Origin of the sequence: Methylobacterium sp. W2 (genome assembly GCF_020662345.1) — a bacterium.
Classification (GTDB): domain Bacteria; phylum Pseudomonadota; class Alphaproteobacteria; order Rhizobiales; family Beijerinckiaceae; genus Methylobacterium.
This window is the reverse complement of the sequence record NZ_VMOA01000001.1, coordinates 57,553-168,842: the sequence shown is the minus strand read 5'-3', so window position 1 is coordinate 168,842 and position 111,290 is coordinate 57,553. Positions and strand designations below refer to the sequence as shown.

At 67.7% G+C, this 111,290-nt stretch carries 111 protein-coding genes, 1 tRNA gene and 1 riboswitch (2 of these 113 only partly in view); of the genes, 57 read left to right on the top strand and 55 right to left on the bottom strand.

From position 1 onward, the window contains the following. A protein-coding gene (locus FPV16_RS00815; protein WP_227435393.1) for a metallopeptidase family protein crosses the window boundary here: on the top strand, positions 1-2 show a 2-nt sliver of it. It extends 418 nt beyond the left edge of the window; a 2-nt sliver of its 420-nt coding sequence is all that appears in the window; the start codon falls outside the window, past its left edge; its stop codon straddles the left edge of the window (only 2 of its three bases are visible, at positions 1-2). A gap of 26 nt (positions 3-28) precedes the next feature. Here FPV16_RS00815 and FPV16_RS00810 read toward each other — a convergent pair whose 3' ends face one another. The 5 genes from FPV16_RS00810 to FPV16_RS00790 all read right to left on the bottom strand — a co-directional run bounded on the left by FPV16_RS00810 (position 29) and on the right by FPV16_RS00790 (position 4,155). Continuing rightward, positions 29-1,300, bottom strand: coding sequence for a peptide ABC transporter permease (locus FPV16_RS00810; protein ID WP_227435391.1), 1,272 nt, complete (start codon positions 1,298-1,300; stop codon positions 29-31). A gap of 126 nt (positions 1,301-1,426) precedes the next feature. Further along, the gene (locus FPV16_RS00805) at positions 1,427-1,945 is read right to left on the bottom strand and encodes a DUF2937 family protein (protein WP_227435389.1); all 519 of its coding nucleotides are present in this window, start codon (positions 1,943-1,945) and stop codon (positions 1,427-1,429) included. A gap of 242 nt (positions 1,946-2,187) precedes the next feature. Then, positions 2,188-2,454: a hypothetical protein gene (locus FPV16_RS00800; RefSeq protein ID WP_227435387.1), complete on the bottom strand. Its 267-nt coding sequence runs from the start codon at positions 2,452-2,454 to the stop codon at positions 2,188-2,190. Between the two features lie 7 nt (positions 2,455-2,461). Next, positions 2,462-3,469, bottom strand: coding sequence for a WD40 repeat domain-containing protein (locus FPV16_RS00795; RefSeq protein WP_227435385.1), 1,008 nt, complete (start codon positions 3,467-3,469; stop codon positions 2,462-2,464). Between the two features lie 14 nt (positions 3,470-3,483). Further along, positions 3,484-4,155, bottom strand: coding sequence for a YoaK family protein (locus FPV16_RS00790; protein WP_227435383.1), 672 nt, complete (start codon positions 4,153-4,155; stop codon positions 3,484-3,486). Positions 4,156-4,364: 209 nt separating this feature from the next. Here FPV16_RS00790 and FPV16_RS00785 point away from each other — a divergent pair, with 209 nt between their 5' ends. The 3 genes from FPV16_RS00785 to FPV16_RS00775 all read left to right on the top strand — a co-directional run bounded on the left by FPV16_RS00785 (position 4,365) and on the right by FPV16_RS00775 (position 6,443). Then, positions 4,365-4,793, top strand: a complete 429-nt coding sequence (locus tag FPV16_RS00785) for a response regulator (RefSeq protein ID WP_227435381.1) — start codon at positions 4,365-4,367, stop codon at positions 4,791-4,793. A gap of 39 nt (positions 4,794-4,832) precedes the next feature. Further along, positions 4,833-5,213, top strand: coding sequence for a photosystem reaction center subunit H (locus FPV16_RS00780; RefSeq protein ID WP_227435379.1), 381 nt, complete (start codon positions 4,833-4,835; stop codon positions 5,211-5,213). A 150-nt stretch (positions 5,214-5,363) separates the two neighbouring features. Then, positions 5,364-6,443: an ROK family protein gene (locus FPV16_RS00775; RefSeq protein WP_227435377.1), complete on the top strand. Its 1,080-nt coding sequence runs from the start codon at positions 5,364-5,366 to the stop codon at positions 6,441-6,443. Between the two features lie 126 nt (positions 6,444-6,569). On the opposite strand, the gene FPV16_RS00770 is transcribed toward FPV16_RS00775, so the two are convergent. The 4 genes from FPV16_RS00770 to FPV16_RS00755 form a co-directional block, all read right to left on the bottom strand. Continuing rightward, the gene (locus FPV16_RS00770; protein WP_227435539.1) at positions 6,570-7,241 is read right to left on the bottom strand and encodes a DUF2939 domain-containing protein; all 672 of its coding nucleotides are present in this window, start codon (positions 7,239-7,241) and stop codon (positions 6,570-6,572) included. Then, positions 7,241-7,813, bottom strand: a complete 573-nt coding sequence (locus FPV16_RS00765; RefSeq protein ID WP_227435375.1) for an RNA pyrophosphohydrolase — start codon at positions 7,811-7,813, stop codon at positions 7,241-7,243. Before FPV16_RS00765 ends, FPV16_RS00770 begins: the two co-directional genes overlap by 1 nt. A gap of 93 nt (positions 7,814-7,906) precedes the next feature. Next, positions 7,907-8,665: a phosphatase PAP2 family protein gene (locus tag FPV16_RS00760; protein ID WP_227435374.1), complete on the bottom strand. Its 759-nt coding sequence runs from the start codon at positions 8,663-8,665 to the stop codon at positions 7,907-7,909. Between the two features lie 35 nt (positions 8,666-8,700). Continuing rightward, positions 8,701-9,237 carry a 2'-5' RNA ligase family protein gene (locus FPV16_RS00755; protein WP_227435372.1) on the bottom strand — a complete coding sequence of 179 codons (537 nt, stop codon included), beginning with the start codon at positions 9,235-9,237 and terminating at the stop codon, positions 8,701-8,703. A 105-nt stretch (positions 9,238-9,342) separates the two neighbouring features. Here FPV16_RS00755 and FPV16_RS00750 point away from each other — a divergent pair, with 105 nt between their 5' ends. The 7 genes from FPV16_RS00750 (at position 9,343) to FPV16_RS00720 (ending at position 14,594) form a co-directional block, all read left to right on the top strand. Next, positions 9,343-10,320, top strand: a complete 978-nt coding sequence (locus tag FPV16_RS00750; RefSeq protein WP_227435536.1) for a glutathione S-transferase family protein — start codon at positions 9,343-9,345, stop codon at positions 10,318-10,320. A gap of 59 nt (positions 10,321-10,379) precedes the next feature. Then, complete coding sequence (locus FPV16_RS00745) at positions 10,380-10,856, top strand: hypothetical protein (RefSeq protein ID WP_227435371.1); 477 nt, start codon at positions 10,380-10,382, stop codon at positions 10,854-10,856. 176 nt (positions 10,857-11,032) lie between these two features. Next, positions 11,033-11,962: a thioredoxin family protein gene (locus tag FPV16_RS00740; RefSeq protein ID WP_227435370.1), complete on the top strand. Its 930-nt coding sequence runs from the start codon at positions 11,033-11,035 to the stop codon at positions 11,960-11,962. A gap of 28 nt (positions 11,963-11,990) precedes the next feature. Next, positions 11,991-12,659 carry an LON peptidase substrate-binding domain-containing protein gene (locus FPV16_RS00735; RefSeq protein ID WP_227435368.1) on the top strand — a complete coding sequence of 223 codons (669 nt, stop codon included), beginning with the start codon at positions 11,991-11,993 and terminating at the stop codon, positions 12,657-12,659. Between the two features lie 24 nt (positions 12,660-12,683). Continuing rightward, positions 12,684-12,890 (top strand): Trm112 family protein, encoded by a 207-nt coding sequence (locus FPV16_RS00730; RefSeq protein WP_227435367.1) that lies wholly within the window; start codon positions 12,684-12,686, stop codon positions 12,888-12,890. A gap of 8 nt (positions 12,891-12,898) precedes the next feature. After that, positions 12,899-13,888 (top strand): asparaginase, encoded by a 990-nt coding sequence (locus tag FPV16_RS00725; protein WP_227435365.1) that lies wholly within the window; start codon positions 12,899-12,901, stop codon positions 13,886-13,888. Between the two features lie 313 nt (positions 13,889-14,201). Continuing rightward, entirely contained in the window at positions 14,202-14,594 is a 393-nt protein-coding gene (locus tag FPV16_RS00720) for a hypothetical protein (RefSeq protein ID WP_227435364.1), read from the top strand. A 6-nt stretch (positions 14,595-14,600) separates the two neighbouring features. On the opposite strand, the gene FPV16_RS00715 is transcribed toward FPV16_RS00720, so the two are convergent. Both FPV16_RS00715 and FPV16_RS00710 read right to left on the bottom strand, forming a co-directional pair. Continuing rightward, positions 14,601-14,960, bottom strand: a complete 360-nt coding sequence (locus FPV16_RS00715; RefSeq protein ID WP_027171991.1) for an STAS/SEC14 domain-containing protein — start codon at positions 14,958-14,960, stop codon at positions 14,601-14,603. Positions 14,961-15,011: 51 nt separating this feature from the next. Then, positions 15,012-17,198: a primosomal protein N' gene (locus FPV16_RS00710; RefSeq protein ID WP_227435362.1), complete on the bottom strand. Its 2,187-nt coding sequence runs from the start codon at positions 17,196-17,198 to the stop codon at positions 15,012-15,014. Between the two features lie 350 nt (positions 17,199-17,548). Here FPV16_RS00710 and FPV16_RS00705 point away from each other — a divergent pair, with 350 nt between their 5' ends. After that, positions 17,549-18,313: an alpha/beta fold hydrolase gene (locus FPV16_RS00705; RefSeq protein ID WP_227435361.1), complete on the top strand. Its 765-nt coding sequence runs from the start codon at positions 17,549-17,551 to the stop codon at positions 18,311-18,313. Between the two features lie 135 nt (positions 18,314-18,448). Then, entirely contained in the window at positions 18,449-19,309 is an 861-nt protein-coding gene (locus FPV16_RS00700) for a cell envelope integrity EipB family protein (protein ID WP_227435360.1), read from the top strand. A 96-nt stretch (positions 19,310-19,405) separates the two neighbouring features. Here the strand turns inward: FPV16_RS00700 and FPV16_RS00695 are convergent, their stop codons facing one another. After that, positions 19,406-19,711, bottom strand: a complete 306-nt coding sequence (locus FPV16_RS00695) for a DUF3572 domain-containing protein (protein WP_227435359.1) — start codon at positions 19,709-19,711, stop codon at positions 19,406-19,408. Positions 19,712-19,787: 76 nt separating this feature from the next. Here FPV16_RS00695 and FPV16_RS00690 point away from each other — a divergent pair, with 76 nt between their 5' ends. Beyond that, positions 19,788-20,165, top strand: a complete 378-nt coding sequence (locus FPV16_RS00690) for a response regulator (protein WP_018045229.1) — start codon at positions 19,788-19,790, stop codon at positions 20,163-20,165. 57 nt (positions 20,166-20,222) lie between these two features. Beyond that, entirely contained in the window at positions 20,223-21,596 is a 1,374-nt protein-coding gene (locus FPV16_RS00685) for a PleD family two-component system response regulator (protein ID WP_227435358.1), read from the top strand. Here FPV16_RS00685 and FPV16_RS00680 read toward each other — a convergent pair. From FPV16_RS00680 to FPV16_RS00665, 4 genes are all read right to left on the bottom strand, one after another. Further along, positions 21,545-22,819: an O-antigen ligase family protein gene (locus FPV16_RS00680; protein ID WP_227435357.1), complete on the bottom strand. Its 1,275-nt coding sequence runs from the start codon at positions 22,817-22,819 to the stop codon at positions 21,545-21,547. The genes FPV16_RS00685 and FPV16_RS00680 overlap by 52 nt on opposite strands. Before the next feature lie 17 nt (positions 22,820-22,836). Further along, a complete protein-coding gene (locus FPV16_RS00675) occupies positions 22,837-23,427 on the bottom strand; it encodes a DUF2059 domain-containing protein (protein WP_227435356.1) in 591 nt (196 codons plus the stop codon). Between the two features lie 74 nt (positions 23,428-23,501). Then, positions 23,502-24,212 carry a ribose-5-phosphate isomerase RpiA gene (gene rpiA / locus FPV16_RS00670; protein ID WP_227435355.1) on the bottom strand — a complete coding sequence of 237 codons (711 nt, stop codon included), beginning with the start codon at positions 24,210-24,212 and terminating at the stop codon, positions 23,502-23,504. Between the two features lie 148 nt (positions 24,213-24,360). Further along, a complete protein-coding gene (locus FPV16_RS00665) occupies positions 24,361-24,828 on the bottom strand; it encodes a hypothetical protein (protein WP_227435354.1) in 468 nt (155 codons plus the stop codon). 362 nt (positions 24,829-25,190) lie between these two features. On the opposite strand from FPV16_RS00665, the gene gph reads away from it, so the two are divergent. Continuing rightward, the gene (gph, locus tag FPV16_RS00660) at positions 25,191-25,880 is read left to right on the top strand and encodes a phosphoglycolate phosphatase (RefSeq protein WP_227435353.1); all 690 of its coding nucleotides are present in this window, start codon (positions 25,191-25,193) and stop codon (positions 25,878-25,880) included. A 6-nt stretch (positions 25,881-25,886) separates the two neighbouring features. On the opposite strand, the gene FPV16_RS00655 is transcribed toward gph, so the two are convergent. The 4 genes from FPV16_RS00655 to FPV16_RS00640 all read right to left on the bottom strand — a co-directional run bounded on the left by FPV16_RS00655 (position 25,887) and on the right by FPV16_RS00640 (position 30,073). Beyond that, positions 25,887-25,961, bottom strand: a tRNA-Val gene (locus FPV16_RS00655). A gap of 145 nt (positions 25,962-26,106) precedes the next feature. Further along, positions 26,107-27,828: an ABC transporter permease gene (locus tag FPV16_RS00650; protein ID WP_227435352.1), complete on the bottom strand. Its 1,722-nt coding sequence runs from the start codon at positions 27,826-27,828 to the stop codon at positions 26,107-26,109. Positions 27,829-27,839: 11 nt separating this feature from the next. Then, positions 27,840-28,868, bottom strand: a complete 1,029-nt coding sequence (locus FPV16_RS00645) for an extracellular solute-binding protein (protein ID WP_227435350.1) — start codon at positions 28,866-28,868, stop codon at positions 27,840-27,842. Positions 28,869-28,993: 125 nt separating this feature from the next. After that, entirely contained in the window at positions 28,994-30,073 is a 1,080-nt protein-coding gene (locus FPV16_RS00640; protein ID WP_227435348.1) for an ABC transporter ATP-binding protein, read from the bottom strand. Between the two features lie 383 nt (positions 30,074-30,456). Here FPV16_RS00640 and FPV16_RS00635 point away from each other — a divergent pair, with 383 nt between their 5' ends. Next, the gene (locus tag FPV16_RS00635) at positions 30,457-30,981 is read left to right on the top strand and encodes a GcrA family cell cycle regulator (RefSeq protein WP_413629142.1); all 525 of its coding nucleotides are present in this window, start codon (positions 30,457-30,459) and stop codon (positions 30,979-30,981) included. A 275-nt stretch (positions 30,982-31,256) separates the two neighbouring features. On the opposite strand, the gene FPV16_RS00630 is transcribed toward FPV16_RS00635, so the two are convergent. The 9 genes from FPV16_RS00630 to FPV16_RS00590 form a co-directional block, all read right to left on the bottom strand. After that, a complete protein-coding gene (locus FPV16_RS00630) occupies positions 31,257-32,534 on the bottom strand; it encodes an aminotransferase class I/II-fold pyridoxal phosphate-dependent enzyme (RefSeq protein WP_227435345.1) in 1,278 nt (425 codons plus the stop codon). A gap of 69 nt (positions 32,535-32,603) precedes the next feature. Further along, the gene (locus FPV16_RS00625) at positions 32,604-33,524 is read right to left on the bottom strand and encodes an ROK family protein (RefSeq protein WP_227435343.1); all 921 of its coding nucleotides are present in this window, start codon (positions 33,522-33,524) and stop codon (positions 32,604-32,606) included. A 9-nt stretch (positions 33,525-33,533) separates the two neighbouring features. Further along, positions 33,534-34,925 carry a dicarboxylate/amino acid:cation symporter gene (locus tag FPV16_RS00620; protein WP_227435341.1) on the bottom strand — a complete coding sequence of 464 codons (1,392 nt, stop codon included), beginning with the start codon at positions 34,923-34,925 and terminating at the stop codon, positions 33,534-33,536. Between the two features lie 267 nt (positions 34,926-35,192). Further along, positions 35,193-36,086, bottom strand: a complete 894-nt coding sequence (locus FPV16_RS00615) for a hypothetical protein (protein WP_227435339.1) — start codon at positions 36,084-36,086, stop codon at positions 35,193-35,195. A 294-nt stretch (positions 36,087-36,380) separates the two neighbouring features. Next, the gene (msrB, locus tag FPV16_RS00610; RefSeq protein ID WP_227435337.1) at positions 36,381-36,788 is read right to left on the bottom strand and encodes a peptide-methionine (R)-S-oxide reductase MsrB; all 408 of its coding nucleotides are present in this window, start codon (positions 36,786-36,788) and stop codon (positions 36,381-36,383) included. 64 nt (positions 36,789-36,852) lie between these two features. Further along, positions 36,853-37,932 (bottom strand): YihY/virulence factor BrkB family protein, encoded by a 1,080-nt coding sequence (locus tag FPV16_RS00605; protein ID WP_227435532.1) that lies wholly within the window; start codon positions 37,930-37,932, stop codon positions 36,853-36,855. 162 nt (positions 37,933-38,094) lie between these two features. Next, positions 38,095-39,615 (bottom strand): malonate--CoA ligase, encoded by a 1,521-nt coding sequence (locus FPV16_RS00600; RefSeq protein ID WP_227435335.1) that lies wholly within the window; start codon positions 39,613-39,615, stop codon positions 38,095-38,097. 54 nt (positions 39,616-39,669) lie between these two features. Then, complete coding sequence (locus tag FPV16_RS00595) at positions 39,670-41,076, bottom strand: malonyl-CoA decarboxylase (RefSeq protein WP_227435333.1); 1,407 nt, start codon at positions 41,074-41,076, stop codon at positions 39,670-39,672. 224 nt (positions 41,077-41,300) lie between these two features. Beyond that, a complete protein-coding gene (locus FPV16_RS00590; RefSeq protein WP_081739535.1) occupies positions 41,301-41,495 on the bottom strand; it encodes a hypothetical protein in 195 nt (64 codons plus the stop codon). Positions 41,496-41,870: 375 nt separating this feature from the next. Here FPV16_RS00590 and FPV16_RS00585 point away from each other — a divergent pair, with 375 nt between their 5' ends. Then, on the top strand, positions 41,871-43,058 hold the full coding sequence (locus FPV16_RS00585; RefSeq protein ID WP_227435331.1) for an MFS transporter: 1,188 nt from the start codon (positions 41,871-41,873) through the stop codon (positions 43,056-43,058). On the opposite strand, the gene cobD is transcribed toward FPV16_RS00585, so the two are convergent. Then, complete coding sequence (gene cobD / locus FPV16_RS00580; RefSeq protein WP_227435329.1) at positions 43,059-44,078, bottom strand: threonine-phosphate decarboxylase CobD; 1,020 nt, start codon at positions 44,076-44,078, stop codon at positions 43,059-43,061. Between the two features lie 44 nt (positions 44,079-44,122). On the opposite strand from cobD, the gene cbiB reads away from it, so the two are divergent. Both cbiB and FPV16_RS00570 read left to right on the top strand, forming a co-directional pair. Further along, positions 44,123-45,124, top strand: coding sequence for an adenosylcobinamide-phosphate synthase CbiB (cbiB, locus tag FPV16_RS00575; protein ID WP_227435327.1), 1,002 nt, complete (start codon positions 44,123-44,125; stop codon positions 45,122-45,124). A 34-nt stretch (positions 45,125-45,158) separates the two neighbouring features. Beyond that, the gene (locus tag FPV16_RS00570; protein WP_227435325.1) at positions 45,159-46,226 is read left to right on the top strand and encodes a DUF3616 domain-containing protein; all 1,068 of its coding nucleotides are present in this window, start codon (positions 45,159-45,161) and stop codon (positions 46,224-46,226) included. A gap of 4 nt (positions 46,227-46,230) precedes the next feature. Here FPV16_RS00570 and FPV16_RS00565 read toward each other — a convergent pair whose 3' ends face one another. The 5 genes from FPV16_RS00565 to cobU form a co-directional block, all read right to left on the bottom strand. Then, positions 46,231-47,565, bottom strand: a complete 1,335-nt coding sequence (locus FPV16_RS00565) for an MFS transporter (RefSeq protein WP_227435323.1) — start codon at positions 47,563-47,565, stop codon at positions 46,231-46,233. Between the two features lie 67 nt (positions 47,566-47,632). Beyond that, entirely contained in the window at positions 47,633-49,093 is a 1,461-nt protein-coding gene (locus FPV16_RS00560) for a cobyric acid synthase (RefSeq protein WP_227435322.1), read from the bottom strand. 57 nt (positions 49,094-49,150) lie between these two features. Beyond that, a complete protein-coding gene (locus FPV16_RS00555; RefSeq protein ID WP_227435319.1) occupies positions 49,151-49,858 on the bottom strand; it encodes a hypothetical protein in 708 nt (235 codons plus the stop codon). Beyond that, the gene (cobO, locus tag FPV16_RS00550) at positions 49,858-50,478 is read right to left on the bottom strand and encodes a cob(I)yrinic acid a,c-diamide adenosyltransferase (protein WP_227435318.1); all 621 of its coding nucleotides are present in this window, start codon (positions 50,476-50,478) and stop codon (positions 49,858-49,860) included. The genes FPV16_RS00555 and cobO overlap by 1 nt, the downstream gene beginning before the upstream one ends. Then, complete coding sequence (cobU, locus tag FPV16_RS00545; protein ID WP_227435316.1) at positions 50,475-51,008, bottom strand: bifunctional adenosylcobinamide kinase/adenosylcobinamide-phosphate guanylyltransferase; 534 nt, start codon at positions 51,006-51,008, stop codon at positions 50,475-50,477. Before cobU ends, cobO begins: the two co-directional genes overlap by 4 nt. An 85-nt stretch (positions 51,009-51,093) precedes the next feature. Beyond that, a riboswitch (cobalamin riboswitch) is annotated at positions 51,094-51,288 on the top strand. 54 nt (positions 51,289-51,342) lie between these two features. Here cobU and FPV16_RS00540 point away from each other — a divergent pair. The 10 genes from FPV16_RS00540 (at position 51,343) to cobJ (ending at position 61,827) form a co-directional block, all read left to right on the top strand. Then, positions 51,343-51,519 (top strand): CbtB domain-containing protein, encoded by a 177-nt coding sequence (locus tag FPV16_RS00540; protein WP_018045261.1) that lies wholly within the window; start codon positions 51,343-51,345, stop codon positions 51,517-51,519. 31 nt (positions 51,520-51,550) lie between these two features. After that, on the top strand, positions 51,551-52,330 hold the full coding sequence (locus FPV16_RS00535; RefSeq protein WP_227435314.1) for a CbtA family protein: 780 nt from the start codon (positions 51,551-51,553) through the stop codon (positions 52,328-52,330). Then, positions 52,323-52,745 (top strand): DUF1636 family protein, encoded by a 423-nt coding sequence (locus FPV16_RS00530; protein WP_227435313.1) that lies wholly within the window; start codon positions 52,323-52,325, stop codon positions 52,743-52,745. The genes FPV16_RS00535 and FPV16_RS00530 overlap by 8 nt, the downstream gene beginning before the upstream one ends. Continuing rightward, positions 52,742-53,776: a cobalamin biosynthesis protein CobW gene (gene cobW, locus FPV16_RS00525; protein WP_227435312.1), complete on the top strand. Its 1,035-nt coding sequence runs from the start codon at positions 52,742-52,744 to the stop codon at positions 53,774-53,776. Before FPV16_RS00530 ends, cobW begins: the two co-directional genes overlap by 4 nt. A gap of 170 nt (positions 53,777-53,946) precedes the next feature. Further along, positions 53,947-54,714, top strand: a complete 768-nt coding sequence (locus FPV16_RS00520; RefSeq protein WP_227435311.1) for a DUF4349 domain-containing protein — start codon at positions 53,947-53,949, stop codon at positions 54,712-54,714. Between the two features lie 13 nt (positions 54,715-54,727). Next, complete coding sequence (gene cobN / locus FPV16_RS00515) at positions 54,728-58,222, top strand: cobaltochelatase subunit CobN (protein WP_227435310.1); 3,495 nt, start codon at positions 54,728-54,730, stop codon at positions 58,220-58,222. Next, positions 58,219-59,655: a hypothetical protein gene (locus FPV16_RS00510; protein WP_227435309.1), complete on the top strand. Its 1,437-nt coding sequence runs from the start codon at positions 58,219-58,221 to the stop codon at positions 59,653-59,655. Before cobN ends, FPV16_RS00510 begins: the two co-directional genes overlap by 4 nt. Continuing rightward, positions 59,652-60,284 carry a precorrin-8X methylmutase gene (locus FPV16_RS00505; protein ID WP_227435308.1) on the top strand — a complete coding sequence of 211 codons (633 nt, stop codon included), beginning with the start codon at positions 59,652-59,654 and terminating at the stop codon, positions 60,282-60,284. Before FPV16_RS00510 ends, FPV16_RS00505 begins: the two co-directional genes overlap by 4 nt. Further along, positions 60,284-61,075, top strand: a complete 792-nt coding sequence (locus FPV16_RS00500) for a precorrin-2 C(20)-methyltransferase (protein ID WP_227435307.1) — start codon at positions 60,284-60,286, stop codon at positions 61,073-61,075. Before FPV16_RS00505 ends, FPV16_RS00500 begins: the two co-directional genes overlap by 1 nt. Further along, a complete protein-coding gene (gene cobJ / locus FPV16_RS00495; RefSeq protein WP_227435305.1) occupies positions 61,072-61,827 on the top strand; it encodes a precorrin-3B C(17)-methyltransferase in 756 nt (251 codons plus the stop codon). Before FPV16_RS00500 ends, cobJ begins: the two co-directional genes overlap by 4 nt. A 170-nt stretch (positions 61,828-61,997) precedes the next feature. Here cobJ and FPV16_RS00490 read toward each other — a convergent pair whose 3' ends face one another. Further along, positions 61,998-62,735 carry a cobalt-precorrin-6A reductase gene (locus tag FPV16_RS00490; protein WP_227435302.1) on the bottom strand — a complete coding sequence of 246 codons (738 nt, stop codon included), beginning with the start codon at positions 62,733-62,735 and terminating at the stop codon, positions 61,998-62,000. A gap of 32 nt (positions 62,736-62,767) precedes the next feature. Between FPV16_RS00490 and cbiE the strand changes: the two genes are divergently transcribed. From cbiE to FPV16_RS00470, 4 genes are all read left to right on the top strand, one after another. Next, entirely contained in the window at positions 62,768-63,997 is a 1,230-nt protein-coding gene (cbiE, locus tag FPV16_RS00485) for a precorrin-6y C5,15-methyltransferase (decarboxylating) subunit CbiE (protein WP_227435301.1), read from the top strand. A gap of 233 nt (positions 63,998-64,230) precedes the next feature. Further along, a complete protein-coding gene (locus tag FPV16_RS00480; RefSeq protein ID WP_227435299.1) occupies positions 64,231-64,686 on the top strand; it encodes a cobalamin biosynthesis protein in 456 nt (151 codons plus the stop codon). Next, positions 64,683-65,465 carry a precorrin-4 C(11)-methyltransferase gene (cobM, locus tag FPV16_RS00475; protein WP_227435297.1) on the top strand — a complete coding sequence of 261 codons (783 nt, stop codon included), beginning with the start codon at positions 64,683-64,685 and terminating at the stop codon, positions 65,463-65,465. The genes FPV16_RS00480 and cobM overlap by 4 nt, the downstream gene beginning before the upstream one ends. Beyond that, positions 65,462-66,790, top strand: coding sequence for a cobyrinate a,c-diamide synthase (locus FPV16_RS00470; RefSeq protein WP_227435295.1), 1,329 nt, complete (start codon positions 65,462-65,464; stop codon positions 66,788-66,790). The genes cobM and FPV16_RS00470 overlap by 4 nt, the downstream gene beginning before the upstream one ends. 11 nt (positions 66,791-66,801) lie before the next feature. Here the strand turns inward: FPV16_RS00470 and FPV16_RS00465 are convergent, their stop codons facing one another. Further along, on the bottom strand, positions 66,802-67,200 hold the full coding sequence (locus FPV16_RS00465) for a helix-turn-helix domain-containing protein (RefSeq protein ID WP_227435293.1): 399 nt from the start codon (positions 67,198-67,200) through the stop codon (positions 66,802-66,804). Positions 67,201-67,664: 464 nt separating this feature from the next. On the opposite strand from FPV16_RS00465, the gene FPV16_RS00460 reads away from it, so the two are divergent. Both FPV16_RS00460 and FPV16_RS00455 read left to right on the top strand, forming a co-directional pair. Beyond that, a complete protein-coding gene (locus FPV16_RS00460) occupies positions 67,665-68,024 on the top strand; it encodes an antibiotic biosynthesis monooxygenase family protein (RefSeq protein ID WP_227435292.1) in 360 nt (119 codons plus the stop codon). 740 nt (positions 68,025-68,764) lie between these two features. Then, positions 68,765-70,270 carry an exopolysaccharide biosynthesis polyprenyl glycosylphosphotransferase gene (locus FPV16_RS00455; RefSeq protein WP_227435290.1) on the top strand — a complete coding sequence of 502 codons (1,506 nt, stop codon included), beginning with the start codon at positions 68,765-68,767 and terminating at the stop codon, positions 70,268-70,270. A 19-nt stretch (positions 70,271-70,289) separates the two neighbouring features. Here the strand turns inward: FPV16_RS00455 and FPV16_RS00450 are convergent, their stop codons facing one another. Further along, positions 70,290-70,784, bottom strand: a complete 495-nt coding sequence (locus FPV16_RS00450) for a Fur family transcriptional regulator (RefSeq protein WP_227435287.1) — start codon at positions 70,782-70,784, stop codon at positions 70,290-70,292. Between the two features lie 267 nt (positions 70,785-71,051). On the opposite strand from FPV16_RS00450, the gene FPV16_RS00445 reads away from it, so the two are divergent. Then, a complete protein-coding gene (locus FPV16_RS00445; protein ID WP_227435285.1) occupies positions 71,052-71,930 on the top strand; it encodes an ABC transporter ATP-binding protein in 879 nt (292 codons plus the stop codon). A gap of 38 nt (positions 71,931-71,968) precedes the next feature. Then, positions 71,969-72,793, top strand: coding sequence for a metal ABC transporter permease (locus FPV16_RS00440; protein WP_227435531.1), 825 nt, complete (start codon positions 71,969-71,971; stop codon positions 72,791-72,793). A gap of 3 nt (positions 72,794-72,796) precedes the next feature. On the opposite strand, the gene FPV16_RS00435 is transcribed toward FPV16_RS00440, so the two are convergent. Further along, positions 72,797-73,399 carry an exopolysaccharide biosynthesis protein gene (locus FPV16_RS00435; RefSeq protein ID WP_264483614.1) on the bottom strand — a complete coding sequence of 201 codons (603 nt, stop codon included), beginning with the start codon at positions 73,397-73,399 and terminating at the stop codon, positions 72,797-72,799. 394 nt (positions 73,400-73,793) lie between these two features. Between FPV16_RS00435 and bcsS (FPV16_RS00430) the strand changes: the two genes are divergently transcribed. The 3 genes from bcsS (FPV16_RS00430) to bcsS (FPV16_RS00420) all read left to right on the top strand — a co-directional run bounded on the left by bcsS (FPV16_RS00430) (position 73,794) and on the right by bcsS (FPV16_RS00420) (position 76,007). Next, positions 73,794-74,489 carry a cellulose biosynthesis protein BcsS gene (gene bcsS / locus FPV16_RS00430; RefSeq protein WP_227435282.1) on the top strand — a complete coding sequence of 232 codons (696 nt, stop codon included), beginning with the start codon at positions 73,794-73,796 and terminating at the stop codon, positions 74,487-74,489. 438 nt (positions 74,490-74,927) lie between these two features. Beyond that, positions 74,928-75,650: a class I SAM-dependent methyltransferase gene (locus FPV16_RS00425; protein ID WP_227435281.1), complete on the top strand. Its 723-nt coding sequence runs from the start codon at positions 74,928-74,930 to the stop codon at positions 75,648-75,650. 201 nt (positions 75,651-75,851) lie between these two features. After that, a complete protein-coding gene (bcsS, locus tag FPV16_RS00420) occupies positions 75,852-76,007 on the top strand; it encodes a cellulose biosynthesis protein BcsS (RefSeq protein WP_227435279.1) in 156 nt (51 codons plus the stop codon). Between the two features lie 3 nt (positions 76,008-76,010). Here the strand turns inward: bcsS (FPV16_RS00420) and FPV16_RS00415 are convergent, their stop codons facing one another. Beyond that, a complete protein-coding gene (locus tag FPV16_RS00415) occupies positions 76,011-77,561 on the bottom strand; it encodes a cryptochrome/photolyase family protein (protein WP_319802208.1) in 1,551 nt (516 codons plus the stop codon). Then, on the bottom strand, positions 77,558-78,292 hold the full coding sequence (locus FPV16_RS00410) for an SDR family NAD(P)-dependent oxidoreductase (RefSeq protein WP_227435277.1): 735 nt from the start codon (positions 78,290-78,292) through the stop codon (positions 77,558-77,560). The genes FPV16_RS00415 and FPV16_RS00410 overlap by 4 nt, the downstream gene beginning before the upstream one ends. Before the next feature lie 113 nt (positions 78,293-78,405). On the opposite strand from FPV16_RS00410, the gene FPV16_RS00405 reads away from it, so the two are divergent. Beyond that, positions 78,406-79,272 (top strand): formyltransferase family protein, encoded by an 867-nt coding sequence (locus FPV16_RS00405; protein WP_227435275.1) that lies wholly within the window; start codon positions 78,406-78,408, stop codon positions 79,270-79,272. 12 nt (positions 79,273-79,284) lie between these two features. Next, on the top strand, positions 79,285-79,446 hold the full coding sequence (locus FPV16_RS00400; RefSeq protein ID WP_187273466.1) for a DUF2256 domain-containing protein: 162 nt from the start codon (positions 79,285-79,287) through the stop codon (positions 79,444-79,446). Positions 79,447-79,462: 16 nt separating this feature from the next. Here FPV16_RS00400 and FPV16_RS00395 read toward each other — a convergent pair whose 3' ends face one another. From FPV16_RS00395 to FPV16_RS00380, 4 genes are read right to left on the bottom strand one after another with little or no spacing between them, the layout of a single operon-like run. Then, positions 79,463-80,056, bottom strand: coding sequence for an NTP transferase domain-containing protein (locus FPV16_RS00395; RefSeq protein WP_227435273.1), 594 nt, complete (start codon positions 80,054-80,056; stop codon positions 79,463-79,465). Next, a complete protein-coding gene (locus FPV16_RS00390; protein ID WP_227435270.1) occupies positions 80,049-81,104 on the bottom strand; it encodes a molybdopterin-binding protein in 1,056 nt (351 codons plus the stop codon). Before FPV16_RS00390 ends, FPV16_RS00395 begins: the two co-directional genes overlap by 8 nt. After that, positions 81,101-81,817 carry an XdhC family protein gene (locus FPV16_RS00385; protein WP_227435268.1) on the bottom strand — a complete coding sequence of 239 codons (717 nt, stop codon included), beginning with the start codon at positions 81,815-81,817 and terminating at the stop codon, positions 81,101-81,103. The genes FPV16_RS00390 and FPV16_RS00385 overlap by 4 nt, the downstream gene beginning before the upstream one ends. Before the next feature lie 9 nt (positions 81,818-81,826). Continuing rightward, a complete protein-coding gene (locus FPV16_RS00380) occupies positions 81,827-82,150 on the bottom strand; it encodes an XdhC family protein (RefSeq protein WP_227435266.1) in 324 nt (107 codons plus the stop codon). A 277-nt stretch (positions 82,151-82,427) separates the two neighbouring features. Between FPV16_RS00380 and FPV16_RS00375 the strand changes: the two genes are divergently transcribed. Further along, positions 82,428-83,573, top strand: a complete 1,146-nt coding sequence (locus tag FPV16_RS00375) for a branched-chain amino acid ABC transporter substrate-binding protein (RefSeq protein WP_227435265.1) — start codon at positions 82,428-82,430, stop codon at positions 83,571-83,573. Positions 83,574-83,891: 318 nt separating this feature from the next. Further along, positions 83,892-84,164: a translation initiation factor IF-1 gene (infA, locus tag FPV16_RS00370; RefSeq protein ID WP_018045296.1), complete on the top strand. Its 273-nt coding sequence runs from the start codon at positions 83,892-83,894 to the stop codon at positions 84,162-84,164. A gap of 352 nt (positions 84,165-84,516) precedes the next feature. On the opposite strand, the gene parC is transcribed toward infA, so the two are convergent. Both parC and recO read right to left on the bottom strand, forming a co-directional pair. After that, positions 84,517-86,769, bottom strand: coding sequence for a DNA topoisomerase IV subunit A (gene parC / locus FPV16_RS00360; RefSeq protein ID WP_227435263.1), 2,253 nt, complete (start codon positions 86,767-86,769; stop codon positions 84,517-84,519). A 53-nt stretch (positions 86,770-86,822) separates the two neighbouring features. Continuing rightward, the gene (gene recO, locus FPV16_RS00355; protein WP_227435261.1) at positions 86,823-87,563 is read right to left on the bottom strand and encodes a DNA repair protein RecO; all 741 of its coding nucleotides are present in this window, start codon (positions 87,561-87,563) and stop codon (positions 86,823-86,825) included. Between the two features lie 143 nt (positions 87,564-87,706). Here recO and FPV16_RS00350 point away from each other — a divergent pair, with 143 nt between their 5' ends. From FPV16_RS00350 to putA, 3 genes are all read left to right on the top strand, one after another. After that, positions 87,707-88,144 carry a hypothetical protein gene (locus FPV16_RS00350; RefSeq protein ID WP_227435259.1) on the top strand — a complete coding sequence of 146 codons (438 nt, stop codon included), beginning with the start codon at positions 87,707-87,709 and terminating at the stop codon, positions 88,142-88,144. A 58-nt stretch (positions 88,145-88,202) separates the two neighbouring features. Then, positions 88,203-88,919, top strand: a complete 717-nt coding sequence (locus tag FPV16_RS00345) for a gamma-glutamylcyclotransferase (RefSeq protein WP_227435257.1) — start codon at positions 88,203-88,205, stop codon at positions 88,917-88,919. Between the two features lie 164 nt (positions 88,920-89,083). Further along, entirely contained in the window at positions 89,084-92,830 is a 3,747-nt protein-coding gene (gene putA / locus FPV16_RS00340) for a bifunctional proline dehydrogenase/L-glutamate gamma-semialdehyde dehydrogenase PutA (RefSeq protein WP_413629133.1), read from the top strand. Between the two features lie 161 nt (positions 92,831-92,991). On the opposite strand, the gene FPV16_RS00335 is transcribed toward putA, so the two are convergent. The 3 genes from FPV16_RS00335 to FPV16_RS00325 all read right to left on the bottom strand — a co-directional run bounded on the left by FPV16_RS00335 (position 92,992) and on the right by FPV16_RS00325 (position 94,764). Next, positions 92,992-93,426, bottom strand: coding sequence for an MEKHLA domain-containing protein (locus FPV16_RS00335; RefSeq protein WP_227435255.1), 435 nt, complete (start codon positions 93,424-93,426; stop codon positions 92,992-92,994). Between the two features lie 14 nt (positions 93,427-93,440). After that, positions 93,441-93,800: a hypothetical protein gene (locus FPV16_RS00330; RefSeq protein WP_227435253.1), complete on the bottom strand. Its 360-nt coding sequence runs from the start codon at positions 93,798-93,800 to the stop codon at positions 93,441-93,443. Between the two features lie 193 nt (positions 93,801-93,993). Continuing rightward, positions 93,994-94,764, bottom strand: a complete 771-nt coding sequence (locus FPV16_RS00325) for an SDR family oxidoreductase (RefSeq protein WP_227435251.1) — start codon at positions 94,762-94,764, stop codon at positions 93,994-93,996. A gap of 109 nt (positions 94,765-94,873) precedes the next feature. On the opposite strand from FPV16_RS00325, the gene FPV16_RS00320 reads away from it, so the two are divergent. Then, a complete protein-coding gene (locus tag FPV16_RS00320; RefSeq protein WP_227435250.1) occupies positions 94,874-95,263 on the top strand; it encodes a winged helix-turn-helix transcriptional regulator in 390 nt (129 codons plus the stop codon). A gap of 23 nt (positions 95,264-95,286) precedes the next feature. Here FPV16_RS00320 and dnaE read toward each other — a convergent pair whose 3' ends face one another. Together dnaE and FPV16_RS00310 are read right to left on the bottom strand one after the other, a co-directional pair. Continuing rightward, a complete protein-coding gene (gene dnaE / locus FPV16_RS00315; RefSeq protein ID WP_227435248.1) occupies positions 95,287-98,796 on the bottom strand; it encodes a DNA polymerase III subunit alpha in 3,510 nt (1,169 codons plus the stop codon). Positions 98,797-98,938: 142 nt separating this feature from the next. Beyond that, entirely contained in the window at positions 98,939-100,786 is a 1,848-nt protein-coding gene (locus tag FPV16_RS00310) for an ABC transporter transmembrane domain-containing protein (RefSeq protein ID WP_227435247.1), read from the bottom strand. Between the two features lie 170 nt (positions 100,787-100,956). On the opposite strand from FPV16_RS00310, the gene rpmE reads away from it, so the two are divergent. Continuing rightward, positions 100,957-101,211 (top strand): 50S ribosomal protein L31, encoded by a 255-nt coding sequence (gene rpmE, locus FPV16_RS00305; RefSeq protein WP_018045309.1) that lies wholly within the window; start codon positions 100,957-100,959, stop codon positions 101,209-101,211. A 150-nt stretch (positions 101,212-101,361) separates the two neighbouring features. Here the strand turns inward: rpmE and FPV16_RS00300 are convergent, their stop codons facing one another. After that, positions 101,362-101,889 (bottom strand): DUF1465 family protein, encoded by a 528-nt coding sequence (locus FPV16_RS00300; RefSeq protein WP_227435246.1) that lies wholly within the window; start codon positions 101,887-101,889, stop codon positions 101,362-101,364. Between the two features lie 528 nt (positions 101,890-102,417). On the opposite strand from FPV16_RS00300, the gene rpmH reads away from it, so the two are divergent. The 6 genes from rpmH to FPV16_RS00270 all read left to right on the top strand — a co-directional run bounded on the left by rpmH (position 102,418) and on the right by FPV16_RS00270 (position 108,205). Continuing rightward, positions 102,418-102,552, top strand: coding sequence for a 50S ribosomal protein L34 (gene rpmH, locus FPV16_RS00295; protein WP_018045311.1), 135 nt, complete (start codon positions 102,418-102,420; stop codon positions 102,550-102,552). Positions 102,553-102,604: 52 nt separating this feature from the next. After that, complete coding sequence (gene rnpA, locus FPV16_RS00290; RefSeq protein ID WP_227435244.1) at positions 102,605-103,249, top strand: ribonuclease P protein component; 645 nt, start codon at positions 102,605-102,607, stop codon at positions 103,247-103,249. After that, complete coding sequence (gene yidC / locus FPV16_RS00285) at positions 103,242-105,086, top strand: membrane protein insertase YidC (protein WP_227435242.1); 1,845 nt, start codon at positions 103,242-103,244, stop codon at positions 105,084-105,086. Before rnpA ends, yidC begins: the two co-directional genes overlap by 8 nt. A 191-nt stretch (positions 105,087-105,277) precedes the next feature. After that, entirely contained in the window at positions 105,278-105,928 is a 651-nt protein-coding gene (gene yihA, locus FPV16_RS00280; RefSeq protein ID WP_227435240.1) for a ribosome biogenesis GTP-binding protein YihA/YsxC, read from the top strand. Continuing rightward, on the top strand, positions 105,925-106,305 hold the full coding sequence (locus FPV16_RS00275; protein ID WP_227435239.1) for a DUF423 domain-containing protein: 381 nt from the start codon (positions 105,925-105,927) through the stop codon (positions 106,303-106,305). The genes yihA and FPV16_RS00275 overlap by 4 nt, the downstream gene beginning before the upstream one ends. Positions 106,306-106,798: 493 nt before the next feature. Then, positions 106,799-108,205, top strand: a complete 1,407-nt coding sequence (locus FPV16_RS00270; protein ID WP_227435237.1) for a hypothetical protein — start codon at positions 106,799-106,801, stop codon at positions 108,203-108,205. Positions 108,206-108,357: 152 nt separating this feature from the next. Here the strand turns inward: FPV16_RS00270 and FPV16_RS00265 are convergent, their stop codons facing one another. Beyond that, positions 108,358-109,854: a short-chain fatty acid transporter gene (locus FPV16_RS00265; protein ID WP_227435236.1), complete on the bottom strand. Its 1,497-nt coding sequence runs from the start codon at positions 109,852-109,854 to the stop codon at positions 108,358-108,360. Positions 109,855-110,042: 188 nt separating this feature from the next. On the opposite strand from FPV16_RS00265, the gene FPV16_RS00260 reads away from it, so the two are divergent. Further along, the gene (locus tag FPV16_RS00260) at positions 110,043-110,399 is read left to right on the top strand and encodes a hypothetical protein (protein WP_227435235.1); all 357 of its coding nucleotides are present in this window, start codon (positions 110,043-110,045) and stop codon (positions 110,397-110,399) included. A 120-nt stretch (positions 110,400-110,519) separates the two neighbouring features. Here the strand turns inward: FPV16_RS00260 and clpB are convergent, their stop codons facing one another. Beyond that, positions 110,520-111,290, bottom strand: partial view of an ATP-dependent chaperone ClpB gene (gene clpB / locus FPV16_RS00255; RefSeq protein WP_227435234.1) — the end only. Its footprint extends 1,860 nt past the window's final position; only the last 771 of its 2,631 coding nucleotides appear in the window; its start codon lies off the right edge, out of view; its stop codon occupies positions 110,520-110,522.

The window sequence follows — 111,290 nt, the reverse complement described above, 5'->3', positions numbered from 1 at the left end:
GAGGTCCGGATGAGCCCGCCCGGTTCGGTCAATCGTCGTTGGCGGGGCGCGGGCTCGCGGCGCGCGGTCTGAGCAGGCTGGCCTTCGGGCGACGGGTGCGGAACTGCCCGCGCTCCACGGCGATGAAGACCAGCACCGTGATGGTCAGCGTCGTGACCCACCAGATCACCGTCAGGCCGACACCGATACAGGCGATGGTGAAGGCGCTGGCAAAGACCGCCATCGCTCCGGGCACGATCGCACCGGGGGTGGTGGCGGTGGCCGAGCGGCCGCTATGGCGGATCGCCGCGTGGAGGGCGAAGGCGGCGGCGAAGGCGCCGACGATCCCGAGCTCGTACCAGAGCTCGAACAGCATCGTGGTCGGGGCATTGCTCGGCAGCAGATTCACGAATCGGCCGCGCGAGGCGGTCTCGAAGCCGTGCCCGGTCACGAGCCGGACCGGCTCGGTGGTCACCACCTTCTGCCACGCCTTGATCGTAAGGACGCCGGGCGCGGTCGGACCGAAGGCGACGATGCCGATGGGCCGGGCGATGAACGGCAGGAACGGCGCGCTCACCAGCAGGCCGCCGCAGATCAGGGCCACCGCGCGAACGCCCACGAGGGGGCGATAGGTCGTGAGGGCGAAGGCCACCGCGCCCACGGCGAGCGCCAGGATCTGCGTCACGTTCGGCGAGATCGAGAGGGCCAGAGCCACCAGGATGGCCGTGCCGAGGGCCTCGAGGTCACGCCCGCGCGAGCGCAGCCACGCCACGGAGGGCCAGACCAGCAGGGCGAGGACCGTCAGCCCGCGATCCACCGAACTCTGGTCTTCGGGCATGTTGCGCAGGAGCGAGTCGCCGAACAGCCCGAACACGATGGAGACGATGGACGCGGCGATGACGCCCAGCGGCAGCAGGTAGAGGTTGGCCGAGCGCATCCGGTCCGGCAGCGCGAGATAGGCGGCCAGGGTCATCAGGATGGTGGCCGTGAGATTCAGCAGGCGCTCCGTCGCCGGTCCGAGGAACGGCGTCCAGACCAGGGACAGGGCCGACCAGAGGATGACCAGCCCCCCCGCCAGGAAGGCCGTGGACGTCAGCATACGGGTTGCCGTCACCCGGATGGGCCGCTGCTTGCCGTCGATGGCGCTGGCGATGACGATGAGCGCGATGGCGATCGGCGCCAGGATCACGGTGGCGCGACGGGCCACCTGCGCGGCCACGGGAAGCAGGACGAACAGGCCGAAGAACCCCACACGCCGGAGCAGGGCCGCCGCGTCGAGGGCCGGATCGATGGAGGGTCGTGAGGTGGGCGCGCGGGCCATGGTGCGATTGCAGCCGTTCGACGGCGCCACGAGTCCGCCCGTGCGCTACCGGTCGAGTCGTAGTGCAGGGAGACGGTGCGCGCTGTAGATGTCGTGCAACACCCGTGCTTCCTCCGCCACGTGCATTCACGCGGCCTTCGGTTGCCGCCGACCCGGAACCAGCCGCCGGCCGACATCCGTCAGCACCCGCCAACCGGCCCAGGTCGCCAGGAACCCAAGGAATCCGGCGATGATTCCGTCGGCGCTCGCCGGGACCGCGGGCACGTAATCCTGGTAGGTGGCGCGGGCCAGCGCCATGTCGGGATCGCGCAGCAGCGCCGCGAAACGGCCCATGGGGCCGCCCGCCTCGGTGAGAGCCTGTTTCTGCGCGTCGAGACGCTGCAAGCGCTCGATATCGGCGCGGGCCGCTTCGCCGCGACGGGCCACCAGGGCGTCGCCGTTGCCGCGCAGGCGGTCGACGGCCCCCTGGCGATTGGTGCCGCTCGCGGCGGCATCCGCGTCGAGGGCGGCGATGGAGCGCCGCAACTCGTCGAGGGTGCCTCCGAGCCGCTGGGCGTATTGCTGCGCGAATTCGGGCCCCTGCGCGGCGACGATGCCGCCGAGGATGCCGAGGGCGAGGCCAAGGGTCCGGATCACACGCAGCACGATTCATCCCTCATGACGTCGTCAGACAAAAGACCGAGCCGCGTGGCGGTTCCCGAACGGCCGGATGGCGCAGGAAGGGGCGGCCGCGTGGCGGTTCCCGATGGGTCGGATGGCGCATGAAAGGCCGGTTCCGTGGCGGTTCCCGAACGGGTCGGATGGCGCAGGAAGGGGCGGCCGCGTGGCGGTTCCCGAACGGGGCGGATGGCGCATGAAGGGGCGGCCTCGTGGCGGTTCCCGATGGGTCAGGGGAGGTCCGCCAAAGCGGCTTCCACCTCCGCCTGCGTCACCTCGGCCAGGGGTTTGGCCACCTTCGCGGCCTGCGTCTTCCGCCCCGGCCGCATGACCAGGATGATCGTTTCCAGGCCGGGACAGGAGGGGTCCGGGCATAGGATCTCGTTGACCTTCACCACGGTCTCGGGCTCGACGAGGGCGCGGATCCACGCCTCGACCCGGCGGCGCGCGGTATCGTCGGCCGGTTCGCGCCGGCGTCCGAAGCCGAGGAGCGCCATCGCCGCCTCAACCCGGCAGCGTCAAGATGCCGGCCATGCCGCCGGCGCAGCCGAAGGCGAGGCGGCCGCCGCGCCCGTCCCAGGCCAGGGCCGAGACCGCTCCGCCCTTGGTGGCGGGCCGGACCAGCAGTTCCGAGGCATCGGCGAAGCGCACGAGCAGGATGCAGCCGTCCTCGTAGCCGATGGCGAGGACCAGGGCCTTGGGATGGAACGCCACCCGCGTGACGCGGGCCGGGCGGATGCCGCATTCGCGCGGTGCCTTGCCGGTGGGGCCTTCCTTCGAATCGAACGGCCAGATGATGGCGGCTTCCGCGCCGCTGGTGGCGAGCCAGTTACCGTCCCCCGACCAGCTCACCGAGCGGACCTTGCCGGGATAGCCCGACATCCGCATGTGGCCGCGGTCGGGCTGCAGGCGCCAGCCGTGGAGGGAGTTCTCCTGCATCGTCGTCACGACGAAACGGCCGTCCGGCGACCAGGTCACGTCGAGATGCGAGCCCTTCCATTCCACGAAATCGGGGGCGGTCTCGAGATTCGGGTACCAGAGGGTAGCGCCATTGTAATGCGCCACGGCGAGGCGGTAGCCCTTGGGCGCAAAAGCCAGCCCCCGCGCCGTAGTGGGTGCGGCGAAGACTTTCTCCCGGCCCTTGGCGTCGCGGGCGACGACGTTGCGGCCGGCGGCATAGGCGATGGCGCCATCGGAATGGAGCGCCAAGGCGTCGATCCAGGCCCCGCCCTTGGCGACGGCCACTTCGGTCATGCCGCCATCGGCCGCGACGGCCACGATGCGACCGTCGTCGCCGCCCGTCACGATCCGCCGGCCGTCGCCCGACGCCACCAGGATGCCGGCATCCGGATGAGCCTCCACGCGCCGCGTCTCGTGGGGGCCGACCAGCATCACGGCGCCATCGCCCAGGGCCAGGGCAAGGACGTCCTTCAGCCAGACGGCCCCGGAGACATGGGCGCCAGCCTCCAGCGGAACGACGTGATCGACGAGTGAGGGAGCGCTGGCGCTCATCGGCTAAGAACCTCTCAGGACGCGGATGCGGAATCCGGCGCCGATTTCAGCACCGTCATCACCGTCGCGACCAGGGTGAGACAACCGGCAATGCCGGCGGGAATGGCGAGGGCATACAACGCGAAGCGGCCATAGGCGACCGCCCCGAGCAGGGAACCGCAAAGCAGCGAGAGCCAGACGAGGCCGTCGCCGACCCAGCCGAAGCGGGGTCCGCGGCCCGCGAGCGACGAAGCGAGCTTCTGGCCGGTGCTGAACAGCGCCCCCGTGACGAAGGTGGTGCCGGCCCGGAACCCCTGGACATGGGCGAGAGCGGCGTTCTGCGCGCCCATGGCCAGGGCGAGAAGCAGCGAGGCATGGCCGGGGCTCGGGTCCTCCACCGCCGTGAGATAGGCGCCGGATACCAGAACGGTCTCGAAGCCGAGGAGCACCGGGGTGCTCCACCGGGCCGGGGTCAGGGCCGAGAGCCCTCCCCCGCACAGGCTTCCGAGGAAAAAGGCGAAGATGAGAAGGGCCGGCAGGATCGCCAAGTGGGGCGTGTCGTGCCCCATCGCCACGGCGAACTGGGTCGTGTTGCCACTCATGAACGAGGTGTACAGGCCGCCCAGTCGGATGAACCCGAGGGCATCCACGTAGCCGGCCAGCGCCGTGAGGACGAGGCCGAAGCCGAGATGCCAGGTCCGGCTCATGACAAGGTCCGGCTCATGGCAGCGCGCGCCGTCCCGTTGCCCCGTTCCGTCCCGGGACGACCGAGGCCGATCCGGTAGGGTTAAGGCATTGCTTACCAAGTCCGCGCAATTCGAATGAACGGGACCGAACATCGCGGCCGCCACTCCCGTTGGTGTGACGATCCGGCGTCGGGCTTCTCGTCCTGCCCCGGGTGAGTTGGAGTTGCGTCATGATCCCTGTCGCTTACGCTGCCTTCGCGCTGCCGAATTTCGGCTCCGTCCGCGGATCCGAAACCGTCCTGGTGGTGGAGGATGAAGCCATGGTGTGCGAACTGGCCGTCGAAGCCCTCATGGACGAAGGCTATCGCGTTCTCAGCGCCGCCGATGCCGAGAAGGCCGAAGACATCCTGGCGCGGGAACGCGTCGACCTGCTCTTCACCGATATCGATTTGGCCCGCAACACCAATGGCCTCTCCCTCGCCCGCCGGGCGCGGCGCCTGCGCCCGAACCTCCCGGTCATCTACACGTCGGGCGGACGCGGAAGCCTCTCGCAGGCGGATGCGGTAGCGGAGTCAATCTTCGTGCCGAAGCCCTACCGCCCGAGCCAACTCATCGCCCTCGCCAACGGCCTCTTGCGCCGTTTCCCCCACTACGCCTGAGCGCAACCGCGCCCCATCCCTCCCGGAGCCCCATCCCCCATGCGTACCCTGCTCGCCACCGCTCTCGTCCTCTTCGCCACGACGCTCAGCGCCTACACGACAGGAAACGCCAAGGCTGCGTGTGATGTGAAGGGAGCGAAGCTCGAAGAGGCCATCGCCGGAAAGTCCGAGCTTCGCGAGACCGCCAACAAGCAGGCGGTACGCGACCTCCGCACCCTGCGTGACGCCGCGATCATCCTGGAGACGTACAAGTACGAGGGCGAATGCGATCGCCTTGTCGCGATCATCAAAGCGCTGGCCACCAACCCCGAGAAGGCGATCGAGCAGAGCGGCGATACCGACGAAGAAAAGGCGGAGGATCTGATGGAGGCCCGCCAGCCGAAGGCGCCCCCCGGCGAGGCCGCCCCCAAAGCGAAGTAACCCCTCTCGCGAGAGGGGAACGCGTCGCGGAGGGAACACTCGCGCGACAAGAACGCTTGCACCGCTGGCCATGCCGAATCCTCTCGGCGGGTCAGTGCGGCCAGACCTCGACGGCCGGCATTTCTCTCTTTCTGAAAGGATCGATCGGGCATGGGCACGGATACGGTAACGCGTGGATCGAGCCTCTCCCACGCGCCGAGCGACCTGCCCTCGGTCATCCTCGACGATTACAACATCGAGTTGAAGAATGGCGAGGGCTTCGTCGGCGACCGCGTATCGAAGAAAGCTTTCCGCGACCTCGTGGAGGATTGGCGCGAGAAGCTGCGCAAGCTCGGCCCCGATCCCCTGGGCGCGAAGGCAAGCCAGGATTTCAGCAAGCGGCGCCTCGACGATCTGTTGATCGAGGGTCCGCCGCTTGCCGCCGGCGTGGTGTTCGGCGCGATCGAGGAATTTGCCCAGGAACTCGCCACCGTGGTGCGGCGCTTCCTGCGTCAGAAGGGGTGGCGCGATACCCAAAGCATCGTCGTCGGCGGCGGTTTCAGCGACAGCCTCGCCGGACGACTCGCCATCGACCGGGCCAGCGTGATCCTCCGTGCCGGCGGTCTCAACCTGAACCTCGAGCCGATCCGTCATCACCCGGACGAGGCCGGGCTGATCGGGGCCGTCCACCTCGCGCCGTCCTGGATCTTTTCCGGCTACGACAGTCTGCTCGCCGTCGATATCGGGGGCAGCAACATCCGGGCGGGAGTCGTCACCACGAACCTGAAGAAAGCCTCCGACCTGTCGCGCGCCGAGATCTGGCGTTCGGAGCTCTGGCGCCACCGCGACGAGGATCCGGCCCCGAGCCGCGACGAGGCGGTCGACCGCCTGATCGCGATGCTGAACGACCTGATCTCGCGGGCGGAGCGCTCGCGCCTAAAACTCGCGCCCTTCATCGGGGTCGGGTGCCCCGGCGTCATCGCCGCCGATGGGACCATCGAGCGGGGTGGACAGAACCTGCCCGGCGATTGGGAGAGCAGCCGTTTCAACCTTACCGAACGGCTGGTGGAAGCCATTCCCACCATCGGGGATCACGATACCATGGTGCTGATGCACAACGACGCCGTGGTGCAGGGCCTCTCGGCCATGTCGGACATGACGGGCGTCGCGCGATGGGGCGTACTCACCATCGGCACCGGCCTCGGCAATGCCCGCTTCACCAACCGGCGGCTACCCGACACGGTGCATTGAGGGTCTGACCGCGCGACCTTAGGCGCGCGGTGTCTGCGGTTTGGAGGATCTCCCGAGCATCGGTGAGCCCAATGATTTTTCTCCCTAGGGCCTTGAAGTGTCGCAGTTCGTCTGGCGCCAGACCGCTTAGCGCTGGGTGGGCGGCGGTACCGCATCCTGGTCCGGATGGGTGCGGACGCGGGCGACCTTGCTGGCAATGCGGTTACGCAGGTCACTCGGTAGTTCAATCTCCACCAGGCGCCACGACCACCCCCGTAGGCGCAGACGGAGGCGGAACCGCTGTGACCGGGACGCTTCGGGAGGCACGGCGATGACGAGGGTGCGAAATCCCCGCATCTCCGAGGACAGGTAGTACGGAATCAGCCGTGAGATCGTGTCGATCCTCAATCCGGCGGGGATACCGCTCCTGTGCTCGACATCGGAACCTGCGGCGTCGCCGCCGCGGAGGCCGAGATCGAGGGATTGTGGAATGCCGTCATCGAGGAGATCGATGACCGACTGGGCCGTCACCAGGGATTCGGTCAGGGGTTCGGCCAGGGCCGCTGCGGCCTCGATCAACCTTTGCCGATCCCGCGAAAGCTCGACCTCGGCACCGGGCTCCCCCCTCGGCTGAGAGGCGGCGGCCGAGATCTGCCGGATCATGGATTGGCGCAGGATGCGGAAGTTGACGTGCCGCTCGACATAGCCGACGTCCCGCGCCTGCACCGCCGAGGCGAGGTCATAGAGCATCCAGAACGGCGTCAACGTAAAGACGAACCACGTCAGAAGCAGGGAAATCGGGATCCACCACAATCGCATCATCGCGACGGGGCAGCCCTCTGCGCCAGCTCGCTCCACCCGGCGAGGCCCGCGAACTCCGTGATCACCGCCTCGTAGACAGGCCGCTTGAACGGCACGATGAGATCGGCCAATCCGTCCATGGGCTCCCAACGCCAGGCATCGAACTCGGATTTGTGAAGGCCGCCGCCGGGTGAAAGCACATCGATCTCGGCCTCGTCGCCGATGAGACCGAAGGCGAACCACTTTTGCGTCTGCCCGCGATAACGACCCTTCCAGGCCTGTTTCAGTACGGCGGGCGGCAAATCGTAGGCGAGCCAGCCGGGCGTCTCCCCGAGGAGCACGACCGACCCGGCCGAGACGTTGGTCTCCTCGTGCAGTTCGCGCAGGGCCGCTGCGAGAGGAGCCTCGCCCTCATCGATTCCACCCTGCGGCATCTGCCAGGCCCGGTCGCCCTGCACATGCTCCGGCCCGGCCTCCTGACGGCGACGGCCGATGAACACGTGCCCCTGGGAGGCAATCAGCATGATTCCGACGCAGGGCCGGTACGGCAGGTCGGGTTCGGGGACGGTGGGCTTCATCGGCGGGACCATAGGTCAGGGCAGCGATGACCCGCAATGCGGCAAGGGGCGGTTCATACGAGCCGATCGCACGAAAGCGCCTGCCAGCGAAACCCCGGTCACGGGTCAACCCGGCGGAGGATCGGGGGACTCGACCTCGCCCCTTCGCTGAAGGATCAGGGCCACGAACCAGCACAGGGAGGCCCAGGCTGCGCCGATGCACCAGCCGGCGAGCACATCGCTCGGCCAGTGCACGCCGAGATAGATCCGGCTCACCCCCACGATGAGCGTCATCCCGACACCGAGAAGGAGGATCAGGACCTTCACCGCACGGTTCTGGTCCACGCGGGCCAGCAGCGTCGCCAGGGTGAGGTAGGCGATGGCCGACATCATCGCGTGGCCGCTGGGGAAACTCGCGGTGAACACGTCCATGCCGTGGGGGACGAGATCCGGCCGCGGCCGGTGGTAGAACATCTTCAGTACCGTCGAGACGAGCAATCCCCCGCCGATGGCACCGAGCACGAAGGCGGCGATGCGGTGGCGCCGGGTGAGCGCCAGATAGGCGACCGCGCTCAGGGTGACGAAGGTGATGGTGAAGACGCTGCCGAGTCCCGTAATGTCGCGCATCGTCTCCTCGAGCCAGCGAGGCCCGATCGGGTCCGAAAGGTCGGCCGGGTTGCGCAGGGCGAGCAGGATCTTGCGGTCGAGCGCCTCGGTGGAGCCCTCCCCGACCTCGTCGGCGAGAAAGAAGAAGGCGTAGCCAAGAAAGCTCACGCCCAGCAGCGCCACGAGGGGGCCGACCTCGTTGAGGCGCAGGCGCAGCCACAGGGCCGTGGCATGGCTGAACAGCGGATGCTGGAGATAGGTCGGGAGCGGCGCCTTCATGCTGCGGCCTTCGTCATCGGTTCGTCGTCCCTCGCTCATCGATGCCGCCCGAAGGCGAAGCGTCCCCGCTGTTGCCACGGGCCACCGAGGTAACGCCAGAGGATCAGCCCCGGCGACGTGAAGCGAAATGGTTCGAAATCGCGCTCCAGCGTGTGATGCAGGGTGCGGGCGACATCCGGCGCGACCTTGTTCTGGACGGTGACGTGGGGCCGCCATCCCTGCCGGTCCTGTGCGGTCAGAACGTCCACGTAGCGCCGAGCGATCTCGTCCCGAAGCCGGGACAGGGCGTCGGAGGCGAGGGCGAAGGCGACGCCGCGGCCCATGAAGCGAAGGTCGGTGACGGCGACCTCCGCCGATTCCCGCTCCGCCGTGAGTTCGGAAAGGGTCGCGGCGATCCCCTCCTCCTCCAGGCCCGGCAGGTGGTGGAACAGGGTGGCATGGGCCGGGATGACATTGAGCTTCTGCGGGAAATGCCGCCGTCTCAGCCCGTCGAAATGCGCGAAGGTCTCCGGGTCCATCTCCAGGGTCAGGATCAGCGGATCGGCCGTGGGCGCGTCGGGCAAGGTGCTCATCGCCGGCTAACCGTGCGGATGCAGACCTGTTCCCGCCATTTTGCTCTTTCCGAGAGGCTGCGCATGGCTCATCTCGCTAACGGCGAAGCTGGTGGGAGACGACGGATGGGATTGCTGGTCGACGGCACCTGGCAGGATACTTGGTACGACACGAAGGACACCGGCGGCCGGTTCAAGCGAACGGACGCCAAGTTCCGCAACTGGGTTACCGCCGACGGCGAACCCGGCCCGTCCGACGAGGGCGGATTCCGGGGGGAAGCCGGCCGCTATCACCTCTACGTCTCGCTCTCCTGCCCCTGGGCGCACCGCACCCTCATCGTGCGTGCCCTGAAGGGGCTGGAGGAGGCGATCACGGTCTCGGTGGTCGATCCGCATATGGGATCGGAAGGCTGGGTCTTCGGCGGTTCACCGGGCGCCACACCCGACTCGGTGAACGGCGCGAACCGCCTCTACGAGGTCTATCTCAAGGCAGTGCCGGACTTCACCGGCCGCGTCACCGTTCCCGTCCTGTGGGACAAGCAGCGGCGGACCATCGTCTCCAACGAATCGTCCGAGATCATCCGCATGCTGAACGACGCGTTCGGCGGCACCGGTCCCGACCTCTATCCGGAAGCCCTGCGCGGCGAGATCAATGCGGTGAACGCCCGCATCTACGATTCCGTCAACAACGGGGTCTACAAGGCCGGCTTCGCGACGACACGGGACGCCTACGAGGAAGCCTTCGACGCCCTGTTCGCCGAACTCGATTCCCTCGACGAGCGGCTGGGCAAGGCCCGGTACCTGTGCGGCGCGGCGCTGACCGAGGCCGACATCCGCCTGTTCACCACGCTGGTGCGGTTCGATCCGGTCTATGTCGGGCACTTCAAATGCAACCTGCGCCGAATCGCCGACTATCCGAACCTCTCGCACTACCTGCGCGACCTCTATGCCCTGCCCGGTATCGCCGGCACGGTGAACCTCGACCACATCAAGCGGCACTATTACGGGAGCCATCCGACCCTGAATCCGACGGGGATCGTGCCGAGAGGTCCCGAGCTTGATCTCGACGCTCCCAACGACAGGGCGTTACGGTTTGGACCATGACGCCGCGACCTTCGCGACATTGCCCTCGACAGATGCGACGACGGACATACATCAGCGCCATGAAGACGCGTTTTCCCCTCATCCTGCCCGTCCTTGTCGCACTTGTCGCCACGGCAAGTCCCGCGAGCGCCCAGACCGCGATCAAGCTCGAAGGCTCGTGTGAGAAGCTGATCGTGGCGGGATTGGACATCACTAAGAACTGCAAGGACACGATGATGAACACCGTGTCCCGCAACCGGACGAGTTTCGACTTCTCCGCCTGGGACGGTCGCTCCCTGAGCTTCAGTGGCAGCGGAGCCCAGCAGGAGCGGACGGAGGAAACCGACGCGCTTCAGCCGATCAATCTCGTCGTCCCCGGCGAAAAGACCGACGAGGGCGTGGTTCGCGGACCGCTCGCGGCCGTCGGATCCTGCAGCTTCAGCAATCCGCAGGAGGGCAAGACCGCGATCACCTGCGAGGCGACCTCCGCCAAGGGACGCTACGAGGCCCGTTTCGTCACGGACTCGAAGACTCCCCCCGGCGCGCCGAAGCCCTGAGGCGGTGCTTCCGCGCCACGGCCGAGCGGCCGAGGCGTGCATGCCGGGATGGTGTGAATAGCCCGAGTATCGCTCTGGTCCAGTTGAGCCGGGGCGCCCATCTAGGGCAAGGACGAATCTGATCGGCTACCGGCGGCACCCGTGCCGTCGATCCGAGTGCGAGAGTTGAGGACGGCATGCTGAACGACGTTTCCACCGCCGGGGCGAGCCCTGCCGGCGGTCCCGCGAACCTCATCAAGGACGTCACCACCGCGACGTTTCGCGACGAGGTCATCACCGCCTCCCTGGAGCAGCCGGTGCTGGTGGATTTCTGGGCGACGTGGTGCGGCCCCTGCAAGCAGCTGACGCCCCTGCTGGAGAAGGCCGTGACCGCCGCCAAGGGCGCTGTCATCCTCGCCAAAGTGAACATCGACGAGAATCCGGCGATCTGGTCGCAGATCAGCCAGCAACTCGGGCTGCAATCGATCCCCGCCGTCATCGCCATCGACAAGGGCCGTCCCGTGGACGGCTTCGTCGGCGCGCTGCCGGAAAGCGAGATCAAGGAGTTCATTGCCCGGCTCGCCGGTCCCGCCGGCCCGACGCCGGTGGAGGCGATGATGACCGAGGCGGAGGTCGCTCTCGGCGAGGGCGATCTTGCCGGAGCCTCCGAACTCTATGCCGCGGTACTCGGCGAGGAGCCCGGAAACCTGGTGGCACTCGCGGCCCTCGCGAAGATCCAGCTCGACTCCAGCGAGGTCGCCAATGCGCGCCAGATCCTCGATATGGCGCCCCCCGAAAAGGCCGGCGACCCGGCCTTGGCCAGCATCCGCGCGGCGGTGGAGCTCGCCGAGCAGGCGGCCTCCCTCGGCGATCTCGGCGTGTTTCAGAAGCGCATCGCCGCCGATCCCGCCGATTTCCAGGCCCGGTTCGACTTCGCTCTCGGTCTCAACGGCCTCGGCAAGCGGGACGAGGCGGTGGACGAGCTGATCGAGATCGAGCGGCAGGACAAGACCTGGAACGACGGGGCGGCCCGCAAGCAGCTCCTCACTTTCTTCGAGGCCTGGGGCCTCATGGACAAGGCTTCGATCCGTGGCCGGCGACGACTGTCGACGCTGGTCTTCGCATGACGCATCAACGCCGGGGCGGAGAGACGCGATGAGCACCCATGCGGGCTACAAGGGGCCGGGCGACTGCCCCGGTGTCATCCCCGTCTTCCCCCTGCCCGGCGCTTTGCTCCTGCCCCGTGGGCAGATGCCGCTCAACATCTTCGAGCCGCGCTACCTCGCTATGGTGGACGACGCCCTAAGGACCGATCGCGTCATCGGCATGATCCAGCCCGACGTGGAGAGCGGTTCGTCGCCGATGACGCCCAAGCTCTTCCGTGTCGGCTGCATCGGCCGGATCACCCAGTTCGCCGAGACCGGCGACGGGCGCTACCTCATCTCGCTCACCGGCATCGCGCGGTTCCGCGTCGAGAGCGAACTCGCGACCACAACCCGCTATCGGCGCTGCCAAGTCTCCTACGACGACTTCATCAGCGATTTCGAGCCGCGAGCCGGTGAGGATGCAGTGGACCGCGAGGGGGTCCTGAAGGCGCTTAAGGACTTCGTCGAGGTGAACGACCTCAAGGTCGATTGGGCCGGTATCGACGAGGCGCCGAACGAGGCCCTCGTCAACGCGCTCTGTATGATGAGCCCGTTTGGCTCACGCGAAAAACAGGCGATGCTGGAGGCGGCCGACCTCAAGACCCGCGCGGAGGTCTTGATTGCGGTGACCGAGATGGAGTTGGTGCGCGGATCGGGGTCTGAACCGACCCTGCAGTGAAGCCGCGACGCGAGGACAGTGACGATGACCGACGAAATCCCCACCGCCGTGGAAGCCACGCGCGTCGACCCGAAGCTCCTCGAACTTCTGGTCTGCCCTCTGACCAAGCAGACGCTGGAATACGATTCCGTCCGCCAGGAACTGGTGAGCCGTTCGGCCAAGCTCGCCTACCCGATCCGCGACGGCATTCCGATCATGCTGCCCGAAGAGGCGCGTGCCCTGAACGATTGAGCCGATCGGTGACGGACGTCGTTCTCCCCACCGTCGCAATCGTCGCCACCGGCGGCACCATCGCGATGAAAATCGACCCGGTGACCCATGCACCGGTACCGGCCTTGTCGGGAGCCGACCTCGTGGCCGCCGTGCCGGGCCTGGAAAAGCTGGCGCGGATCGCCGTGACCGAGTTCTCCAACATCCCGAGCGCGGAGATGGGGCCGGACCTGTGGCCCTCGCTGACACGGACCGTCGAGGGGTTGCTCGCCGATCCCGACATCGCCGGCGTCGTGGTCCTGCACGGGACCGATACCCTCGACACCAGCGCCTATTTCCTCGACCTGACGCTGCGCATTGACAAGCCGGTCGTGGTCATCGGCGCGCAGCGCAACGCGTCCGATCTCGACAGCGACGGCGCCCGCAACCTCCTCAATGCGGTGCGTCAGATCCTCTCGCCCGCCGCCGCGTCCCTTGGTGTGACGGTGACGCTCAACCATGCGATCAATGCGGCGCGTGACGTGAGGAAGACCCACACCCACAATGTGGAGACCTTCCATTCGGGCGAGACCGGCTACCTCGGCACCATCGATGAGGATCGCGTGGTGATTCGCCGGGCGCCCCTGCGGCGGCAGACCCTGCCGCTGCCCGAGCGGCTCGCCAGAATCGTCATCGTCGCGATGTATGCCGGTGCCGATGGCAGCCAAATCCGCCATGCCGTCGAGAGCGGCGCGGAGGGGATCGTGGTGGCCGCCCTCGGCATGGGTAACGTCAATGCCGCATTCCTCGACGCGATCAGGAGCGCCATCGCCAAGGGTGTCGGCATCATCATCGCCACGAAACTGGAGAACGGCCGCGCCCTGCCCGTCTACGGATTCCCCGGCGGCGGCAGTACCCTGAAGGCGGAGGGCGCCGTCTTCGCCGACGACCTGTCGCCGGACAAGGCCCGCGTCCTGGCTCTCGTCGCACTCGCGATCACGCGGGACCGCGACGCGTTGCAGGCCCATTTCGATCATTAAGTTGATCGTTGATCCCGAGTGCCATCGCTCGGTGACGCAGCATTGTTCACCTCGAAGCGGCACAGGCTTGGCTATAGGTTGAGCTTCCGGTTGGGCCGTGCCTAATTTACGCGCTACCACTCGGTATTCCGCTCCAGAATTCGCCACTGCCTCCTCATTGCAACGGCGAAGCTTACCTTAGCGGACGCCATAAACTTGCCCTGAGCATCCTGAATCTATACAATCCAACAATCCGTTGATCGCATGACTTCTCTCAAGGGCGCCGAAGGGCTGCCTACGGGACGCTGTGATCTATCTCAACGCAGGGGGAAACATGTCGAAACTCGTGGCTGTGCTGGCACTCGGAGCCGGACTCTCATCGGCTCATCTTCAACCGGCCGTCAGCCGCGAGGCCGGCAACTTCAATGGCGCATGGTCCGTGGAACTCGTGACCGAGAGCGGCATCTGTGACAGCCGTTACAGCTACTCGGTCTCGGTCCAGGACGGTCAGGTCCGGCTCGTCTCCTCGGCAGACCGGGCCACGATGACCGGCCGCGTCGGCACCGATGGAACGGTGGGGCTCAACGTCTCGAATGGCAGCGCCAGCGGCGCGGCTTCCGGTCGGCTCGAGGCCCGCTCGGGAAGCGGCACCTGGAAAGTTTCGCCCCTCTGCTCGGGGCGCTGGACGGCGCGGCGTCAGACCACGCGCACCGCCCAGGCCGAATAGGGTTCGTTAAGCGGCAGCGAGCCAGCTCCGTGCCTCGTCGATATGGGCGCGGTCGAAGGTCTTGATCTGGGCCGGGGACACCTTGCCGAACGTGTCGGCGACCATGCGCAGCCAGGACGCGTCCGTGACCAGGGCGACGTGACTGACGCCCTTCATCATGGCGAGACCGAAGCGCACGTCCTTGAAGAAGGCCGCCGGCTCCATGCCCTTGAACTCGCGTACGTCCTCCAGCAGCTTGAGCTTGCCGCCCTTGTCGAGATCGGCCTGCATCGCGGTGATGACGGTGTTCATGTCCTGATCGGTGATCTGGCCGTCGACGACGATCTCGGCGACGTTCGAGTCCGGTGTCTTGGTGTAGGTCAGCACGTGCAGCACTCCTGGTCGGGTCGAACGCACCATGCGAACGTTGGACCAGACTTATAGGAAACTCTGAGGGTCCACGTCGATGGCGACCTTCACGTTGCCGCGAACCTTCGGCCCGCGCCCGAGCCAATCGCGCAGGTAGCCCTGGAGATCGACGGCCCGCTCGGTCTTCACCAGCAGCCGGAACCGGTAGCGTCCTCGGATCAGCGCGAGGGGTGCCTCGGCCGGCCCCAGCACCATGATGCCCTCCGGCGGTTCGGCGGCCCGCGCCAGGGCCTGCCCATGCGCCTCCGCCACCTCGCGCTCGTTGGCCGAGACGATGAGGGCGGCGAGCCGCCCGAACGGCGGCAGGCCGGCGGCCTCGCGCGAGGCGATCTCCTCCTCGTAAAATCGGGTAGCGTCGCCCGAAAGCAGAGCCGCGATCACTGGATGATCCGGCTGGTAGGTCTGGACCAGGGCGCGGCCCGGTTTGTCGCCGCGTCCGGCACGGCCCGTCACCTGCTGGAGCAGCTGGAAGGTCCGCTCCGCTGCACGCGGATCGCCGGAGGTCAGGCCGATATCGGCGTCGAGCACGCCGACTAGGGTCAGATGCGGAAAATTGTGGCCCTTGGCGACGAGCTGGGTGCCGATGACGATGTCGCATTCCCCGTCGGCCACGCTCTGCAATTCGGCGCGTAGGCGCTCGGCCCCGCCGGGAAAGTCGGAGGAGAGCACGATGATGCGCTTGTCGGGAAACAGCTCCGTCACCTCCTCGGCAATGCGCTCCACCCCAGGCCCACAAGGGGTGAGATTGTCGAAGGTGCCGCATTCGGTGCAGGCGTCGGGCCGGCGTTCGGCATAGCCGCATTGGTGGCAGACCAGTGCCCGGCGGAAGCGATGCTCCACCAGCCAGGTCGAGCAGTTGCGGCACTGGTAGCGGTGTCCGCAGGCCCGGCACAGGGTGAGCGGCGCATAGCCCCGCCGGTTGAGAAACAGCAGCGCCTGATCGCCGGCCTCGATGGTGGCGCGCACGGCGTTGACCAGGGGAGGGGCAAGGAAGCGGCCCTTCTCCGGCTTATCGAGGCGCATGTCGATGGCATGGATGTCCGGCAGCCGCCGCCCGCCGAACCGCTCGGGCAGGACGATATGGGCGTAGCGCCCCTTCTCGGCATTGACCTTGGTCTCGATGGAGGGGGTCGCCGAGGCGAGGACCACCGGGCAGTTCTCGAGGCGGCCGCGCACCACCGCCATGTCGCGGGCGTGGTAATGGACCCCGTCCTCCTGCTTGTAGGCGGCCTCGTGCTCCTCGTCGACGACGATGAGGCCGAGATCGCTGAAAGGCAGAAACAGGGCCGAACGGGCGCCGACCACCACCGCGACCTCGCCCGCCGCCACACCGGCGCGCAGGCGCTCGCGACGCTTCGACCCGATGCCCGAATGCCAGGTCGCTGGCCGGACGCCGAAGCGCTCGGCGAACCGGTCGAGGAACTGCGCCGTGAGCGCGATCTCCGGCATCAGGATGAGAGCCTGTTGCCCGCGCCGGACGGCTTCCGCTACGGCCTCGAAATAGACCTCCGTCTTGCCCGAACCGGTGACGCCTTCGAGGAGGATCGTGGGCGCTTTCCGCGTGGTCCCATCCTCGGACGTGGGATAGGTCAGGCCGATGAGGTCGCGGGCCGCCTGGTCTTGCACCTCCGACAGGGGAACGCGCTCGTGGTCTGGGTTGGGCGGTAGCGCCACCGGCTCCGGCGCCAGGGCCACGGCCTCGAGGGCGCCATCATCAATGAGGCCATCGACCACGCTGAGCGAGACGCCGGCCTCCTTGGCGAGCGCGCTCTTGCCGCGCATCGCCCCGTCCCCGGCCACTGCGAGAACCTTCAGTCGCGCCGGCGTCGGCCGGGCGGGCGGCTTGCCCGTTTCCCGCACGCCGATGCGCGAGGTCTCGCTGCGGGCGGCCTCGTCGGGCAGGCGCAGGGCCATAGCTAGCGCCGAGCCCTTCGGAGCCAGAGTGTAGCGGGCAAGCCAATCAACGAGTTCGCGCAATGGGTCGGAAAGAGGGGGCGCTTCGATCCGGCCCGTCACGAGCCTCAGGTTCGAGCCACCGGGGCTTTCCGACACCTGCCAGACCACCCCCACCGTCTCGCGTGGCCCGAGCGGCACCTGCACCACGTCACCGGGCGCCAGGACCAGCCCGGCGGGCACGGCGTAGCTGTAGGCGTTGTCGAGCGCGAGCGGGATCAGGATGTCGGCGACGCTGGGCATGGGCTCTTCTGCATGGGGACCATGTTCTATGTACGTACTCTCTCGCCGGATCGCGAACGATCGCCGCGCGCCAGACCGATCGCCACCGGCAAGGCGGCGAGGGTAAAACAGTGCCGAGGACAGGCCGAGACCTGGAGGACCGTTGAGCATCAGCGCAGGGGCGGTGAGGTTCGGCGACATGCAGCGGCTGATCACCGTCGGGCAGGCCAGCATCCGGCGGTCGTCGGTCCGGTCGCTCACGCGAGTGTGGCCGGCATCGTGCGTTTCACCCCTTGCGTCATGGCTGTCGCCGGCACTACCTCGACCGCCGCCCCGCGGATGTCGGACGGTGCGCTGCGGGGAGCAACCCGATGACGGCTTCGTCACTCGACCTCCACGGACGGATCGGCCTCCACGCAAGGAGTGCGGACGTGAGGGAGACGGACGGTGCGGAGGGCGTCGTGCTGCTTCACGGCATCGCGCGCCGCTCAGCCTCCCTCGGGCGGATGGAGCGCGCTTTTCGCGCCGAGGGGTACCGGACACTCAACCTCGACTACCCCGGGCGAAAGGCCACGATCCAGACGATCGTCGAGGGCGCCGCGCCAGAGGTGGCGGCATTCGCGTCCGGCCTGCGCCGCCTGCATTTCGTCACCCATTCCATGGGCGGACTCGTGGCGCGGGGAATCATCACCCGGCATCGCCCGGCCAATCTCGGCCGCGTGGTGATGCTGGGACCGCCGAACGGCGGCAGCGAACTCGCGGACTTTCTCCATTGGATGAGGCCCTACCGGATGTTCTTCGGGCCGGCGGGCGCGCAACTCACCACCCACCGCTCGCCGGCCCTCAGCGCGCTCCTCGGCGAGGTCGATTTTCCCTTGGGGGTCATCGCGGCGGACCGCTCAATCTGGCTGATCGAATCCTTTCTGATCCTGCCCCGCCCCAATGACGGGCGCGTGAGCGTGGCGCGGACGCGGGTCTCCGGCATGGCCGACCATCTCACGCTCCACACCACCCACGACCTGATGCTCCTGAACCGTGCCGCGATCAGCGCCTCCCTGCGCTTCATCCGGCACGGCCGCTTCCGAGGCGCCACCGGCGTCGAGGAAGCGGCGCAGGGTGCCGCGACGGCCCGGTGAGGCGTCGCGAAGGCGTAGGCCGGGACCATGGAGAGGACCAGGGGCAGGCCGTTGCCGCTCTGGCATCGGCCCCCTATCTGTGACGGCGCATCGGCACGCCGCTCGCTTCGACCGGCGTGGCCATCGGGAGACCTCATGCGGTTGCCAAGCTCCACCCTCGCCATCGCGTTCGGCGCCCTCTCCGCTTCCACGGCCTTTGCCGAGGCCGCGCCGATGCGATTGGCCGGCCACCGCGCGGTCTACGACCTGTCGCTCGCCGAGAGCCGGGGCGCGCGAGCGGTGGAGAGCGCGCGGGGCCGCATCGTCCTCGATTTCAGCGGCGATGCCTGCAAGGGCTACACGATGCAGACCCGGCAGGTGACGGAGCTCGATAGCGGCGAGACCGGCAAGCGCCTTTCCGATCTGCGCAACACCACCTTCGAGGGCGGCGACGGGCATAGCTTCCGCTTCAAGACCAACACGGTGCTCAACGGCAGCGCATCCACGTCGGTGGACGGAACGGCAGAGAACGGCCCCGAGGCCCTGAAGGTTAAGCTGAAGGAACCCAAGCGCGACCAGTACACCGAAACCGGCCCCGTGCTGTTCCCGACCCTCCACATGCGCCGCATGATCGAGGCGGCACAGGCCGGCGAGACGACGATATCGGCCAAGGTGTTCGACGGGTCGGACGATGGCCGCAAGATCTTCGACACGCTTGCGGTCATCGGGAAACCGATCACGGCCGAAGAGCCTGCCAAGGATCGCGGCACCGACAGGGATAAGCCCCTGCGGGAAGGCGAAATGGCGGCGATGCGGCGCTGGCCGGTGACCTTGAGCTATTTCACCCCCGGACAGGGCGAGCGCACCCCGGTCTACGTCCTCACCTTCCTCCTCTACGAGAATGGCGTCAGCGGCGGGCTGAGTCTGAACTACGGCGACTTCACCATCGCCGGCGATCTCAGCCGCCTCGATCTCCACAAGACCGACGCGAAGACGGAGACCGAGTGCAAGCCCTGACACGTCACGCTGTCCGGCGCCCTTGAGGGCGGCCGGTCGAGGCCGCTCGTGGGACCTCGGGCACACCCTTACGTTGGCCTCCAGCGCACTTCGTGCTCATCCGAATTCGGCGTCGGGATCGGGCGGACCGAGCCGGCGCCATGCAGCCGCGATCCGTTCGGGCTTCACGTCGAGGGCCGTGGCGCAGGCGATCAGCACCGCCTCGTTGCTCATGACATGGTCGAGGACCGCCGAGAGGAAAGCCGGATCGGTGGCGCTTTCCCGTACCGTGTCGGGCGTCAAACCGGAGGAGGCCATGAAGGGCAGGAGCCTGTCGCCCTCCTCCGCGAGCCATCCGAGCACCAAGATGGCGAGGTGCTCGGCGGATTCCTCGGGTCGGTCGGATTTGCGTTTCGTCAACATGTATCCCTTAGGTTCTCATTGAGCGGGACGCCGGTCCTTCCAGAATGCGCCGCCAGCCTGCCGGGAACAATGAGCCATGCCGAAGACCGTGCTCATCGTCGAGGACAACGAACTCAACATGAAGCTCTTCAACGATCTGTTGGAAGGGCATGGCTATGCGACGCTCAAGACCGCCAACGGGATCGAGGCGATCGAGCTCGCCCGCGCCCACCGGCCCGACCTGATCCTGATGGACATCCAGCTTCCCGAGGTCTCCGGTCTCGAAGTCACCAAATGGCTGAAGGAAGACGACGACCTCAAGCATATCCCCGTCATCGCCATCACGGCCTTCGCCATGAAGGGTGACGAGGAGCGCATCCGCGAAGGTGGCTGCGAAGCCTATCTCTCGAAACCGATCTCCGTGGCGAAGTTTCTCGCCACCGTCCGCCTCTACCTCGGCGACGGCGCCCGTTGATGAGGGCCACCGTCCACAGGGTCGATCCGTCGAACCCGTTAGAATCCGCGAGGAACGATGTCGGCCCGCATCCTGATCGTCGATGATCTCTTTCCGAACGTGAAGCTGCTCGAGACGAAGCTGTCCCTCGAGTATTTCGACGTTCTGGCGGCCATGAACGGGCCGGATGCCATCTCGATCTGCGAGAAGGGCCTGTGCGACCTCGTCCTGCTCGACGTGATGATGCCCGGCATGGACGGATTCGAGGTATGTCGCCGCCTCAAGCGCAACCCGATCACTGCCCATCTCCCGGTAGTGATGGTGACGGCCCTCGACCAGCCGTCGGACCGGCTGCGCGGCCTCGACGCCGGGGCCGACGACTTCCTGACGAAGCCGATCGACGACACCGCCCTGTTCGCACGGGTGCGCAACCTCGTCCGGCTGAAGGCGGTCACCGATGAGCTTCGTGACAGGGCGCTGGCCTCGCGGGAGTTCGGCATCGGCGATCCCCTGGCCCTCGCCGCCGCCGGGGACGGCCAGAACGCGTCGATCCTGCTGGTGGAGGACCGGAAGAACTCGGCCGAGCGGCTTTCAGCGGCCTTGAACCAGCACCATCGGGTTACGGTCGTGGCGGACCCGCACGACGCGATGGTCCTCGCCACCGAGGGGGATTTCGAACTGACTCTCGTCAGCCTCGACCTCCAGGGTTTCGACGGCCTGCGCCTCTGCAGCCAGGTCCTGTCCCTCGACCGTACCCGCACCATGCCGGTGATGATGATCGCGGAGGAGCACGACAAGGCACGGGTGATCCGCGGCCTCGAATTCGGCGTGCACGACTATCTCATGCGCCCGGTGGACCGGAACGAACTCGTGGCCCGCGTGCGCACCCAGGTGCGGCGCAGCCGTTTCTCGGACACCCTGCGTGGTGCCGTCCAGGCCTCTATGGAGATGGCTGTCACCGACGGGCTCACCGGGCTCCACAATAGACGCTACCTCGACAGCCATCTCGCCGTGCTGTTCGACGACGCCGCCCTGCGCCACCGTGCCGTCTCGATGCTGATGCTCGATATCGACCGGTTCAAGTCGATCAACGACACCCACGGTCACGAGGCTGGCGACGAGGTGCTCCGCGCCTTCGCCGACCGTATCCGCCTTCATACGCGCGTCGTCGACATCGTCGCCCGCTATGGCGGCGAAGAGGTCGTCATCATCCTGCCCGACGCGGAGCCAGAGGCCGCCCATGTCATCGCGGAGCGTATTCGCGAGCGCATCGAAGCCGTCCCGTTCCTGATCGACCAGGAGACGCGCGAGATTCACGTCACCGTATCCATTGGGGTGGCGTGCCGCCATGGCGACGACAAGGGACCGCCCGACATGCTCAAACGGGCCGATCTCGCCCTCTACCGCGCCAAATCCTCCGGCCGCAACCGGGTCGAAGCCGAAGCCGCCTGAGGAAGGCAGGACCGGCCGGGGTCCATTCCGGCCTCGCGTGTCCAGGTAATGGCGGCGCCGACGGCCGCGATCCACCAGCCCTGCCAGGCGCCGTGCTCCACGAAGGCGACGGCCGTGCATGACCCCACGAGGCCGAGGGCGACCGCACATTCTCCACGCGGCAAGCGCCCGATGAGCGCCACCATCATCATCAGGATCGCGCCGGCCAGGGCTGCGCCGACGATACCGAGCTCGGCCCAGATCTGCAGGAAGATGTTGTGCGGGTGGCCGACCGCCAGCATCGGCCGCAGACCCGGCTCGATCCGGGCGGCGACGGGCGTCTCGATGAACCGCGCCGAGGTCCCGAACCCGGCGCCCTGCCAGGGATCGAGGGCCACGGCCGCGCCGAAGCTGCGGGCGATGGCGACCCGTGCGCGCGAACTGCTTTGGACCAGCCGCTCATGGACAGCGTCGGGCATGACCTTCTGGAGGATATCCCCTTCCACCGGTGCGAGGATGAAGGCGAGGGCCAGCACGGCCCCCACGATGGCCTGCCCGACCCGGCGCGGGGTCAGGACGGCGATGAAGGCCGTAACGGCGCCGGCTGCGAGCCCCATGGCGGCGGCGCCGCTGATCGATCGCAGGATCGCCCCGGTACTTATCACGAGCACGAGGAGCGCCGCGATTCCGTGCCCGCGCCGGTAGAGCAGATAGGCCAGGGGACCCATGACGGGCAGGATCGTCAGGGCGGGACGGTTGAAGACGAACAGCGCCACTCGCGACCCCATCGCCCGATGGAGGGGAAGGTGAGTGGCCAGGGCCACGACGATGTAGAGGCCGGCGACCGTGATGGACCATGCAGCGAGCCGGGGCGTGAAGGCCGGCATGTTCCCGGGCGCGAGGCGGGCAAGGAGATAGGCCCCCGTAACGGTCGGCAGGAACTCCTCAAGACTGCGCCAGGACAGATCCTCCACCGGACTCCAGGTGATGCTGGCCAGCGACCAGACGACGAAGCCCAGGGCGGTGAGGCCGATCGGCGTAGTGAGGGGCTTCCCGACGAATCGCATCGTACCGCGAACGTCCTCGATCAGCCCCGCCACAAGGAAGAACAGGGCAGCGAGGCCGACGACGGTCGGGCTCGACCGGTTGGCGAGCGCCATGGCCACCGGAAGGATAGCGAGCGTAACGGCACCGGCGGCACGCAGACGCGCGACCGTCTCCGATCGAGGAGGGAGACCTGACATCGGAGAGGGTCGGGCGGCTACTGGAGCTCGTGGCCGCGCTTGCCCATCTCGGCACGCACGCGGACCATCATGTATTCGGACACGCCCTGGGTCCAGTTCTGCATGGCCTGGACGATCTCGTCGAGCACCTGCGGCTGGGTCTCGACGTAGCGCTTGCCCGCTGCCGAATGGAAGAAGGCGACGATCTCGGTGAGTTCGGCCTCGGACAGGCGGCTCGCGTAGATCTTGGCCGCCGTCTCGATCATCATCTGCTTCTGCAGTTCCATCTCCGGCGCCAGGGAGGTGAGAACCTCGTCGAGATCTTTGGTCAGGTCCGGGCGGGTGATGGCCGCCTGCTTGATCTGTTGGCCGAAGGCCGGAAGGATCGAATCGAACGAGCGGGCGATGCCGGAGCTGAGGGTGACCTCCCGCGCCAGCGCCAGATGGTTCGGGGTGAAGGTCGGCTGCTGGGCGGCGGGCGTGGCGGGCGCCGGCGCGGCGGGCTTGGCTCCGGGCTTGGCCGGCGCGGCGGGTTTCTGGGCCTGGGCGTGCCCGATGGTCGGAACCGAAACGGCGAGGACGGCGGCGAGGACGGAGCCGATCAGGACAGTAGAGAGGCGGCGGGACATGGCGAACGCTCCGGAAAGGCGTGTCGGTCAAGACATCGGAATGAGGCAAGACATCGAATGAGAGTGGAGGCGCGTCAGACCGCGCCGAGACAGGTGACGTGCGCCTGCCCGTCCCGCGCCTCCGCGAGGATCGCGCCGGTGGCGAGGCCGAGGAACAGACCGTGCTCGACCACGCCGGGCACCGCCCAGAGCGCGGCGGACAGGCGTTCCGGATCGGCGATCGCCTTCAGATGAGCGTCGAGGATGAGATGGCCGCCATCGGTCAGGAAGGGCGTACCTCCGGGGCCGGAGCGTAGGACGAGGTCGCCCGCGCAGCCGGCGCTCGCGATGGCGCGCCCCACGGCGATGCGGGTGGCGCCGAGGCCGAACGGGTTGACCTCCACCGGCAGAGGAAACGCGCCGAGGGTCGTCACGGATTTCGCCGCGTCGGCGATCACCACCATGCGGCGGCTGGCGAAAGCCACGATCTTCTCGCGCAGGAGCGCACCGCCGCCGCCCTTCACCAGACGCATCCGCGCGTCGATCTCGTCGGCACCGTCGATGGTGAGGTCGAGTTCGGGCAGATCTTCGAGAGTAGCGAGGGGAATGCCGACGCGCTCGGCAGCGATGCGCGTCGCCTCTGAGGTCGGAACGCCCGTGACCTTGAGCCCGTCGCGCACCCGCGCGCCGAGAAGCTCCACGAACACGTTGGCGGTGCTGCCGGTCCCGATGCCGAGCCGCATCCCGTCTTCCACGAGATCGAGAGCGCGGGCGGCGGCGGCGCGACGCAGGTCGGGACCGCTCACGATGAAGCCCCATTCATCGAGAGGGAGGGGGCGAGGTGCATAGGCGGGCTCTCGGGCTACGGGCTGGGCCGCTGAAAGTCTGGTGGCCCTAACACGGCTGGCAACGTCGTCCAACGCGGCTGTTGCCGAACATCCGCACGGATTGCCCTCAGGGGCGGGTGTTCTGGGGCGGCGTGGCACTCGGCCCCGCCCGTCCGGGCGCCTGCCCCGTGGCCACGGCTTCCTCGGGGCCGCTGGCCGCCGGGTTCGCCTGGGCCGTACACACCACCGCTTCCTTCTGGAGCTGGACGTAGCAGATGCTCATCTCGCCGGTGCGGTAGTTCACGCGGAACACCCCGGCCTCGCGGGTGTGGCGGGAGGCGACGAGGCCGTATTCGGACGGAGCCTGTGCGCTGGCACCCTCGCCGGAGCCGTAGCAGACGGTGAGGCCGACGCTGCCCACCGCGCCTTCGCGCAGGCCGTACTGGCAGGAGGTGACCTCACCCGTCACCTTATCGACGCGGTAGACCCGGTTGAGGTCGATCTGCGGCGCAGGGACAAACTCGAAGGAGGCGGCGCCGGCGGCCCCGGCCGTGCAGGCGAGAAGAGACAGCGCGATCCCGGCCCGGCATCTCATGGCTCTCCCCGAACGGGCGGATGCGGCGGGGACGGTGGATATGAACGCACGGTCGGTCGGCGGTGTCGAACGCATGGTCGCCTTCATGTCCTGATGCAGCCAGGGAAATCTCGCAGGGAACTCTCGTGGTTGCTCCCCTATAGCGGCCTTGCGGCGCAACCGTGACCCGCTCGCGGCGGCCTTGATCGCATCGTGACCGGATTCTACAGCATCATGCCAGGGAAAAAAGCCCGATCGGTGCGTTAAGCCTTTGCAGGCGCAACGGATTTTTCCGACACGCAGCGTCCGCTCTACAGACCGCCGTGACGTCGTCATCCAGCCCGAGATCACCCGTCGCCATTTCACGAACCCAGCGAGCCATCATGCCAAGCCTGCCGCCCATCGTCGTGTTCGACCTCGACGGAACCCTCGCCGAGACCGCGGGCGACCTCGTCGGCACCCTCAACGCGATCCTCGCCCGCGAGGGCCTGCCCACTCTTACCCTCGACCGGGCCCGCGACATGATCGGTGCCGGGGCGAAGGCGTTGATCCAGCGCGGCTTCGAGGCCGCGGGCGAGCCCATCGACGACGCCCGCCTGCAGATGCTCTTCGTCGACTTCCTCGACCATTACGGCCGACACCTCAGCGAGCATTCCTACCTGTTCCCCGGCGTCGAGACGGCCCTCGACGCTCTGAGCGCGCGTGGCTTCCTCCTCGCGGTCTGCACCAACAAGGTCGAGGCCCATGCCAAGCAGCTGCTGGAGGAACTCGGCGTCGCCGGACGCTTCGCCGCCATCTGCGGTCGCGACACGTTCCCGGTCTACAAGCCGAACCCGGCCCACATCACCCTCACGGTGGAGCAGGCGCAGGGCGATGTCTCGCGTGCCGTCATGGTGGGAGATTCCCGTGCCGATATCGACGCGGCCAAGGCAGCGGGAATCCCGGTCATCGCGGTGCCGTTCGGCTATACCGACCTGCCAGTGGAGCAGCTCGGCCCGACGCGGGTGATCCAGCATTTCGATGAGTTGGTGGGAGCGGTCGATGCCCTCGTCCCGGCTTCTGCCGTGGCTTGAGGGGAATGGTGGGCGCGACAGGGATCGAACCTGTGACCCTTCGCGTGTGAAGCGAATGCTCTCCCGCTGAGCTACGCACCCGGACCGAGGGCCTTCTAGGGCGAGGCCCACGCGCCCGTCAAGGGCCTCTGTCGCCTTCTTATTAAGCCGGCATCAGAGAAGGTTCAGCGGCCAGGCCGCCGGAATCGGTCCTCACCCTTCGGCCATCCGAATGCGGATAGGGAGGTTACCCGCCCCTTGGGCCGCGCTCCGCCGCGCCAAGGCGCATGAGCAGCGCCACCGGGATCAGACCGACCGCGACAATGAGGAGGCCGGCGACCGCGCCGTCCTCGTAGGTGCCGCGCAGCGCCTCGCCATAAAGGTGCGTCGCCAGGGTCTCCACGTTGAGCGGGCGCAAGAGCAGGGTCGCCGGCAGTTCCTTGACGCAATCAACGAAGACGAGGAGCGCACCGCTGAGCAGAGCCGGCCATGTCATCGGCAGGTGCACGCGCATCAGCGTGCCGACGGGGCCACGGCCGAGCATGCGCCCGGCCTCCCCGAGGGAGCCCGGCACCTTCGCCAGGCCCGCCTCGCAGGCCCCGACACCGACCGCGAGGAAGCGCACGAGATAGGCGATGACGAGGGCACCGCCCGCGCCGACGCCGATGATCGCCGGAGCGACGCCGAAGAGCGCCGTCGTGATGCGGGACAGGGAGGCATCGGCAAGCGCCAGCGGGCCTAGCAGCCCGATCGCCAGGATCGCCCCGGGGAGCGCGTAGCCGAGGGCGGCGATGCGGACCAGCCCCTGCCCGAAACGCCGCGCCACGAGGCGGGGGCCGGCGGCGACGAGGAACCCGCAGGCGGCCGCGAGCAGGGTGGCGAGGCCGGCATAGAGCAAGGTGTTGCCCGCCTCGGCGATGACGCCCCGGGGAAATCCGAGCCGGGTGACGCGGGCGATGGCGGAATGGACGAGATAGGCCGCGGGGATCAGGAAGCCGATGGCGATGGGGACGAGGCCGAGGCACAAGGCGGCCATGGCCGAAGCACCGGACAGACGATGGCGGGCCATGCCGCGCTGGCGCTGCGCCGTTCCGGCATAGCCGCGCCCGCGTCGTCCCCAGCGCTCGGCCGCCAGCAGCAGGAGCACCATCGCCAGCATGACCAGGGCGATCTGCGCCGCGCCTGGCAGGTCGGACCGATTGATCCAGGTGGCGTAGACTTGGACCGTGAGCGTCCGCACGCCCAGGAACTCGGCGGCGCCGATATCGTTGAGCGTCTCCATCAGGGCGAGGCTGGTGCCGAGGGCGATGGCGGGGCGTGCCAGCGGCAGGGCGACGTGGAAAAAAACCGCCGTCGGCGACCGTGCGAGGATGCGCGCCGCCTCAATGAGGGTTCCCGCCTGCATCAGGAACAGCGCACGCGTCGGCAGATAGACATACGGGTAGAGCACGAAGCCGAGGAGCAGGATGCAACCCGGCAGGGACCGGATCTCCGGGAGCAGCAGATCCTTCGGCCGCGCCACGCCGAGAAGCTCGCGCAGGGTGCTCTGGATCGGGCCGATCGGGTGAAGCAGGTCGAGATAGGCGAAAGCGACGATGTAGGTCGGCACCGCCAGGGGCAGCAGCAGCCCGATTTCCAAGAGGCGGCGCCCCTTGAACGCGTAGGCCGAGACGAGCCAGGCCGAGCCGACCCCGAGCATGACGACGAGGAGGCCGACGCCGCTGACGAGCAATGCCGTGGTGACCATTGCCTGCGGCAGGACATGCGCCAGGAGATGCGGCCAGACCTCGCTCGTCCCATCCGCCGCCGTCAGCGCCAGGGACACCACCGGGCTGAGGATCAGGGCAGCGAGGGCCAGAGCTCCCGCCGTCCAGGCCACGGGGGCGGCGCGCAGGCGCGGCGCCGCCCTCGGAGCGGCCTCGGATCCGATCGCAGTCTGCGATCGGGCCAGTTCGACGGCAGCGGTCATCGGCCGGGGCTTTAGTTGTCGAAGCCCACCGTATCCACCAGCAGACTCGCCGCCTTGCGGTTCCGGGCGATCTCGGCGAGCGGCACGGTATCGATGGTCAGCGGGCCGAGCGCCGTGAGTTGGGGGTCGATCGGCGCGCCCGCCTTCACCGGATACTCGAAATTGGCCTTCGCATAGAGGCCTTGGCCTTCGTCGGAGACGAGATATTCGAGAAGCTTGACCGCCTCGTCGCGGTTCGGCGCGCTCTTGGCGACCACGGCACCGGAGACGTTCACATGGGTGCCGCCGCTCGTGAAGACGGGCAGCACGACCTTGATCCCGTCTCCCCATTTCTGCTGGTCCGGGCCACCCTTGCCCGAGCGCATCAGCCCGACATAGTAGGAGTTGCCGAGCCCGATGATGCAGGTTCCAGCCAGGATGTCGCGGGCGACGTCGCGGTCGCCGCCGGCCGGCTTGCGGGCGAGGTTGGCCTTCACCCCCGTCAGCCAGTCCTTCGCCTTATCCGGCCCGTGCTTGACGATATAATGGGCGATGAGCGCTGTGTTGTAGGGATGCTGGCCCGAGCGCAGGCAAAGCTTGCCCTTCCATTTCGGGTCCGCGAGATCCTCGTAGGTCAGGGCCTTCTCCGCGAGATCCTTGTCGGCATAGGCGACGCGGGCGCGCATGGACAGGGCGTACCAGAGGCCGCCGGCATCGCGCAGGGGCGCCGGAACGGCGGCTTCCAGGGTCTCCGTGCGGACCGGCTGGGCGAGGCCGCGATCCACGAGCTCGATGAGATTGCCGATATCGACGGTCATCAGTACGTCGGCCTTGGAACGCTCGCCCTCGGAGGCCACGCGCTCGGCGAGACCCTTCTCGACGAAGACGGTGTTGACGGTGACGCCGCTCTTGGCGGTGTAGGCATCGAGCAGGGGCTTGATCAGACCGGGCTCGCGGGTGGTGTAGATGTTGACCTCGGCAGCCGTCGCTCCGGCGATCCAGGCCAAAACCGTCGCGCTGCCGACCAGACATTTCGAGACCCAACCGACCATGACGTCCATCCCTTTTCCCGTGGCGAACGGTTCTGGGCCGCATCCTCACGAGAAAAGCAAGACTTATGTCTTCAGTTTATTATCGTTAAAAACTATGCTTCTGAATATTGCCAAACACGAACAGCCAGGCTTGGTTAATCCAATTCGACGGGAAAAACCAATACCGCCCCCTTAGCGAGGGTCAGGCCGACACGATCGCCCTCCTCTACTGCTGTTTCTTCGGAGACCGTGAGGCGGAAAGGTTCGGTAAAGCCATCTGCCACCAGGGTTAGTTCCGCAACGGGTCCGAGGAAACGCCGCCGGATCACCCGCGCCGGATGGCCGGCCTCGGCGTCGGAGAGCAAGATCGCCTCGGGCCTGACGCAGGCAGCCACCCTTACACCGCTAGCGATGCCCGGCGCCGGAAACACACCAAGTGGCGTAGCCGCAGCGCGGTTCGTGCAGCGGGAGGGAAAGGTGATGAGATCGCCGAAGAAATTCGCCGCGAAACGCGAGACGGGGCGCTGGTAGAGATCCGCGCCGGTGCCGATCTGGACGATGCGCCCGTCCCGCATCAGGACGATCCGGTCGCTCACCAGCAGGGCCTCCTCCGGGTCGTGGGTCACCAGGAGCGCGGTGGCGCCGGTGGCGCGCAAGACCGAGATCGTGTCGGCCCGGACCCGATCGCGGTTGCGCCGGTCGAGATTGGAGAACGGCTCGTCGAGGAGCAGCACGCGCGGCCCCGGCGCCAGGGCGCGGGCGAGCGCCACACGCTGGCTCTCGCCGCCCGACAGCGAGCCGGGATAGCTCGAGGCCCGGTCGGCGAGGCCGACCTGTTCCAGCCGCGCCTTTGCGACGGCATCGGCCTCGGCAGCGCGCAGCCGGTGGAGACCGAAGCGGACATTCTGCATGACAGTGAGATGGGGGAACAGGGCGTAATCCTGGAACATCAGACCGACGCCGCGCTCCTCCGGAGGCACCCGGGCGCTCATCGCCTGTCCATCGAGAAGGACGAGCCCGCCGCTCGGCTGTTCGAGCCCCGCCACCGCCCGCAGCAGGGTGCTCTTGCCGCAACCGGAATCACCGAGAAGCGCGATGATCTCTCCCGCCCGGACCGCGAGGGAGACGTCGTCGAGGGCGTGCTTGCGGCCGAAATCGACGCTGAGCCCGCGTGTCTCGAGGCGCGGCGGCACCTCGCCGGGGCGGCGTCCCTCGGTCGGATCGGTCGCGGCCATGACCTGCCTCTCACTTCTCGGCTCGTGGTGAAACACGCGCTTCTCGCCCGATCCCGCGGCAGGTCAAGGGGAAGCTGGGCCGGTAGGAGGATCGGTCCGATGCTGGCGAGGGTTGCGCCGTCGCACTCATGGCGGAGCCGCGTCTCGGCCGGCTCTTTCGGGGTACATGCGGAACGCCTCCGACGGTTTGCCGGTGGAAAGTCCCCCCCTCCTTCCAGGCGCTCTTGCATCCGTGTCGAGCCGTCCTGTACGGTTCCGATCGTCGTCGTAAGGATGCCCTGCGCGACCACCATCTGTATGGCAGCGGGCGGAGTGGCCATGCGAGGCGTCGCAAGGATCGTCCCGTGTCGGTCGGGGGAATCGAGCGGATGTCGGAGGGGGCGATGACGGAAACCGGTGCTGGCTGGACGGACGAGCGTGTCGACGTGCTGCGGCGTCTCTGGGACGAGGGACTGAGCGCGAGCCAGATCGCCGCGCAACTCGGCGGCGTCACCCGTAACGCCGTCATCGGCAAGGTCCACCGGCTGGGTCTGTCGGGCCGCGTGAAGGCGGCGGATTCGCCCGGCAATGGCCGGAAAAAGCCCGCTGTTCGTGAAGCCGAGGCCGACAACGTCGTAGAGCTCGCGACCGTGGCCGATCCCGTCTCGGCACCGAGCCCGCTGTTTCCCGAGACGAATACGGTGGTCGCCGCCCTAAGCACGCCGCTTGCCGTGTCCAAGCGTGTAACCATCATGGATCTGCGCGAATCCATGTGTCGCTGGCCCCTCGGCGATCCGACCTCGCCGGAATTCCACTATTGCGGCGATCGCTCGATCACCGGCCTGCCCTATTGCACCCATCACGCCGAGATCGCGTATCAGCCCGCCGCCGAGCGCAAGCGCGACCGCCGGGTCGGCGGCTTCCGCTGAGGCCATAGAGTCCAGCTTGATTGTCGCCGCCCCTCGGGCGGCGACGTATCCGGCCCTTGTCGCAGGCCGAGCGACCGCGCTTTACCACCTGATCCCACGAACTTGGAATCCGCGCGCCAATGCGTGGCGGAGGATCGCAACGTCATTGCCGATCAGCGAGAGTGAGGGGGGCTCCGGGAGGCTTGTCCGCCCTTCAGTCGACGCCTCGACGCGCTTTCCCGGAAGAGCCCCCGCCCAGGCAGGACGAGGGGATATGTCGGGAATCGCAGCTCGCGTCAGGCCGCCTTTTGAGTCTCGAGTCCGGCGAGGAGGATGCAGAGCGCGATCCCCTCCGCCGCCGCCTTCACGTCCGAGAGCGAGGGGAAGGTCGGCGCAAGACGCAGGGTACGATCGTGCGGGTCGCGCCCGTAGGGCGAGGTCGCACCGGCGGGCGTCAGGGCGATGCCGGCCTCCTTGGCCAGCGCCACGGTGCGCTGGGCCGCTCCGTCCACCGTATCGACGGTGATGAAGTAACCGCCTTCGGGCGTCGTCCAGGTCGCTGCGCCGGTTCCCCCGAGCCGGGCCTCCAAAGCGTCGAGGACGGCCTGGAATTTCGGTGCGATCAGAGCGCGCTGCTTGTCCATATGCGCCTCGATGCCGGCCATGTCCTTCAGGAAGCGGACGTGGCGCAGTTGGTTCAGCTTGTCCGGCCCGATGGTGCGAAAGAAGGAGCGGCCGAGGAACCAGCGCACGTTCTCCGGGGAGGAGGCGAACACGGCGATGCCCGCTCCCGCCAAGGTGACCTTGGAGGTCGAGGCGAAGATGAAGGGCCGGTCGGGATGGCCGGCCTCCTCACAGAGGGCGAGGATGTCGGCGAGGGGGTGGCGCGTGGCGGTGAGGTGGTGGACGGTGTAGGCGTTGTCCCAGAATAGACGGAAGTCGGGAGCGCCCGTTTTCATCGAGGCCAGACGCCGGACGGTCTCGTCGGAATAAGTCTCGCCGCTCGGATTGGCGTATTTCGGCACGCACCACATGCCCTTCACGGCCGGATCTGCGGCCAGCTTCTCGACGACGTCCATGTCCGGTCCCTGACCGGTCAGGGGGACGGGCAACATGCGGATGCCCAGGGCCTCGCAGATCGCGAAGTGACGGTCGTAGCCTGGGACGGGACAGAGGAAGACCGGCTCCTCTTCCTTCGACCAGGGCTGCACCGAGCCGGGGACGCCCTTCAGCAGGGCCCAGGCAATGCAATCGTGCATGAGCGCGAGGCTCGAATTGTCACCGATGACGATCTGGGCCGCCGGCGCCTGCACCATCGGCGCGAAGAGAGCGCGCGCCTCCGGCAATCCCTGGAGGCCGCCATAGTTGCGCGCATCGTCACCCGCCTCGGCGAAATGATCGCCGTTGCCGGGCAGCGCCATCATCGCGCTCGACAGGTCGAGTTGCTCCGGCGCCGGCTTGCCACGGGTCATGTCGAGCTTGAGGCTGCGGCTTTTGAAGGCCTCGTAAGCCTCGCGAGTCTTCGCGTGAAGCGCGTCGCGGGCGGCGGGATCGAGGGAAGCCAGGGTCGTCATGGGGTTACGCTCACGTCGTTGTGTGATTGTCCCCGTCCATACCGGCTACGGGGCGCGATGGGGAGAGGTTCAGGCGGGGATGCCCCATAACCAGGCTGCACCCCGCACACCGGATGCGTCGCCGTGGCGGCTCATTCGGATCGGCGTCCCGCATTCCCCGGAGAAGACGTGCGGAAGGATCGCTGCAGCCAGATCGGCGGTCAGTTCCGGCACCGTCGACAATCCGCCGCCGAGGACCACCACGTCGGGGTCGAAGATGTTGATCACGCCCGCCATCGCACGCGCGAGCCGCTCCCGATAGCGGCCGATGCTCTCACATGCGGCGGCATCACCGGCGCGCGCGGCGGCGATGACGGACTCGCCGGTCGAAGCGACTGCGCCGGTCCGCCATGCATGATCGGCGGCGAGGCCGGGGCCGGACAGCCATGTCTCGATACAGCCATGCCGGCCGCAATAGCAGGCTGGGCCGGGCCGCTCATCGTCGCGGGGGGCGGGAAGCGGATTGTGGCCCCATTCGCCGGCGATGCGGTTGGCACCCGACAGGGCGACCCCGTCGATGGCGATGCCGGAACCGACGCCGGTCCCGAGGATGATGGCCCAGACGACCCGCGCGCCCGCGCCCGCCCCGTCCACCGCCTCGGAAACGGCGAGGCAATTGGCATCGTTCTCGGCGCGGACCGGTCGGCCGAGCCGTGCCTCGAGATCGATGACGAAGGGCCTGCCGTTCAGCCAGACCGAGTTGGCGTTCTTCACGAGGCCGCTGCCGGGCGTGATCGCGCCCGGCATGCCGATGCCTATGCTGCCGACGCCGCCGGCGTCACGCTCCAGGCGCAGGACGAGAGCGACGATCGCGTCGAGGGTGGCGGCGTAATCGTTTCGCGGGGTCGGGATCCGCGCCTCGGCACGAACGGCTCCGCCGGCATCGAGGGCGATGCCGGCGATCTTGGTGCCGCCGAGGTCGATCCCGATGCGCAGGCGCGCCGGGTCCACGATGCGGCTCTACTGCGCGGCGACGGCCGGACGGGGAGCGGGCTCCTGGTCCATGTTCGGTGCGTGGTCCGAGATGTCGGTGCCGATGGAGAAGGGATGCGCCATGACCTGGTTCAGTTTTTCCTGGTCGAGTTCCCCCTCCCAGCGGCTGACGACCACCGTGGCGACGCCGTTGCCGATCAGGTTGGTGATGGCCCTGCACTCCGACATAAACTTGTCGACACCCAGGATCAGGGTCATAGCGGCCACCGGCACCGGGTTGTTGGGGATGGCACTGAGCGTGGCCGCAAGGGTGATGAAGCCGGCGCCGGTGACGCCCGAAGCCCCCTTCGAGGTCAACATCGCCACGAGGATGATGGTGGCGTACTGGGCAAAGGACAGGTCAGCGCCCACGGCCTGGGCCAGGAACAGCGTCGCCAGGGTCATGTAGATGTTGGTGCCGTCGAGATTGAACGAGTAGCCGGTGGGGATCACGAGGCCCACGACGGAATCCGAGGCACCAAGGCGACGCATCTTCGTCATCATGTGCGGCAGCACCGTCTCGGAGGACGAGGTGCCGAGCACGATGAGAAGCTCATCTTTAATATAGGCCAGGAACTTGAAGATCGAGAAGCCGGCCACGCGGGCGATGCCGCCCAGAACCAGGACCACGAATAGGAAGGCCGTGACGTAGAAGGTGCCCACGAGCCAGGCGAGATCGATCACCTTGCCGATGCCGTACTGACCAATGGTGAAAGCCATGGCGCCAAAGGCACCGATGGGCGCGAGCTTCACCACAAGGCCGATGATGCGGAAGAAGACCTGGCCCGCGGTGTCGATGGCGTGGGTGATCGCCTCGCCGCGCTTGCCCATGCCGGTGACGACGACACCGGTGAGGATCGAGATCAGTAGGACCTGCAGCAGGTCGCCCGTGGCGAAGGCATCGAAGAAGCTCTTCGGGATCAGCGCCATAATGTGGCCGGTGACGGAATCGTCGGCCGCGATCTTGGCGTATTTCTCCACCGATTTACCGTCGAGCTTGGTCACATCGGCATTGAAACCGGCTCCCGGCTTCACCACCTCGCCGACAAGGATGCCAATGAGAAGCGCAATCGTGGAGACAACCTCGAAATAGACCAGCGCCTTTAACCCTACGCGACCGACCTTCTTCAAGTCGCCGATAGAGGCGATGCCGTGCACGATGGTACAGAAAATGATCGGCGCGATCATCATCTTGATCAGTGCGATGAAGGCGTCGCCCAGCCACTTGACGGACTTGCCCCATTCGGGATGCAGATATCCGAGCAGGATGCCGAGCGCGATGGCGATCAGCACTTGAATGTAGAGGACCTTGTACCAAGGTTCGTGAGGTGTCGGTACTGCCGGCGCGCTGCCTCCGGCATGAACGGTGGTCTGGGCCATGTTCCCTCACAGTCGCCTCTTCGGGCGCACGCTCGTCTGTCTTTCCGAGACGCTAGCGAGTTTAATCCCTCGCCTCAACGAGGCTATGAGCGATAATCTTTATTTCTCGCCGAAACCGTGAGGATGAGCCGCTTCTGTAACGCGATGAGGCTATACCGCGTTATTGCATACCATTGTCGTGCGCCGACTTTGCCGAATATCCCCGGCGCCGCTGGTGCGTTCCAAGCAGCCCGGAGATGAGCCTGCCCCATCTCCGGTTTCGATCATTCAGGTCTGGGGAGTGCGGCGGGGACGCACGGTCCAGCGCTCGAATTCGGCGGCCGGATCGTCGTTGCGGCCTGCAGCGCGGGACGGCTGCGACGCTCCGAGGGCCTGGGACAGGCTCTCGATCACGTCGTCGATGCGGGCGTCTGTCCGGATCGGAGCCTCGGCGGTGGGCGTTTCCTCGGTGGCTGGCTCTTCCCGTCGTTCCTCGCTGCGCTCTTCGGCGACGGGCTGCGGTGCGGGCTCTTCCACCGGGACGGCAGCGGGTGCGGCGGCCTTGGCTGCCTGAGCTGTGGCACGGCGATTCGCCCGTAGGGCCGCCTCGTCCTCGACGGCCTTCGGCGGCGGAGCATTGAAGCGGCCGAAGCCGAAGCGAGGCTCGAGCAGATCGAGGATCGCCTCGAGGGCGGCATTGCTAAGAGCGACCTCGCCGGTCTGAGGTACGCCCTGGATCGCCACGGCATGCCGGTCATAGGCGGTATTCTCGGAGACGTCCTCGCCGAACCAGGCCGGGGGTACGAAAGCAGCGGCCTGACCGGGCTCGTCGAACACAACGCTGAGCAGGTCGAGGGCCCCCGGCGTCGCGTAGCGGTCAACAAATGCCTCGCGGCCGTTGCCGAGGGCCATGACAGCACGATCATAGATCGCCTTGCCGGAGCATACATCGAGGAGCGCGTCGCCATGGGCGCGCGGAACGTCGGTCCGCTCCTCGCTCGACGATCCGTCCGGCGCCGTGGTGACGAGGACGAGATGACAATTCTGGCCATCGACGCGGACATAGGACGTGCGACCGGCCTGGGGAGCGAAATAGCCCTCGGTGATCTTTGAGCTGCCGCGTTCCTTGCGGATCAGGCGGACGAGGGAGGGCGCAACCAGAAACCGACGAACGACACTCATGTACTCTTCTCCCCCCGGATCGGCTCGTCACGGCTGCAGTCCCTCGGGAGCATCGTGCCGTGGGCGCAGTCTCTAGCCCTACTCGTAGCCATACCCTGTTTCGGCGGCGACGGAACGCCCGACCTGTGGAAACCGGGCGGCACGGACCGTACCAATGAAGCCAACCTTACACCTGGCGAGCCCGAGGGCGCGCAAGGCAGAAGGCCACGGTCTTTCGACTAAGAAACAATGGGACTAAATCAAGGCCATACGCGTATGGCCCCTCGCGATTTTTTGCCTTTCATACCAATGGGCTCAGGTATTCGGCTCAAAACGCAGTGAAATGCCGTTCATGCAATAGCGCAGCCCCGTCGGCGCCGGACCATCGTCGAAGACATGGCCGAGATGACCTTTGCAGCGGGCACAATGCACTTCGGTCCGCACCATCCAGTGACTGCGGTCGGACTTCGTCTCCACCGCGCCGTCGAGGGGATCGAAGAAGCTCGGCCAGCCGGTGCCGGATTCAAACTTGGTGGCGTTCTCGAACAGCGGCGCATCGCAGCCCGCGCAGTGGAACGTACCGGGCCTCTTCTCGGCGTTAAGGCAGCTCGTCCCGGCCCGCTCCGTGCCGTGCTCGCGCAGGACCCGGTACTGGTCCGGCGTCAGGATCTCGCGCCACTCGGCTTCGGTGCGCTGGCCAATGTCTGCCTCGGTCTCGCTCATGATCGCCTCCGTTTCTGCGGAATATTCCGGAGAGATAGGCATTCGCAGGCAATCCGGCACCCTGTCACGCCGCCGCGCCGATCGTATCGGCCATCCGCGCCTCGCGCTCGCCCATGGGCTTTTCCGGGCCGGTGGTGGTGTCGCGGGCGGTCTGGTGCTCCATCTCGGCGTTGATCTCGGCGCCGAGGAGCACAATCGTGGTGGAGATCCAGATCCAGGTCATGAAGCCGATGGCCGCGCCGAGCGAGCCGTAGGTCTCGTTGTAATTGCCGAAGCTGGCGACGTACCAGGAGAACAGGATCGAGGCGGCGAGCCAGAGCAGGCCGGCGACGGCGCCGCCCGTGCCGACCCAGCGCCAGCGCGGCCGCTCCCGGCTCGGGCCATAGCGGTAGAGCAGCGAGAGCCCCCCGAGCAGGACGACGAGGAGGAAGGGCCAGCGCAGCAGGGCGATGAGCCTCGCCCCCTGCCCGAACCCGAAGAAATTGAAGATGACCGGCAGCACGACGATGCTGGTGAGCGCCAGAATGGTGAAGAGCAGCGCCCCGACGGTGAAAGTCAGGGAGCGCAGGTTCAGCATCACGAAGGAGCGCTTTTCCTCCTCCTCGTAGACGACGTTGAGCGCATCGAACATCGCCTTCATGGCGGCGTTGGCGCTCCACAGCGAGAGGACGAGGCTGGAGAAGAAGGTCAGGCCCAGGGTGCCGTTATCCTTGGCGGCGATCCGCTTCACCTGCTCGCCGATGATGTCGATGGCGCTGGAGGGCAGTACGCCCCGCATGCTGGAGAGGTGCTCGTTGATGGCGCCCACATCGGCGACGAGACCGTAGCAGGAGACCAGGGCGGCGATGGCCGGAAACAGAGACAGCAGGGTGAAGAACGTGACCCCGGCGGCGACAGCGAGCACGCGGTCCTTGTTGAATTCCAGGTAGACGCGGACGGCGATGTCCTTCCACCCGGCACGTGTGATCTCGGTGGGGCTGCCCGCCGCCCGGCCGCGATGGACCTGCGTGGCCGCCACCCATTCGGCGCTGCGCCCACTATGCGAGCGGGCGCCCTCGTCGCGGCGCGGCACGGGCTTGCCCTCGTCCTGCGGTCGGCGGCGCGACCGGGGCGCCAGCGACAGGGCGACGAGGGCCGCCCCCATGGCCAGGGTCCAGGCCAGGGACTGGGCAGAGCCCGACCCCGTGGGCTCGGGTTGGTGAGGTTGAGACGAAGACATGACGGCAACCGGGAGGGAGACGGCGCGAGCTTGGCCGTTCGATGACGAGAACCGTCGTCCCGCTAAAGCGTTCCGTCGCCCCGGCCCTCAGGCCCCGTAGAGGCCGGCATGCTCCTCGCGCAGGAGGTTCTTCTGCACCTTGCCCATGGCGTTGCGCGGCAACTCGTCGGCGAAGAGGACGCGCTTGGAGCACTTGAAGCGGGCGAGCCGCCCTTCGAGAATCTGCAGGATCTCCCGCTCTCCCGGCGCATCCGGGCGGGCGACCACGATGGCCGTGACGCCCTCGCCGAAATCCGCATGGGCCAGGCCGATCACGGCGGATTCGACCACACCCGGCAGCGCGTCGATCTCGTTCTCCACTTCCTTCGGGTAGACGTTGTAGCCGCCGGTGATGATGAGATCCTTGCCGCGCCCGACGATGTGGACGTAGCCGCGCTCGTCGACTTTGCCGAGATCGCCGGTGATGAAGAATCCGTCCGCCTTGAATTCGGCCGCCGTCTTCTCGGGCATGCGCCAATAGCCCTGGAACACGTTCGGCCCCTTCACCTCGATCATCCCCACCGCATCGGTGGGCAACGCCCGGCCGGTCTCGGGATCGACCACCCTGAGCGACACCCCCGGAAGCGGCATACCCACCGTGCCGGCGATGCGCTCGCCGTCATAGGGGTTGGAGGTGTTCATGTTGGTCTCGGTCATGCCGTAGCGTTCGAGGATGGCGTGACCGGTGCGGGCCTGCCACTCCCGGTGTGTCTCGGCGAGAAGCGGCGCGGAGCCGGAGACGAACAGGCGGATCGTCGCCACCGCCTCCGGGTTCAGACCGGGCTCCCTGAGAAGGCGGGTGTAGAAGGTCGGAACACCCATCATCGCGGTGGCCCGCGCCAGCAGCGGCAAGACCTGCTTCGGATCGAATTTCGGCAGGAAGATCGCGGTGGCGCCGGCGAGCAGCACGATGTTGGTGGCCACGAACAGCCCATGGGTGTGAAACACCGGCAGGGCGTGGATCAGCACGTCGTCGGCGGTGAAGCGCCAGGCCTTCACCAGCGTCACAGCGTTGGAGGCGAGGTTGTCGTGGCTGAGCATGGCGCCCTTGGAGCGCCCGGTGGTGCCCGACGTGTAGAGGATCGCCGCGAGATCGTCGGGGCCGCGCTCCACATCCGTGAAAGCGATGCCGGCCATGTCCGCCGCCTCGGCCATGCTGCCGCGCCCCGCCGCATCGAGGGTACGCAGGGCGGGCACCTTCGCTTCGACGGCGACCGCTTCAAGCGCGGCGAGCCGGGCGGGATCGCAAACGAACAGGGTCGGCTCGGCATCCGAGAGGAAATACGCGATCTCCGGGGCCGTGTAGGCGGTGTTGAGCGGCAGGAAGACCGCGCCGGCGCGAACGGCGCCAAGATAGAGGAACACCACCTCGGCGCTCTTCTCGACCTGGACGGCGACGCGATCGCCCGTCTTGACCCCGAGCGCAGTCAGGGCGGAGGCATAGGCGGCCGAGCGGTCGAGCATGTCAGCATAGCTGATCCGTGCGCCGTCGCAGGTCTCGAGGAAGGTCCGGGAGGCGGGATCGGCGGGCAGGCTCGCCCGGATGAGGTCGAAGAGATGGTTACGCATGACGTCGTCCAGCCGTGATCGAACGGACAGCCGTGGCCGGACGACGCCGCGAAATCAAGCCTCGGCCAGCGCCACGGCGCGAATCGGCGGCAGGTTGGTCCTGAGTTCTCGGCTCACGCTGCTCGATGCCGCCACGGTGCCGAGATTGGCATAGGTCTCGTGGTTCTTCTCGATGGCAGAAAGATCATAGAGGTAATTGACCATCAGCCCGCGTGACTGGCCGAGCCCCTTGGGCGAGACGTCACCGAGGAAGTTCAGCCGCTCAAGCCGCGCGCCATTGCCAAGGTGGAACCGCGCTACCGGGTCGAGGGGCTTGCCGCGCTCGTTCTTGGCCCGCAGGAAATAGGCGGCGGCGGCGGGGATCATCGCCTTCTTCACCGCATCGGCCTTGGCCTTGTCGGCGTGCCAGCCCGGCTCGTCGATGGCCCGCAGAGCCTCGATATCGTCACGGGTCAGGCCCTGCGGGGAATCCGAGCGGCGCTCGCGGTCGAGCCAGGTGGAGAAGCCGGGCACCGGCGAGAGCGTGACGAAGGTCTTGAGGCTCGGGATCTCGCGGGCGAGATCCTCCACCACCTGCTTGATCAGGAAATTACCGAAGGTGACGCCGGCAAGACCCTTCTGGCAGTTCGAGATCGAGTAGAAAATCGCGGTGGTGGCGGCTTGGGTGGGCAGGGGCTCGCGCCCATGCGCCAGGATCGGCGCGATGGCCGGCGCGATGCCGCCCGTAAGCGCCACCTCGACGAAGATCAGCGGCTCGTCCTGCAAAGCGGGATGGAAGAAGGCGAAGCAGCGCCGGTCGGTGGGTTCGATACGCCGGCGCAACTCGTCCCAGCCCGCGATCTCGTGCACCGCCTCGTAGCGAATGATCTTCTCGAGGATATGGGCCGGGGTGGTCCAGTCGATGTGGCGCAGCACCAGGAACCCCCGGTTGAACCACGACGCGAACAGGTGCTCGAAATCGCTGTCGAGGCTGTCGACGGCATCGACGAGGTCGGGGTCGGCCTCGTTCCCGCGCAGGTCCTTGCGCAGGACGAAGAGGTCCTCCCGCATCCGCACCAAAGCGAGGGTGCCGTTGCGGGCGAGGTTGAGCCGACGGATGAGCTCCTGGCTGCGCGGCTCCGCCGCCTCGTGCAGCACGCCGAGGGCGGCACGGCTCGGGTCCCGGCGGTAGGCGGCGATGGCCTCGTCCACCGACTCGTGATCGGCACCGAAGACGATGGCGACACCTTGCAGGAAGACCAGCCGTTCGGCCCGCGCGAGGCTGGCGTAGCGCTCCAGGATGAGGCGGGCGAGCGCCACGCCCGACGCCTCGCCGCGCCGGGAGATCAGATCCTCGCAGAGCTTGATGAGCTCCTGCGCATTGGCCTTCGAGGCGAGGTCACCGCGGCCGATCCCGATGAGATCGCGACCACGGTCGCTGATAGTCTGAAGCAGGTCGCCGAAAAACGAGATCGCCGCCATGGCTCGCCGCCTGCTCCTTGACCCTGTCACAGGTTCCGCAAGATGCCGATCCGGCGGAACGCAACGCGTGCGCGCTGCAGTCTATGACGGGGGGCGTCCGAGAGCCAGGGCCTTACCCGTGGAACCATGCCGCAGCCGCGACGAACGGGTCGACGGGGCGAGAACTAAAAACCCGTCTTTTCCCAAGTCCGCCCCCCCACTTACGGAGGCCATAACCCGATATCTCAGCCTTGAGCGGCCTCAATGGCAACACGATCGGCCCGCTCACGCCAATCCTCAACCCCATGCTGGCGCGCGAAACGAAGTTCCGCCGCGCGCTGAGCCCGGCGAGGATCACGCGCCCGTGAAATCTCGACGCATCCGATCGTGAACGGCACGCCGAGGATTTGCTTGGCGAAGCTGACTCGGTAATTCGGCATTCCAAACTCCGTTGTCGATACGCGATGTTGTCCCCGGGATTTGAAGATCGACTCGTCTCGACAGTCGAGAGTGTGGCAGAACGACTTGGCTCCTGCCAAGTGGGACTTCGTCACAGAGACGCGCCAAGTCTTTATCCGGTAACGATTCGTATATGGGGACCGACGCATCCGATGGAAGGCTGCCGTCCATCGCGACCCGCTCTCCGACCTGGGACCATTTCGCGCGCCTGCGGGTTGCTCCCGCGCGCTGCCGCCCCTAACCGGGGGCACGGCCATCCAGTCGCCCACGGACCCGCCCCATCGGATGAGGAATAGTCCATTGCTTCTTCATCGGCTTGGCGCGACGGGCGGCACCCTTCCGGTGCGAGCGTGACCATGCAACCCGATACCGGTTCCGGCCACGGATTCACCGCCAGGGCGCGCTTCGGCCTGACCCTGATCGCCGGGGGCGCCGTCGCCAACATCTACTACAACCAGCCCCTTCTCGCGGTTCTGGTGAGCGAGTTCGGCGAGCGCGCCGCGCTCCTCGTTCCCACCGCATGCCTCGTGGGCTACGGCCTCGGCATCCTCGGCCTTGTGCCCCTGGGCGATGCCTGGCCGCGGCGGACGCTCATCGTGGCGCAATTGCTGGGCTTGAGCGTAGCGCTCCTCGGTGCCGCCCTGGCGCCGACCCTCGCCTTCCTGACGATCGCCTGCCTCCTCATCGGGTTCCTCTCCTCGGCCGCACAGCAGGCGGTCCCCTTCGCCGCCGAACTCGCTCCGGATGAGAGCCGCGGCCGGATGGTCGGGCAGGTGATGACGGGCCTCCTCACCGGCATCCTCCTCGCCCGGACGGTGAGCGGCTTCGTGGGCGCGCATTTCGGCTGGCGCGCGGTGTTCTTCGCCGCCGCTGTCGTGGCCCTGGTCATCGCCGCCGTGGCGGCCGCGACCCTGCCGAAGACGAAGCAGACCAAGCCGTTGCGCTACCGCGCGCTGATGCTGTCGATCCTGCATCTCGTGAAGACGCAGCCCATCCTGCGCAACGCCAGCCTCTCGCAGGGCTTGCTGTTCGCGAGCTTCAACGCGTTCTGGGTGACCCTGGCCCTGCTAGTGGAAGCCCCGCCCTTCGATCTCACCGCCGCCGGCGCCGGCCTGTTCGGGGTGATCGGGGTCTGCGGCGCCTTCGTCGCCCCGCTCTCCGGGCGCTACACCGACAGGAAGGGCGCCCGGCCGGTGGTCGTCACCGGCGGTGCCCTCGTCCTCGTCTCGTTCCTCGTGCTTTGGCTCGGGGGCGAGGTCTCGCTGGTGGCGGTGGCCATCGGGGTGCTTCTCATCGATATCGGCCTCAACGGCGCGCTCATCGCCAACCAGACCCGAGCCTACGCCCTCGTTCCCGGCGCCAGGGGCCGGGTCAACACCGTGCTGTTCACGGTGATGTTCGTGTTCGGGGCGCTGGGGGCCTTCGCCGGCTCGCAGGCTTTCCTGATAGCGGGGTGGCCCGGCGTCTGCGCGGTCGGCGCCCTGCTCTCGGGCGGTGGCCTCCTCGTGGCGATCTTCGACCGGTCGCGGACGAAGCCCGCCTGATCAGGCGGGTTTGAGGACACGGGACAGGCGGCACCATTCGCCCTTGTCCGCCGGCAGGCCGAAGCGCAGCCAGTGCGGGTTGGCCTCGAATCGGCGGACATAGATGCCGGCCTCGCCGAGGCGCAGAAACAAGCCCGGCGCATCGTAGAACGCGGCCGTGCGGAACAGGCAGGTGCCGCCGACGATGCGCCCTCCCCGGCAGGCGAGCAACCGATCGAGGCGCAGCGCATCGGCGTGACGGGCGATGGCCGCCCCCCGCAGCCAGGCCCCATCGGACAACGCCGCCCGGCCGATGGCGAGCGCCGGTCCCGGCACCGCCCAGGGTCCCAGCGCTTGCGCGATCCGCCGGGCGAGCGCCGATTCCGTGAGAGCGAAGCCGAGGCGGATGCCGGCCAGCCCATAAGTCTTGCCGAAGGAGCGCAGCACCACCAGACCGGGACTCGCTCGCGGCGCGAGGGATTCGACCGACTCGAGGTCGATGAAGGCCTCGTCCACGACGAGCCAGCCTCCGCGCTGGGCGAGTCGTCCCGCGAGGTCGAGAAGCGTGGAGGCCTCCCAGGTCCGGCCATCGGGATTGTTCGGGTTGACGACGACGACGACGTCCGCCCCCTCGGCCTGCGCCGGATCGGGCACTACCGTCACGGCATGGCCGCCCCGGAGCCAGGCCGCCTCGTGCTCGCCATAGGTGGGGCCGATCACGGCCACGCGCGAATGCGACCTCTGGCGCGGCAGCGTCTCGATGAGGATCTGCGTGCCGGGCGCCGCCGCGATCCGGGCCGGATCGGCGACGCCATAGGCATGGGCAGCGGCGGCGCACAGGGCGTTCAGGTCGGCGCGGGAGGGAAGTCGCCGGAACGCGCTGGCCTCCAGCGGCGGACAGGGATACGGGACCGGATTGATCCCGGTGGAAAGGTCGATCCAGGGCAGCTCGGCGTGCGGGAACAGCGCCTGGGCGGCATCGAGATCGCCCCCATGGGCGATGGGCCGTTCCCGCTCGCTCGCCTCCTCCGTCCCGCTCATCGCGTTCCCATCACTCTCCCGCACCGAACCCCATTCCCGAACAGATGACCTGGACCGCCCTCGCCCATCCGCCGGACACGCTCGTGGTGCTGGGCCTCGCCCTCGCCATCGAGGCGGCGGCGGGCTATCCGGATCGGCTCTACAGGGCGCTGGGCCATCCTGTCACCTGGATCGGCAGCCTGATCGGCGGGCTCGACCGGACCCTCAATGCGGGCAGCGCGAGACGGCGGCGCGCGGCCGGGATCCTCGGCCTCCTCATCCTTCTGGGGACGGTCGGAGCCATGTCCGTCGCCGGGACGGCGCTCGCCGCCGCCACAGGCTATCTCCCCGCCCTGCTGCTCCTCGGCTTCGCCTGCGCAAGCCTGCCGGCGCAGCGCAGCCTCCACGACCATGTGGCTCGCGTCGCCATGGGCCTCCGCGACGAGGGGCTGGCGGGAGGACGACGCGAGGTCGCGATGATCGTCGGGCGCAACCCGGAAAGCCTCGACGAAGCCGGCATCTGCCGCGCCGCCATCGAGAGCCTGTCCGAAAACTTCTCCGACGGGATCGTGGCGCCCGCGTTCTGGATCGGGATCGGCGGCCTGCCGGGAGGTGCGCTCTACAAGGCGATCAACACCGCCGACAGCATGATTGGCCATCGCACGCCCCGACACGAGGCCTATGGCTGGGCCTCGGCCCGCCTCGACGATCTCGTCAACCTCCCGGCCTCGCGGCTCTCGGCGGGGCTGATCGTAGCGGCTTCCCTCCTCCATCCCGGTGCTTCAGCAGCGGGGGCGTTCCGCGCCGTCCGGTGCGACGCGGGCCGACATCGCTCGCCCAATGCCGGCTGGCCCGAGGCGGCGATGGCGGGCGCGCTCGGCCTGAGGCTGGCGGGGCCACGCATGTACGGCGCCGAGATCGTGGACGATGCCTGGATGGGCGATGGCCGGGCCGAAGCGGGCCCTCAGGATGTGGAGCGTGCGCTCGCCCTGTATCGTATCTCCTGCGCGCTGCTTTTCGGAGTTGTTGTCCTTGGCGCATCCACACTCAAGATTGTTTTTCTATAGTTTCGATCACCGACATTCAAAGGGGCGGGCGGCAATGATACGGACTGGTCTTCTGGCGATCCTGCTCCTTCACGGAGCCGCCGCGCCGGCCCTCGCGGCAGGGGGCGCCATGCGCGACCTCGTGCCCGTCGATCCGGCCTACAAGGTCACGTCCGGCCTGAGCGGTAAAAACGGCAAGCCCGCCAAGGACATCAGCGGTATCGCCTGCATGCCGCCGAAGGACGGCAAGCGGCGCTGCCTCGTGGTCAACGACGAGAATACCGGCGCGCAGTTCATCACCCTAGACGGGCACACGATCACGCCCGGCGCCGATATCGACCTCGTCGGCGGGGGACCGAACCCGAACACGCTGGGTACCCCGCCCTCGAAGAACGGGTGCACGGGCGGCGAGGGCAAGTTCGACGATCTCGACGGCGAGGGCGTCGCCTATGCGGCTCCCTATTTCTACGTGGTCGGTTCGCATGGCTGCTCGCGCGGCAAGGCGAAGTTCAAACTCTCCACCTTCGTGCTGGCGCGTATCCGGGTCGACGCGAACGGCGAGCCGGCGGGACCGGGTGCGGTGGAGACCACATACCGCCTCGGGGACGCCCTCGGACTGGCAGAAACCGTCAGCGCCTACTACACCCAGGATCTCCAGACCGATGACGGCAACGCGACGCCCAACGGCCTCAACATCGAGGGCGTCGCTGTTGACGGGACGCGCCTGTTCGCCGGCCTGCGCGCGCCGTCCCATGACGGCAAGACCTTCATCGTCGAGGCGGATGTCGGGGCTTTGTTCGCGCTGGGACACGAGCCGCTGAAGGCAGCCCCGCAGGTGATCCCGCTCTCGGTCGGCACCGGGGCCGGGATCCGCGATCTCGCCATCCTGCCCGACGGGCGGCTCCTCGTCCTCACCGGGCCGGCGCAGGGACAGACCGACGTGCCCTACAGCCTGTTCGCGGCCGGCGCCTCCGTCAACGCGAAGCTCGAGCCGATCGGCCGTCTCACCGGAGCGGAGAAAGGCGCCAAGGCGGAAGGCGTCGCGGTGCTGGGCGACAAGCGCATTCTCGTGATGTTCGACAGCGTCAAGGATGGCGGGCCGCTCGAATACACGCTGCCCTGACGGGTCAGGCCTGGCGCGGCGCAGTGGCGTCGCTCCGTCGCGCCGCGTCCCGGCGCAGGGCGGACAGCACCACGAACATCAGGCTCGCCCCGCAGGCGAGGCAGGCGGCCAGGAAGAACATGGGAACGAGGTCGCTGCCGGTGCGGTCGCGGATGATGGGCACGGCGTTCTGCGAGATGAAGCCGCCGAGATTGCCCACCGAGTTGATGGCGGCGATGCCGGCGGCGGCACTCGCCCCCTTCAGGAAGGTAGCGGGCAAGGACCAGAACACCGGCTGGGCCGAGAACACTCCCGCCGCCGCCACGCAGAGGCAGGCGAATTTCAGCACCGAGCCCGGCAGCACCACGCTGAGCACCAGGGCGAGCGCCGCGACGAGACCCGGCACCACCACGTGCCAGACCTGATCGCCCGAACGGGCCGCACGCCGCGGCACCCACCACAGGGCGACGGCCGTGATCAGCCAGGGGATGATGTTGATGAACCCGTTGACGGTGTTCGAGACCTCGAAGCTCCGCACCACCGTGGGAAGCCAGTAGCTCAGGCCATAGGCCGCCAGCGGGAAGGCGATGTAGACCGAGGCCAGCATCCAGACCCGCCGGTCGAGGAGCGCGGCGAAGGGATTGCCGTGCTCCACCTGTCCCCCGGTCTCGCGCTCGAAGGCGAGGGTGCGGGCGAGCCAGTCGCGCCCCTCGCGAGGCAGCCACCGCGCCTGTTCCGGCCCGTCGGGCAGGATGCGCAGGACCACGACGGCGAGGATCAGGGCTGGAATGCCCGTCGCCACGAAGACCCATTGCCAGCCCTTGAGGCCGAGGAGACCGTCGAGGTCGAGGAGGGCGCCGCCGATGGCCGCGCCGACCGCGTTGGCGAGCGCGCTCGCGATCATGAACCAGCCGATCATGCGGGCCCGGTGCGATTGCGGAAACCACAGGGTGAGTGCGAACAACACGCCGGGGAAGAACCCCGCCTCCGCCACACCGAGGAGGAAGCGCAGGATGTAGAACATCGCCGTGTTCTGGGTGAAGCCGAGCAGGATCGTGATGATCCCCCAGGTCAGCATGATCCGGGCGAACCAGCGCCTCGCGCCGACCCGCTCCAGGATGACGTTGGCGGGAACCTCGAACAGGAAATAGCCAAGGAAGAACAACGACGCCCCGAGCCCATAGGCGGTCTCGCTCAAGGATAGGTCGCCAACCATCTGGAGCTTGGCGTAGGAGATGTTCTGCCGGTCGATATAGGCGATCAGGTACATCAGCCCGAGGAGCGGCATCAGCCGCAGCGTGACGGTTCGGACCGTGTCGTGGGCGAGGCGCGCATCGACCTGCGGGGGCGGCAGCGTCATCGGCGGTTTCCTCGGGGCTCACCCCTCGAACGGGGGCCTGATGGTGGGAGCCTACGCCGCAAAACCGCTATCGCGCCAGCGCCAGCAGGCGGTCGCAATCGACATGGGCCTCGATGTGTCGCGCCAATTCGTCGAGGACGCGCTCGACCCCGCTTTCGTAGGAATGGCCGTCCGAGGCCGCCCCGAGGCGCGCGAGCCAGGCAGCCCGCTGCCGGTCGTCGGAGAAGAGGCCGTGGACATAGGTACCGCTGACCCGCCCGTCGGCAGAGACCGCCCCATCCGCCCGCCCGTCGGCGAAGCGCAGCAGCGGCGTCACCGTGTCCGGACCGGCCGTGTCGCCCACATGCATCTCGTAGCCGCTGAACGGCAGGTCGTCGGCCAGTGTCCGGCCGCTCACCGCTTCGAGCCGCTTCAGCGGCGTCATCACCGTCTCGACGTCGAGCAGGCCGAGTCCGGCGACACTGCGCGGCTCGCCCTCGATCCCGTGCGGATCGCTCAGGGTACGGCCGAGCATCTGGTAGCCGCCGCAGAGGCCGAGCACATGGCCGCCGCGCCGGATATGGGCGCGGATGTCCACGTCCCAGCCCTCACGGCGCAGGGCGTCGAGATCGTCGATGGTGGTCTTGGAGCCCGGCAGCAGGACGAGGGCCACGTCCCCGGGGATCGCCTCGCCGGGCCTGACCAGCACCACCTCGACCTCGGTCTCGGCTCTCAGGGGATCGATATCGTCGAAATTGGCGATCCGCGGCAGGACCGGCACTGCGACGCGGACCCGCGTGCGGGCGGTGGCCGCGGAACCCGCGAGACCGAGCATGTCCTCGGCCGGCAACCGGGCGGCGAGGGGAAAATGCGGCACGAGGCCGAGCGCCGGCCAGCCGGTATGCTCCGTCACGATGGCCATGCCGTCGGCGAACAGGCTCGGATCGCCCCGGAAGCGGTTGACGAGGAAACCGGCGATCATGGCCGCATCCTCGGGCGCGATCACGGCCTTCGTGCCGACGAGGCTGGCGATGACACCGCCCCGGTCGATGTCGCCGAGCAGGATCACGGGCGTGTCGGTGGCTCGGGCAAAGCCCATATTGGCGATGTCGCCCCGGCGCAGATTCACCTCCGAGGCCGAACCAGCGCCTTCCACGATCACGAGATCGGCCTGAGCTTTCAGGTGCGAAAAACTTTCCAGCACGGAGGCCAGAAGGCGCGGCTTCCAGGCCTGGTAATCCCTGGCCTTCGCCGTGCCGACCATGCGGCCCTGGACCACCACCTGCGAGCCGGTCTCGCTCTGGGGCTTCAGCAGAACCGGGTTCATGTGAATGGAGGGCGCCACCCGGCAGGCCCGCGCCTGCAGCGCTTGGGCCCGGCCGATCTCGCCGCCATCGGCGGTGACGGCGGCGTTGTTGGACATGTTCTGCGGCTTGAACGGCCTCACGGCGAGGCCGCGATGGGTGAAGGCCCGGCAGAGTCCGGCGACGATCAGCGACTTGCCGACATCCGAGCCGTTGCCCTGGATCATGATGGCACGGGCGGTCATGCGTTCGGGTCTCGTCCGGTGTGCCGAGGGGCTTGGGCGAGCCCTAGCACGGCCGCGTCAGGGCCGCGACGGCGGAGCCGCGCCGCAGGCGGGATCGGGAGGCCGCGCGGCTCGGTGGAAGTCGAGGATGGCGGAGGCGTAGGTCTCTACCACCTCGGAGAACGGCACCCGCTCGGCCGTGAACAGGACCGCGCGATGGCTGAACAGGCGGTCGGGTATCGCGAGCGCGCCGCATGCGGATGCGGGCGGAGGGGCCTGTTCCCATCCGGGCGCCAGAGGCCGCCAGAGGAGTTCGGCGCCGATGGTCTGGCGGGTGGTACCCAAGGCCTGGACCGCTCTGCCGAAGGGCGTGTCGGTCGTCTCCAGAAGGCGGTTCATCTCCGGATTCAGCCGTTCCGGCACGTACCAATTGTCCGCCTCCGACAGGACGTGACCGCCACAGGCGAGCCGGACGCGGCGATATTTCAGGATGGTCTCAGGCCCGGCGGCCAGGCGACGGCGCGTCTCCTCCGAGGCGGGCCTGTCCACATCGCGCAGGAGGGTCGCGGCGAGCCGTGGGGGCTCCGCCATGCCGTGCTCTGAGCACCAGCCCTCCAGCGTCGTCGTCGCGCTGCGGCTCGCCAGGAGCCGCGCATTCAGCCCCTCCATCACCGCCAAGGCCTCGACACGGCCGAGATAGGTATCCGGCCAGGACGCGACGGGCTGCGAGGTGGCCGCCGTCGCCATGGTGGCGAGAAGACCGAACGAGAAGAGGGAAATCCGCATCAGAACTCGATCCCCTCCTGCGCCTTCACCCCGGCGGCGAAATGGTGCTTCACGCTGCTCATCTCGGTGACGAGGTCGGCGGCCTCGATGAGGGCCGACTTGGCGTTGCGGCCGGTGACGATGATGTGGAGGTCGGGCCGGCGCGCACGGAACGCCGCCACCACGGCGTCGATGGGCAGGTAATCGTAGCGCAGGGCAATGTTGAGTTCGTCGAGGAGGACGAGGCGGATGGAGGGATCGGCCATCAACTCCTCGGCCTTGGCCCAGGCCTGCTCGGCGGCGGCGATGTCACGGACCTTGTCCTGAGTTTCCCAAGTGAAGCCTTCGCCGAGCGTGTGCCATTCGATTTGGTCACCGAAGGCTTTCAGCGCGTGCTTCTCGCCCGTGTCCCAGGCCCCCTTGATGAACTGGACCACGCCGACCCGCCAGCCATGGCCGAGCGCCCGCAGGACGAGGCCGAGCCCGGCCGTGGTCTTGCCCTTGCCGGGGCCGGTATTGACGATGAGAAGCCCCTTCTCGATCGTCTTGCCCGCCACCTCGGCGTCCTGGACGGCCTTGCGCTTCTCCATCTTCTCACGGTGACGGTGGGCCTCCGGGTCGCTCGTGTCTGAAACGCTCATGCGGCTGCTCCGGGTTGGGGTTTCACGATCATCGGCAGTCCCGCCACCATGAACACCACATGGTCGGCCCGCGCAGCGAGGCGCTGGTGCAGGCGGCCCGCCGCGTCACGGAAGCGGCGGGCGAGGGCATTGTCCGGCACGATGCCGAGCCCGACCTCGTTGCCCACCAGCACCACCGGCCCCGGCGCCGTTTCGCAGGCCTCGATAAGCGCGACGGTCGCGGCCTCGACGTCCGCCTCGGACAGGATCAGGTTGGTGAGCCAAAGCGTCAGGCAATCGACCAGCACCGGCCCGTCCGAGGCGGCGACGGCCTCGGGGAGATCGATCGGCACGTCCCGCGTGATCCAATCGGCCGAGCGGCGCGACCGGTGAAGGGTGATGCGCTCCCGCATCTCATCGTCCCAGGCCTGCGCGGTGGCGACGTAGAGCCACGGCGCGGGGCAGGATTCGATCAGGCGCTCCGCATGCAGGCTCTTGCCCGAGCGCGCGCCGCCGAGAACCAGGGTCATTCGTGGGGAAGGCTGCGGCATGGCCTCCTTTAGCGCGAAACCGCCCTGCCCCGTCAAAGGCGGTAAAACGCTTTGGCAGCGCGTTGTCAGCGCTCCCGCGAGCGCGTAGAAGCGAGGTTCGGACGGTGCCCCGGCGACGGGGTGAAAAGGGAATGCGGTGAGGGCTCACGCCTGAAACCGCAGCTGCCCCCGCAACTGTGAGCGGAGACGGGCCTGCCATCGGCCACTGGAGCGATCCGGGAAGGCGGCAGGACCGGACGACCCGCGAGCCAGGAGACCTGCCTTCCGAAGGGGACATCCGTCCTCCCGCTCGATCCTCGAACGCCGCCGGCGGGGCGGCCGGAGACCTGACACCATGACGACCAACACCCTCGTCCTCACCGGCACCCGCAGCAACGAGCGTCTCGGCGCCGTGCTCATGGCCGCCTTCCTCGGCCTCGGCCTCGTGTTCATGGCGGGCTTCGCCCCGGCAATGGCGTTGCACAACGCAGCCCACGACTTCCGGCACGCCCAGAATTTCCCCTGCCACTGACCGCCTCGCGCTCAGGCAGGATCCAAAACTCATGATTATCCGACTCGTGTCGGCGGCCCTGGTCGCCGGCTTCCTGGCGGCTGTCGTCGCCACGGGCTTGCAGCTCGCCCTCACCTCGCCGCTGATCATCGCGGCCGAGCGTTACGAGAGCGGCGAGGCCACGGCCCCGGCAGCGCAATGGATGCGGCCCGGCGTCTCTCCCGCGTCCCTCATCGTGCCCGTTCATTCGGGCCACGACCATGGCGGCAAGACGGAGGGCGTCGAGGGCGGCGAAGTCGCTCCGGCCTGGCAGCCCGGCCCCGGCCTGCCGCGCATGGTCTTCACCGCCCTTGCCACCCTCGTCGGCGGCGTCGGTTATGCCCTGCTGCTGGGCGCGGCTCTCATCGCCTGCGGTCGTGAGCCGAACCCGGAAACGGGCCTGCGCTTCGCCATCGCCGGCTTCCTCGCGGTCGCCCTCGCCCCGGCCCTCGGCCTGCCGCCGGAACTCCCCGGCATGGAGGCGGCGCCGCTCGCCGAACGCCAGTTCTGGTGGATCATGACCGCGGTCGCCACCGCGATGGGGCTCTACCTCATTGCGATCCGCCGCTCCTCCATCGCCATCGCGGGGGGGATCGTGCTCCTCGTCGCCCCGCATCTGGCCGGCGCTCCGGAGACGAGCCACACCGCCTCCGCCCTGCCCCCGGGCTATGCGGCGCAGTTCGCCGCGCGCTCGCTCGGCATCGCCTTCGTGTTCTGGGCGGTAATCGGCCTCGCCTTCGGCTGGGCCTGGAACAGCGTCGGGCGCAAGAGCCCGGCGACGTCGAATGCCTGACGAGGACATCCAGGCCGGCAGGCCGGTCGTACTCTACGTCTGCGCGACTTGCCGCGTGGCCGGCGACACGTCCGAACCCCGCGCCGGGGCCCGCCTCGTCTCGGCGCTCCGCGATGCGGTGACGGAAGCCGGCACCGCCGGCGTCGCGGTGGAGAGCGTGGACTGCCTGTCGGTCTGCAAGCGTCCCTGCACCGTCGCGGTCGCGTCGGAGGGCCGCTGGACCTACGTCTACGGCGATCTCGACCCGATCGCATCCGCCAGGACCATCCTCGCGGGCATCGGCCTATATGCGGAGACCCCGGACGGTATCGTGCCCTGGAAGGCGCGGCCGGAGGCGTTCCGCAAAGGCGTCGTCGCCCGCATCCCCCCGTTTCCTCCGCCCCGCGCGGATAGAGTTCCGGACGCCGCCGAATGAGCATCGTCGAGAAGATTCCCTGCACCATCGTCACCGGCTTCCTCGGAGCCGGCAAGACGACCCTCGTGCGTCACCTTGTAGAAAATGCCGGCGGGCGTCGCCTCGCCATCATCGTCAACGAATTCGGCGATATCGGCTTCGACGGCTCGTTCCTGGCCGCCTGTGGTATCGAGGGCTGCCAGGACGAGGACATCGTGGAGCTCGCCAACGGCTGCATCTGCTGCACCGTGGCCGACGATTTCGTCCCCGCCCTCAACAAGCTCCTCGACCGGGCCGACCCGCCGGAGCACATCCTCATCGAGACGTCCGGCCTCGCTCTGCCCAAGCCCCTGGTCCAGGCCTTCCATTGGCCGGCGATCCGCTCGCGGGTGACCGTGGACGGGGTGATCGCGGTGATCGACGGACCGGCCGTGGCAGCCGGCTTCTTCGCCGACGATCCGGCGGCCCTCGCCGCCCAGCGCGCCGACGATGCCAGTGTCGATCACGACAACCCGCTGGAAGAGGTGTTCGAGGACCAGCTCCTCTGCGCCGACCTCGTCGTGATGAACAAGGCCGACCTCCTCGACGAAGCTGGCAAGGCCAAGGTCCGCGCCGAGGTCGAGCGCCAGCTGCCGCGCGCGGTGAAGATGGTCGAATCCGAGCATGGCCGCCTGGACCCGCGCGTGATCCTCGGCCTCGGCGCCGCCGCCGAGGACGACCTCGACGCCCGCCCCTCCCATCACGGCGAGGGCGAAGACCACGATCACGACGATTTCGACTCCGTGGCCATTTCCGTGCCTGCCACAACGAGCGCCGAGGATCTCGCCGCCCGCGTGGCCCGCGCCGCCGAGACCAGCGGCGTCCTGCGGATCAAGGGTTTCGCCGAGGTCACCGGTAAGCCCATGCGCCTCGTGGTCCAGGGCGTCGGCGCCCGCATCGCCCATCATTACGACCGCCCCTGGCGGGCGAGCGAGAACCGCGACGGCCGCCTCGTCGTGATCGGCCTGAAGGGCTTCGACCAGGGGGCGGTGGCGACCGCCCTGGCGGGGTGAGTCCGTTGGCGGCCCGGACGGTCCGACGGATCCCGGTGAGCGGGTGCCGCGGCCTCGCGGTCGCGTCCGGATTGGCGGCTCTCGCGGCGATCGGTGGCTGCTCGGACTCACGCCCGCCCAAGCCGGAGTTTCAGGCCTCGGATAGGCGGGCGACGGCTCGCCTCAATCCGATGGTCCGCCCGCTGGCTCAGACGGGCGATGCGAAGCTCGCCTATACCCACGACCTGACCATCGGATTGCCGCCTCAGCGGGTCACCGCGCATTTCGAGGCCGCGCGCGACCGCTGCCTGAACGAGGCGGCCCTTAAATGCGTCCTCGTCGCCGCGTCCATCGATGATGGCCAGAGGCCGTCGGGCCGTCCGCAGGCGCAGATCCAGGTCCGGCTGCCGCACGATTCCGTTGCGCCCTTCATGGCTTTCGTCACGGCTCCCCTCCCCGGCGAGGCGGCGGGCGACGTCGTACTCCGCAGGCAGTCGACACACGCCGACGACCTCACCGACGCCATCGAGGATGGCGGCCGGCGCCTGGCCCAGCTCACCGCCTATCGCACCAGACTCGACGCGATCGCCGCGCGGCCCGACCCTCGGGTGGAGGATCTGATCCGCATCGCGCAGGAACTGGCGCAGGTTCAATCGCAGATCGAAGAAGCCGATGCCAAGCAGCGCGGCCTGAGCCAGCGCGTCGACACGGAGATCGTCTCCGTCGCCCTGCGCTCCGACGAGGCGCGCGCCGGCCCCCTAGCCCCCGTGGAAGAGGCGTGGGCCCAGGCGGGCCAGACCTTCGGCATGAGTGCCGGATCGGCCTTGCGCTTCGTCGTCGCCGGGCTGCCCTGGATCCCGCTGCTACTGATCGGCGTGTTTCTCCTCCGCGCGCTGTGGCGCCTGCGCGGTCGCCGAAGTGCTGGAACCGAACGGCCGCTCTCCAAGGCACAGCCATGACGGCGCGCCGCCCATGCATCTGATCCGCGTCGACACGGTCTCCCTCGACGAGGGCGAGGCCGCCATCGATCTGGGCCAGGCGCCCGGCGACATCGTATTCCTGTCCTTCACGGATTCCGACCTCTCCGGCATGGCCGGCGCCCACGCGGCTGAGAGGGATGCGGCCGCGCGCGACCCATCGGGGAGCGCCGTCCCGACGCTCCGCCTCGCCAAGCTGGCGCGCCTGCGCCATCCGATGTCCGTCGACCTCTACGTGGACGGCGTCGTCGCGCGCTCGAAATTCGTGGTGATCCGCTGCCTCGGCGGTCTCGATTACTGGCGCTACGGCATCGAACGCGCGGCCGCCGCCGCCCGCGCGAACGGCGTGAAGCTCGCCGTGATTCCGGGTTGCGACAAGCCCGATCCCCGCCTCACCGCCTTCTCGACGGTGGCTCCCGAATTGGTGGAGACGCTGGAGAGCTATTGCCGTGCCGGCGGGTCCGACAACCTGCGCCGGATGATCCGGCGCCTCTCCCTGGAGATCGGGTACGCGGTCGAAGCGCTGCCGCCGGTCGCCCTGCCGCGCGGCTTCGCCTGGTGCCCGGGCTGCGGTCCGCTTCCGCACGAGACCGCTCTCGCCGCCGCCGGGCGGGACCGCCCCCTCGCCCTCATCCTAGTCTATCGCTCGGCCGTGCTCGGCGGTGACACCGGACCCGTGGCCGACCTCATCGCCACCCTGGGCGAGCGCGGCATCGGTGCCGTCACCCTTGCGGTGGCGAGCCTCAAGGACCCGCTGGCCCTCGATGCCGTGCGGGCAGCGCTGGCCGCGCGCAGCCCGGACATCGTGATCGCGGCGACGGCCTTCTCCGCGCGCGAGGATGCCGGCTTCGTCCTCGATAGCGCCGATGCGCCCATTCTTCAGGCCTATACGATCGGGGCCTCGCGGGAGGCCTGGGAAGCCTCGGCACGGGGTATGAACGCCGCCGACCTCGCCATGCAGGTGGCGTTGCCCGAATTCGACGGGCGGCTCTCGGGCTTTCCGATCTCGTTCAAGGAGGACGGGCCGGAACTCGACGGGTTCAGCGAGCGCCGCGCCGTGCCCTTCCCGGCCGGTATCGCGGCCCTGGCCGACCGTGCCTCGGCCTGGGTCGCGCTAAAGCATCGACCGCGCGCCATGCGCCGACTCGCCCTGGTCCTGTCCGACTACCCCGCCCGTGGGGGACGGGCCGGCTTTGCCGTCGGGCTCGACACGCCAGCGAGCGCGGGAATCATCGCGGAAACGCTGCGGCGGGCCGGCTATGCGGTGGGCACGCTGCCGGAGCCGAACACTCTGATGCACGCGCTGACGAAGGAGACTCGGACCTTCGCGGTGCCGCTCGCGGCCTATCGCGGCTGGCTCGCCACCCTGTCGCCGGACGAGCGCGACATGCTCGACCAACGCTGGGGCGAGCCGGAGGCAGACCCGGTCTGTATCGACGGGGCGTTCCGCTTCGCGATGGTGCCCGACAGCTCTCCGTCCAACCCTCAACCTCATCCTGAGGTGCCGCGGCAGCGGCCTCGAAGGAGGCCTCCAGTCTCCGCTGAGAGTTCTGGACCCCTCCTTCGAGGCCAGCGCTGCGCGCCGGCACCTCAGGATGAGGTCGGTGGTGGGGACGACCAAGAACGAAGCGCCGGTCTCGCCGTCTTCCTTCAACCCGACCGTGGCCGGGCGGCCGACCGCAAAGCCGGCTATCACGACCCCGACGAGCCGCCGACCCACGCCTATCTCGCGTTCCATCTCGGGTTGCGGGAGGGGTTCGACGCCCTGATCCATCTCGGCACTCACGGCACCACCGAATGGTTGCCGGGCAAGGCGGTGGCCCTGTCGCCGGCCTGCTGGCCGGCGCGGGCGATCGGGCATCTGCCCGTGATCTATCCCTTCATCGTCGACGATCCCGGCGAGGCGGCCCCGGTGAAGCGCCGGCTCGGCGGCATCGCGCTGGGCCACCTTACGCCCCAGACCGAATGCGCCGGCCTGACCCCGGAAGCCGCACGGCTGCGTGAACTCGTGGAGGAATATTCCTCGGCCAGCGTGCTCGACCCACGCCGGGCCGACATCATCGCCCGCGCGATCCTCGACGATGCGGCCGATGCCGGTCTTCTGTCGGGCGCCGGGATCGACGCCGACACCCCCATGGCCGACGCGCTCACCGCCCTCGACGCGCATCTGTGCGACCTCGGCGAGGTGACGACCCGCGACGGGCTCCACGTGTTCGGATCGGCACCGGACGACGCGCCGGCCCCTGTGAAAGCCTGCGCGGCCGCCGAGCGCGAGGGACTGCTCGCGGCCCTCGACGGACGCTTCGTTCCCCCCGGCCCCGCCGGCTCGCCCTCGCGGGGCCGCACCGACGTGATGCCCACGGGGCGCAACCTCACCACGCTGGATCCGCGCAGCCTGCCGACGCGGGCCGCGACCCTGCTCGGCTCGAAAGCCGCCGATGCGGTGGTGCGGCGCTACCTGCAGGACGAGGGCGATTACCCGGCCCGCATCGTCATGGATCTCTGGGCCTCGCCGACGCTTCGCACCGGCGGCGAGGATGTGGCCCATGCCCTCGCGCTCATGGGCGTGCGCCCGACCTGGGACCACGCCTCCACCCGCGTCACCGGATTCGAGGTGCTGCCGCTCGCCCTCCTCGACCGGCCGCGCATCGACGTGACCTTGCGCGTCTCGGGCGCGTTCCGCGACACCTTTCCAGAGACCCTCTCCTTCCTTGCCCGCGCAGCGGCGGCCGTAGCCGAGCGTGACGAGGAGGACGAGGAAAACCCTCTCGCCGCCGCGCGCCGCCGGGGCGAGGCCCCCGCCCGTGTCTACGGCGCAGCGCCCGGCCGCTACGGCGCAGGTGCCGGCGAGCTCGCTTTAGACGGACAATGGCAGAGCCGCGACGACCTCGGCCAAGCCTATCTCGACGCCACCTCGCATGCCTATGGCGGCGCCGAGGATATCGCCGATGCGGGTTTCGCCGCCCGCGTCGCGCAGGCCGACGCCTATGTCCATGCCTTCGACGTCGCCGAACGCGACCTCCTCGACGGCGACGCCGCGGCCGATGCCATGGGCGGGTTCTCCGCCGCCGCCGCCCTCGGCGGACGCGCGCCCGCGCTCTACAGTCTCGACGTGGCCGATCCGGAAAAGCCCAAGGCGCGTACCGCCCGCGAGGATGCGGCCCGCCTCATCCGCGCCAAGCTGGCGAACCCGCGCTGGATCGCGGCGCAACTGCGCCATGGCTATCGTGGCGCCCAGGAGCTGGCACAGGGAATCGACGCGGTCTTCGTCCTCGCCGCCGCCACGGACGCCGTCTCCGACGCCGATCTCGACCGGCTCTACGGCGCGATGATCGCCGATCTCGACGCGTTCGATGCCTTGCGCGCGGCCAATCCCGATGCCGCCCGCGCGATCCTCGAACGGTTCGACGAAGCGCGCCGGCGCGGCCTCTGGACCACCCGCCGCAACGCGATGGCCGCCGACGAACTGATGCCGGAGGCGGCCGAATGAGCGCGCCGCGCCGCGTCTCGCCCGAGCCCGCGCGCCGGGGCTGGTGCCCGAGCCTCGCCCGGCCGATGCCGACCGGGGACGGGCTGCTCGCCCGTGTCCACCCGCCGCTGGGTATCCTCACGCCGGCCCAGGCGCGGGCCGTGGCGGAGGGCGCGCGCCGCTTCGGCAACGGCCATATCGACGTGACCGCGCGGGCGAACCTGCAGGTCCGGGGCGTCACCGAGGCGACCCGCTGCGGCCTCGCGGAGGCCCTCGACTTGGTCGCGCTCGGCGATGTGCGTGGCGACGGCGGGCCGCAGCGGCTCACCCTGACCACGCCGCTCGCCGGCCTCGAATCTACGCATATCGACATCCCGACCCTGGCCGGGGCGATCGAGACAGTCGGGCTGGCAATCCCGGGCCTGCCGCCCAAAGCGCTGGTCGCAGTCGAGGTGGCCGAGTATGGCGCGTGCCTCGGCGCGGCCCAGCCCGATTGCCACCTCGTCGTCACGGCGGAGGGCATGGCGTTGCACCTGGCGGGCGACGCGGCTTGGTGGCACGTCCCGGCCGACGACGTGCGGACTGTCCTCGGCGTCGCCTTGCGCCGGCTCGCGGAGAGCGGGCAGCGCCGCATGCGGGATCTATCCTCTGCGGACAGGGGCGGGGTGGCGCTCGGCCTGGGCCTGCACCCCGCAAAGGCCCCGGCCGGCGCATTGCTCCCACGCCCCGGCCTCCTTCCCCTAAACTCACATCTTCCCACCGCTCGCAGGCAGCACGGGTCCCCTCTCCTGGAAGGAGAGGGACAGGGTGAAGTGCGGTCCAAATCCGCAGAGGTCACACACCTCACCCCAACCCCCTCCTTCCAGGAGAGGGAGCCCTGCCGCTCATCCCCCCCTAGCGAAGCTTCGCCCATCGCCATGTTGGTCGACGCGCCCTTCGGCCGCTGCACGGCGGACGCCCTGGAAGCCCTTGCCGATGCGGCCGAATCCCTCGGTGCGGAGCCCCTGCGGCTCTCGCCCACACGGGGGTTTCTCCTCGTCGCTCCCGACGCGGCGGCGGCAGAGGCGGTGCGAACCACCCTCGCAACGGCGGGCTTACTGACGGAGGCCAACGATCCGCGCGGCGCGATTGCCGCCTGCCCGGGGGCGCCGGCCTGTGGCTCGGGTTCGACAGCGACGCTTATCGACGCGTCGCGGCTGGCCGGTGCCTTCGAAGCCTTTGCGACGCGGGGCCTATCGGCCCATGTTTCCGGCTGCGCCAAAGGCTGCGCCCATCCCGCTGCTGCCTCGCTCACCCTTGTCGGGCGCGATGGCCTCTACGGCATCGTCCTCGACGGCCGGCCCGATGCATTGCCGGCGAGCCTCCTCACTTTCGACGCGGCGCTGGAGCGCGTAAGGAGGGCCGATCCGGCCTATCCCGACGCCCTCGCCCACGCTTTCAGGACATCCCCATGAGTTCGCGCCTCGACTATCTGCGCGACGGACAGGCGATCTACGCCCGGTCCTTCGCCATGATCCGCGCCGAGGCCGACCTCGCCCGCTTCTCCGGCACCGCCGAGCGCGTCGTCGTGCGGATGATCCATGCCTGCGGCATGACCGACCTGCCGAAAGACGTGGAAGCGTCCGAGGATTTCGCCGCCAGCGGCGAGGCTGCGTTGAAGGCCGGCGCGCCGATCCTGTGCGACGTCCGCATGGTCGCCGACGGCGTTACACGCTCGCGTCTTCCCGCCGACAACCGGGTGATCTGCACCCTCACCGATCCGCGCGTGCCAGGCCTCGCCGCCGAAATGGGTACCACCCGCACGGCCGCGGCCATGGAACTCTGGCGCGAGCATCTTCCCGGCAGCATCGTCGCCGTCGGCAACGCGCCGACCGCCCTGTTCCGGCTGCTCGAACTGCTCGACGAAGGTGTCGCCCCGCCGGCCGCGGTCATCGGCATCCCGGTGGGATTCGTGGGGGCCGCCGAATCGAAGGAGGCCCTCGCCCGCGACGGCCGAGTGCCCTTCATCGTCGTCCACGGGCGGCGCGGCGGCAGCGCCATGACGGCTTCCGCGATCAACGCCCTCGCCAACGAGATCGAGTGATGGATTCGAGCGAGCGGCTTCCCCCCGCCGAGCCGGCGGATTTCAGCGAGATCCCGCGGACGGTCACCACGGGCACGCTCTATGGCGTCGGCATGGGGCCGGGTGACCCGGATTACCTCACCGTCCGCGCCATGAAGGTTCTCGCCGAGGCGCCGGTGCTGGTCCATTTCTGCAAGAAGGGCCGGCGCGGTAACTCCCGCACCATCGCCGACGCGGTCATGCGCGACCCGGCCCGCGAGATGCCGCTGGTTTATCCCTACACCACCGAGCTTCCGCCCGAGCATGGCGAGTACGTCTCCGCTCTCGCTTCCTTCTACGACGATGCGGCGACGCGGATCGCCGACCACCTCGGGGCCGGGCGAGACGTGGCGATCCTGTCTGAGGGCGATCCGTTCTTCTACGGCTCGTTCATGCATCTGTGGCGGCGCCTGAAGGACCGCTTCCCGGTGGAAGTGGTGCCCGGCGTCACCGGCATGTCCGGCTGCTGGACCAGGGCCGGAACCCCGATCACCTGGGGCGACGACGTGCTGACGATCCTCCCGGCAACGCTGGGCCATGACGCCTTGGTGGAGCGCCTGCGCATCACCGACGCCGCCGTCATCATGAAGCTCGGCCGCCACTTGCCGAAGGTGCGCACGGCGCTGGCCGAGGCCGGCCTCCTCGACCGCGCGGTCTATGTGGAACGTGGCACCATGGCTGGCGAGAAAGTGATCGCGCTGGCCGAAAAGCCGGACGACGACGCCCCCTACTTCTCCATGGTGCTGGTACCCGGCGAGGGACGGCGCCCGTGACCGGCTCCGTCACGGTCGTCGGTCTCGGGCCGGGCGATCCGCGTCTCCTCACCCAGGCGGCGAGCGAAGCCCTGGCACAGGCGCAGGACCTCATCGGCTACATCCCCTACGTCGCCCGCGTTCCCGACCGTCCGGGGCTGACGAAACACGCCACCGACAACCGCGTCGAGATCGACAGAGCCGGCCATGCCCTCCGGCTCGCCGCCTCCGGCCGCCGGGTCGCCGTCGTGTCTGGTGGAGATCCGGGGGTCTTCGCCATGGCGGCGGCGATCTTCGAGGCGGTGGAGAACGGTGATCCGGCATGGCGCCACCTCGCCATCACCGTCGAGCCCGGCATCACGGCGATGCTGGCGGCCGCCGCCCGCCTCGGCGCGCCGCTGGGCGGCGATTTCTGCGCGATGTCCCTGTCCGACAACCTCAAGCCCTGGGAGGTCATCACCGCCCGGCTGGAGGCGGTGTTGCGGGCGGATTTCGTGATCTCGCTCTACAACCCGATCTCCTCGGCCCGACCCTGGCAGCTTGGCGCCGCCCTCGGTCTCGCCGCCGAACACCGTGCACCGGAGACGCCGGTCATCTTCGCCCGCGCGGTCTCCCGTCCCGACGAGGCGATCCGGATCCTGACCCTGGCACAGGCGCGTGAGACCAAGGCCGACATGGCGACGATGGTGATCATCGGCGCGTCGGGCACCCGGCTAATCCCGCGCGGTGACGCGACGCCCTTCGTCTACACCCCGCGCAGCGTGCCGGCGTGAAGGTGGGACGTAGCGTGGCTCCCCCATCTCCCCCATCCGCTGACCTCATCCTGAGGTGCCCGCTCAGCGGGCCTCGAAGGCGCCCTCCAGTAAGCACTGCGAGAACGGGAGGGCTCCTTCGAGGCCTCCGCGGCGCTGCGGCACCTCAGGATGAGGTTCAGGATCGGGCTTCAGTGGTCCAGACGGTCCCGCAGCCACGCGAGCGCTCCTTCGGCATCCAGCACACTGTCCACGGCGGGCTTCCGCGGCGGGCGTACGATCACCACCGAGAGACCGAGGGCGCGGGCGGCGGCGATCTTGCCGTAGGTGGCGGGGCCGCCGGAATTCTTGGTGACCAGAATCTCGATCCGCCGCTCGGCCAGGAACGCCGCCTCGGCGGCCTCGTCGAAGGGGCCGCGTGCGGCGATCTCGGTGAGGCGCGGCACCGGCAGTGCATCGCCGATCGGCTCGATGGCGCGGACCACGTAATCGTGCTGCGGAGCCGTCGCGAAGGCGCCGACTTCGAGGCGGCCGATCGTCAGGAACACGCGCCGGGGCGTCTCGCCGAGGGCGAGGGCGGCCTCCACCATGGTCTCGACCTCGGTCCAGCGATCTCCCTGCCTCCGCTCCCAGGCCGGGCGACGGATGGCGAGGAGCGCCACGCCGGTTCTCTCGCAGGCGAGCGCTGCGTTGCGGCCGATCCGTGCCGCGAACGGATGCGTGGCGTCGATCACCGCCTCGATCCGGTTCTCGGCGATCCAGGCGGCGAGGCCCTCGGGCCCGCCGAAACCGCCGATGCGGGTGGGGACCGGTTCGCGCTTCGGCGCGCTGGTGCGGCCGGCGAGCGACAGCGTCGCGTCGATCCTCGGATCGAGGCCCTTCACCAGGGTGCTCGCCTCGGTGGTGCCGCCGAGGATCAGAACTCGCATCGTCGCCGTCTCCGTACGCGGCAGCCTTGTCCATGAGCGCCGCGCCCGTGTCGAGCACCACTCCCTGGCTCACTATCGTCGGGATCGGCGAGGACGGCCGCACGGGCTTGAGCCCCGCCGCCACCGCCGCCCTCGACGCGGCGGAGGTCGTGTATGGCGGTAGCCGCCATTTCACCCTCGGCGCACCGCTGAGCGCCGAGGCGCGAGTCTGGCCGCGCCCGATCTCCGACGCCTATCCCGGCCTCCTCGCCCGGCGCGGCCGGCCAACCTGCATCCTCGCCACCGGCGACCCGTTTCATTACGGCATCGGCGCCGAGATCGCGCGGCTGCTGCCAGCGGCCGAGATGCGGGTGTTCCCGTACCCCTCCGCCTTCAGTCTCGCGGCAGCTCGGCTCGGTTGGCCGCTGGCCGAGATCACTTGCCTCACCCTGCACGGGCGGGCGCTGGAGCGGATCGTGCCGCATCTCCAGCCCGGCGCCCGCCTCCTCGTCCTGACCTGGGACGGGACGACGCCGGAGGCCGTCGCCGCCCTGTTGACGGAGCGCGGTTTCGGCCGCTCGCGCCTTGTTATCCTTGAAGCCATGGGCGGGCCGCGCGAAAGCCGGCACGAGGCGCGGGCCGACGCCTTCACCCTCACCGGCATCGATCCGCTTAACACCCTGGCGGTGGAGGTCGTCGCCGATGCGGACGCGCGCGTCGTCTCCCTGAGCCCCGGCCTCGACGATGCCTGGTTCGAGAATGACGGCCAGCTCACCAAGGCCGACATCCGCGCCGTGACCCTCGCCGCCCTGCGGCCGCGCGCCGGCCAGCGTCTCTGGGACATCGGTGCGGGAGCCGGCTCGATCTCCATCGAATGGATGCTGCGCCATCCCAGCCTGTGCTCGCTGGCCATCGAGGCGAACCCGGCCCGTGCCGCCCGGATCGCCCGCAACGCCGCCCGCCTCGGCGTGCCCGACCTGCGCGTGGTCGGAGGCGAGGCGCCAGCCGCCCTCGATGGATTGGAGACGCCGGACGCGATCTTCATCGGTGGCGGCGTGGCGGGCGCGGGCGTCCTCGATCGCGCCCTCGACGCGCTCAAGCCCGGAGGCCGGCTCGTCGCCAACGTCGTCACCCTGGAGGGCGAGGCGGTTCTGCTGGGCGCCTTCGCCCGCCTCGGCGGGCAGTTGAAGCGGCTGTCGGTGGCCCATGCCGACCCGGTCGGCCATCTCCATGGCTGGCGCGCCGCAATGCCGGTGACGCAGTGGGTGTGGACGAAGCGGTGACGGGCGGCGTGGCGGTGAACCGGTCCTCCCCTTTCCCCGCCAGGCGGGGAGAGGATCGCGGGCACCTCGTCATGTCCGCGATAAGCGGAGACGAAGCCGAAGCGAGGGTGAGGGGGTCTCGCCGGATAGGCCTCATCCACCGTCGCCCCCTCACCGTCGGCTGCCGCCTCGATGTGCTCCCCGACGAGGGGGAGGCACGTCCCTCTCCCCGCAAACGGGGCGAGGGGAAATCTTTGCCCGCCGAACGTATTCAGCTTGATAGCACCGAGAAAAAAGCGTTCGGGACTCGAATCCTTGTCGCCGGCATCGGCTTCCGGCATGGAGCCATGCCCGACGAAATCGTCGCCCTGATCCAACGTGCGCTTGCCGAAAGCGGTCATAAGCCGGACCGGCTCGGCGCGATCGCCACCGCAGAAGACCGCGCGAATGAGCCGTCGATCGTCGAGGCCGCCGCTGTGTTCGGCCTCGTGCCCGTCGGAATGGCCCTCGCCGAGATGATCGCGGTCGATGCGCGCGTACCGACCCGCTCGGGCCGGATCGAGGCGAGCCGGAGGGTCGGCTCGGTGGCGGAAGCCGCAGCCCTTGCTGCCGCCGGCGAGGGCGGAACCCTCATTCTGGCGCGCATCGCTTCACCAGCGGTGACATGCGCCCTTGCGCTTCCCGCGTATTTCGCCACTCAGGCGGAATGACCGTACATTTCATCGGCGCCGGCCCCGGTGCGGCCGACCTCATCACGATCCGCGGGCGCGATCTCATCGCGCGCTGCCCCGTCTGCCTCTACGCCGGCTCGCTGGTGGCGCCCGAGATCCTGTCCTGGTGCCCGTCCGACGCCCGCATCGTCGACACCGCTCCCCTCGACCTCGACGGAATCGTAGCCGAGATCGTCGCCGCGCACGAAGCCGGGCAGGACGTGGCGCGGCTGCATTCGGGCGACCTCTCGATCTGGAGCGCACTGGCCGAACAGACCCGCCGCCTCGACCGGCTCGGCATTCCCTACACGGTGACACCGGGCGTGCCCTCCTTCGCCGCCGCCGCCGCCCTGCTCCAGCGCGAACTCACCGTGCCGGGCCTCGCCCAGTCGGTGGTCCTCACCCGCACCTCCGGCCGCGCCAGCGCCATGCCGGAGCGCGAGACGCTCAAAGCCTTCGCCGCCACCGGCGCGACCCTGGCCCTGCACCTCTCCATCCACGTCATCGAGACCGTGGTGGCCGAGCTCGGGCCGTTCTACGGGGCGGATTGCGCCACCGCGGTGGTGTTCCGCGCGAGCTGGCCGGACGAGCGCGCGATCACCGGCACCCTCGCCACCATCGCGGAAGACGTGCGCGCCGCCGGCCTCGAGCGGACGGCGCTGATCCTCGTCGGCCCGGCCCTCGCGGCCCGCGACTTCCGCGAGAGCGCACTCTATTCCACCGATTACGACCGGCGCTTCCGTCCCACGGGTGGGCCGATCCCCGGAGCCGAGGCATGACGATACCCGGACGGTCCCATCCGCCGGGCCTCCTCGTCGCCGCTCCGCGGTCGAGTTCGGGCAAGACCACGGTGACGCTGGCGCTGATGCGGGCGCTCGCCCGGCGCGGCCTTGCCGTGCGCGGTGCCAAATGCGGGCCGGACTATATCGACCCAGCCTTTCATCAGGCTGCGACGGGCTATCCGAGCGTCAACCTCGACAGCTTCGCCATGCCGGATGCCATGCTCGATTCGGTGGCGGCGATGGCGGGTCGCGATGCCGACATCGTGATCGCCGAAGGCTCCATGGGCCTGTTCGACGGCATCGTCGCCAGCGAGGGTCGGACGGGCGCCAATGCCGACATCGCCGCCCGTTATGGCTGGCCCGTGCTCCTCGTCGTGGACGTGTCCGGCGCGGCCCAATCGGCCGCCGCCGTGGCACTCGGCTGCGCGCGCTACGATCCCCGCATCCGCATCGCCGGGGTGGTCTTGAACAAGGTTGCCAGCGCCCGCCATCGGCGCCTGGTCGAGGCCGGCCTCGCGCGGGTCGGCATTCCGGTCCTCGGGGTGCTCATGCGCGATGCGACTCTCGCTTTACCCGAGCGTCATCTCGGCCTGGTCCAAGCCCGCGAGACGGGCGACCTCGCCGCGCGACTCGACCGCCTCGCCGATCTGGCGGAGGCCGGCCTCGACCTCGATGCCATCCTCGCGGCCGCATCGGGGCGTCTGCCGGACGTGTCGGATGCCGTCCTGCCTCCTCCCCCGGGGCAGCGCATCGCCATCGCTTCGGATGAAGCCTTCTCGTTTCTTTATCCGCATATGGAGGCGGGCTGGCGCGCGGCGGGCGCCGAACTGGTCGCCTTCTCGCCCCTCGCGGACGAGGCGCCCCCGGAGAGCTGCGACGCCTGCTGGCTGCCGGGCGGGTATCCGGAGCTTCATGCCGGGAAACTGGCGGCGGCCAGCCGGTTCCTGAACGGCATCCGGAGCTTTGCAGACCAAAAGCCCGTGCATGGCGAGTGCGGCGGCTACATGGCTCTCGGACTCGGGCTCGAGGATGCGGCAGGCATCACGCATGCGATGGCGGGCCTGCTCCCCGTCGCGACCTCCTACAAGGTGCGCCGCCTGCATCTCGGCTACCGCGTCGCGACGCTCATTGAAGATGGACCCCTCGGGCGAGGCGGATCGCGCCTCGTTGGCCATGAGTTCCATTATGCCAGTGAGCTGACATCCTCTCCCACCCAGGATGTCGCCCTCGCGGTGGTGACCGACGCGGAGGGCGTTCCGCTAGGCATGGCCGGTCACCGAAGCGGCCGGGTGTCGGGAAGCTTCTTTCACCTCATCGGATGACCGGAAACCATTCAAACAGTGGCAGGAGTCTCTAAACGCTTTCCCATCTTCGCTGCAGTCCGCACGATTGCCAGAACATCACGCCGGAGCTGGTCATCCTCGATCAGAGCGTAAGCCTGGAGCAGTTCGATCGCGCCGTGCGCACTCAGGAATCCGAACACCTCAGATTGTGTCCCTCCCGCGTCGTCTTCCTCAAAAAATGCCGAGACCGGCACCTCAAGGAGACGGGAAATCTCCCGGAGCCGGCCAGCGCCAACCCGGTTCTGCCCCTTCTCGTACTTCTGAACCTGCTGGAAGGTCACTCCGACGGCGGTCCCGAGGGCAGTCTGACTGAGGCCACGAGCCTTGCGCAGGGCCGTGATCCGCAACCCAACCAGGCGGTCGACATCGGTAGTTTGCTTGGGCATCATCTCTCGTTTCAGTGCTCAATACGGTCTTGGCTGGCTGTGTCGATCTCCGCAACCGACGCGTCATCGTCAATATGCCGCATTCGGTACGTTCGAAAGTTAAAAGACGGTGAACCTTCAGTCTCTCCGGCCCACCCGTGGAAGGGAAGGAATTTCCAGAAACGGCCAAGGAACCACGCGCAAAACCCTGCATCCAACGTGCGTGGAACCAGCTTGACCACAAACCAGGCAAGGATGGCAAGAGTGACTATAAACTCGCCGTCGCAAACGAGGACGGCCCGACCTCGGCTTCACAACGACGGAAGGGAATCGCGCTTATCTCCACAAGCTCTATGACAGGAATGTCGTTATTTTAATACGGAATTATGAGATGTTTCCTGTCATTTTTAAATCATGATATCGCAGCCTAGAATATCGTGCGGACGGCCGGCCGCCCCACGCTTCCGGCCTCACGAGGAAGGTGCTCAATGTTTATCGCCATGAATCGATTCAAGGTAGTTCCGGACGCAACGACAGAATTCGAACAGGTTTGGCTTGGGCGGGACAGCCAACTCGGCGAAATGGAGGGCTTCGTCGAGTTCCAGCTGCTTCGCGGCCCGTCCTACGAAGATCATGTGCTGTATGCGTCGCATACCGTCTGGGCTTCCAAATCGGCTTTTGAGGCCTGGACCCGGTCGGAGCAGTTCCGCAAAGCGCATAGCCGCGCGCCGACCACGAAGCCTCTCTATCTCGGCCATCCGCAATTCGAAGGGTTCGAGCCGATCCAGACCCTGAGCAAGACGCAGGACGGCTCTTCGGCGGAGCGGCATTCCGAAGCGGTGGCCTGATCGACCTCGCCATCCGGCGGCATCCTCTACTCCACGCCACCCGAAGGGGATGCCAACCTCGCCGCGAGGCCGAGGGCGGCTTTCCTATGCGTTGTTCAGTCTTGAACGGCCAACCTAACGTCGCCGCGCCGAACTGCGAGCGCAGCGACAACCTGATCCCGCATCACCAGAGGGGGCTCGGGCGTCACGCGCGCCACGGTCGTCCGGGCGAGGCCGAGGGGCGTGGTCGTCCAGAGCTCGAGGGCCTATCCTGTACGGCGCCTTTCATCCGCGATGGCATCATGGTGCGGCGATGGCGCATCGGCGGAACCGTCATGGACCATCGGTTTGGCAGAAGAGGGCGTGACGGCATACCGGCCGCCCGGACTGGACCACCACGGCCCGGCGGCATCGGCTCGCAGCGTACCGAACTCTCGGAAGGGTTGAGCCGGCAAAGCCCTTACCGCGATCCCTGGCGAGCCGCCGCTCGGTGAGGCAGATCTCCCCATCGGCGGACACGCAGGACCTTCCGGTCGATCCCGATAGAGTTCACGCTCCCCTGCGTGGGGCGACAGCCGTCGCGGCGTGGTCGCCGAGCCCGTAGGCTCTCCCGATGCGCGGCCCTTCGACCAGCGAGGTGAAGGTTCGGCACGAAGCCGGCGGGTCCGAGGTTTGCGGTTGGACGGGCATGAGGATGGCCGGATGGGACAATGTCCCATTCCGGCACAAACCAAGTCTCACCCCGGTACACAGCGCCCCAGATGTTCCAGCAACGTCTTCCCGAGATCTACCAGAGCCTGCCCTCCGCGCGCGACACGCGACGCAACGCATGGGCGTCCGTCCTTCCGCGGCGGTGGCGCGGTGCGATCCGCTTCGGGCTGTCCACGGCTCTTGCCGTCTCCGACCTCGTCGCGATCCTCGTCACGGCCTACCTAGTGGAGGCGATCTACTACGAGTTCACCTTCGACCAGCAGATCGCGACGGGCATGACCGGGAGCTTTCAGCTGGCGGGCCTCGTGGCCGTCTTCGTTCTCCTGACCAACCTCGTGCGCGACGAGTACAGCATCGAGACGCAGTTGACCCGCGGCCTTCACCGCCGCCGCATGGCGAGTCTCTGGCTCGCCGCATGGGGGATCGTGCTCGTCGTCGGCTTCGCCACCAAGACCACGACCGACTTCTCGCGCGCTGTGGCGATCGGCTTCTTTCTGACGGGCTTGCCGGCCCTGTACCTGTCCCGTCTTGTCATCGTGGGCCTCGTCCGTCAGACGATGTCCTCCGGCTCACCGTCGATCAGTCGCATTCACCTCGTCGGATTCGACGAGGACATTGCCAGCTTCCACGCCAACAACGACGCGCAGGCCCTGAATCTGCGGGTCATAGGGACCAGCTACCTGCGTCGCGTGGATCCGCGGGAGGATGCGTCGGTGCGGCAGGCACAGATGTCGGAAGACCTCGACCTCGCGGTCTCGGTCGTGCGGTTCCTGCGTCCGGACGACGTCTTCATCCTGGTCCCCTGGACGGATGCGGCGGATATTGAGCGCTGCGTCGACGCGTTCCTGCGCGTCCCCGCTGCCCTTCACCTCCGTCCGGGTTCGGTCATGGACCGCTTTCCAGATCTCAAGCTCGCACGGGTGGGACGGCTGTCGGGCATCAATATCGGCCGCCGGCCGCTCACGTTCGGCGAGATCGCCCTGAAGCGCGGCCTCGACGTCGTCCTGTCGGCCATCGCGCTGGTGTTGCTCGCACCGCTCCTCGCGTCCATCGCCCTCTTGATCAAGCTCGATAGCCCCGGACCGGTGTTTTTCCGCCAGCGCCGCTACGGCTTCAACCAGCAGGCCTTCGGCGTGTTCAAGTTCCGCAGCATGAAGACCGAGCAGAACGCCGTCTTCCGGCAAGCAACCCGCAACGATTCGCGGATCACCCGGATCGGCGCCATCCTGCGGCGGACGAATCTCGACGAGCTGCCTCAGCTCATCAATGTCCTCCTGGGAGAGATGTCCCTGGTGGGTCCGCGCCCCCATGCCCTCGCCCATGACCGCAGCTTCGAACGGCGGATCGCGCTCTATGCCCGCCGCCACAACGTGATGCCCGGCATCACCGGCTGGGCCCAGGTCAACGGCCTGCGCGGCGAGACCCTCACCGATCTCGACATGGAGCGGCGCGTCAACCACGACCTGCATTACATCGACAATTGGTCGGTCTGGCTCGACATCCAGATCATGATCCAGACCATCGCCTCGCGGCGGGCTTATCGCAACGCGCGCTGAGCCTTTCGCACCGGCTCTCCTACGGGTTCCGTTCGTGGCCGAGGCAGGCGCCGCATTCGCCCTCCACTTCGAGGATCCGGCTCGACGGTTTGAAGCCGGCTTTCGCCAAGGTTTTGTCGAGCTGGTCGTCCACCTCCGGTGAGGTCGTCTCGTCGATGCTGCCGCATGTGCGGCAGATCAGGAAAACGAGGCCGACCCCCTCGCCATGCTGGTGCCCGCAGGAGACGAAAGCGTTGCGGCTGGCAATACGGTGGACGAGACCGTTTTCCGTGAGAAAGTCGAGGGCGCGGTAGACCGAGACGGCTGCGACCCGACGCCCCTGACCGCTGAGCCGCTCCGCAATGTCGTAGGCGCCCAGCGGCTTGGACTCGGTCGCTACCGCTTCGAGGACGTCCCGCCGCAGCCGCGTGAATTGCAGATCACGCTCGGCGCAGAGACGCTCCGCGCGCGCGAGCGCGTCCGTGGCGTTGCCACAGCAGGCGCCGTGATCGTGGACGGCACTATGGTCGTGCACGCCATCCTCCCCTGATCGCCGGTCGATGTGGTCCGGCACGTTGAACTGATGCGATGTTACAGTGTATCAGCACCAGAGATAGTTCGCCGCTCCCGTTCGGACAATTCCGCCCCTTCCTGGTACCCGAACCGCTGTGACGCGTCCTCCCCAGATCAAACCCTCCCCCCGTCGTTCCCTGTTCCAGGCCGGCGCCGCCTCACGAATAATCATCGCCGCGATCCTGTCCGGGCTGGTCTGGGGGGCGATCTTCTGGGCCATGGCATAACGATGACACACGCCCTCGCGGGGCAAGCCCCCGTTCAGCCCGGCGCCATCGCGTTGCGTGGATTGACGCTCGGCTACGACCGACATCCCGCCGTGCATCACTTGGACGGGACGATCCCCGCCGGAGCCCTCATGGCCCTCGTCGGACCCAACGGCGCCGGCAAATCGACCCTGCTCAAAGGAATCATCGGAGAGATCCGCTGCCTCGACGGCCGGATCGACCGGCCCGGCGGCGCCGATGCCATCGCCTACCTGCCCCAGGCCGGCGAGATCGACCGCAGCTTTCCCCTGAGCGTCCTCGACCTCGTGGCGATGGGACGCTGGCGCCGCCTCGGCTTCTGGCGCAGCGCGCTCCCCGACCGCCGAACGCTGGTCAGCGCCCTCTCGGCGGTAGGTCTCCTCGGTTTCGAGGATCGGCTGATCGGCACCCTGTCGGGCGGCCAGTTCCAGCGCGCCCTGTTCGCGCGTCTCATCGTGCAGGACGCCCGCATCATCCTCCTCGACGAGCCGTTCACCGGGATCGACGGACGTACCACCGCCGACCTGATCACCCTGATCCGCGGATGGCATGCGGAGGGCCGCACCATCGTTGCCGCCCTTCACGATTTGCACCAGGTCAAGGCGCATTTTCCGACGACGCTGCTTCTGGCTCGCGAGCCGGTGGCTTGGGGCGCCACGGAGACGGTGCTGACCCGGGAAAATCTCGCGCGCGCCCAGGCCCTGTCCGAGGCCTGGGACGAGGACGCCGCCATTTGCGGGCGCGGCGAGGGCCATCATCACGCACCGCCCCCTTCCGGCGGCGAGCACCGGCACGCCCAGGATCATGACCATTCCCATGGTCACGCCCACGATCATCGACACGACCACGGACACGCCGCGTGATCGATCTTCTGTTCGGCCCCTTCATCGAGTTCGGCTTCATGCGCCGGGCGCTGGCCGGCTGCTTCGCGCTCTCGCTCTCGGCCCCGCCGGTGGGGGTCTTCCTCATGCTGAGGCGCATGAGCCTGATGAGCGACGCCATGAGCCACGCGATCCTGCCCGGCGCCGCGGTCGGCTTTCTGGTCGCCGGCCTGTCGCTACCGGCGATGACCATCGGCGGGCTCGCCGCCGGCCTGTTCGTCGCGCTGCTCGCCGGCATCGTCACCCGGACGACGTCGATCAAGGAGGATGCGAGTCTCGCCGCCTTCTATCTGATCTCCCTGGCGGCCGGCGTCCTGCTCGTCTCCCTGCGCGGCTCCCAGATCGATCTCCTGCACATCCTGTTCGGGACGGTTCTGGCCCTCGACGATCCGGCGCTCATGCTCCTCGGCGGGATCGCCACCGTGACGCTGTTCGCCCTTGCCGCGCTCTACCGCCCCCTCGTCATGGAATGTGTCGACCCGCTGTTCCTGCGCACGGTCAGCCGTGCCGGCGGGCCGGTGCATTACGCCTTTCTCGGGCTCGTGGTGATGAACCTCGTGGGAGGCTTCCAGGCCCTCGGGACGCTGCTCGCGGTGGGGCTGATGCTGCTGCCGGCGATCACCGCGCGGTTCTGGGCGGCCGACCTGTCGGGCCTGATCCCCATGGCAATGGTGGTGGCGATGGTGTCGAGCTTTGCTGGGCTCACCGCCTCGTATCGCGCCGACCTGCCCACGGGCCCTGCGATCGTGCTGGCGGCGGGAAGCCTCTATCTCGTCTCGCTCCTGTTCGGACCGAGGGGCGGCCTCGTCTGGCGCCTGTTCAGACCGCGCCACCTCGAAGGCTGAATTCTACAGGTTGAACAGGCTCATGAGGCCCGAGACGATGGCGTAGACGAAGCCGGCGTTCAAAAGCACGCCGATCGCACCGACGCCGAGCCCCATGACGACGAGCAGCCCATCCCGCTCGACGAGGCCGAGGCCGACGAGGCAGATCGCCAAACCGAGGGGAATCTGCCCCACCAGGGGCGCCGCCACGACCAGAGCCAGGGACAGTGTAAGGAGGATCAGCCCCACCGTCCGCAGGCCGAGCCCGGTTTCGAACAGACTCATGCGCGGGCGCGACCAGCGCTCGAGTCGCCGGAGCAGCGGCACCGCGCGCTTGGCGGCCCGCTCCACGTCGCTCCGAGCGATCGAGCGACGCAGGAGTGCACGCGGCAACCATGGCGACGACATCCCTGCCGTGATCTGCACGGCCACGAGCAGCAGCAGCAGGCCGCAGACGAGCGGGATCGGCGGCGGCATTGGCAAGCAATTCGGCAGGCCGAGAATGACGACGAGCAGCGCGAAGGCACGGTCCTTCAGCACCGCGACGATGTCGCCGATGGTCAAGCGATCCGTCTCCTGTGCCGCGAGCACCGTGAGAACTTCGGACGTTCGAGCAGCTGGTGACAAGAAAACTCGGCCTTTGGCGACGGTCCTGCCGCGGGCTCTATCCTAGTCCCCGCCCAACGCCAACCGAATCAGCGCCGGCCTCCATGCGGCATCGCGGGTCCGCCGTCGCGAGCACGGTCCATCCACGCCAGCGGCTGCTGCCTGCATGCCCCATATCTCAGGTTAGAACGATACATCCTGACGTGTCACGACAACGGCTGATGACATGACTATTGGCCATTACGGATACGGGCGGGTCGCATTGGCGCACTACCCACAGTCTAATTTTGATTCGACAGTACAACTTCCCATACGAGACCGTACACTCGCCCCTTGGCCAGACGGGGCATGAATGGACGTGGGAGGACCGGCGAGATCGACGATACGATCACTGCATTCGGGTCATCCGACACTCATGTGCTGTGCCACCCTCTGCCTTGGCGTCGTCTTCGGCTCGGCCCGAGCGGAAGAGGGCTCGGTCTCGGCTTTGATCTTCGGCAGTCTCGATGCCGGAGCGTCGTCCTTCATCACGGGTGGCGCGAAGATCACGTTCGACGGGCATGATCGGGACGGTTTCGCCATCCTGGCCAGTGGTGGCGCCGGCGCGAGAGTCGAGCGTGGTCCGTCGATACGGGGCGTCTCCACGGGTCAAACCCGTCTGACGGCCCTCGGCGCGGTGCTCGCCGGATACCAATGGTTCCACGATTGGGGCGTCGTCGCCGCCTTCGCCGGACCCGAGGGAAGCATGGAGGTGGAGCGGAACGTCCTCGGCACAATGGTGCTGCCCGCCCAGTACGGCATCAGGCTCCACGGAGAGGTCTGGGCGCGGCCGACGGAGGAAACGCTCCTAACCGCCACAGCAATCCTCGGCTCGACGCGCCAGAGCGCTTGGGTCCGCCTTGCCTGGGGTTACGACGTGCTCGGTGCCTATCTCGGCCCGGAGGCTGCCCTCTACGTGGATGGGACCGGCTATTCCAAGCTCGGGATCGGTGTCCACGCCACCGACTTCCGCATCGGCGACGTGAGCTTCCGAGCATCCCTCGGCTACCAGACCGAAACCGATGGCGGGGGAAGCCCCTACGTCACCCTCAGTGTCTGGCAGCCCTGGTGAGATTCAGGGCGGGGCCGAGCGCATTTCCGGCCCGTCCAGGAAGCGTGCGGCATCGGCCGTGATCTCGCTTCGTCGCGACCCGTTCGCAGACAGCGAAGAAAACTGCAATTGGCAAGGCAGCACCGCGGCGCTTAATTGCATTGCGCCTGAGCGAGCCGAGCGAAACACGAGCCTACCCTGATGTTGGCGCAACCAGGTAGAGCCATATGCTTCCTCTCCATTCACAAAGACACAACTGAATCTGCTTGGCAGATTGCACCTCTTGGCCGCCTTGCGCTAGAGAACAGCTGAAAGCCCAGCAAACTCATGGGACGGAGCGGCGTATTGCAGGCATTTAAATCTATTGTTCAGTTAATATTTAAAACATATCATGACAGAATAAAGTCAAATTTAAAGCCCGAATATCTCTTCAGAAACAGGCCATCTTAGGAAATTATCATGAATAACGCGCTGGTTAATAAAGTTTTTATTAAAGAAATATCGCCTCGCGATACTATGCGCGACGATAAAGGCGACGACGAATATTTTCGCATTGGCCGAAATGCGATGCTAAAATGCAAAAATTTCCTAGACGGTCAATCACCAGCTAGGATCATTGACTTTCCGAGCGGGTACGGTCGCGCCCTACGCTGGTTCAAGCATGAGTGGCCAGAGGCGGAACTTTTTGCAGTCGAGACTGACGGCCATGCCCTTGAGTTCACTACCGAGAGATTTGGTGCCACGCCCATTCAAGCTCATCCTCGCCTGGAGATGCAGATCCCCGGCGACGCCGATCTGATTTTCACGGGATCACTTCTGACTCATTTTGATGAGTGGCAGTGGGATCGCTTCCTTGAAATGACCATTAATGCTCTTAAGCCTGGAGGTGTTCTCGTTGCGACGATCCACGGACGCGTTAACGCCCTGCTCTTGAAGGATTACCCAACTATTTACGGCGAGATAATTGATGGGCGATCGTTATATGCCCAGTACGTGAAAACAGGCTTTGCCTATCAGCCATACGATAAGAACTATCCTGAGTTCGGAGTGTCATTATCGTCACCAGAATGGGTTTTCCGAAAAATTCAGCGTCTGCCTTTCGCAAAAGTCATCGCGTTTGAGGAACAGGGTTGGGGGCAAGATATTATCGCTTTTCGCAAAAACGAATGGTCGATGATTTAAGTAACTGTCTATTATCTGCACGTAGCATTTCACATTTAGAAGATAATTACACTGCTTTTATTTGAATAGATCGAAATTTCACCATCTGTGCACCAAAAGCCTCCTCGCTCAGGCCAAAATCGGACGATTAAAGCGGAAGGAACAGATCCAGAGATTCCATCGGCATAAGTCGCCCTGGGGTCTCCAAAAACAGCCCTCTACGTGGATGGGACCGGCTATTCCAAGCTCGGGATCGGTGTCCACGCCACCGATTTCCGCATCGGCGACGTGAGCTTCCGAGCATCCCTCGGCTACCAGACCGAAACCGATGGCGGGGGAAGCCCCTACGTCGCCCTCGGTGTCTGGCAGCCCTGGTAAGATTCAGGGCGGGGCCGAGCGCATTTCCGGCCCGTCCAGGAAGCGTGCGGCATCGGCCGTGATCTCGGCCCTTCGGCGCTCTCCCAACCCGTCGAGGGTACGGTAGGGCATGGCCAGCCTTGGGTTTCCTGCCAGGCGCTCCGCATTCTCGATGAGGAAATTCCAGTAGAGGTAGTTGAACGGACAGGCGCCCTCGCCGGCTTTCGCCGCCACATCGTAGGTGCAGTCCCGGCAGTAATCCGACATCCGGTTGATGTAGGCGCCGGAAGCCGCATACGGCTTCGAGCCCATAACGCCGCCATCCGCCCACAGGACCATGCCGTGGACATTGGGCAGTTCCACCCAATCGTAGGCATCGGCATAGACGACGAGATACCATTCCTCCACCTGCGCCGGTTCGAGCCCGGCCAGCAGGGCGAAGTTGCCCGTCACCATCAGCCGCTGGATGTGATGGGCGTAGGCATGGGTGCGGGTATCGGCAACGCATTGCGCGAGGCAGTTCATGCGCGTCTCGCCCGACCAGTAGAACCACGGCAGGTCGCGCTTGGCGGCAAGGACGTTGGTCTCGGCGTAGGCCGGCATCCTGGCCCAGTAGAGTCCCCGGACGTATTCGCGCCATCCAAGGATCTGACGGATGAAGCCTTCGACGCAGTTGAGGGGGGCCGCACCCTCGTCATAGGCGCGGGCCGCCGCCCGGCAGACCTCTTCCGCCGTAAGCAGGCCCGCATTGAGCGCGGGTGAGAGGAGGGCATGGTAAAGGAAGGGCGCGCCCGTCTTCATCGCATCCTGGTAATCGCCGAATTGCGGCAGGCACTCGTCCAGGAAATGCTTCAGGGCGGTGAGGGCGTCACGACGCGTCACCGGCCAGCGGAAAGCGTCGAGATCCCCGAAATGGTCGGCAAAGCGGTCCGATACGAGGGCGATGACCTCGGACGTGATCGCGTCGGGCGCAAAACCGGGGCGTTCCGGGGAACTGTGCCCCCGCGGCAGCTTCTTGCGGTTGTCGTGGTCGAAGTTCCACTGGCCGCCCACCGGCTCGCCGTCCTTCATCAACAGGCCGGTGCGCTTCCTCATGCCGCGATAGAAGGTCTCCATCCGCAAGGCATGTCGTCCCTCGGCCCAGCGCGCGAAATCCGCGCGCGGGCAGAGGAACCGGTTATCCTCTCGGATCTCGACGGGCATCGACAGGTCATCGCGCCAGCCCTGCATCATCTCCCAGACGCGCCACTCGCCGGGCTCGGTGACGACGATTCCATCGGGTTCGTGCCGCGCGACCGCCCGTTGGAGTTCGCCGGTGAACGAGTCGGTGTTACCCGGCGCGTCGAGGCGCACGTAATCGACGGTGACGCCCTCGGCCTCCAGATCGGCCGCGAAATGGCGCATGGCCGCGAACAGGAAGGCGATCTTCTGCTTGTGGTGGCGGACATAGGTCGCCTCGTCCCGCACCTCCACCATGAGTACGATATCGGAGTGCGGGTCGAGATCGGTGAGGGAGGAGACGCGCCGGTGAAGCTGGTCACCGAGGACGAAGCGGAGGGTGCGCAGAGACGTCACCCCTTCGTCCGCAGGGTCGAGCGACCGCCATCCGCACCGATGACCTGCCCGGTGATCCAGCCGGCTTCCGCCGAGACGAGGAAGGCGGCCAGCGCGCCGATATCGTCGGGCGTGCCGAGCCGCTGCAGGGCGTGCATGGACGCGATCCCCGACGCCAGCGTCTCGTTGCCGGTGATGGCGGCGGCGAGCGGCGTGCGCGTCAGCGAGGGCGCGACCACGTTGATCCGGATATGAGGGCTCAGCTCGGCGGCGAGGGACAGGGCGAGCCCTTCCACGGCGCCCTTGGCCATGGCAACGGAGGCATGGGCCGCGAACCCCTGCGCCACCGCGACGGTGGAGAACAGGGCGACGCCCGCTCCGGTCTCGCCCGCCCCCGCCTTAAGCGCTGGCGCCGCAGCCTGGAGGGCCAGGAGAGCGCCAAGCGCGTTGAGCTTGAAATCCGTCACCGCGTCGTCGGCGGTCAGCTTCGCCAGCGGCTTCAGGTTGATGGTGCCGACCGCGTAGACGAGCCCGGCCAAAGTCTCGCCCGCCTCTCGCGTCACCGTGGCGAAATGGGCGGGGTCCATGACGTCACCGACCGTGAAGGTGGTCTCCCCGAGGACGGCGGCGGCCTCCTCGAGCCGCCCGGCATCGCGCGCCGCCAGATGCAGCGGGATACCGCGCTTGCGCAGGGCCCGCGCCGTGGCCATTCCAATGCCGCCGGTTCCTCCGTAGATCACAACCCGATTCATGACCGCTCCCATTCCGTACCGGATCGGTTAGGTAAGGCGGGCGACGCGACCGTGGAGCCCGTGAGGCACCATCCGTAGAGTCGCATGCCTCGCCACCACGCCTGGGGATCTTCATGAAGTTTGCCTTCGCCGGCATCGATTTCCTCGGCGGCGTATTTGAAGCGCTCGTGGAAGCCGGATGGACGCCGATCAAGTTGTTCACCCGGCCCTGCGACGGACTCTACGATCACAACGAGGCGGTCGTGGCCCGGAGCCGCCGGCACGGCATCCCGATGCAACTCTCGCGGATCAAGCTCGCGGATCTCGACGCCCTGACGCAGACCCACGGGACGGACTGGACCCTGGTGGTGGCCGGGTATCCCTGGCTCATCCGGGGCTGGCGCAACCGGGCCGGCTACGCCCTGAACTTCCACCCCTCCCCGTTGCCGGTCGGGCGCGGCCCATACCCCCTGTTCAAGGCGATCACCGACGCTCGCACCGACTGGGGCGTGACCGCGCACGTGTTGGCCGAGGAAGGATTCGACACCGGCGACATCCTCGCGCAGGAAACCTTCGCCATGGCACCGCAGGAGACCCACGAAACCCTGCTCGCCAAATGCCAGATCGCAGCCCGGCGGCTGGCCTCGGGGCCGATCGCGCGCGACCTGCCGGCGCGCTGGCAGGCGGCCCGTGCTCAGGGCGAAGGCTCCTACTGGCCCCGCGTGACGGATGCGGACAGGACCCTCGACTTCCGCTGCGATGTCGAGGCGATCCTGCGGCGGATGCGGGCCTTCGGCACGATCGAGACCATCGCACGGCTCGGCGAGAACCGGGTCTTCGTCGCGGCGGCGGAGGGCTGGCGCGAGCCGCACCGCCACTCCCCCGGCACGATCGTCCACCGCTACCGCCGCCACGTCGTCGTCGCCGCCCGCGACGGTTTCATCCAGATCACCCGCTGGAGCCCGGTTGCCGTCGCAGATGTCGGACAGCTCGGAAGATAGGACGAGGCTCCCATGCCGCGCATGCGCAAGAAGGCGGATCTGCCCACCAAGGTCTGCGCCACCTGCGGCAAGCCTTTCGCCTGGCGCAAGAAATGGGAACGGGTCTGGGACGAGGTCCGCTATTGCTCCGACCGGTGCCGGAACGAGGCGAAGCGGCCGGGCAAGGCCTCCTGATCAAAAGGCCTCCTGATCAGGCGCGGGCGGCAGCGATCAGGGCGGCCTGCGTATCGATATCGAGGGTGACCGCCGCATCCATTTCCAGTTCGACGACGTCCGTCCGCGCCGCGAGGAGACGACCGGCGCCCTGATCTCCGGTGAGCGACGCCAGATCGTGCGCGAGGAGGGGGCGATGGAGGAGAACCGGGTTTCCGCGCACGCCGCGATGGACCGGAACGATGGCGGCCGGTGCCGGGTCGGCAGCCAGGAAGGCCTCGACCAGGGAGGCGAGGTGGCTGGGCCGGATACGGGGCATGTCGCCAAGCATCACGATGACGGCCGACGCCTCCGGCACGGCGTCGAGCCCGCATCTTAGGGAAGTGGACAAGCCCTCGGCATGGGCCGGGTTGTCGACGATCCGCAGGTCGAGGCCGGCCAGCGCCTGCCGGACCGCAGCGCCATGGGCGCCGAGAACCACCGCCATCGGCCCGAGTTTCGCCGCGACCGCAGTCTCGGCCGCGTGGCGGACGAGCGGCTTGCCGTTGAGCAGTGCGAGCAGCTTCGCAGCCTCACCGAAACGCGTTCCGCGGCCCGCGGCGAGGAGGACGATGCCGATGGTCTCAGGCATCCTCCGCCGTGCTTTCTTCCGACGTGCCTTCCTCCAACGTACTGTGCCGCCCCGATCTCGGCTGGGGCCGAGATACGATCTCCATGAGCAGCCCGCCGACACCGAGCCCGACGATGTCGGCGCGGCTGACCACGAGGCCGGCCAGAAGACGGTGGAGCACCCAGTCGAACCCGTTCTCGGCGGGTGAGCGCGCGCAGCCGGGCGCACCGATCACCGGAACCTCGCCGCGACGGCCGACGAGGAGCAGGTTGCCGGGATCGACGGGCATGCCGAAATGCTCCACCTCCCCGCCCGCCGCCTCGATGCCGGCGGGGATGACATCGCGCCGGTCGGCGATGGCCGAGGCGCCGAACACCACGACGAGATCGCATCCGTCGCGGTCGATGGCCTTGCGGATGGCGGTCGCCACCGCGTTGGCCTCGTGCGAGACCCGAAGGTCGGAGGCGATCCCCGCTCCGGTCGGCCCCAGCCGGCGTTCCAGGTTGCGCAGGGTCTTGACGACGGTGGTCTCCTTGAGCCCCGGCAGCAGGGTGGAGACGACACCGACCCGGAAACGGCGATAGGGCATGACCGTGAGGGACGCCGGCGTCGCGATCCCGCACGCTCGGTCGAGGGCGGATCCGGACACGGCATAGGGAATGATCTTGACCGTCGCCACCATCTCGCCCGGACTCACCGGCCGGAACGGTGGCAGGGTCGCGAGCGTGATCGCCTCGTCCACCGCGTTCACCGCGTCGATGACGGAACGGTCGATCATCAAAATGCCCGCCACCTCCGCCTGAAGGTTGCACCGTCCGGTGAAGGCGGGTCCGGTGGAGAGACCCGCGCCCGCCACCCGACCGGCGAGGCGGGCGGCGGCCTCGTCCTCGCCGACATCGCCCGTCTCGAGGGTCACCGCCACCACGCTATCGAGACCGGCCTCGGCGAGGCGACGCGCGTCCTCGCCCCGGATCGGCCGCCCCTTACGGACGATCACGTCATCGGCCCGCAGGGTATGGGCAGCGATGAGCCCCGCAGCCTGCGTGATCGCGACCGAACCGAACTTCACGCGGGACCTCCACCTTTGACGGCACGCGGACCGCCGCCGCGCAGGGCGGAGACGATCTGCGCCAGGATGGAGACGGCGATCTCGGCCGGGCTCACGGCGCCGATGTCGAGGCCGATCGGCGCCTCGATCCGGGCGATCTGCTCGGGTAAGAGCCCGGCCTGCGACAGGCGTTCGACCCGCGCGGCATGGGTCTTCCGCGAGCCGAGGGCGCCCACATAGAAGCACTCGGCTTTCAAAGCCGCGATCAGTGCGGGATCATCGATCTTCGGATCATGCGTTAGGGCGGCGACGGCGCAATAGCGGTCGAGGGGCGGCACGGGGCCGGCCAGGGCCTCGTCGGGCCAGAGGGGCACGAGGGGAACCTCGGGAAAACGCTCGGGCGTGGCGAAAGCCGTCCGCGGGTCGATGACGCTCACGGACAGGTCGACCGCCGCCGCCATCGGGCAGAGCGCCTGGCTGATATGCACCGCTCCGATCAGGACGAGCCGCACGGCGGGCACCTGCACGGTGAGGAAGAACTGCCGCCCCTCTGCCTCGACGAGGCCACTCTTCCCCGAAGCGAGGCGTCGCGCCAGGATGTCGGCGAGGGGATCGGCCGGGATCTCGGCCTCTCGGACCACGCGCTGGGTGCCGTCGTCGAGATCGGTGACGAGCATTGCGGCGCGGCGCGCGGCACGTTCGACGTTGAGGGCATGGAGGGAATCGAGCTTCATGACGCCGCTTCAGTCGATGCGTTCGACGAAGACGCGGATGCGCCCGCCGCAGGAGAGACCGACCCGCCAGGCGGTCTCGTCGGCGACGCCGAACTCGATCACCCGGGGCCGTCCGTCGGCGATGGCGTCCAGCGCCTCCGTGATGACGGCCCCCTCGACACAGCCCCCCGAGACCGAACCGAGGAAGTTGCCACCCTCATCGACGACGAGGTGGCTGCCCACCGGGCGGGGCGCGGAGCCCCAGGTTTCGACCACGGTGGCGAGCGCCACGCCGCGCTCGCTGCGGCGCCACGCCTCGGCCGCGTTGAGGATATCGGTTTCGGTGGAGAGCATGGGACACTCCGCGCGCTGTGCGTCCAGGGCATGACGGCACTCACGCAACGCCGCCTCGGGGAGATAGGCTCCGGTGCCCACGGCGCAATGCGCAGGCGAGGCCCATGCCACGCCCGGCTGCCATGCCCGGCCCCCGAAGCGTGCCAACCGGCACGCCGGGATCGCCCAATCGATCGCACCGCGGAAGGGCGCCCCATGTCGATCGGGCCGCGCCAATTGCGTCAGGCCGCGCTATGGAGGGGGAGCGGCTTCTCGCCGACCATCCGGGCCTCGCACCATGAGACGCATTTTTCCTGCGGTCGCCATACCCCTCCTCACTGCGCTGGCTGTCGCCGCATCCGGCGCCGTCGCTCAGAGTCCGGCCCAGGCTCCGGTCCGGATCGGCCTGTCGCTCCCTCTCACCGGACCGGATGCCGCCTTCGGACAGGGGCTCCGGGCGGGAGCCGAACAGGCGGTAGCGGATCTCAACCGCGCGGCCGGCCCAACGGGCCGTAAGCTCGCCCTCGTGGTGGCCGACGATGCCGGCGACGGCAGGCAGGGGCTCGCGGTCGCGCGGAAGTTCATCGCGGATCGGGTTCCCCTCGTCGTCGGACCGTTCAACGCCACCGTGGCGTCCTCGGTCCTGCCGATCTACGAGGAGGCGGGGATCGTCGCGGTGACGCCCGGCATCGCCTGGCCTGCCTTGACCACGCGTGGGGCCTGGAACGTCTTCCGTATCGGCGGCAGTGACGCCGAGCAGGGGCCGATCGCGGCCACCTATCTCCTCGCACGTTTCCGCGGGCGGCGGATCGGCTTCGTTCACGACAAGAGCACGTTCGGGCGCAGCCTCGTCGACGATGTCGCCCGCATTCTCAAGGCGAACGGACAGGCGGAGACGGCTTTCGAGAGCCTCAACCGCGGCGACAGGGACCTGTCGTCCCTCGTCGCCCGCCTGAAACGCGCACAGGTCGAGGTCGTCTATTTCGGCGGCCTCGCGCCGGAAGCCGGCCAGCTGATCCGCTCCCTACGCGAAGCGGGCCTCGCCATTCCCCTCGTCGGCAGCGACGGACTGCTCGACAAGGATTTCGTCACAGGGGCCGGCCAAGGCGCCGAGGGGACGGTGATGACCCTCCTGCCGGAGCCGAGAAAGCTGCCCGACCCCAAGGGCGTGGCGGCGAGGCCGAGGACGCCGGAGGCCGACATGGTGGCGGCGCAGGGCTATGCGGCGGTGGAGATCCTCAGACAGGCCGTGGAGCAGGCAAAGTCGAGCGAGGGCCGCAAGGTCGCGGATTTCCTGCATGGCGGCGCACCGCTCAGGACCGCCATCGGCGAGATCGCGTTCGACGCCAAGGGCCAGCCCAAGGCGCCCGGCTATGTGCTGCAGGTCTGGAAGAAGACGCCGGACGGCCGCATCGATTACGCCGGCAACGCCGTGACGCCCTGAGACGGGCGGCCCGCATATCGCCGCCGGCTCGGGAAGGCCGTACTCACCACAGATGCAGCCTCAGCTCGCGGAACCGGGCAGTTGAAGCACCCCCGACACTGTCGGGCTATCAGGACAGCGTGTGATTTTCTGTCGACGGGAAAGCGTTCCCGGCGGTAAAAGCTTGCTTACGGGACGCGTGAACATTATGTCGTGCCAACGCTCGCCGGTGTTGCGCATCCGATGGGATCGGACCCGCCGCCCGCAGCGTTTTGCCGAACGGCTATGTTTTTGGTGTCCCGGAATGCCCCGTTCTGGCGTTCCGGCTGGAGAGTGTGGATGGCGAAAGAAGAGTTGATGCAGTTCGACGGTCTCGTGATCGAGATCCTGCCGGACGCACGCTATCGCGTGCAGCTCGACCAGGGCCACGAGATCGTGGCCTACACGGCCGGCAAGATGAAGAAGAACCGCATCAAGACTCTGGCCGGCGACCGCGTCACCGTCGAGATGTCCCCCTACGATCTCGAAAAGGGTCGCCTCGTGTTCCGTCACAAGGACGAGCGCTCCTCCGGCCCGCGCCCGCCGATCCGCGGACAGTTCCGCCGCCGCTGAGCGAGAGCGCTGACGGACATCGTGTCTGTCCGCTAGGGACCGAGGATCTTAACGAAGGCAGCGCCAGCGCCGAAGAACGCGGCTCCGGCAGCCATGCCGGACAATGCGATCTGCCAGGGGCAAGCATACGGTCGCGATCCAGCTTCAGTGCTTCGGCCATGAGTTTTTTCTGCTCGGCGACGAATTTCTCGCTCTCTTCGCGCGCCCGCCGAATACGGCCGAGTTGCTCTTCGAGATCGGGCGTCAGCGGGCTTACGGCGTCGGCCATCCGGATACTCCTTCGTCACGCGACCACCCGATAAACATCGTCGCAGCACCAGCGCGGATCAAGCCGCGATGGTGAGTTCGGCATCTACTTCCCGAAACGCTCAAATTTCGGGAAGCTGCGGGTCATCAGCGTGCCAGCCTCGGCCCGGTGGCCCATCCACTTCTCCAGCAGGGCCGCGTTGGCGAGCCGCTCCTGGCCGGCGCTGTCGCGCCAGGGCAGGCCCTCGGCGAGGGTGAAGACGTGGGCGTCGGTGAGCGTGCTCTGGCGGCAGCGCTGGAGGCGCACGCCCTTGCCGCGCGACAGTTCCGGCAGTTCGGAGACCGGAAAGACCAGCAGCAGCCGGTCGGCGCTGGAGACCGCGACGTGGTCACCGGTGCTCGCGGTCACGAGGAGGATGGCCCGGGCCGGCTCATCGAGACCCATGATGCCCTTGCCCTTGCGGGTATTGGCCACGAGTGCGTCGGCGGGGGCGAGGAAGCCGCGCCCGTCCGAACCCGCCATGAGGAGCTTGCCACCGGGCTGATACGGCAGGGCGGCGACGATCTCGGCGCCGTCGTCGAAGTCCACCATCAGCCGGATCGGATCGCCGAAGCCGCGCCCACCCGGAAGCTTCGCCGCTTCGAGGGTGAACACCTTGCCGTTGGAGGCGAGCACGAGGATCTTGGCCGTGGTCTCGCTCAGGAACGAGATCTTGAGGGCGTCGTCGCCCTTGAAGGCCACGCCCGACAGATCGGCGACATGCCCCTTAAGGGCGCGGATCCAGCCCTTGGCCGAGACGATGACGGTGATCGGCTCGCGCTCCACCATGGCGGAGGTGAAGTCGATCCCGGCGGTATCGGGCGGGTTCTCCAGGGTGGTGCGACGGGCACCGAGCTTGGTCTCGGGCCCGAAGGCCTTCTTCACCGCCCGGATCTGCTTGGTGATGTCCGACCATTGCATCTTCTCGGAGCCGAGCAGCTCTTCCAGCCCGTCCTTCTCCTTGGTCAGCGTGTCGAACTCGCGCTTCAGCTCCATCTCCTCCAGTTTGCGCAGGGAGCGCAGGCGGGTGTCGAGGATGGCGTTGGCCTGGAGTTCGGTGAGTTCGAACCGCTTCATCAGGGACGGTTTCGGCTCGTCCTCCTCGCGGATGATGCGGATCACCTCGTCGAGATCGAGATACACGATGAGCAGGCCGCCGAGGATTTCGAGGCGGCGCTCGATCTGCGCGAGGCGGTGGCGCGAGCGGCGCTGGAGCACGACGCGGCGATGGTCGAGCCATTCGCGCAGGGCCTCGGCGAGCCCGATCACGCGCGGGACGAGACCACCCACCAGAACGTTCATGTTGAGGGGGATGCGGGCTTCGAGCTCGGTGAGCCGGAACACCGATTCCATGAGGATCACCGGATCGACGCTGCGCGAGCGCGGCTCCAGCACGACGCGGACGTCCTCGGCCGATTCGTCGCGCACATCGGCGAGCAGCGGCAGCTTCTTCTCCTGCAGGAGTTCCGCGAGCTTCTCGATGAGCCGGGCCTTGGGAATGCCGTAGGGGATCTCGGTAACGACGATGGTCCAAGTGCCGCGCCCCGTATCCTCCTTCGCCCAGCGCGCCCGCACGCGAAAACTGCCGCGCCCGGTGCGGTAGGCCTCGGCGATCGACTCGGCACTGTCGATGAGGATGCCGCCGGTGGGGAAATCCGGCCCCTTCACGAAGGTGAGGAGCTGGGCCGAGGTCGCCTCGCGATGGCCGATGAGATAGAGCGCCGCGTCGCAGAGTTCGGCCGCGTTGTGGGGCGGGATCGAGGTGGCCATGCCCACCGCGATGCCCTGGGAGCCGTTGGCGAGCAGGTTCGGGAAGGCTGCCGGCAGGACGATGGGCTCGTCCTTCTCGCCATTGTAGGAGGGCCGGAAATCGACCGTGTCCTCGTCGATCCCGTCGAGCAGAAGGCGCGCCACTTCCGTCAGCCGCGCCTCGGTGTAACGGTAGGCGGCGGGGCCGTCGCCGTCGATATTGCCGAAATTGCCCTGGCCATCCACCAGCGGATAGCGCTGGGCGAAGTCCTGTGAGAGGCGCACCAGCGCGTCGTAGATCGCCTGGTCGCCGTGGGGATGGAAATCACCCATCACGTCGCCGACGATCTTCGCGCATTTCTTGAAGGCGGTGTTCGGGTCGAGCCGGAGCAGCCGCATGCCGTAGAGGATGCGGCGATGGACGGGTTTGAGCCCGTCGCGGGCGTCCGGCAGGGCCCGGTTCATGATGGTGGAGAGCGCATAGGCGAGGTAGCGCTCTTCCAGCGCCGACTTCAGCTCGACGCTCTCGATGCCGTCGGATCCCGATGGCGGATCGAAGGGCTGGCCCATGACGAACTCCCGGGCCGGACATGGCCCAAATCAGAACATAACGCGAACGTGACTTAGGCGCTCTGCGTCCCCAACGCAACGAATCGCGCCCGCTCCGCCGGAGGGGCGATGGCGCGCGGTCCCCAGATGTGCTGGTCGAGGAAATACCCCGTCAAGGTAAACCCATTGGCAACATCGCGCTCGTCGGGCGGCATGAAGCCGGTCCGGCCGCTCTCCCGGTTGAGAAGGAAGCCCGGCAACGCCAGCAGTCTGTCCCGGAAGGGCTCCCCGGCCGAGGCGCTGACGGCCCGCCCGGTCCTCGGCGAGACGTAGATCAGCGCATCGTTGCCCCCCGTGGCGGCACAGGCGCTGAGATCGAGCCCGAAGCCGAGCTCGGACAGGATCGCGAGTTCGAACCGTATCATCAGGAGCGGCGCGATCACCCGGTCGTCGAGATGGGCGACGAGGATGCGGGCTGCCTCATAGACGGCGGGGTGGGGATCGCGCTCGGGCAGGAGGCGCAGGAGCGCGGCCATGTGGGTCACCCCGTAAAGGGCGAGGCCGGAGCCCATGAGCCGCGCGGCGGCGGATTCGAGGGGCTCCACCACGAAGGCGCCCAGGCTCTCGTCGAGGCGCGCCCGCCAGGTCAGCCGGACGTGATTGCCGGTCTGCAGCACCGGCTGCATCCGGCGCGAGCGGCCGCCATGGACGAGGCCGAGATGACGGCCGTGGTCCAGGGTCATCACTTCGAGGACGACGCTGGTCTCGCCCTGCCTGCGCAGCCCCAGCACCACGCCGTCGTCGGTCCATTGCATGGCCCCTTCCTTAGAGCGCGGAGGGTGCGTTGGAAACGGCCCGATCATTCCACTCGAGCACGCGGATTGCATCGGCTATATTGTTCCCGCGGCCCGTGTCCGACGCTATGCTTCCTGTTCCCCTCATCCGAGATTCGACAACCATGCCCGTCTCGCCGCGCGCTCGCACGGACCGCGCACCGTCCCGCTGCGCAGTCGGCGCGTGGCTGGGCCTCGTCGCCGTCGTGCTGGCCGGGTGCGGGCGGCCCGATCCGGCGCCCGCGCCCGGCGCGACCTTCACGATGCGCGAGCGGGTGGCCGCCCTGGCCCTGCGCCAGAGCGGCTTCGGGTCGATCTCGGTGATCCCGGTCCGGTTCGAGCACAGCCGCATCGCCGGACCGTTCCAGGATGACGGCCGCACCCTCTATTGCGTGTCCGCCCGGATGATGGGCCGCCGCTTCCTCAAGGGCGAGAAGGCCAAGGCCGTCATCCGCGAGGAGACTGGCAAGCTCAGCATCCTCGAGGATGTCTGGGAGGTCTGCGAGGGCCACCGGACGGAGCCGTTCAGGGAGCTGGAGGCGCTGGGGAACGCGAAGGGCTGAGGATACCCATTGTTCGGACGACTTGCCCGGACCGGCTGGTGATGCTCCGATACGGGCCATGCCGCATCGCCCCCTCTCGCTCACCCTCGATCTCATCGCCCGCGCCCATCCGACTCCCGTCGCCGACGATGCGAGCGCCCTGCATCTCCTCACCGATCTCGATCTCGCGCCCGGCCTCGACCGGATGCTCCACGGCAGGCCGAGGCAGGGGGACGGGCTCTGGGTGTTCGGCTACGGCTCGCTGATCTGGCAGCCGGAATTCGCCGTGGCCGAGCGGCGCACCGGCACGGTGCGGGGCTATCACCGGCGCTTCTGCCTGTTGCAGCGGCGATTTCGCGGAAGCCGCGACCGGCCGGGTCTCGTCCTCGCCCTCGACCGGGGCGGCATCTGCCGGGGAATCGTGTTCCGCCTAGAGGGCATCGACCCGGCCGCGACCCTGATGCCGGTCTGGCGCCGCGAGATGCGCGGCAGCGGCTACGAGGGGCGCTGGGTCACGGTGGAGACGGCAACCGGCCCGGTCACCGCGCTGACCTTCGTCGTCAACCGCGCCAGCGACCGCTACACCGGCCGCCTCACCGAGGAGGAGATCGCCGACCGGATCGCCACCGGCGCGGGGCATCTCGGCCCGAGCGCGGAATACCTCTACCGCACGGCGCAGGCCTGCGCCGAGGCCGGCATTCTTGACGACCATCTCTGGCGGCTGCAGCGCCTCGTGGCCGAGCGCCTGGAAACGGGCCACCGGCGGGACCCGGGACCCCGCCTCGCGGCGCTCTAACGGAACCGCCACGTCCAGCATGGCTTTTGCTTGGCAGGCGCCAATCCCGGTTCCACCGGGAGCGGCAACGCCATTGCGCGGGCGATGTCCAAAGCACCCGTCCCCGCGGGATCGCCGCCCGGAACCGGCGGCCGCACGGCGTAGCGGCGAGAAGGCCTCGACCCATGAGCAATGGCCCCTCCCTCCCAACAGCCGCGCCGATCCTGCCTGATCCGAGGATGCTCTTCGCCGGGTTCGCGGGGCCATCGGCACCGACGGGAGCATTCCGGGCCGCCATCCGGTCCGCCCATCGTCTCCCCGAATCCGAATGCCTCGCCCCCCTGATGGCCGCCGCGCAACAGAGTCCGGCCGAGAATGCGGTCGCGACGCATCTGGCGAGGCACCTCGTTACCACCCTTCGCGCCAAGGGCTCGCGCGCGCCCATCGAGCAGCTGATGCGCGAGTTTAGCCTGTCGAGCGCGGAGGGGGTCGCCCTGATGTGTCTCGCCGAAGCGCTTCTGCGCATTCCGGACGCGGCGAGCCGGGATGCCTTGATCCGCGACAAGATCGGTCATGGCGATTGGCAGTCGCATCTCGGCCATACCACCTCCCTCTTCGCCGGCGCGGCCACATGGGGGCTGGTCCTGACGGGGCGAGTCGTGGCTGCGCCGGACGAACCCGGCCTGACGGCGGCATTGACGCGGGTGGTACGGCGCGCCGGCGAACCCGCCATCCGCAAGGGCGTCGATCTCGCCATGCGCATGCTCGGAGGCCAGTTCGTCACCGGCCGCAGCATCGCCGAGGCGTTGCGCAATAGCCGGCGCAGGGAGGCGATGGGCTTTACGTACTCCTACGACATGCTCGGCGAGGCGGCGATGAATGCCGGGGATGCCGCCCGGTATGCCGCGGATTATGCCGGCGCCATCGCGGCGATCGGCGCGGCATCGGGCGGTCGCGGACCGCTCGCCGGACCGGGCATTTCGGTCAAGCTCTCGGCCCTGCATCCGCGCTATGCGCGGGCCCAACGCAAGCGGGTGATGGACGAGTTGCTGCCGCGACTGATGGACCTCGCCCTCGCGGCGCGCCGTTACGACATCGGCTTCAACATCGACGCCGAGGAGGCCGACCGCCTCGACCTCTCCCTTGACCTCCTCGAAGCCCTGGCAATGGACGAACGACTGGCAGGCTGGGACGGGCTCGGCTTCGTCGTCCAGGCCTACCAGAAGCGCGCGCTCCCGGTGGTGGATCACGTGGTCGACCTCGCGCGGCGGAGCGGACACCGCCTCATGGTGCGCTTGGTGAAGGGGGCATACTGGGATTCGGAGATCAAGCGCGCGCAGGTCGACGGCCTCGATGGATTCCCAGTCTTTACCCGGAAGGTGCATACCGACGTCTCGTACCTCGTCTGCGCGCGCCGGCTGCTGATGGCCGGCAAGGCGGTGTTCCCGCAATTCGCCACCCACAACGCCCGCACGCTCGCCGACATCGTCGCTATGGCGGGGCCGGACTTCCAGCCGGGCGACTACGAGTTCCAGTGCCTGCACGGCATGGGCGAGACGCTCTACGAGGAGGTGGTCGGCGGTTCGGTCCTTGACCGTCCGTGCCGGATCTACGCGCCGGTGGGTACGCACGAGACCCTGCTCGCCTATCTCGTCCGGCGCTTGCTCGAGAACGGTGCGAATTCCTCCTTCGTCAACCGGATCGCCGACCCCGCCGTCCCGCTGGACGACCTCGTCGCAGACCCGGTGGAGCGGGCGCGCCGGGTCTCGCCGCCCGGCTCGGGGCATCCGGGGATCCCCCTGCCGCGTGACCTGTTCGCCGCAAGCCGGCCCAATTCGCGCGGCCTCGATCTCGCCGACGAGGACGTGCTCGCGTCCCTCGGCGATGCCCTGCCACGCGGCGCGGCGACACCCTTCCTCTACCGACCCGTTCCGTCGGAGGGGACCGAAAGCGCCAAGCGGGCCGTACTCAACCCGGCGGACCGAGGCGATATCGTCGGATTCGTGGTGGAGGCGAATGACGGATGCGTCGATGCCGCCATCGCGCGGGCGGGCTCGGCGGCTCTTGGCTGGGCGGCGACGGCGCCGTCGCGACGAGCCGAGATCCTGTCCGCCGCGGCCGGCCTGATCGAGACACGGCGCGACGCGTTCCTCGGGCTGCTGGTGCGGGAGGCGGGCAAGTCCCTCGCCAACGCCGCGGCCGAGATCCGCGAGGCGGTGGATTTCCTGCGCTATTACGGGGTGCAGGCGGCGGGTCTCGACACCGCGACCCATATCCCCCTCGGCCTGGTCGCCTGTATCAGCCCGTGGAACTTCCCCCTCGCCATCTTCATCGGTCAGGTCGCGGCGGCCCTCGCAGCGGGCAACGCCGTCCTCGCCAAGCCCGCCGGCGAAACGCCTATGGTGGCCGGGCTCGCGGTGGAGATCCTGATCGAGGCGGGGATTCCGGAGGGCGTGCTCGGCCTCCTGCCGGGAGGGGGGCGGGTCGGCGCCCGCCTCGTGGCCGATCCGCGCATCGACGGCGTCCTGTTCACCGGATCGACCGGCATTGCCAAGGGGATCCAGACCGAGCTGGCCGGACGCCTCGGCCCGCGGGGGCGACCGATCCCGTTCGTCGCGGAAACCGGCGGCCAGAACGCTTTGGTGGTGGATTCCTCCGCCCTGCCCGAGCAGGTGGTGGCCGATGTGCTGGTGTCGGCCTTCGATTCGGCCGGCCAGCGCTGCTCGGCGCTCCGCGTGCTCTGCCTGCAGGACGAGATCGCCGAGCGCATCCTCACCATGCTGAAGGGGGCGATGGCCGAGCTGACCATCGGCAATCCCGACCGGCTCGCCACCGATATCGGGCCGGTCATCAGCGAGGCCGCGCGGCAAAGGATCGAGGCGCATGTGGTGCGGATGCGGGAGCGCGGCCATGCCGTAGACCGGCTCTCACTGCCCGCCTCCTGCGCGGCGGGCCATTTCGTCCCGCCGAGCCTCATCGCCATCGACAGCCTGGACGACCTCTCCGGCGAGGTCTTCGGGCCGGTCCTCCATATCCTGCGCTATAAGCGCGACGGTCTCGACGGGCTCGCCGCCGCCATCAACGAGACCGGCTATGGCCTGACCTTCGGCGTCCACAGCCGGATCGACGCCACCGTCGCGCGCCTCGTGGACCGGGTCCGGGCCGGCAACCTCTACGTCAACCGCAACCTGATCGGGGCCGTGGTCGGCATGCAGCCCTTCGGCGGCGAGGGCCTGTCGGGGACAGGGCCGAAGGCCGGCGGCCCGCTCTACCTCCGCCGCCTCCTGGCCTCGGCGCCCGCGGAGACCGGCCTCGCCCGGCGCCCCACCGCGATGCCCGTGGCGTTGGCGTCCCTGCGCGATGCCCTGCTGGCGGCGGGTAGGAAAAGGGACGTGGCGCGCTGCAACGCCTATGCCGAACGAAGCCTCCTCGGCCTCGACATCGCCCTGCCCGGCCCGGTGGGCGAGAGCAACCGCTACAGCCTGCATACGCGCGGCACGGTCCTGTGCCTGCCGGCCAGCGAGACCGGGCTGTTCGCGCAGATCGCGGCGTGCCTCGCCACCGGCAACACGATCCGGCTTCAGCTACCCGCAACTCTGCGACCTGCGCTCGACATCCTGCCCAGTGCGGTTCGGAGCACGATCGACTTGGCCGATGGGCCGGACGCCATGGGCTGCGCGGCGATCCTGGTGGAGGGCGGGGCGGATGCGATTCTCGCCGTGACGCGGAGAGCCGCCGCACTGCCCGGCGCCATCATTCCGGTCCTCGCCGTGTCGCCGGACGGATTGGAGAAAGGAGCCGACGATTACTCCCTCGAATGGCTGCTACGGGAGCGCAGCGTCAGCATCAACACCGCGGCTGCCGGCGGCAATGCCGCCCTGATGACACTCGGCGAGGATGCCGATGCGATCCCACCCACTACTTCAACCTGAAATGCCGAAGCGCAGCGGAGGCCTCGAAGGAGCCCTCCAGTTCGCGTAGCGGGTTCCGGGGCCCTCCTTCGAGGCTGCTTCGCAGTGTCCTCAGGATGAGGTGGTGGGGTGGAGGAGGAGGATCGTCACGCTTTCCGCGCGTCGACAGCTGTCGAATCCGCTCAGACCGAAAACGTCGCGGCCTGCCCGTGGAGCAGCCCGGCCTCGTCCACGAGTTGCCAGACGATGGCATCGCGGATCGGGAAGCGGGTTCCGTCCTTGCGGATGCGGATGCCGGCATAGTTATCGACGAACCCGTCGCGGGTGACCGCGTCGAGGAGGCGCTGCCGCTCGGCCCGCTCAGGCGCTTCTGCCGAGAATCGGGAGGGCAGACCGATGAGCTCGGCCTTCTCGTAGCCGAAAATGCGAAGCGCGGTCAGGTTCGCATAGATGAAGCGGGGGTCCTCCCCTCCGTCATGGGCGAGAACCGCGAAGGGCGCCTCGGCATCGAGCCAGGCCGCGTCGCGGCCCGGCTCCGGCACCAGCGGCCGGCCGACGGCGCGGCGGAAACTTCCGGTCAGGAGCGCGTAAAAACCGGGATCATGGGAGACATCCACGTCAGGCACCCGTGTCAGCGCGAGGTCGAGGGCCGCTCGAACCGGGCATAGGCGGCGAGCACGAGAGTGGCGACGAGGCTGCCGAACGCGGCGGCGACCGCCTTAACGAGGAAATCGCCCAGCCGCGCATGGCGGGTCGGCGACAATTCCTGGCCGAATTCGAGGAGGCCGGCCACCGCCATGCCGGCCAGCAGCCCGAGATACCAGCGCTTGGGATAGGCCACGATCAGCAGGAACCCGAACAGGGCGTAGGCGCTCATCCGCTCGACATTCGCGGACGCAACGACGGGCCGAAGCCCGATCGGCGACAGCGTCACGAAGACCAGGATCGCGAGGATGACGAAGACCGAAAGGCGCAAGAGAGTTCTCGTCATGGGAGCGTGCCACCGAACCGCGACGCCAGCTTGCGTCATGCCGGATCTTGCTGAGCAAGCACCGGGTCCAGCCTGATCTCGATCATGCTGAAGGTATTATTAAGACGCGGTTACGCGGTGGATGTTTCCCACCGGCCCTCCGGGCGCGTCTCTTTCGCCCGGAGGGCCGGTTCGTGTGACCCGCCATGGAGCGTCAGTGCTGGTCCGCGCGGGCCTTCCCGGCGACATCGTTCACCGTCGCGAAGGTCTGGTCGAACCGCTTCTCGGATTCGGCGAAGCGCAGGAATCCCACGCGCTCCACCAGGATTTCCGGCGGGGTCGGCTGCGTCGCCAACAGCGTCATCACCTCGTCCATGAACGCGCCGAGGGGCAGGTACCCCTCCCGGGTCGACTGGCCGGGCGTGAGGTCCGTCTGCACGGCGGGCGGCACGAGTTCGATGACCTCGACTTTGCCCTTCAGGGCATCCCGAAGGCTGATCGTGTAGGAATGGATCGCCGCTTTCGTCGCGGAATAGGTCGGGGTCGAGACCAGCGGCACGAAGGCGAGGCCCGACGAGACGTTGATCACGGCGGCGTCCGGCTTGGTCACGAGGTGGTCGATCAACGCGTTGGTGAGCCGGATCGGCCCCAGCAGGTTGGTGGTCACCGTCGCCTCGGCATCCGCGAGATCGCGGGACCGGGCAAGATCCTCGAACAGCATGATCCCGGCATTGTTGATCAGGACGTTGAGATCGGGATGCGCGGCGGTCACCGTCGCCGCGAAGGCGTCGATCTTAGCCTTGTCCTCCACGTCGAGCACATAGCCGATCATGCCGGGATTGGCCTCCGTCACCGCATCGAGCCGGTCGCGGCGGCGGCCGGCGATGATCACCGTGTTGCCCTGGCCCTGAAGGCGCTCCGCCAGTTCGCAGCCGATCCCCGATGCGCCGCCCGTGATGAGAATGGTGTTTCCGCTCGTCTTCATGGGACATCCCTCCTGGAACCGCGTGGTTGTCCCGGACAAATGCCGCGCCTACTCTCCGGAGGGTAGAAGGCACCGAAAAGATTTGTACTTACCAAAAGGAGAGCGTGAGATGGCGGCCCCTCACCCGCCGGCCGAGGCGGATCCACGCGTCGAGGCCCTCGTCCACGACCTGATCGGCCGCGTTGCCGACAAATGGACGATGCTGATCCTCGAAATCCTGGAGGAGCGGGGCGAGCTTCGCTTCACCGAGCTCAGCCGATCCATCGGCACGATCAGCCAGAAGATGCTGACCCAGACGCTCCGCCACATGGAGCGGGACGGATTGGTGATCCGCACCGTGCATCCGGTGGTGCCGCCCAAGGTCGAGTACCGATTGACGCAACTCGGCCAGAGCCTCGGCGCCGCCTTCTGCGGCGTGTGGATATGGGCCGAGCAGAACCTCGCGGCGGTGGAGACGGCGCGCGAGACGTTCGACGGGCCCCTCCCCTCACGAGACTGAGCCCATCGCCGGCACAAGCCCCGTCAGCTCACCTCCACCTGCACCACCCCCGGCACGGCGCGCAGGGCTCCGGCGATCTGGGGGGTCGCCTGGTACTTGCCGCGCAGCTTGACCTCGACCTCGCGGTCGCCACCGTCGAGGAGCAGGATCAGCGAGACCTCGCTCTCGCCGCTCACCTGGAGGCGCTGCTGAACGCTGCCGATGGGGCGTTCGTCCCGCATATAGACGCGCATGCCCTTCTGGTGCCGGGCCACCGCCTCGTCGAGGGGCTCGGCGGTGACGATGCGGGCGCGCACGTCCTCGCCTTCGAGATTGGCCTGGATCTGGAGCACGAGGGGACGGCCCGGTTCCAGGATCTCGCGGTACTGGCCGAGGCCTTCCTGGAAGATGATCGCCTCGAAATGCCCGGTCTGGTCCGAGAGGGTGACGATACCGAGCTTGTTGCCGGACTTGGTGCGCCGCTCCGACCGGTCGAGGACGGAGGCGGCGACCTTGCCGACGCTGGACGTGCCGGCGCGGACCGAGCGGCAGAACTCGGCCCAGCTCTGGACGCGGAGCTTCTCCAGCAGGCCGGCATATTCGTCGAGGGGATGGCCGGACAGGAAGAAGCCGATGGCCTCGTATTCCTTCTTCAGCTTCTCGGCCATCGGCCAGGGCTCGTAGGGCGGCACGCGCAACGTCACGTCGGCGGAGGCGATGCCGCCGAACATGTCGACGATACCGGTCGTGGCGGCCTCGGCCGCCCCTTGCGCCAGCTTCATCATCGGCTCGACGGCGGCGCAGGCCCGCGCCCGGTCGATCTCGATGGTGTCCATGGCGCCGGCCGCCACGAGGTTCTCCAACGTCCGCTTGTTGATGAGGCGCGGGTTGAGCCGGCGCGCGAGGCAGGCGAGGTCCTTGAACGGCGTTTCGCCGCGCGCTTCCACCACGGCCTCCACGGCGGCACGCCCCACGCCCTTGATCGCGGCGAGCGCATAGCCGATCCGGCCGTCATGGACCTCGAAATTGACGCCTGAGGTGTTGATCGAGGGCGGCTCCACCGGAATGCCGAGGCGCTGGGCGTCCTGGCGGAATTCGGCGAGCTTGTCGGTGACGTCGATATCGAGCTGCATCGCGGCGGCGAGGAACTCCACCGGATAGTTCGCCTTGAGATAGGCGGTCTGGTAGGTCAACAGGGCGTAGGCGGCGGCGTGCGACTTGTTGAACCCGTAATCGGCGAACTTGGCGAGCAGGTCGAAGATCTCGTTGGCCTTCGCCTCGGTGAGGCCGCGGTCGACGGAGCCCTTCACGAAACGGTCGCGCTGGGCGTCCATCTCGGCCTTAATCTTCTTGCCCATGGCGCGGCGGAGCATGTCGGCGTCGCCGAGCGAGTAGCCGGCGAGGAGCTTGGCCACCTCCATCACCTGCTCCTGATAGACGATGATGCCGAAGGTCTCCTTGAGGATCGGCTCCAGCTTCTCGTGCGGGTACCAGCTCGCCTCGTTGCCGGCGTCGCGGCCGAGCTTGCGCTCGCAATAGACCGGGATGTTGGCCATGGGGCCGGGGCGGTAGAGCGCCACGAGGGCGATGATGTCCTCGAACCGGTCGGCCTGCATCTCGACCAGCGCCTTGCGCATGCCGGCGGATTCCACCTGGAACACGCCCACCGTCTCGCCGCGCTTCATCGGCGCGTAGGTCTTGGGATCGTCCAGCGGCAGCGAGGCGAGATCGACGATGATGCCGCGCTGCGCCAGAAGGTCGGTGCAGCAGCGCAGCATGGTCAGGGTCTTGAGGCCGAGGAAGTCGAACTTCACGAGGCCGGCCGCCTCGACCCATTTCATGTTGAACTGGGTCACCCGCATCCCGGTCTTCGGGTCGCGGTAGAGCGGCACGAGCTGTTCCAGGGGCCGGTCGCCGATGACCACGCCTGCCGCGTGGGTCGAGGCGTGGCGATGCAGGCCCTCCAGCTTCTTGGCGATCTGCATGAGGCGCGCGACGACGGGCTCCTCCTCCATCGCCGCCTGGAGCTTCGGCTCGCCCTCGATGGCCTGGACCAGGGTGACGGGGTTGGCCGGGTTCTGCGGCACCAGCTTCGTCAGCTTGTCGACCTGCCCGTAGGGCATCTCCAGCACGCGGCCGACGTCGCGCAGGACGCCGCGCGCCTGCAGCGTACCGAAGGTGATGATCTGCGCGACCTGCTCGTGGCCGTAGCGCTCCTGGACGTACTGGATCACGCGCTCGCGGCCGTCGACGCAGAAATCGATGTCGAAATCCGGCATCGAGACGCGCTCGGGGTTGAGGAAGCGCTCGAACAGCAGGCCGAACCGCAGCGGGTCGAGATCGGTGATCAACAGCGCGTAGGCGACGAGCGAGCCGGCACCCGAACCACGACCCGGCCCCACCGGGATGTCGTGGTCCTTCGCCCATTTGATGAAGTCCGACACGATGAGGAAGTAGCCGGGGAACTTCATCTTCACGATGACGTCGAGCTCGAAGGCGAGACGATCGCGATAGACTTGGCTGGTCATGCCTTCGCATGGGCCGTGCTGGGCGAGACGCAGTTCGAGGCCGGCCTCGGCCTGACGACGGAGCTCGGACGGCTCGTCAAGGGCGATCTCCGCCGCGACATCCGGCGAGACCGTCTCCACGGGGAGCGCATCGAGGGCGGCGACGACGCCGAAATTCGGCAGGATCGGCTTGCGGGTGCGCACGCGATAGGCGCATCGCATGGCGATCTCCACGGTGGCGGACAGGGCATCCGGCAGGTCGTGGAACAGCTTGGCCATCTCGGCGCGGGTCTTGAAGCCGTGGCGCGGGGTGAGCTTGCGGCGGCGTTCATCCGAGACGAGGCGACCCTCGGCGATGGCCAGCAGCGCGTCGTGGGCGTCGTAATCGTCGGGCTTGGCAAAGAACGGCTCGTTGGTGGCCACGATCGAGAGGCCGTTGGAATCGGCGAGCCGCAGCAATTCGCGTTCGACCATGCGCTCATCGTCGAGGCCGTGGCGCAGGATCTCCACGTAGAGCCGGTCCTCGCCGAACGCGTCCTTCAGCTGGCCGAGGCGGGAGGCGGCGAGTTCGATACGTCCGCCGCGCAGGGCGGTGTCGAGGGGGCCGGTGGACCCCCCGGTGAGCGCGATGAGGCCGCCCGCGTTCTCACGCAGGGCCTCGACGGTGAGCCGGGGCGCATCGCCCAGGGGGCCGTCGAAATAGGCGCGGCTCGCCAGGCGCAGGAGGTTGCCGTAGCCGGCCTCGCTCTGGGCCAGCACCACGACGTTGGAGGTGGTGATCTGCGACAGCCGCGCCATAGGGTCCGGCGCCTCGAAGGCCACCGAGAGCTGCATGCCGGCGATGGGCTGGATCCCCGTTCCGGCGGCCTTCTCGGAAAATTCCAGGGCCCCGAACAGATTGTTGGTGTCGGTGAGCGCCAGGGCCGGCTGCCGGTCGGCGGCGGCCGCCTTGACGATGTCGGCGACCTTCAGCGCCCCTTCGAGGAGCGAGAAGGACGAGTGGACGTGGAGGTGGACGAAACCGGGATCTTTGAGGATGCGCGCCATGCCGCCACCAATGCGAGTCGTTCGTTAGCGTAAACCAAACGTCGCCGATCAGGCCGCATTTGCCTGTGGAGAGAGCTACGGGCGCAACAGCCCCCTCCCAGCCAGACCTCTTCTCGCAATGACCTCTCCTCGCGAGAAAACCCTATTCCGCCGGCAGGGCGAGGCGCTTGGCCTTCGGCTCCTTGCCGCGCGCCGTCTCGTCCAGCGCGTCGGTGAACTGGAGGGCGGCGAGCTGGGCATAGAGCGCCCCTTGCGCGAGCAGGCTCTCATGCGTGCCGGTCTCGACGATCCGGCCGCCGTCGAGGACGAGGATGCGGTCGGCGGCGCGGATGGTGGCCAAGCGGTGGGCGATGACCAGCGTGGTGCGCCCGCGCATGAGGGTATCGAGCGCCGTCTGCACCGCGCGCTCGCTCTCGGCATCCAGCGCCGAGGTCGCCTCGTCGAGGAGCAGGATCGGCGCGTCCTTGAGGATGGCGCGGGCGATGGCGACGCGCTGGCGCTGACCGCCGGACAGGGTCACGCCGCGCTCGCCAACCTGGGTGTCGTAGCCCTGCGGCAGGGCGCGGATGAAGCCGTCCGCATGGGCGAGTTCGGCGGCGCGATGGATCTCGGCCTCGCTGGCCCGGGGTCGGCCGTAGCGGATGTTGTCCATCACCGAGCCGGAGAACACGGTGGGGTCCTGCGGCACCAGGGACATGCGCTCGCGGAGCGAATCCGGATCGACGGCAGTGATGTCGACCCCATCGACGCGGACCACCCCCGATTGCGGGTCGTAGAAGCGCAGCAGCGCCTGCAGCACCGTGGTCTTGCCGGCACCCGAGGGGCCGACGAGAGCGACGCGCTCGCCATGCGCCACCTGGAAGCTGATCCCGTCCAGCGAGGGGTGTTCGGGCCGGGTCGGATAGGTGAGGCGCACCTGCTCGAAGGCCACCTCGCCCCGCGGCGGCACCGGCAGCGGCACCGGATCGGCGGGTGCGCGGATCGCGGGCTCGGCGGCCAGGATCTCGCCCAGGCGCTCTGCGGCGCCGGCCGCCTGGGCGAGTTCGCCGTAGACCTCGGAGAGCTGGCCCAGGGCGCTGGCGCCGAACACGGCGTAGAGCACGAATTGCGAGAGCTGGCCCGCCGTCATCGTACCGGCGAGCACCCCTTGCGCGCCGTACCACATCACCCCGACGACGCTGGCCGAGATCAGGAAGATCGCCACCCCGGTGAGGAGGGCGCGGGCCTGGACCGAGTTGCGTGCGGCGGAATAGGCATTCTCGGAGGCTTGCCCGAAATGCTCCGCCGTGGCGCGTCCCATGCCAAAGGCCTGCATGGTGCGGATCGCCCCGATGGCTTCTGCCGCATAGGCCGAGGCATCGGCGAGCCGGTCCTGCGCAGCGCGGGAACGCCGCCGCACGCCGCGCCCGGACAGGATGAGCGGGAACACGATGAGGGGAATCGCCACCAGCACGAGGATGGACAGCTTCGGGCTGGTGAAGACCATCATCGCTACCGCGCCGACGAACAGGAAGGCGTTGCGCAGGAGAATGGAAATCGAGACGCCGAAGACCGCCTTCACCTGCGTCGCGTCGGCCGTGAGCCGCGACACGATCTCGCCCGATTGCGAGCGGTCGAAGAAGGCCGGATCGAGGATGGTGAGGCGGGCGAAGACCGCGCTGCGCAGGTCCGCGACCACGCGCTCACCCAGCGTCACCACGGTGTAATAGCGGGCCGCACTCGACAGGGCGAGAACCGTCACCACGCCGATCAGCGCCATGAAGTAAGCGTCGATGACGCTGTGGCCCTCGGGCGAGAAGCCGTGATCGATCACCCGCCGGAGTGCGATGGGCACAACCAGAGTCGCCCCGGAGGCCGCCAGCAGCGACAGGAACGCCGCGAAGATGCGGCCGCGATAGACCAGCGCGAACGGAATCAGCGGCTTCAGCGACCCGAGAGGCGCCTTGCCGCGGCCATCGCCGCCTGAAATTTTGTTACGCCCGCGAGCCATCGTGCCTCGTCATCGTCTCAAGAAAATACGCGCCCGGGCGATCTCCCGCGCCCGGGCGCTTGTTCGGAGGAAGCACGTGGGGTATAGGCCCGCCTTCATCCGATTGCGCGTGATCTAAGGCCGCGGGCCGCCAGGCGGGCCGGTCGGCGTGGCTATTCAAGGATTTCGTCATGGCAAAGAGTGCGGCCGACAAGGCCAAGGGAACCGAGCATCCCGACTACCATTTCATCAAGGTCGTGATGACCGATGGGTCCGACTACATGACCCGGTCGACCTACGGCAAGGAGGGTGACACCCTCAACCTCGACATCGACCCGAACACGCACCCGGCCTGGACCGGTGGCGAGCAGAAGATGCTCGATCGCGGCGGCCGCGTCTCGCGGTTCAACTCGCGCTTCGGCGCCCTGTCCTTCGGCAAGAAGTGATCTCTCGGACCTGACCGCCGCGACCGTTTAGTGGCGGCGGAGTGTTCTGGAAACGCGAAAGGGCGGCGCCGACGAGGCGCCGCCCTTTCGCGTTTCGCGGCATTGGAGCCCCGCCGGGCTTCAATGCACCAGACCTCAATGCGCCAAGCCTCAATGCGCCAAGCCGAAGGCGCTGCGCAGCAGACCCTGCTGGGCGGCCACGGGGCTCTCGCGGACTATCGGGGTCGGGTGATCGTCGGAGATGAGGCCGTCGAGATGCAGGATGCGGGCATGGAGCCGGCGCGAGCGGATGGTCAGGTCCTGGAGACGCGCCGGGAGCGCGCCGAACGTCTCGGCGCGGAAGGCCTCCGGCGTCGCGAGGCGGACGCGGGTCTTCTCCTGAAGCGCTTGGGCCGGGGTGATCTCGCCCTCCGACACGGCGCGTTGCACGAGCAGCCAGGAGGCGATCTGCATCAGCCGTGTGGTCAGGCGCATGCTCTCGCTGGCATAGGACAGGGTGCTGTCGCGTGACAGCAGGCGTGATTCCTCGCGTCCATCACCATCGAGATAGGCCGCCGCCTCCTCGACCATGGTCATGCCCTCGCGGAACAGAACCCGGAAGGCCTCCGAGTTCACGTAGGTGTCGCCGAAGCTGACCCAGTCCCGCTCGTCGCGAAAGGTGACGTCGAACTCGTTCATCCTGCCTCCTGTGCCGCTATCGGACCGTTTCGTCCCGACCTGGGACACGATCGTTGCGTTCGCGACCAGAGGCGCAACACTAGCGCCGAACGCACCGCCCCGCGCCGTTGACCGGAGGTTAACGTTAACACGCGGACATCGTGCCAAACGGGCGGCGTCGCAGGTGCCGGACACGCGCATCGGTGACGACGAAAAAAAAGCCGCCCGGAGGGGCGGCTTTGGAGAAGTCGACAGAGGCATCAAAACAGCGGCAGATCGAAATCTGCCCCACATCCGGAAACCCGGACATGATTTCTTCATAGGCTGCAAAGGTTAACGGCCGGCTAACGTGGGCGGTGTCGGGCGCGACGGGAAATGCCCGTGCCAGAATTGACTTCGCCCCCCCTCTCCGTCATAAGCCGCGCCATCGCGTCGCCGCGCCCCATGTGGGCGCTCTTCGCGCTTGCAGACACATTTCAGGGCGAGTGAAGATGTCGGTGGGGCTCCTGCAGCCAGCCGGATCGATCCTCGGCCATCGGAGATCGCGCCATGAAGAGAACTTATCAGCCCAGCAAGCTCGTGCGTAAGCGTCGCCACGGTTTCCGTGCGCGCATGGCCACGGCCGGCGGCCGCAAGGTCATCGCAGCCCGTCGTTCGCACGGCCGCAAGAAGCTCTCGGCCTAAGGCATCCGTGCCCTCAGCGGCACGGAACGCCGAGGACAGCCTTGCTCAGACCATGACCTCGCCCCTAGGCCGCAGGATCGAACCGGCAGTGTCGACGATCGGACGGCTCAAGCGGCGACCGGACTTCCTCGCTGCCGCCGGGGGGCGACGGTTCCATACTGAGCTCATGAGTGCCCAGGGACGGCTGCGCGATGCGGCCTCCGGAGCACCTGTCGCCGACGTCGCGCCCATCGAGGGGCTGCGAATCGGTTTCACGATCACGAAGCGTGTCGGGCATGCCACCGAGCGTAATCGGATTCGCCGCAGGCTGCGCGATGCAGTGGCCCGTGCCTCCGTGGATCTTCCCGATGCCTCGGCGGACATCGTTCTCGTCGCGAGACGACCTGCCCTGCATGCCCCGTTCGAGACGCTGATCGCCGACCTGCGCCGCTCCGTCGGCGCGGTGGTCAAGCCCGGCGGGACGAAGAGTGGCGAATCGGGTCCTTCCTCGCGGGGGCGGCGCAGGTCCGGGAAGCCCCATGCGGGCAAGCCCGTCTCGGGCTCCGAGGCAACCGCCTCCTCCAAAGCCGCATCACCCGCCCTGACGTCGACGCATTCGCCCGCGCGAAACGCGGCGGGGACGATTCCCGCCGGCTCGGGCGACGTTTCCGTTCCATCCCCTCCTCCGAACACACGCGACGGATCTCTCGATGGGTAATGACAAGACGAACATGATCGTCGCGATCGCCTTGTCGCTGGCGGTCCTGCTCGGTTGGAACTATTTCATCGCCGCCCCACGCGTGGAGGAGCAGCGTCAGGCCGCACTTCAGAGCAAGGCGGCGCAGCAGGCCGCCAACCCCACCGGCGCGCCCTCGGCGAGCCCGGCGGAAGGCGGCCCCTCGGCACCCGTGCCCGGCACCCTGCCGAATGCGCAGACGCCGGCGGAAAGCCGTGAGGCGGCGCTCGCCCGCTCGCCGCGCGTCACCATCGACACCCCGGCCCTGGCCGGTTCGATCGCTCTCAAGGGTGGCCGCGTCGACGACGTCTCGCTCAAGGGCTACCACGAGACCGTGGACGACAAGAGCCCGCGCATCGTGCTGCTCTCGCCCACCGGCAGCGCCAATCCCTACTACGCCGAGTTCGGCTGGGTCGGGCAGAATGCCGGCCCCCTCCCCACCGGTGACACGGTGTGGACCGCCGACGAGACCGTGCTGACGCCGGCCAAGCCCCTGACGCTGACCTACGACAACGGCGCCGGACTCGTGTTCCGCCGCGTCATCGCCGTCGACGACAAGTTCATGTTCACGGTCCGCGACGAGGTCGAGAACAAGGGCGCCACCGCCGTCACCCTCTACCCCTACGGGCTCGTCTCGCGCTGGGGCAAGCCGACGACGCAGGGCTATTACGTGCTGCATGAAGGCATGATCGGCGTGGTCGGCGCCGATGGCCTGCAGGAATACACCTACGATCACGTCGCCAAGGAGCCGGTGCTCGGCAATGCCAACACCAAGGGCAAGGCCTGGGCGAACGTGACCGGTGGCTTCGTCGGCATCACCGACAAGTACTGGGCGGCAGCCACCATCCCCGACCAGGCCACGCCCTATACCGGCAGCTTCACCGAGCGCACCGACGGCGCGACCAAGGTCTACCAGGCCAGCGTGCGCGGCGACGGCCGCAATGTCGCGCCGGGCACCACCGTGACGGCGACCCAGCAGCTCTTTGCCGGCGCCAAGGAAGTCAACACGATCAACAACTACCAGAAGGATCTCGGCATCAAGCAGTTCGATCTGATGATCGACTGGGGCTGGTTCCACTTCATCACCAAGCCGATGTTCCGGGCGCTGGACTTCTTCTTCCACCTGTTCGGCAATTTCGGCGTGTCGATCCTGGTGGTGACCTTCTGCCTCAAGCTGCTGTTCCTGCCGATCGCCAACAAGTCGTACCAGTCCATGGCCAAGATGAAGGCCGTGCAGCCGGAGATGGCCTCGATCCGCGAGCGCTACGGCGACGACAAGATGAAGCAGCAGCAGGCGATGATGGAGCTGTACAAGAAGGAGAAGATCAATCCGGTCGCCGGCTGTTGGCCGGTGCTGATCCAGATCCCGGTCTTCTTCGCGCTCTACAAAGTCCTGTTCATCACCATCGAGATGCGGCACGCGCCGTTCTTCGGCTGGATCCAGGATCTCGCCGCGCCCGATCCGACCAACATCCTCAATCTGTTCGGACTCCTGCCCTTCGCCGCCCCGGACTTCATCCATCTCGGTATCTGGCCGATCGTCATGGGCATCACGATGTTCATCCAGATGAAGATGAACCCCGCGCCGCCGGACCCGGTCCAGGCGCAGATCTTCACCTTCATGCCGATCGTGTTCACCTTCATGCTCGGCTCGTTCCCGGCCGGTCTGGTGATCTACTGGGCCTGGAACAACACCCTCTCGGTCATCCAGCAATACGTCATCATGCGCCGCAATGGCGTGAAGGTGGAGTTGTGGGACAACCTCGGCGGGATGTTCAAGAAGAAGCCCGCCGACAAAAACGCACCGGCCAAGAGCTAAGCCGTCCATTTTCGGGCGAGTTCCTACCGATGCCCTCATCCTGAGGTGCCGCGCAGCGGCCTCGAAAGAGGTTTCCAGGACCCGCACAGGGCCATGGAGGCCTCCTTCGAGGCCTTCGTTTCACGAAGGCACCTCAGGATGAGGTGGTGAGGTGGGACATCCCGACCAGAGCCCGCCGCCGGAGCCGCACCATGTCCCAACCCGAAGCCGACGCGGCCCTCCTCGAATCCGGCCGCCTGCTGTTCGCCGGGGTCGCGGACTTCCTGTCTTCCGCGCCCACCGTCGCTGCCCTGCCGCCGATGAAAGGCGTCGAGATCGCCTTCGCCGGCCGCTCGAATGTCGGCAAGTCGAGCCTCGTCAACGCACTGACCGGCCGCAACACCCTGGCGCGGACGTCGCACACGCCGGGGCGGACGCAGCAGCTCAACTTCTTCGATATCGGCGGCCGTCTCACCCTGGTGGACATGCCCGGCTACGGCTACGCGGCGGTGGAGAGGACCAAGGTCGAGGCCTGGACCGACCTGATCCACGATTACCTGAAGGGCCGCGCCAACCTCGCCCGCGTCTTTATGCTGATCGATTCCCGCCACGGGCTGAAGAGCATAGACACCGATGTGCTCGACGGGCTCGACAAGGCTGCCGTGAGCTACCAGATCGTCCTGACCAAGGGCGACGCCCTGAAGAAGGCCGAGATCGAGGCGCGCATCGCCGGCATCCGCTCTGCCATTGCCAAGCGCCCCGCCGCCTACCCTGAGATCCTGCTCACCTCGAGCCGCGACGACCGCGGCGTGCCGGAACTGCGTGCCAGCGTCGCCCGGCTCCTGTCCGAGCGCGGCGCATGATTCTCGCCCTGCCCGACCGCATCCTGCTGGCGCTCGGCGCGCTGGCCGGCCTGCTCGGCGTCGCGGCAAGCGCTGCGGCGGCCCATATCCCAGGCGCCGACAGCCTCAAGACGGCGGCGCATTTCCTGCTGTTCCACGCGCCCGCCGTGATCGGCCTCGTGGCTCTGGTCGGCATGGGCGCCACGCACCGTCTGACGACCCGCATCGCCGCCTTCGCTCTGGTTCTCGGCCTTATCCTGTTCTCGGGCGACCTCGCGCTGCGTGCGCTTCAGGGCATCCCGCTCTTTCCCATGGCTGCGCCGACCGGTGGGGTTCTGCTGATGGGGGGATGGCTTGTGGCGGGAATCGCGGCGTTCGTTCCAATGCGACGCGGCTGAAACTTCCGCGTGAATCGAAACGCTCGTACGCTGACGAACCGGGATAACCCCTGGACCATGAGCGACCGAGGCCTTTTGGATTTCGACCTCACGCCCGCACGAGGCCGCAGATGCCCGCATGGCCGGAAAGCCATGGGCGAGCGGACATCATCCGATGAGTCCACTTAACCGATAAAGGCAATGGTAACGGGGCAACATCGGGAGGGTCTTCCGTTCCCTGTGGAAGCTATGCCCGGCGGCGTCTCAGCGTCTGCATCAAGGCTGCCCACGCCGGCTGGCTTGCCATTTTACGATTAAGGCTTCCTCGGAGCTTTAGCTGGTGGATACATCACTCGCATCATGGCGTCCTTCCTGCCCGACTGATACAAATGGCGAAGCCCACAAGTCAAATAAATATCACGAGCTCGCGCGTACAGCGCACTGCCTCTATAAGTCCAACAAAAATGCGTGCTATATTTTATATATACGGTGCTTCCCATTCGGAGTCGTCGTGATGGGTGTATACTATGAACATAAATTATCGGTTCTAGGAGCGAGCAGCACTATTAGAGAATTTATCGACCGGTGTATTGACATCGGTAACGACGATATTCCAATCGGTTTTGCTTTCGAGCGAATTGCTCCTACGCCGACGGACCTCCCAGACGGCTCCGCCATCGGGCGCCTCGGCCAAGACGTGAATGTGGGAGTCGAAGCGCTGACATGTCGTCCCAGATCGTCGCCCCAAACGTTGGCCCTCGGTCTAGCGCCGATCAGCGTCTTAGAGACCGAGGGCGCTCAAGACCTGGGTCTGATGGATCACGACAGCCTGACGACGTGGCTTCGCGAAAACGATCCGGCGGTTCTGGAAGTGGGTCGAGCAGCACTCTCGGCATATGAACGGACGGGCGAATGGTCGCGCCAAGAATGGCAGACCGCAAATTGGGGTGGCAGTTACGAAGAGATGGATTCTCTCGTCCTGTCTTTTAATCTCTGGCACGACAGCACGACTGAGCTGACGATAAGGCTGTCTACGAAGAGCGTCACCATCCATCCCCTGATCGGTCACGTGTCACGAATTTTTCCATCCCTAAATCTTCGGCTTGTTCTCGCGGACGACGGCTACAATGTGGCTCTCATCGCAACTGCAACGAATGGCAAAATTTTGGACGAATATGTTGAGATAACGGATGAATTCATTGCCGAGATCAACGGAGAGCCGTTGGAAGTCTCCAACTTTTACGTAGGTCCTTCTGCCGCCAAGCCAGAGCCGATGACGCATGTCCGATTCTGGCGATCAAAACGTCGCCTTCGTTCGTCCGTCATTGACTATCCGGTCTACTCACCGCGATTTGCCGGGTATCCACCGGCACTTACCGACGAGCAAGCCGAAGCGAACGTCCGACATTTTCTCGCTACGAAAGATGAGCGAATTGGAAATCTAAAGACGTTCCTCCACTCGTTTCAGGCTGCAATCGATAATAGCGACCAGGGTATCAAGAACCTGGATCAGTGGATTTGGCAATACGGCGCCTTTCTCAAGGTCAGCGAAACCGGCGCAGCCTATCTGACGCACGATCCTATATGGGATGGACACTGGCGCACAGAGAACGTGATATTCGATCTTGCCACGTTTCTTGGTCAAGCCATCGTCGACAGGTACGATGGTTATCAATGGGAGCATTACACAGATGTTCCCCCGTGTTTGCGCGAGTTCGACGACCATTATCGATCGATGACCGTCTGGAATGGTGAAATTCCGTCGCGCGTATGGATATTTGACGAAGTCCGCTCCTTCTGCGATTGCCTCTACGAGAACAGCTTCATGTGGATGCAGCCGAGGGTTGTTACTTCTCCGGATCAGCAGTTGAAGAGCGTCGCCACGAACATTCTCGCGAAACCCGCTGCACGATGCGTATAGGCTCTCCCGTCTTCCGTAGATTAACCGATAAGGTAGCGGGCTAAGCCCTTTTTCGTGACATCGGCAAACGGCATGAAACGGGCGAGGATGCACCTTTCGGAGGAGTTGCCCCCTTTCCGAACCTTCCACGCCCTGAAAAGGTAGGATAATCCCTACGGCATCACCGGCGGGTGATACGTCAGCGTGAAGGCCAGCGCCCAGAGCAGGAACAGCACCACCGGCAGGTGGATGATGAGCTGAAGGAAGCTGAACCCGACGATGTCGCGGGCTTTCAGGCCGAGGATGCCGAGAAGGGGCAGCATCCAGAACGGGTTGATCAGGTTCGGCAGTGCCTCGGCAGCGTTGTAGATCATCACGGCCCAGCCGAGATGGACCTGCAGCTCGTTGGCCGCCTGCATGACGTAGGGCGCTTCCAGCAGCCACTTACCGCCGCCGGACGGCACGAAGAAGCCGAGCACCGCCGAATAGACGCCCATGGAGATCGGGAAGCTGCCCGTGGTGTTCAATGCCACGAACGCGTGGGTGATCACGTCCGAGACCGAGGTGCCGCCCGCGTTCTTGGCGTTGGTGAGCATGGCGCTGATCGCCGCGTAGAGCGGGAACTGGATCAGCACGCCGGCCGTCGCCGGCACCGCCTTGGCCACGGAGGCGAGGAAGTTCCGCGGCCGCCAATGCAGCAGCAGGCCGAGGGTGAGGAACAGCAGGTTGTAGGTGTTGAGGTTCGAGATCGCGGTGATCCAGGATTGGCGCGCGAATTCCTGGTAGAGCCAGCCGCCGGCGATGACGACGAGGAGCAGGGTCAGGATCGGCGAATGTTCGAGCCATTCCGAGGGCTGCTGCGGCCGGGACTGGTCCGGCGTGTCGCGCGAGACGTCAAGGCCGAGGTCGTCGGCCGTCACGGCAGTGGCGGGCTGAGGCGCCGAGACGTAAGCGATGATGATCGAGATCACGAAGAGGATCAGGGCGATCAGCATCGACTGCCACAGGAAGATCGTCTCGCTGAACGGGATCACGCCGGTGATCGGCAGCAGGCTCGGCGGCAGGCTCTTCGGATTGGCCTGGAGCTGCGCAGCCGATGAGCTGAGGCCCATGGCCCAGGTGGCGCCGAGGCCGAGATAGGCGGCGGCACCCGCGGCCCGGTAGTCCATGCGGAGTTCGGTGCGGCGGGCGAGAGCGCGAGCGAGAAGGCCACCGAAGATCAGGCTGAGGCCCCAGCTCAGGAACGACGACAGCATCGTCGCCGCCGCCACGAAGCCGACAGCGCCCCGGCCGGTCTTCGGCACCAGGGCGAGCCGGTCGATCAGCCGCTGCACCGGAGGCGCGGTCGCCACCACGTAGCCGCCGATGGTGACGAAGGCCATCTGCATGGTGAAGGGGATCAGGCTCCAGAAGCCGTCGCCGAAGCTCTTGGCCACGGTCATCGCGGGCGCGCCGTTGGCCAGCGCACCCAGCGCCACGATCACCACGGCGATGGCCACGAAGATGAACGCGTCGGGAAACCAGCGCTCGGCCCAGACCGTGAAGCGGATGCCGAGGCGGGACAGGGCCCCGTCGGTTGCGCCCTCGGTCGCAGGGCGGCCAATCGTTGGCTGGAGCGGCACGGGCTTGCGGGAATCTGGATTGCGGGAATCTGGATTGGATGCCGACATCTGTGATCCCACCGCTATCCGGCTTGGCCAACCAAGCTGGTGCCCTGCATGTTGCTCAAACATCGCACCGGCTCAAGCCCAGCATTTTCGCTTGTCACCAGGCAAAGGTGACGAAGATGCCTTCCCTTCAATCTTCCTTCAGCCCTGTACGTTTAAAAGATCTCGGTGATCCTTCGGGAAGAGAGCGAGTGACGAAACCGGCGAGCAAATCACCCCTGGAGATCCTCCGCGACCGCCGCCCCAATGCGGACGGGATGGCCCGTGATCTCACCGACGGGAGGGTGTCCGCTCATGATGATGGTGGGAGGAAGGCCTACGGCTCGCCGCTGGCCTGGCTGTTCGGCCTCCTCGCCAGCATCACGGCGATAGCCGGCGCCGTCCTCCTCGTCCTGGCGCTGCCACCGGTGCTCGATTGCCGAAACCGGGCCGCGCAGGGGTTCTTCGTGGGCCAGACCTATGGTGGCTGCGTGACGACCGGGTTGTCGGCGCGGTGGAACCTGCTCGAACAGCGGGTGAAGATGGCGCTACGCGGCTCGGGTCGCTGATCGTCGCCACGCTTCGCGTCGTGCATGCATTCGTTTCTTTGGAGAATATTACCGGAGATGGCGGCCGCCTGACCGGCCCCGGCGGGACGAACCCGCCGGAGCCGTGAGACGGGCCGGGTCTCAGTTCAGCGTGACGCTGGTCGGGCGTCGCTCGGGCACGCCGGGATCGTCGCCGATCATCAGGCCGGACGGGCCAAGCCGGACCGGCACAGCCTCACCGTCATGGATGCGGCCCGCGAGCAGCTGCTCGGCCAACCGATCCTGCACCGCCTTCTGGATCACGCGCTTGAGCGGGCGCGCCCCGTAGGCCGGGTCGTAGCCCTTGTCGGCGAGCCAGTCGCGGGCATCGGGCTCCACGTCGAGGGCGATCTTGCGCTCGTCGAGGAGGGTCTGCAGCCGCTTGAGCTGGATATCGACGATCGCCCCCATCTCCGAGCGCCGGAGACGGTGGAACAGGATGATCTCGTCGATCCGGTTGAGGAATTCCGGCCGGAAATGGTGGCGGACCACGCCCATCACCTCGTCGCGGACCTCATCCGTATCCTGCCCGTCCGTCTGCGCCACCAGATATTCCGACCCGAGATTCGAGGTCATGATCAGGAGCGTGTTGCGGAAATCCACCGTCCGCCCCTGCCCGTCCGTGAGACGCCCGTCATCGAGAACCTGCAGCAGGACGTTGAAGACGTCCGGATGCGCCTTCTCGATCTCGTCGAACAGCACGACCTGATACGGCCGGCGCCGCACGGCCTCGGTGAGCGCTCCGCCCTCCTCGTAGCCGACATAGCCCGGAGGCGCGCCGATGAGCCGGGCCACCGAATGCTTCTCCATGTATTCCGACATGTCGATGCGCACGAGCGCGGTATCGTCGTCGAACAGGAACCCAGCCAGAGC

Bases quoted from the DNA above. Each gene is read 5' to 3' on its own strand.
- FPV16_RS00810 (WP_227435391.1), bottom strand. From the start codon at position 1,300: ATGGCCCGCGCGCCCACCTCACGACCCTCCATCGATCCGGCCCTCGAC.
- FPV16_RS00800 (WP_227435387.1), bottom strand. From the start codon at position 2,454: ATGGCGCTCCTCGGCTTCGGACGCCGGCGCGAACCGGCCGACGATACC.
- FPV16_RS00795 (WP_227435385.1), bottom strand. From the start codon at position 3,469: ATGAGCGCCAGCGCTCCCTCACTCGTCGATCACGTCGTTCCGCTGGAG.
- FPV16_RS00790 (WP_227435383.1), bottom strand. From the start codon at position 4,155: ATGAGCCGGACCTGGCATCTCGGCTTCGGCCTCGTCCTCACGGCGCTG.
- FPV16_RS00785 (WP_227435381.1), top strand. From the start codon at position 4,365: ATGATCCCTGTCGCTTACGCTGCCTTCGCGCTGCCGAATTTCGGCTCC.
- FPV16_RS00780 (WP_227435379.1), top strand. From the start codon at position 4,833: ATGCGTACCCTGCTCGCCACCGCTCTCGTCCTCTTCGCCACGACGCTC.
- FPV16_RS00775 (WP_227435377.1), top strand. From the start codon at position 5,364: ATGGGCACGGATACGGTAACGCGTGGATCGAGCCTCTCCCACGCGCCG.
- FPV16_RS00770 (WP_227435539.1), bottom strand. From the start codon at position 7,241: ATGCGATTGTGGTGGATCCCGATTTCCCTGCTTCTGACGTGGTTCGTC.
- FPV16_RS00765 (WP_227435375.1), bottom strand. From the start codon at position 7,813: ATGGTCCCGCCGATGAAGCCCACCGTCCCCGAACCCGACCTGCCGTAC.
- FPV16_RS00760 (WP_227435374.1), bottom strand. From the start codon at position 8,665: ATGAAGGCGCCGCTCCCGACCTATCTCCAGCATCCGCTGTTCAGCCAT.
- FPV16_RS00755 (WP_227435372.1), bottom strand. From the start codon at position 9,237: ATGAGCACCTTGCCCGACGCGCCCACGGCCGATCCGCTGATCCTGACC.
- FPV16_RS00750 (WP_227435536.1), top strand. From the start codon at position 9,343: ATGGGATTGCTGGTCGACGGCACCTGGCAGGATACTTGGTACGACACG.
- FPV16_RS00745 (WP_227435371.1), top strand. From the start codon at position 10,380: ATGAAGACGCGTTTTCCCCTCATCCTGCCCGTCCTTGTCGCACTTGTC.
- FPV16_RS00740 (WP_227435370.1), top strand. From the start codon at position 11,033: ATGCTGAACGACGTTTCCACCGCCGGGGCGAGCCCTGCCGGCGGTCCC.
- FPV16_RS00735 (WP_227435368.1), top strand. From the start codon at position 11,991: ATGAGCACCCATGCGGGCTACAAGGGGCCGGGCGACTGCCCCGGTGTC.
- FPV16_RS00730 (WP_227435367.1), top strand. From the start codon at position 12,684: ATGACCGACGAAATCCCCACCGCCGTGGAAGCCACGCGCGTCGACCCG.
- FPV16_RS00720 (WP_227435364.1), top strand. From the start codon at position 14,202: ATGTCGAAACTCGTGGCTGTGCTGGCACTCGGAGCCGGACTCTCATCG.
- FPV16_RS00710 (WP_227435362.1), bottom strand. From the start codon at position 17,198: ATGCCCAGCGTCGCCGACATCCTGATCCCGCTCGCGCTCGACAACGCC.
- FPV16_RS00705 (WP_227435361.1), top strand. From the start codon at position 17,549: ATGACGGCTTCGTCACTCGACCTCCACGGACGGATCGGCCTCCACGCA.
- FPV16_RS00700 (WP_227435360.1), top strand. From the start codon at position 18,449: ATGCGGTTGCCAAGCTCCACCCTCGCCATCGCGTTCGGCGCCCTCTCC.
- FPV16_RS00695 (WP_227435359.1), bottom strand. From the start codon at position 19,711: ATGTTGACGAAACGCAAATCCGACCGACCCGAGGAATCCGCCGAGCAC.
- FPV16_RS00690 (WP_018045229.1), top strand. From the start codon at position 19,788: ATGCCGAAGACCGTGCTCATCGTCGAGGACAACGAACTCAACATGAAG.
- FPV16_RS00685 (WP_227435358.1), top strand. From the start codon at position 20,223: ATGTCGGCCCGCATCCTGATCGTCGATGATCTCTTTCCGAACGTGAAG.
- FPV16_RS00680 (WP_227435357.1), bottom strand. From the start codon at position 22,819: ATGTCAGGTCTCCCTCCTCGATCGGAGACGGTCGCGCGTCTGCGTGCC.
- FPV16_RS00675 (WP_227435356.1), bottom strand. From the start codon at position 23,427: ATGTCCCGCCGCCTCTCTACTGTCCTGATCGGCTCCGTCCTCGCCGCC.
- FPV16_RS00665 (WP_227435354.1), bottom strand. From the start codon at position 24,828: ATGAGATGCCGGGCCGGGATCGCGCTGTCTCTTCTCGCCTGCACGGCC.
- gph (WP_227435353.1), top strand. From the start codon at position 25,191: ATGCCAAGCCTGCCGCCCATCGTCGTGTTCGACCTCGACGGAACCCTC.
- FPV16_RS00650 (WP_227435352.1), bottom strand. From the start codon at position 27,828: ATGACCGCTGCCGTCGAACTGGCCCGATCGCAGACTGCGATCGGATCC.
- FPV16_RS00645 (WP_227435350.1), bottom strand. From the start codon at position 28,868: ATGGACGTCATGGTCGGTTGGGTCTCGAAATGTCTGGTCGGCAGCGCG.
- FPV16_RS00640 (WP_227435348.1), bottom strand. From the start codon at position 30,073: ATGGCCGCGACCGATCCGACCGAGGGACGCCGCCCCGGCGAGGTGCCG.
- FPV16_RS00635 (WP_413629142.1), top strand. From the start codon at position 30,457: ATGACGGAAACCGGTGCTGGCTGGACGGACGAGCGTGTCGACGTGCTG.
- FPV16_RS00630 (WP_227435345.1), bottom strand. From the start codon at position 32,534: ATGACGACCCTGGCTTCCCTCGATCCCGCCGCCCGCGACGCGCTTCAC.
- FPV16_RS00620 (WP_227435341.1), bottom strand. From the start codon at position 34,925: ATGGCCCAGACCACCGTTCATGCCGGAGGCAGCGCGCCGGCAGTACCG.
- FPV16_RS00615 (WP_227435339.1), bottom strand. From the start codon at position 36,086: ATGAGTGTCGTTCGTCGGTTTCTGGTTGCGCCCTCCCTCGTCCGCCTG.
- msrB (WP_227435337.1), bottom strand. From the start codon at position 36,788: ATGAGCGAGACCGAGGCAGACATTGGCCAGCGCACCGAAGCCGAGTGG.
- FPV16_RS00605 (WP_227435532.1), bottom strand. From the start codon at position 37,932: ATGGGGGCGGCCCTCGTCGCCCTGTCGCTGGCGCCCCGGTCGCGCCGC.
- FPV16_RS00600 (WP_227435335.1), bottom strand. From the start codon at position 39,615: ATGCGTAACCATCTCTTCGACCTCATCCGGGCGAGCCTGCCCGCCGAT.
- FPV16_RS00595 (WP_227435333.1), bottom strand. From the start codon at position 41,076: ATGGCGGCGATCTCGTTTTTCGGCGACCTGCTTCAGACTATCAGCGAC.
- FPV16_RS00590 (WP_081739535.1), bottom strand. From the start codon at position 41,495: ATGCCGAATTACCGAGTCAGCTTCGCCAAGCAAATCCTCGGCGTGCCG.
- FPV16_RS00585 (WP_227435331.1), top strand. From the start codon at position 41,871: ATGCAACCCGATACCGGTTCCGGCCACGGATTCACCGCCAGGGCGCGC.
- cobD (WP_227435329.1), bottom strand. From the start codon at position 44,078: ATGAGCGGGACGGAGGAGGCGAGCGAGCGGGAACGGCCCATCGCCCAT.
- cbiB (WP_227435327.1), top strand. From the start codon at position 44,123: ATGACCTGGACCGCCCTCGCCCATCCGCCGGACACGCTCGTGGTGCTG.
- FPV16_RS00570 (WP_227435325.1), top strand. From the start codon at position 45,159: ATGATACGGACTGGTCTTCTGGCGATCCTGCTCCTTCACGGAGCCGCC.
- FPV16_RS00565 (WP_227435323.1), bottom strand. From the start codon at position 47,565: ATGACGCTGCCGCCCCCGCAGGTCGATGCGCGCCTCGCCCACGACACG.
- FPV16_RS00560 (WP_227435322.1), bottom strand. From the start codon at position 49,093: ATGACCGCCCGTGCCATCATGATCCAGGGCAACGGCTCGGATGTCGGC.
- FPV16_RS00555 (WP_227435319.1), bottom strand. From the start codon at position 49,858: ATGCGGATTTCCCTCTTCTCGTTCGGTCTTCTCGCCACCATGGCGACG.
- cobO (WP_227435318.1), bottom strand. From the start codon at position 50,478: ATGAGCGTTTCAGACACGAGCGACCCGGAGGCCCACCGTCACCGTGAG.
- cobU (WP_227435316.1), bottom strand. From the start codon at position 51,008: ATGCCGCAGCCTTCCCCACGAATGACCCTGGTTCTCGGCGGCGCGCGC.
- FPV16_RS00540 (WP_018045261.1), top strand. From the start codon at position 51,343: ATGACGACCAACACCCTCGTCCTCACCGGCACCCGCAGCAACGAGCGT.
- FPV16_RS00535 (WP_227435314.1), top strand. From the start codon at position 51,551: ATGATTATCCGACTCGTGTCGGCGGCCCTGGTCGCCGGCTTCCTGGCG.
- FPV16_RS00530 (WP_227435313.1), top strand. From the start codon at position 52,323: ATGCCTGACGAGGACATCCAGGCCGGCAGGCCGGTCGTACTCTACGTC.
- cobW (WP_227435312.1), top strand. From the start codon at position 52,742: ATGAGCATCGTCGAGAAGATTCCCTGCACCATCGTCACCGGCTTCCTC.
- FPV16_RS00520 (WP_227435311.1), top strand. From the start codon at position 53,947: ATGGTCCGCCCGCTGGCTCAGACGGGCGATGCGAAGCTCGCCTATACC.
- cobN (WP_227435310.1), top strand. From the start codon at position 54,728: ATGCATCTGATCCGCGTCGACACGGTCTCCCTCGACGAGGGCGAGGCC.
- FPV16_RS00510 (WP_227435309.1), top strand. From the start codon at position 58,219: ATGAGCGCGCCGCGCCGCGTCTCGCCCGAGCCCGCGCGCCGGGGCTGG.
- FPV16_RS00505 (WP_227435308.1), top strand. From the start codon at position 59,652: ATGAGTTCGCGCCTCGACTATCTGCGCGACGGACAGGCGATCTACGCC.
- FPV16_RS00500 (WP_227435307.1), top strand. From the start codon at position 60,284: ATGGATTCGAGCGAGCGGCTTCCCCCCGCCGAGCCGGCGGATTTCAGC.
- FPV16_RS00490 (WP_227435302.1), bottom strand. From the start codon at position 62,735: ATGCGAGTTCTGATCCTCGGCGGCACCACCGAGGCGAGCACCCTGGTG.
- cbiE (WP_227435301.1), top strand. From the start codon at position 62,768: ATGAGCGCCGCGCCCGTGTCGAGCACCACTCCCTGGCTCACTATCGTC.
- cobM (WP_227435297.1), top strand. From the start codon at position 64,683: ATGACCGTACATTTCATCGGCGCCGGCCCCGGTGCGGCCGACCTCATC.
- FPV16_RS00470 (WP_227435295.1), top strand. From the start codon at position 65,462: ATGACGATACCCGGACGGTCCCATCCGCCGGGCCTCCTCGTCGCCGCT.
- FPV16_RS00465 (WP_227435293.1), bottom strand. From the start codon at position 67,200: ATGATGCCCAAGCAAACTACCGATGTCGACCGCCTGGTTGGGTTGCGG.
- FPV16_RS00460 (WP_227435292.1), top strand. From the start codon at position 67,665: ATGTTTATCGCCATGAATCGATTCAAGGTAGTTCCGGACGCAACGACA.
- FPV16_RS00455 (WP_227435290.1), top strand. From the start codon at position 68,765: ATGTTCCAGCAACGTCTTCCCGAGATCTACCAGAGCCTGCCCTCCGCG.
- FPV16_RS00445 (WP_227435285.1), top strand. From the start codon at position 71,052: ATGACACACGCCCTCGCGGGGCAAGCCCCCGTTCAGCCCGGCGCCATC.
- FPV16_RS00440 (WP_227435531.1), top strand. From the start codon at position 71,969: ATGCGCCGGGCGCTGGCCGGCTGCTTCGCGCTCTCGCTCTCGGCCCCG.
- bcsS (WP_227435282.1), top strand. From the start codon at position 73,794: ATGTGCTGTGCCACCCTCTGCCTTGGCGTCGTCTTCGGCTCGGCCCGA.
- FPV16_RS00425 (WP_227435281.1), top strand. From the start codon at position 74,928: ATGAATAACGCGCTGGTTAATAAAGTTTTTATTAAAGAAATATCGCCT.
- FPV16_RS00410 (WP_227435277.1), bottom strand. From the start codon at position 78,292: ATGAATCGGGTTGTGATCTACGGAGGAACCGGCGGCATTGGAATGGCC.
- FPV16_RS00405 (WP_227435275.1), top strand. From the start codon at position 78,406: ATGAAGTTTGCCTTCGCCGGCATCGATTTCCTCGGCGGCGTATTTGAA.
- FPV16_RS00400 (WP_187273466.1), top strand. From the start codon at position 79,285: ATGCCGCGCATGCGCAAGAAGGCGGATCTGCCCACCAAGGTCTGCGCC.
- FPV16_RS00395 (WP_227435273.1), bottom strand. From the start codon at position 80,056: ATGCCTGAGACCATCGGCATCGTCCTCCTCGCCGCGGGCCGCGGAACG.
- FPV16_RS00385 (WP_227435268.1), bottom strand. From the start codon at position 81,817: ATGAAGCTCGATTCCCTCCATGCCCTCAACGTCGAACGTGCCGCGCGC.
- FPV16_RS00380 (WP_227435266.1), bottom strand. From the start codon at position 82,150: ATGCTCTCCACCGAAACCGATATCCTCAACGCGGCCGAGGCGTGGCGC.
- FPV16_RS00375 (WP_227435265.1), top strand. From the start codon at position 82,428: ATGAGACGCATTTTTCCTGCGGTCGCCATACCCCTCCTCACTGCGCTG.
- infA (WP_018045296.1), top strand. From the start codon at position 83,892: ATGGCGAAAGAAGAGTTGATGCAGTTCGACGGTCTCGTGATCGAGATC.
- parC (WP_227435263.1), bottom strand. From the start codon at position 86,769: ATGGGCCAGCCCTTCGATCCGCCATCGGGATCCGACGGCATCGAGAGC.
- recO (WP_227435261.1), bottom strand. From the start codon at position 87,563: ATGCAATGGACCGACGACGGCGTGGTGCTGGGGCTGCGCAGGCAGGGC.
- FPV16_RS00350 (WP_227435259.1), top strand. From the start codon at position 87,707: ATGCCCGTCTCGCCGCGCGCTCGCACGGACCGCGCACCGTCCCGCTGC.
- FPV16_RS00345 (WP_227435257.1), top strand. From the start codon at position 88,203: ATGCCGCATCGCCCCCTCTCGCTCACCCTCGATCTCATCGCCCGCGCC.
- putA (WP_413629133.1), top strand. From the start codon at position 89,084: ATGAGCAATGGCCCCTCCCTCCCAACAGCCGCGCCGATCCTGCCTGAT.
- FPV16_RS00330 (WP_227435253.1), bottom strand. From the start codon at position 93,800: ATGACGAGAACTCTCTTGCGCCTTTCGGTCTTCGTCATCCTCGCGATC.
- FPV16_RS00325 (WP_227435251.1), bottom strand. From the start codon at position 94,764: ATGAAGACGAGCGGAAACACCATTCTCATCACGGGCGGCGCATCGGGG.
- FPV16_RS00320 (WP_227435250.1), top strand. From the start codon at position 94,874: ATGGCGGCCCCTCACCCGCCGGCCGAGGCGGATCCACGCGTCGAGGCC.
- dnaE (WP_227435248.1), bottom strand. From the start codon at position 98,796: ATGGCGCGCATCCTCAAAGATCCCGGTTTCGTCCACCTCCACGTCCAC.
- FPV16_RS00310 (WP_227435247.1), bottom strand. From the start codon at position 100,786: ATGGCTCGCGGGCGTAACAAAATTTCAGGCGGCGATGGCCGCGGCAAG.
- rpmE (WP_018045309.1), top strand. From the start codon at position 100,957: ATGGCAAAGAGTGCGGCCGACAAGGCCAAGGGAACCGAGCATCCCGAC.
- FPV16_RS00300 (WP_227435246.1), bottom strand. From the start codon at position 101,889: ATGAACGAGTTCGACGTCACCTTTCGCGACGAGCGGGACTGGGTCAGC.
- rpmH (WP_018045311.1), top strand. From the start codon at position 102,418: ATGAAGAGAACTTATCAGCCCAGCAAGCTCGTGCGTAAGCGTCGCCAC.
- rnpA (WP_227435244.1), top strand. From the start codon at position 102,605: ATGACCTCGCCCCTAGGCCGCAGGATCGAACCGGCAGTGTCGACGATC.
- yidC (WP_227435242.1), top strand. From the start codon at position 103,242: ATGGGTAATGACAAGACGAACATGATCGTCGCGATCGCCTTGTCGCTG.
- yihA (WP_227435240.1), top strand. From the start codon at position 105,278: ATGTCCCAACCCGAAGCCGACGCGGCCCTCCTCGAATCCGGCCGCCTG.
- FPV16_RS00275 (WP_227435239.1), top strand. From the start codon at position 105,925: ATGATTCTCGCCCTGCCCGACCGCATCCTGCTGGCGCTCGGCGCGCTG.
- FPV16_RS00270 (WP_227435237.1), top strand. From the start codon at position 106,799: ATGGGTGTATACTATGAACATAAATTATCGGTTCTAGGAGCGAGCAGC.
- FPV16_RS00265 (WP_227435236.1), bottom strand. From the start codon at position 109,854: ATGTCGGCATCCAATCCAGATTCCCGCAATCCAGATTCCCGCAAGCCC.